Source organism: Chitinophaga oryziterrae (assembly GCF_009758125.1).
GTDB classification, from domain to species: Bacteria; Bacteroidota; Bacteroidia; order Chitinophagales; family Chitinophagaceae; genus Chitinophaga; species Chitinophaga oryziterrae.
Genome location: NZ_WRXO01000009.1, coordinates 230686 through 346028 on the forward strand (window position 1 = coordinate 230686; position 115343 = coordinate 346028).

At 43.7% G+C, this 115343-nt stretch carries 76 protein-coding genes (1 of these 76 running past the window's edge); 34 read left to right on the forward strand and 42 right to left on the reverse strand.

Annotated elements, in window-relative coordinates:
- A protein-coding gene (locus GO495_RS25390) for a hypothetical protein (RefSeq protein ID WP_157302757.1) crosses the window boundary here: on the reverse strand, window positions 1-4192 show its 5' portion. It extends 200 nt beyond the left edge of the window; the window shows 4192 of its 4392 coding nt (coding positions 1-4192); it begins with the start codon at window positions 4190-4192; its stop codon lies off the left edge, out of view.
- Between the two features lie 138 nt (window positions 4193-4330).
- Here GO495_RS25390 and GO495_RS25395 point away from each other — a divergent pair, with 138 nt between their 5' ends.
- A complete protein-coding gene (locus tag GO495_RS25395) occupies window positions 4331-5353 on the forward strand; it encodes a LacI family DNA-binding transcriptional regulator (RefSeq protein WP_157302758.1) in 1023 nt (340 codons plus the stop codon).
- Window positions 5354-5526: 173 nt separating this feature from the next.
- On the opposite strand, the gene GO495_RS25400 is transcribed toward GO495_RS25395, so the two are convergent.
- The 4 genes from GO495_RS25400 to GO495_RS25415 all read right to left on the reverse strand — a co-directional run bounded on the left by GO495_RS25400 (window position 5527) and on the right by GO495_RS25415 (window position 12801).
- Entirely contained in the window at window positions 5527-6846 is a 1320-nt protein-coding gene (locus GO495_RS25400) for a histidine-type phosphatase (protein ID WP_157302759.1), read from the reverse strand.
- A gap of 6 nt (window positions 6847-6852) precedes the next feature.
- Window positions 6853-8208, reverse strand: a complete 1356-nt coding sequence (locus tag GO495_RS25405; RefSeq protein WP_157302760.1) for a right-handed parallel beta-helix repeat-containing protein — start codon at window positions 8206-8208, stop codon at window positions 6853-6855.
- A gap of 12 nt (window positions 8209-8220) precedes the next feature.
- Entirely contained in the window at window positions 8221-10992 is a 2772-nt protein-coding gene (locus tag GO495_RS25410; RefSeq protein WP_170302724.1) for a TonB-dependent receptor, read from the reverse strand.
- A 189-nt stretch (window positions 10993-11181) separates the two neighbouring features.
- Window positions 11182-12801, reverse strand: a complete 1620-nt coding sequence (locus GO495_RS25415) for a tetratricopeptide repeat protein (RefSeq protein ID WP_157302762.1) — start codon at window positions 12799-12801, stop codon at window positions 11182-11184.
- 399 nt (window positions 12802-13200) lie between these two features.
- On the opposite strand from GO495_RS25415, the gene GO495_RS25420 reads away from it, so the two are divergent.
- Complete coding sequence (locus GO495_RS25420; protein ID WP_338075464.1) at window positions 13201-14097, forward strand: EamA family transporter; 897 nt, start codon at window positions 13201-13203, stop codon at window positions 14095-14097.
- 239 nt (window positions 14098-14336) lie between these two features.
- On the opposite strand, the gene GO495_RS25425 is transcribed toward GO495_RS25420, so the two are convergent.
- The 3 genes from GO495_RS25425 to GO495_RS25435 all read right to left on the reverse strand — a co-directional run bounded on the left by GO495_RS25425 (window position 14337) and on the right by GO495_RS25435 (window position 16044).
- The gene (locus GO495_RS25425; protein ID WP_157302763.1) at window positions 14337-14783 is read right to left on the reverse strand and encodes a GyrI-like domain-containing protein; all 447 of its coding nucleotides are present in this window, start codon (window positions 14781-14783) and stop codon (window positions 14337-14339) included.
- Between the two features lie 64 nt (window positions 14784-14847).
- Entirely contained in the window at window positions 14848-15564 is a 717-nt protein-coding gene (locus GO495_RS25430; protein WP_157302764.1) for a DUF2071 domain-containing protein, read from the reverse strand.
- A 15-nt stretch (window positions 15565-15579) separates the two neighbouring features.
- A complete protein-coding gene (locus tag GO495_RS25435; RefSeq protein WP_157302765.1) occupies window positions 15580-16044 on the reverse strand; it encodes a hypothetical protein in 465 nt (154 codons plus the stop codon).
- 416 nt (window positions 16045-16460) lie between these two features.
- On the opposite strand from GO495_RS25435, the gene GO495_RS25440 reads away from it, so the two are divergent.
- Both GO495_RS25440 and GO495_RS25445 read left to right on the forward strand, forming a co-directional pair.
- Window positions 16461-16991, forward strand: coding sequence for a hypothetical protein (locus tag GO495_RS25440; protein ID WP_157302766.1), 531 nt, complete (start codon window positions 16461-16463; stop codon window positions 16989-16991).
- Between the two features lie 12 nt (window positions 16992-17003).
- Window positions 17004-17303, forward strand: coding sequence for a helix-turn-helix domain-containing protein (locus GO495_RS25445; RefSeq protein WP_157302767.1), 300 nt, complete (start codon window positions 17004-17006; stop codon window positions 17301-17303).
- A gap of 41 nt (window positions 17304-17344) precedes the next feature.
- On the opposite strand, the gene GO495_RS25450 is transcribed toward GO495_RS25445, so the two are convergent.
- From GO495_RS25450 to GO495_RS25485, 8 genes are all read right to left on the reverse strand, one after another.
- The gene (locus tag GO495_RS25450) at window positions 17345-18289 is read right to left on the reverse strand and encodes a glycoside hydrolase family 43 protein (RefSeq protein ID WP_157302768.1); all 945 of its coding nucleotides are present in this window, start codon (window positions 18287-18289) and stop codon (window positions 17345-17347) included.
- Window positions 18290-18292: 3 nt separating this feature from the next.
- A complete protein-coding gene (locus GO495_RS25455; protein ID WP_157302769.1) occupies window positions 18293-19093 on the reverse strand; it encodes a glycoside hydrolase family 16 protein in 801 nt (266 codons plus the stop codon).
- The gene (locus GO495_RS25460; RefSeq protein WP_170302725.1) at window positions 19093-20157 is read right to left on the reverse strand and encodes a DUF5013 domain-containing protein; all 1065 of its coding nucleotides are present in this window, start codon (window positions 20155-20157) and stop codon (window positions 19093-19095) included. The genes GO495_RS25455 and GO495_RS25460 overlap by 1 nt, the downstream gene beginning before the upstream one ends.
- 17 nt (window positions 20158-20174) lie before the next feature.
- Window positions 20175-21806 (reverse strand): RagB/SusD family nutrient uptake outer membrane protein, encoded by a 1632-nt coding sequence (locus GO495_RS25465; protein ID WP_157302771.1) that lies wholly within the window; start codon window positions 21804-21806, stop codon window positions 20175-20177.
- A 15-nt stretch (window positions 21807-21821) separates the two neighbouring features.
- Complete coding sequence (locus GO495_RS25470; protein ID WP_157302772.1) at window positions 21822-24608, reverse strand: SusC/RagA family TonB-linked outer membrane protein; 2787 nt, start codon at window positions 24606-24608, stop codon at window positions 21822-21824.
- Window positions 24609-24631: 23 nt separating this feature from the next.
- Complete coding sequence (locus GO495_RS25475; protein ID WP_170302726.1) at window positions 24632-26308, reverse strand: RagB/SusD family nutrient uptake outer membrane protein; 1677 nt, start codon at window positions 26306-26308, stop codon at window positions 24632-24634.
- A 19-nt stretch (window positions 26309-26327) separates the two neighbouring features.
- Entirely contained in the window at window positions 26328-29573 is a 3246-nt protein-coding gene (locus tag GO495_RS25480) for a SusC/RagA family TonB-linked outer membrane protein (protein WP_157302774.1), read from the reverse strand.
- A gap of 323 nt (window positions 29574-29896) precedes the next feature.
- On the reverse strand, window positions 29897-32365 hold the full coding sequence (locus tag GO495_RS25485; protein WP_157302775.1) for a glycoside hydrolase family 95 protein: 2469 nt from the start codon (window positions 32363-32365) through the stop codon (window positions 29897-29899).
- A 347-nt stretch (window positions 32366-32712) separates the two neighbouring features.
- Between GO495_RS25485 and GO495_RS25490 the strand changes: the two genes are divergently transcribed.
- From GO495_RS25490 to GO495_RS25510, 5 genes are all read left to right on the forward strand, one after another.
- Window positions 32713-36774, forward strand: a complete 4062-nt coding sequence (locus tag GO495_RS25490; protein ID WP_338075465.1) for a hybrid sensor histidine kinase/response regulator transcription factor — start codon at window positions 32713-32715, stop codon at window positions 36772-36774.
- 363 nt (window positions 36775-37137) lie between these two features.
- Window positions 37138-39990 (forward strand): glycoside hydrolase family 31 protein, encoded by a 2853-nt coding sequence (locus tag GO495_RS25495; RefSeq protein ID WP_157302776.1) that lies wholly within the window; start codon window positions 37138-37140, stop codon window positions 39988-39990.
- 74 nt (window positions 39991-40064) lie between these two features.
- A complete protein-coding gene (locus GO495_RS25500) occupies window positions 40065-43157 on the forward strand; it encodes a SusC/RagA family TonB-linked outer membrane protein (RefSeq protein ID WP_157302777.1) in 3093 nt (1030 codons plus the stop codon).
- An 18-nt stretch (window positions 43158-43175) separates the two neighbouring features.
- Window positions 43176-44741 (forward strand): RagB/SusD family nutrient uptake outer membrane protein, encoded by a 1566-nt coding sequence (locus GO495_RS25505; RefSeq protein ID WP_157302778.1) that lies wholly within the window; start codon window positions 43176-43178, stop codon window positions 44739-44741.
- A 22-nt stretch (window positions 44742-44763) separates the two neighbouring features.
- Complete coding sequence (locus GO495_RS25510; protein WP_157302779.1) at window positions 44764-45519, forward strand: hypothetical protein; 756 nt, start codon at window positions 44764-44766, stop codon at window positions 45517-45519.
- A 63-nt stretch (window positions 45520-45582) separates the two neighbouring features.
- Here the strand turns inward: GO495_RS25510 and GO495_RS25515 are convergent, their stop codons facing one another.
- The 10 genes from GO495_RS25515 to GO495_RS25560 all read right to left on the reverse strand — a co-directional run bounded on the left by GO495_RS25515 (window position 45583) and on the right by GO495_RS25560 (window position 51519).
- On the reverse strand, window positions 45583-46332 hold the full coding sequence (locus GO495_RS25515; RefSeq protein ID WP_157302780.1) for a LytR/AlgR family response regulator transcription factor: 750 nt from the start codon (window positions 46330-46332) through the stop codon (window positions 45583-45585).
- The gene (locus GO495_RS25520; RefSeq protein ID WP_157302781.1) at window positions 46329-47333 is read right to left on the reverse strand and encodes a sensor histidine kinase; all 1005 of its coding nucleotides are present in this window, start codon (window positions 47331-47333) and stop codon (window positions 46329-46331) included. The genes GO495_RS25515 and GO495_RS25520 overlap by 4 nt, the downstream gene beginning before the upstream one ends.
- Before the next feature lie 148 nt (window positions 47334-47481).
- Window positions 47482-48375, reverse strand: a complete 894-nt coding sequence (locus GO495_RS25525; RefSeq protein ID WP_157302782.1) for a DUF6268 family outer membrane beta-barrel protein — start codon at window positions 48373-48375, stop codon at window positions 47482-47484.
- Window positions 48363-48725 carry a DUF2147 domain-containing protein gene (locus GO495_RS25530; protein WP_157302783.1) on the reverse strand — a complete coding sequence of 121 codons (363 nt, stop codon included), beginning with the start codon at window positions 48723-48725 and terminating at the stop codon, window positions 48363-48365. Before GO495_RS25530 ends, GO495_RS25525 begins: the two co-directional genes overlap by 13 nt.
- 308 nt (window positions 48726-49033) lie before the next feature.
- Window positions 49034-49243, reverse strand: coding sequence for a hypothetical protein (locus tag GO495_RS25535; RefSeq protein ID WP_157302784.1), 210 nt, complete (start codon window positions 49241-49243; stop codon window positions 49034-49036).
- A gap of 18 nt (window positions 49244-49261) precedes the next feature.
- Window positions 49262-49630 (reverse strand): hypothetical protein, encoded by a 369-nt coding sequence (locus GO495_RS25540; RefSeq protein ID WP_157302785.1) that lies wholly within the window; start codon window positions 49628-49630, stop codon window positions 49262-49264.
- Between the two features lie 159 nt (window positions 49631-49789).
- Window positions 49790-50059: a hypothetical protein gene (locus GO495_RS32105; RefSeq protein WP_205691326.1), complete on the reverse strand. Its 270-nt coding sequence runs from the start codon at window positions 50057-50059 to the stop codon at window positions 49790-49792.
- Window positions 50060-50508: 449 nt separating this feature from the next.
- On the reverse strand, window positions 50509-50697 hold the full coding sequence (locus GO495_RS25550; RefSeq protein WP_157302786.1) for a hypothetical protein: 189 nt from the start codon (window positions 50695-50697) through the stop codon (window positions 50509-50511).
- A gap of 127 nt (window positions 50698-50824) precedes the next feature.
- Entirely contained in the window at window positions 50825-51013 is a 189-nt protein-coding gene (locus GO495_RS25555) for a hypothetical protein (RefSeq protein ID WP_157302787.1), read from the reverse strand.
- A 128-nt stretch (window positions 51014-51141) separates the two neighbouring features.
- On the reverse strand, window positions 51142-51519 hold the full coding sequence (locus GO495_RS25560; protein ID WP_157302788.1) for a chorismate mutase: 378 nt from the start codon (window positions 51517-51519) through the stop codon (window positions 51142-51144).
- Window positions 51520-51563: 44 nt separating this feature from the next.
- On the opposite strand from GO495_RS25560, the gene GO495_RS25565 reads away from it, so the two are divergent.
- Entirely contained in the window at window positions 51564-52088 is a 525-nt protein-coding gene (locus GO495_RS25565) for a GNAT family N-acetyltransferase (RefSeq protein WP_157302789.1), read from the forward strand.
- A 27-nt stretch (window positions 52089-52115) separates the two neighbouring features.
- Here GO495_RS25565 and GO495_RS25570 read toward each other — a convergent pair whose 3' ends face one another.
- From GO495_RS25570 to GO495_RS25590, 5 genes are all read right to left on the reverse strand, one after another.
- On the reverse strand, window positions 52116-53603 hold the full coding sequence (locus GO495_RS25570; RefSeq protein WP_157302790.1) for a RagB/SusD family nutrient uptake outer membrane protein: 1488 nt from the start codon (window positions 53601-53603) through the stop codon (window positions 52116-52118).
- 11 nt (window positions 53604-53614) lie between these two features.
- A complete protein-coding gene (locus GO495_RS25575; RefSeq protein ID WP_157302791.1) occupies window positions 53615-56758 on the reverse strand; it encodes a SusC/RagA family TonB-linked outer membrane protein in 3144 nt (1047 codons plus the stop codon).
- A 237-nt stretch (window positions 56759-56995) separates the two neighbouring features.
- Window positions 56996-58510: a sialate O-acetylesterase gene (locus GO495_RS25580; protein ID WP_157302792.1), complete on the reverse strand. Its 1515-nt coding sequence runs from the start codon at window positions 58508-58510 to the stop codon at window positions 56996-56998.
- Window positions 58511-58516: 6 nt separating this feature from the next.
- Window positions 58517-61357: an exo-beta-1,4-galactosidase gene (locus GO495_RS25585; RefSeq protein WP_157302793.1), complete on the reverse strand. Its 2841-nt coding sequence runs from the start codon at window positions 61355-61357 to the stop codon at window positions 58517-58519.
- Window position 61358: 1 nt separating this feature from the next.
- A complete protein-coding gene (locus GO495_RS25590) occupies window positions 61359-63635 on the reverse strand; it encodes a glycoside hydrolase family 31 protein (RefSeq protein WP_157302794.1) in 2277 nt (758 codons plus the stop codon).
- 253 nt (window positions 63636-63888) lie between these two features.
- On the opposite strand from GO495_RS25590, the gene GO495_RS25595 reads away from it, so the two are divergent.
- From GO495_RS25595 to GO495_RS25650, 12 genes are all read left to right on the forward strand, one after another.
- Window positions 63889-67998, forward strand: coding sequence for a hybrid sensor histidine kinase/response regulator transcription factor (locus GO495_RS25595; protein WP_157302795.1), 4110 nt, complete (start codon window positions 63889-63891; stop codon window positions 67996-67998).
- Between the two features lie 43 nt (window positions 67999-68041).
- Window positions 68042-68632 carry an RNA polymerase sigma factor gene (locus GO495_RS25600; protein WP_157302796.1) on the forward strand — a complete coding sequence of 197 codons (591 nt, stop codon included), beginning with the start codon at window positions 68042-68044 and terminating at the stop codon, window positions 68630-68632.
- Between the two features lie 59 nt (window positions 68633-68691).
- Complete coding sequence (locus tag GO495_RS25605; RefSeq protein ID WP_157302797.1) at window positions 68692-69825, forward strand: FecR domain-containing protein; 1134 nt, start codon at window positions 68692-68694, stop codon at window positions 69823-69825.
- A gap of 163 nt (window positions 69826-69988) precedes the next feature.
- Entirely contained in the window at window positions 69989-73588 is a 3600-nt protein-coding gene (locus GO495_RS25610; protein ID WP_240915327.1) for a SusC/RagA family TonB-linked outer membrane protein, read from the forward strand.
- Between the two features lie 11 nt (window positions 73589-73599).
- Window positions 73600-74976 (forward strand): RagB/SusD family nutrient uptake outer membrane protein, encoded by a 1377-nt coding sequence (locus GO495_RS25615; protein ID WP_170302727.1) that lies wholly within the window; start codon window positions 73600-73602, stop codon window positions 74974-74976.
- Complete coding sequence (locus GO495_RS25620; protein WP_157302800.1) at window positions 74976-75896, forward strand: ABC transporter ATP-binding protein; 921 nt, start codon at window positions 74976-74978, stop codon at window positions 75894-75896. Before GO495_RS25615 ends, GO495_RS25620 begins: the two co-directional genes overlap by 1 nt.
- Window positions 75890-78073, forward strand: a complete 2184-nt coding sequence (locus GO495_RS25625) for a Gldg family protein (RefSeq protein ID WP_157302801.1) — start codon at window positions 75890-75892, stop codon at window positions 78071-78073. Before GO495_RS25620 ends, GO495_RS25625 begins: the two co-directional genes overlap by 7 nt.
- A gap of 102 nt (window positions 78074-78175) precedes the next feature.
- Entirely contained in the window at window positions 78176-80125 is a 1950-nt protein-coding gene (locus tag GO495_RS25630; protein ID WP_157302802.1) for a PAS domain-containing protein, read from the forward strand.
- Between the two features lie 2 nt (window positions 80126-80127).
- The gene (locus GO495_RS25635) at window positions 80128-80526 is read left to right on the forward strand and encodes a response regulator (protein ID WP_157302803.1); all 399 of its coding nucleotides are present in this window, start codon (window positions 80128-80130) and stop codon (window positions 80524-80526) included.
- A 106-nt stretch (window positions 80527-80632) separates the two neighbouring features.
- A complete protein-coding gene (locus GO495_RS25640) occupies window positions 80633-82969 on the forward strand; it encodes an ABC transporter permease (RefSeq protein ID WP_157302804.1) in 2337 nt (778 codons plus the stop codon).
- A gap of 336 nt (window positions 82970-83305) precedes the next feature.
- On the forward strand, window positions 83306-83878 hold the full coding sequence (locus GO495_RS25645) for a Crp/Fnr family transcriptional regulator (RefSeq protein ID WP_157302805.1): 573 nt from the start codon (window positions 83306-83308) through the stop codon (window positions 83876-83878).
- A gap of 80 nt (window positions 83879-83958) precedes the next feature.
- Window positions 83959-84282, forward strand: a complete 324-nt coding sequence (locus GO495_RS25650; protein WP_157302806.1) for a YdhR family protein — start codon at window positions 83959-83961, stop codon at window positions 84280-84282.
- Window positions 84283-84369: 87 nt separating this feature from the next.
- Here the strand turns inward: GO495_RS25650 and GO495_RS25655 are convergent, their stop codons facing one another.
- Together GO495_RS25655 and GO495_RS25660 are read right to left on the reverse strand one after the other, a co-directional pair.
- Window positions 84370-84741, reverse strand: a complete 372-nt coding sequence (locus GO495_RS25655; RefSeq protein WP_157302807.1) for a hypothetical protein — start codon at window positions 84739-84741, stop codon at window positions 84370-84372.
- Between the two features lie 102 nt (window positions 84742-84843).
- A complete protein-coding gene (locus GO495_RS25660) occupies window positions 84844-86859 on the reverse strand; it encodes a glycoside hydrolase family 19 protein (protein ID WP_157302808.1) in 2016 nt (671 codons plus the stop codon).
- A gap of 482 nt (window positions 86860-87341) precedes the next feature.
- Between GO495_RS25660 and GO495_RS25665 the strand changes: the two genes are divergently transcribed.
- The 9 genes from GO495_RS25665 (at window position 87342) to GO495_RS25705 (ending at window position 97852) form a co-directional block, all read left to right on the forward strand.
- Window positions 87342-90485 carry a SusC/RagA family TonB-linked outer membrane protein gene (locus GO495_RS25665; protein ID WP_157302809.1) on the forward strand — a complete coding sequence of 1048 codons (3144 nt, stop codon included), beginning with the start codon at window positions 87342-87344 and terminating at the stop codon, window positions 90483-90485.
- Window positions 90486-90502: 17 nt separating this feature from the next.
- Window positions 90503-92059 (forward strand): SusD/RagB family nutrient-binding outer membrane lipoprotein, encoded by a 1557-nt coding sequence (locus GO495_RS25670; RefSeq protein WP_157302810.1) that lies wholly within the window; start codon window positions 90503-90505, stop codon window positions 92057-92059.
- 88 nt (window positions 92060-92147) lie between these two features.
- Window positions 92148-92999, forward strand: coding sequence for an alpha/beta hydrolase (locus GO495_RS25675; RefSeq protein ID WP_157302811.1), 852 nt, complete (start codon window positions 92148-92150; stop codon window positions 92997-92999).
- A 115-nt stretch (window positions 93000-93114) separates the two neighbouring features.
- Window positions 93115-94374, forward strand: a complete 1260-nt coding sequence (locus GO495_RS25680; protein ID WP_240915328.1) for a PAS domain-containing sensor histidine kinase — start codon at window positions 93115-93117, stop codon at window positions 94372-94374.
- Window positions 94375-94381: 7 nt separating this feature from the next.
- On the forward strand, window positions 94382-95440 hold the full coding sequence (locus GO495_RS25685) for a response regulator (protein ID WP_157302812.1): 1059 nt from the start codon (window positions 94382-94384) through the stop codon (window positions 95438-95440).
- A 92-nt stretch (window positions 95441-95532) separates the two neighbouring features.
- Complete coding sequence (locus GO495_RS25690) at window positions 95533-95934, forward strand: hypothetical protein (RefSeq protein ID WP_157302813.1); 402 nt, start codon at window positions 95533-95535, stop codon at window positions 95932-95934.
- A gap of 65 nt (window positions 95935-95999) precedes the next feature.
- Window positions 96000-96407: a MauE/DoxX family redox-associated membrane protein gene (locus tag GO495_RS25695; RefSeq protein WP_157302814.1), complete on the forward strand. Its 408-nt coding sequence runs from the start codon at window positions 96000-96002 to the stop codon at window positions 96405-96407.
- Window positions 96408-96508: 101 nt separating this feature from the next.
- Window positions 96509-96727: a hypothetical protein gene (locus GO495_RS25700; protein WP_157302815.1), complete on the forward strand. Its 219-nt coding sequence runs from the start codon at window positions 96509-96511 to the stop codon at window positions 96725-96727.
- Between the two features lie 84 nt (window positions 96728-96811).
- Window positions 96812-97852 carry a hypothetical protein gene (locus GO495_RS25705; RefSeq protein ID WP_157302816.1) on the forward strand — a complete coding sequence of 347 codons (1041 nt, stop codon included), beginning with the start codon at window positions 96812-96814 and terminating at the stop codon, window positions 97850-97852.
- A gap of 6 nt (window positions 97853-97858) precedes the next feature.
- Here GO495_RS25705 and GO495_RS25710 read toward each other — a convergent pair whose 3' ends face one another.
- The 8 genes from GO495_RS25710 to GO495_RS25745 all read right to left on the reverse strand — a co-directional run bounded on the left by GO495_RS25710 (window position 97859) and on the right by GO495_RS25745 (window position 111412).
- Entirely contained in the window at window positions 97859-99205 is a 1347-nt protein-coding gene (locus GO495_RS25710) for a RagB/SusD family nutrient uptake outer membrane protein (protein ID WP_157302817.1), read from the reverse strand.
- Window positions 99202-102420 (reverse strand): SusC/RagA family TonB-linked outer membrane protein, encoded by a 3219-nt coding sequence (locus GO495_RS25715; protein ID WP_157302818.1) that lies wholly within the window; start codon window positions 102418-102420, stop codon window positions 99202-99204. Before GO495_RS25715 ends, GO495_RS25710 begins: the two co-directional genes overlap by 4 nt.
- Before the next feature lie 89 nt (window positions 102421-102509).
- Window positions 102510-103742, reverse strand: a complete 1233-nt coding sequence (locus tag GO495_RS25720) for a FecR family protein (protein WP_157302819.1) — start codon at window positions 103740-103742, stop codon at window positions 102510-102512.
- A gap of 52 nt (window positions 103743-103794) precedes the next feature.
- Entirely contained in the window at window positions 103795-104274 is a 480-nt protein-coding gene (locus GO495_RS25725; RefSeq protein ID WP_157302820.1) for a sigma factor, read from the reverse strand.
- Window positions 104275-104375: 101 nt separating this feature from the next.
- Window positions 104376-104771: a response regulator gene (locus GO495_RS25730; RefSeq protein ID WP_240915329.1), complete on the reverse strand. Its 396-nt coding sequence runs from the start codon at window positions 104769-104771 to the stop codon at window positions 104376-104378.
- A 2-nt stretch (window positions 104772-104773) separates the two neighbouring features.
- A complete protein-coding gene (locus GO495_RS25735) occupies window positions 104774-108385 on the reverse strand; it encodes a response regulator (protein WP_157302821.1) in 3612 nt (1203 codons plus the stop codon).
- 144 nt (window positions 108386-108529) lie between these two features.
- A complete protein-coding gene (locus tag GO495_RS25740; protein WP_157302822.1) occupies window positions 108530-110704 on the reverse strand; it encodes a M28 family metallopeptidase in 2175 nt (724 codons plus the stop codon).
- An 18-nt stretch (window positions 110705-110722) separates the two neighbouring features.
- Window positions 110723-111412, reverse strand: a complete 690-nt coding sequence (locus GO495_RS25745; RefSeq protein ID WP_157302823.1) for a basic secretory protein-like protein — start codon at window positions 111410-111412, stop codon at window positions 110723-110725.
- A 424-nt stretch (window positions 111413-111836) separates the two neighbouring features.
- Here GO495_RS25745 and GO495_RS25750 point away from each other — a divergent pair, with 424 nt between their 5' ends.
- Window positions 111837-112442, forward strand: a complete 606-nt coding sequence (locus GO495_RS25750; protein ID WP_157302824.1) for a porin family protein — start codon at window positions 111837-111839, stop codon at window positions 112440-112442.
- 546 nt (window positions 112443-112988) lie between these two features.
- Here the strand turns inward: GO495_RS25750 and GO495_RS25755 are convergent.
- Window positions 112989-113402, reverse strand: a complete 414-nt coding sequence (locus GO495_RS25755) for an energy transducer TonB (protein ID WP_157302825.1) — start codon at window positions 113400-113402, stop codon at window positions 112989-112991.
- 287 nt (window positions 113403-113689) lie between these two features.
- Between GO495_RS25755 and GO495_RS25760 the strand changes: the two genes are divergently transcribed.
- Both GO495_RS25760 and GO495_RS25765 read left to right on the forward strand, forming a co-directional pair.
- On the forward strand, window positions 113690-114478 hold the full coding sequence (locus GO495_RS25760; protein ID WP_157302826.1) for a hypothetical protein: 789 nt from the start codon (window positions 113690-113692) through the stop codon (window positions 114476-114478).
- A 69-nt stretch (window positions 114479-114547) separates the two neighbouring features.
- Window positions 114548-115036, forward strand: a complete 489-nt coding sequence (locus GO495_RS25765) for a hypothetical protein (protein ID WP_157302827.1) — start codon at window positions 114548-114550, stop codon at window positions 115034-115036.
- Window positions 115037-115343: the final 307 nt, after the last annotated feature.

Sequence of the window (115343 nt, forward strand, 5' to 3'; positions counted from 1 at the left end):
CGTCATTTGCCACAAAAGAAACGTAGTACATAAAGCGGCAGCGGTCCTGAATAGTAGGTGCCAGTCCTTCAGAAATAGCCGCATCTTCCAGTCTGTATCCGGAGGTATTGGCATTGTACAAACGCACTGCGTCCAGAGGAGGAATACCGCCGGTGGTGGTCAGGTCGCGTGTGATGGTCATACCTGCATTGAAAGGGTAACCGGTATAGATCAGTGGCATCAGCTGTGTTTGTAACCAGCTGTTATTGGTACCTGCTACCAGGGATATCAATGGTTTGGTAGAGAACGTATTATCTCCTTCCGTTTCGAATTTGTCGAATGATTCTGCAGCATCAAAACGTTGTCCGATTACACTGATATAATTAGTGGCTACATCAAACAGGTCTCTTGGATCTGAAGTGGCGCTCATCTTCTCTATAAAGGTGTTATACTTACTGGTACGGAAGCTGTAATTGATCACTTCTTTGCTGACAGCAGAAGTAGCATTGCCTTTTAATGTTGTTTGTGCAATAGTAGTAGAATCCCCATCTGCTGATACATCGGTCTGTGATTGCGTCTGTACATTATTAGCAGCCGTTTGTCCATCCAGGGAAGAACGTACAATATTAAATGTATATACCGCTTCCTTCGCCATGTTCTGCGGAATATCAAAGTTCACCTGTGCCATTCCTTCATCGTAGTTGAAAGCAGGGGTCAGCACCTGTGCGCCTGCCTGTGTCATAGCAGCGGTTATCTTCCATTTCTTACCTGAATCGTCTGTAGTAGTGAACAGGTAAGGCTGACCGCGTTTCAGTTTAATATATCCTTTATTGTATTCTTTAGGCAGGAAGTTATATTGTCTGTTCACAGGGTATGCATAGGCTACATTCTCCCATGGTATATTATCAGGCGCAGCACCGGTAGTGAAAGTAGCTGATTTCACTTCGAAGTCTGCTTTCAGTGAATCCCAGTTGCTTCCGTTCTGTCTTTCCACATGCACCCTGGCAGAAGCTGTCAGTTTACTTGTTGGCGGTAATATATCCCTCAGTGTGAGGGAAGCAGAAGTACCGTCATCACTCATGGTAGTAGTACCTGTGATAAAGGCATTGTCTTTTTGCAATGTCAGCGCATCCAGTTGAATACGGTAAGTGGCTACTTCATCATTCTCATTCAACATAGAGAATGGCTTTACTACAGGCATATTAAAGGCCACCTGTGGTGTAGCAAACACACTGATATCTGAGGTATTGTCGTCCGGTTTGATATCATTAATGATAGTGATGTTCAGTTCTTTGGCGTTCACCAGTTCGCACTGGGTACCTAACTCCACTTTAATATTTGCCTTCCCTTTGATCATTCCTCCAAGTACGGAATACTTCACACCTACCATTCCCCTGAACCAGCTTGGATTCGGGAATTTGGCCTGCAATAGCACGGCTGCCGATAATTTGGCAATAGAGAAACCCCGTTTCTTACCAAATACCTTCACGCGAATCCCTACATCACCTTTCAGGTAAGCGTATGCCTGTCCGGCTGCATACCATCCGTTAAATCCTATAATACTATTACTGCCTTTACAACGGGCCTCTCCATAATCACGTAACAGGATATCTGATCCTGCTCCTATGGCAAATTCTCCATATACTCCATAATCAAACTTAAATCCTGCACTGAAATGTATGCCATAACCAAATCCACTACCACTCTTCATGGAGTTTTCCATTGCCATGAAGTTGGTATTCACATCATCAAATACTTCACTTACTTCTTTAGGTAAAGGCGGCATATCTTCCACCCTGGTACCCATCATGAAATACGTCTTTACTTCTGCAAGTCCTAATATAGACAGGCCAAACATCTGTGAAGGACGACCTATATAGAACCACCAGTCATCCGGAGCGATATGCAGTGCTGCTTCCCCTACCAGGCCACGTTCATTCACACCTTTCAGTACACCGGCTATATTAATGTATGTTTTAGAGTTAGCGTCGAAGGTATGGTTCACATTATCATAGCGCATTTTAAACTGCACCCATGCCGGTGCGGAATCATCTTCCCCTGCCTCTGATTTGCTCTTCGCTTTTACAGCTTTATGTAATACATATCCGGCCCCGTCAAACTGCGCGTAACGGAACCCACCGTCAGTTCCAAACTGTACTTCCAGGGCCACGTTGGCATTCACCACCATATCCGCGGTCAGTGCCAGGGATACCCCACCCATGAAACCCAGTCCGGCTTCTTTTACAGGTATATACTGGAAGATCTCACTCACATCTTTCAATCCCCCCTTATTATCAATCGCATTCCTGCTGTCATAGGGGTCGAAATCCGACGGTCTTTCCATATGGTAGGACATTCCCCCCATCAACCCGTTGATCTTGATAATAGGCGTAATAGGAATGGTTACGCCGATATATGCATCCACATGCCAGTAACGGTAATCGTCTTTCGATCCGAAATAAGCAGTGGCCTTTGCCTGTGGGATAGGCCCGGGAATGGTAAAGTCCAGGAAACCCCTGAAGCCATTGCCATATACCGGATGATTATCGAAGATGCTGAGGATACCATGCATCTTGAATGCCATCACGGCTACGGTAAGGTCTATATCACTGATCGTCACCTTATCCAGTTTCCAGTGCGTGGTTGTCTTTTGTACGGGTAGGTTATTGACAGTAACGGTTTGTACTTCTTCTTCCTGACTCGCAGTGACAATAAAAGAAGTACTACCCCCAAAACCCTTATCAGATGAATTCATAAAATTCAACCTTACGGTAGCGCCTATCCCTATTTTACCTTCTGCTATACCAATATGTATACTATCAAAGCCTATCGGGAATCCGCCCATTTTAGAACCACCTGCAGTACCTATATCGAATGTACCGCTGTGAACATAAGGCTTCTGCGTAGAGAGGGTCAGATCCTGGAAAGCAATGTTATTAACATTTAATACGCTTTTATTGAGGGTAACCTTTCCGTTCAATACGGCCACCGGCAGAAAGTCTTTTTCTGTTTTGGTGATGGATATACGGGAGTCTTTACCGAGGGTAATGTTTCCTGCAAAGAAACTGTATGTTTTATCTACAGTAGTTTTTAAGCTGAAGGAGTAATAAGTATCATTTCCCCTCATACTCACACTGGCATCGTAAGCCAGCGGATCTTCCCCTATGAAGTTCACCCGCAGCATTCCGCCAAGTGTTCCACCATTCAGTTTGTTCTTACTGAAACTGACCCCTATTTTGTCTATAGATAAAGGCCAGCCACCCGCGCTGGCATCTCCTAATCTGACGATATTTTCTGCTGTCAGACTACCACTTACACCCTGATCATCAATGATAAAATTGGTAACAGTCACTTTGGGCCTTCCCTCCCTGGTAGCTACCTGCTGCGGTAACCCTACTTCCAGTTCCTGCAGGAAGAAACCTCTCCATAACAAAGGACTGGCAGGATCATCCAGCATATCGCCGGTCACATTCAACCCACCCGGATTGGCCACATCACTCATGTCCACTACCGCATTCTTCACTTTGAAACTGAAGTCGGTCATTTTTGCTATATGGAATGCAGGTATATCCACCGCAGCTATGATGTTACTCAGGTCCGTTACATTCACTTTCAGGGCCGCACGTAATTTATCTGTCTTCGTATCTTCGGGTTGTAACCAGGTACTATCAAATTCAAATACAGCGCTCAGATTCGCATCTTTAAAGCCGTTACAGTCCCATTCTATGTAATTGTCACCATTACCCGGAAAAGAGAGGTCTACATGGTCATTAATGTGGATATTCTGATCGTTCAGCAACACCAGTTTGGTGGCAGTCACTGCACTGACCCCTCCCGGTGTGAAGCCTATATTTTTACCACCGAAAATGAGGTCATTACTGGTACCGGGAAAGGTAAAGCGGAAATAGGCGCTGAAATAAGCCCCTGTGGTGGTCATCCGGGCGCTGTCAATAGCAATCACGTATGTTTTGCCATTGATCTCCCTTACCAGCCCTACCGGCAGGGTACCCATGTCCTCATTATTCAGCGCATTTATAAAGCGCCCTTTGTCCTGAATTTCCTTGAAAAGTCCCTGTACATAGGCATTTGCACCCGCAGTGTCTATCTGGTTAACCGGAGAGGATAAAACAATGACCGGCCTTAAGAATGACAGTAAAAATAACAGCAAAGCTGTAGCTACAGCAGGTAGAGGGTTACCGCGACGTATTATCATTAGTTAACAGGATTGTCCCTTGAAGAATTCGCATTAAAACTAATGCAAATATAATGAATACATTTAAAAAAAGAAACATATTACAAGTCATTAGTCTTCACCATCATTTCTAAAACGCCTATATTTACATAACACGTTATGAAATTCGAAGCAGCAACCATAAAAGATATTGCGATCGCACTGGGGCTTTCAACCTCCACCGTATCCCGTGCATTGCGTGATAGCCACGAAATAAGCAGCGCTACCAAACAGCTGGTGCTGGAATATGCGACCCGGATCAACTATCATCCTAATCCTATCGCTCTCAGTCTCAAAGAGAAAAGAAGCCGTTCCATAGGCGTGATCGTTGCCGAAATAGCCAACAGCTTTTTCTCCCAGGCCATCAATGGCATAGAATCCGTGGCCAAGGATACCGGCTATAACGTTATCATCTCCCAGACACATGAATCTTATGAAAGGGAAGTGATGACCCTGCAGTACCTTGCATCGCGGTCTGTAGACGGCCTGCTGATCTCCGTATCCAGCAGTACCCAGAACATGGACCACCTGAAAGCATTGCATGACAGAGGTTTTCCTATCGTATTCTTCGACCGTATCGTGGAGGATATCAAAACCCATAAAGTGATGGTGGATAATTTTCGCGGGGCATACGACGCCACGCTTCACCTTATCAATAAAGGCTATAAACATATAGCCGTGCTGGCCGGACCGGAAACATTATCTATCAGCAGGGAACGTGTGGCGGGATATATGGAGGCACTGGCACAAACAAGGGTAAAACCAGGTAAAGCACTGATTAAATACTCCCGTTATTCCGGACTACAATTAGAGGAAGTGGAACAGGCTGTCAGCCAGTTGCTGAAGTTACGCCCCCGCCCGGACGCTATTTTCACTGCATCAGATAAACTGACCACCAACTGTATGCGTGTGCTGAAAAGCAAAGGTATCCGTATCCCAGAGGATATCGCACTGGTCGGCTTCTCTAACTCAGACCTGATAGAACTGTTACATCCGCCACTGACAGTAGTACGGCAACCCGCATTTGAAATGGGAGAACTGGCTACCAGCTTATTACTACAACTGATAGAAAGCAAAAGGCCGGTAAAAGAATTTGAGCGGAAGATCCTTGCTACAAATCTGATCGTACAGGCTTCAACGTAGGTAGGTAATACGCGCATGATCAATAAGGCACAATCCCATGAACAGCGCGATAAATAAATGCAATAGCACAATGCCTGTCAGCCAGTAGTGATCAGTTTAATTAATTATTCATTACCAATATGTTCGGTTTTATATATAAAAAGAACCGCCCTTTCAGAGCGGTTCTTTTTATCTTATTTTAATTGCAGTAAATACTGATGCATATCTGCCGCAGGATCCGTATGGATCATTTGCAGCTTTTCCAGGTAATAACGCTTGATGTCTTCCCAGCGATAATAAGGGAAGTGAGCGGTTTTTATTGGCAATGCTACTTCTTTCTCATTCAGTAATACTTTCACCAGATCTTCTTTTCCATTGGAATAGATGATCCACTGGATATTGGCGCTTAAAGGAATAATGCCAGATGTTTTCCAGTGCTTGTTATAATCATACACCGATGCAGCAGGGATACTGGCACTGCGTATTCCCAACAGGGTCGCAAAAGGAGAAATAGCCTCTGCATGTGTAAAGCGCATCACTGCATCTTTCCCTTTAGCGTTTTCGGTGCTGTTCAGAAAGTCTGCCAGCAAAGGAGCTGCGATCCTCACCTGGATACCCAGGGTATCTGTACCTGCCCCCTTTTCGAGAAAATCGGCCGCACCATTTCTAAAATTGAACCATTGCAGTTCCTTTTGATTTAATACGATCCCGAAATCAATACTATCCCTGGTATATCCCTTTTTCTTCATCTCCAATGGTATTGAAAACTGAACACTGTATAAATCATAGATGTAATCTGCGATAGTTATAGCATCTATTAACACCGGTTTCTGACGCACCATTACCTTTACACCGTTTTGTATAAAAGTACCAGTGAAGATCTTTGCACATACACCGGCCGCAGTCTGCTGTGTCCTTGGGTCTTTCTCAAGAGAATCGAGTTGCACTGACAGGCCGTTTTTGAATGCCTGGTAGGCAGGCGACAGATCATAAAACCGTAACACGTTCTCATCAGAATCCTTTACTAAGGCAAAATCCCTTTTATATCCCGCGAAAGGACGCAGGAAGGCATCTGCACTTTGTTTAGTCCTGATTTTATGCGTAATCTGTACTTCCAGTCCACGGCCTTTAAAAGCAGGTTTATAATTACTGTATAAACGTGCGCCTATCCCTGCCTGTTCTCTTTCTCCCAGCAAAGTGATGTTCTCGTAATTATTGTTTTCTATGGACAGAAAACGGACGACCATCGCCTTTAATAATGCACCTTTCTTTGTCAGCGCATGTTCTTTCTCCGCCTGCGATAATACATCTAACAAGATAATATCACTTCCTGCTTTTGTCAGAAACCTTGCACCATGCCTGCCCACATAGTTTATGAACACCGGTTGGAACCCTTTTGGTGCAGGCGTATACTGCTGATTTGAATATTTGTAGGGTGTCTTTGTCCCTGCTTCCTGCGCGTATGTATTTAATGTAATAAACAAACATAGCAGCAGACTCCAATTCTTACTCATCCCTGTTTATTTAGATAAAAGGCTGGAAGTATAATGCTTGTTTCCTGATCCGTCCGACTGATAAGCGCCCATATCGACACCAGGGGCATCGGTAGTAGCGCCATACAATCCACCCTGTGGCACTACTTTCTGTGCTGCAAATATATCCGCTTCTCCTTTACGAAGAGCCGGAGAACCCGGTAACAGACTGAAATTATACTGTTCAGCAGTGATAATGGTCAACGGCATGGCAGAGATATCCAGTGGTGGCTTTACAGCGGAAAAATCAAACTGGTCCACATCATACGAAGCAAACAGCGGATTATTGGTTTTAGGCGCTGTACTCATGATATCATTGCTCTGTTTTACCCCTCTTCCATCTGAAGTATAAAACGCGGCTATCTGGTACTGTGCATTAGAATAAAAGAAATTATTATTGTAAGTGATGTGCAGCGTATCTGCATCCGGCGTGATCCTCAGACCATAACGGCAGTTGATGATCATGTTATTATAGATCTTGCCCTGTGCTCCCTTTTCATAGTTGATCGAACCACCACGACCCGATTTCACCTGACGCATACCACTGTTTAAAATAGTGTTGTTATATACGTATACATTTGTCTGCACCGTACTACCACCACTGTTAGATACCTTGAATGCATTGGTGGCTCCTCCTATTGAAACATTGTACGCTACATCTCCTACGGAACCCGCCTTTAAATTCAGGGACTCTCCACCTGCTTTGGCACAGGCTTCGAATGTATTACGCATCACACTCACCTTCCCATGCAGGATACGGATGCCATCATCCGTACTGCCATAGAACCAGGAGTCTTCTATGATACAATTTCCATCAATATTGGTATAAGACAGGAAGTTCCTGGGGTCTCCTGCTGCAAATACCGCCGGGTCTGCGGAAGCACCTGCTGGTCCGCCGGCAAACTCCAGATGTGTCCATTTGATGATCACGTCCCCACTGGTAGCACCACACTGGATACCTCCCCAGAAACCTTTACCGATGCTGGCAGTTGTACGCAGACTGTCCACTACTGTAATGTAATTATTCGCATCTGCTGTACCTAAGCTGATAAAAGTACCGTTACAGGTGATTTGCGGACTGGTTGCTGTGCTTTTACCATCTCCCAGGGCCACCAGTTTAGAACCGGCCTGCATCAGCAGGGTATCGCCGGCATTGATGGTGATATCTGAGCTAAAGTAGTACGTTTTACCGGTACCCAGGGTCCCTTTAACAGAACCGGTAAGCGTATCCGAAGTAATAGTCTGACCGGCAGAAATAACTGCCGTTGATATTTTTACTGATTCCTCTTTATGACAGGCACTCAGAATAAGCGCTGACGCTATATATAAGTGTATTTTTTGCATGGTAATAAATGTTTAGAGTTTGAATTTTACACCTAACAGGTAATTAGATCCGTAGGTATCCTTGCGCACAAATGTATTTTTACCGAGTTCCTGATGAGGCACTGCACCTACTGTTCCACTACCGGTATAAGGCTGTCTGATCTCTAATTGATAAGGCGTATTTAAAATGTTATTCACCTTAGCATATACAAACCAGCGTTTGGTAATTCTCTTTTCTATGGAGAAGTCCATCTGTGTAAATGCTTTCTGCCAGATATCATTATCCAGGAACTGAGATACCGTGTTGATCCTTCTGCTGGTATAACCCAATGCCAGTTGTGCATTCAATCCTAACTTATTATCATCTTTAAATAACAGGGATACATTCGCGATATGCGCTGACTGCCCTTGTAACGGACGGCTCTGATTTACTGTCATCTGAGAAGTACCCGTACTGGTGCTGTAGTATTTAATTTTCGAAGTAGTGATTTCAGAATGCGTATAGGTATAGTTTGCTTTTATACCAAACCATCTGAAATACTTAGTGATATCCAGTTCAGCTCCGTAGTTACTGGCCTTACCAAAATTATCCGGTGTATAATAGGTATTTGTTCCTACATTTTCCAGTGCATATTCAATAGGGTTGTTCAGCCTTTTGTAGAACACACCTGCCAGTAACTGGTCTAATCCTTTAGGGAAATATTCATAACGCAGGTCAAAGTTATCTGCTGTCGTTCTTTTCAGGTTAGGGTTACCTATTTCCTGGTAATCAGCATCCGGATCTCCACCATTATGAGGGATTACTTCGTAGAAATTAGGGCGACTGATAGCAGAATAATAAGAAAGGCGGATCGCCTGTTTCTTATTCAGTGAATATTTCAGCAATGCGCTTGGCAATACATCATAATAAGTGATAGAACCGGTTCTGCCTTTTACGGTCTGAGGTACAGCACTTTGCCAGGAAAGGTCTGTATTCTCATATCTCGCACCACCTGTCAGTTCAAATTTCTTTAAGCTGATCTTTACCATCGCATACGCAGCGCCTACGTTTTCTGTTGCATCGTAATTCAATGCATTATCAACCGTTCCTTCTCCATTGAATACGGAGAAATTATTATGGGAGATATCGCCGTCATATACCTGGTTACTTGGATCTGTAGGGCGCAGGCTGTAATCATCGTAGCTGCTGGTCCTGGTTTTATTACGGTACATACCACCTACTGACCAGTCTACATCTGCTTTCCCTATTTCTGATTTATAGGTGAAGTTCAGGTAACCGCTTTTATCTTCGTCCGAGTTACGGGAGAATTCCCTGTGAGATACCGGGTCAAGATTTAAAGGAGCCTGTACTAACGCGCCGTTAGCATCTTTTGATACACCTGTTACCAGGCCAAGGGTAGCTTCATCAGGGCGGTTATCGCTGGCTTTTGAATATACGGCGGACCAGTCCATTCCGAAATGTTTCGTGATCTTATGCGTACCGTTTAATGTCACGTTGAAGATCTGCTGTACATCGTGATAAGTTCTGTAGCTGTTGCTGATCCTTCCTGTACCGGCTCCTGTTCTGCCTAATTGCAGATTGGTATCCGAGGCACTCCTGAATTCGTTTTTATCGAGGTTGAGGTAAGCAGCATACAGTTTGATCTTATTATTATCATCGATCTTTAAATCGAGTTTAGCATGTAAACCGCTTCTCTGCTGTTGTATGGAATATTGTCTCTGTTCGATGCCGGTTACTTTAGCATCTCCGTTGTTCATGTCAGTTTCAGTACCGAAGAACACAGAATTTACATTGCGGTAATTATTCTGATAACTACCTGCTACGATGATGCCCAGTTTATCTTTCCATACACGACCACCTACAGATAATCCTAATAATGATGCAATAGGATTATGTTTATCAGCATGAGAGAAGGCGCTGTTCGGGAAATCTTTCATGGTTGCCTGGTAGCTGGTACCGTTAGTGGCACGTGGGGAGCGATCCAGGCTGGCGCTGTTATCGAAGGTGGTGAAGTCCTCGCTGGTGAATTTACCCGCGAATCCTGCGGCTACATTCGCTTTTACGCTTAACTGGTTCGGTGCATCTTTCATCACCATGTTTACCGCACCTCCGATAGCATCCCCTTCCCTGTCCGGGGTAAGGGATTTCACGACTTCGAGGCGGTCCAGCAGGTCTGCCGGGAAGATGTCCAATGGCACATAACGGTTCTTGTTATCCGGACCAGGGATCTTAATACCATTCACGAGGGTGTAGATATAACGTTTGTCCATACCGCGGATGATAGGGTACTGACCTTCACCGTTTGTGCTTCTTTCCAGGGATACCCCGGAAATACGCTGCACTACATTTGCTACGGAGAGGTCCGGAGAAATTTCTATGGTACGGGCAGAAACGGAGTTCTGCACCAGGGTAGCCTTTCTATCCGCCTGCATGGCAGATGCGTCTGTGCTTTTATCATGTTTACCGTTTACGCTTACTTCTGAGAGGTCATTGCTTTTTCTTTCCATTTCAATGACCATGTTCTTTGCTTCGCTTACGGTTACTTCATTCTTGTAAGTGTTGTAACCAACATATACTGCCTTTACTTTCCAGTTACCATTGGGAAGATTCTTTAAAATGAATGTTCCATTGAGGCCGGAAACGATAAAATGCTTTTGCTCTGAGATTTCTACACTGATAGTTGCACCCGGTAAAGGCTCTCCGGATTGTTTATCAACTACCTGACCGCTGAGGCTGACTTTTTGCGAATGGGCAGAAAACCCGATCGCCGTCAACAGGATAAACAGAAAAAATAATCGCTTCATTGTAGCAGTTTTTTGATGCTGCAAATGTGAGTAAAGGCAAACAGTAAGCGTAAAAACCACCGTATACAAAATGATACATCGTGAACAAGGGCGTATACAGGTAGTGAACATGAAAAAATAAACTATTGATAATCAATATCCCTAAAGGCAGTATGCGCTACATTAACAAATTGTTACCGTAACATCACGTTATAAAGAATTGATAAATGAAGTGAGGCTTTCTCCTTCTTCCAGCAGTAGTTTTTTCTTTAGTCTATACTTTGATACCCTCAGACTATCTGGTGAGATGGCCAATAAAGTGGCCATATCTTTTGAATCGAGGTTTAATTTGATAAGGGCGGCCAGGCGTATATCATTATAAGTAAGGTCATCTCTCCTTTCTTTCAGTTTAGCGAAGAATTCCTGGTGTACCTGTTCAAAGATCTCCCGGAAGCCTGTCCAGTATTCGTCGTAGTTGAAATTGAGATTGATCTGCTGAATGAGTTGCTGGATTTGTTTTTTCTGGTCCCGTTTATCGTCTTTGGCCATTATTTCCAGGCGGTTACGCAGATCTTCCAGCAGTTGGTTTTTCTGGATAACGTGCAGTGTGTGTGAGGTCAGTTCTTTCCCTTTTATTTCCAGGTCCTGTACCAGCTTGTTTTCCAGCAGTTGTTTATTCTCCAGTGCCGTTTGCATCAATTCCTGCTGGGCATCGTGCATCTGTTTGTTTTGCAGGGCCAGGATACCGGCGTTCCTTATTTTTAATCGCTGCCGGCTGATGATGACCCATCCCAGCACCAGTAATAATAAGATAACAACGGTAGTGGCGATGGCTATAATGATATTGATGTCTCTGGCATGTTGTAGTGCTACGATCTCATCATTTTTCTTGCCTATGTCAAACAATACGCTTAAAAAGGCCGTCTGGCGATTGTTTTCGGCAGAATAGATATCTATTGTTGCCCGGCGGGAAAGTTCCAGGTAGTGATAGGCACTGTCTTTTTCATTTAGCAGGCTATATGTCTTTCCAAGATCGTGATAAGCAGCCCCTTCTTCGTACAGATCATTTGCTTTTTCTGCCAGGGCGAGCGCTCTTCTGGTCTGGACCAGCGCTTCATTATAATGACCGGTTTTCCGGTAGATATCTCCCAGGTTATTTAGTACTTCTATAATAGATACGTCTTCTCTGGACTGTTCATAGAGGTCGTAAGAGTGTTGGTAATAATAACGGGCAGAGTCAAATTTCGCCAGGTCTTCATAAATACTGCCCAAATTCTCATAGATCTTGGCGATACCTTCCTTTTTAGATATCCTACTATATTGTAGCAGGGCCAGTCGCTGAAAATAAAAGGCGCTGTCGTACTTACTTTGTTTCTCATACAGATGGCCTATACGTCCATAAGTACCCGCGAGTCCCTCATCATTCCTCGTTTGCCGGTAAATCGACAAAGCCTCTTCATATTGTTTTCTGGCTAAAGCGATCTGCCGGTTATAATAATACAGGATACCCATATCATTCAGGTTCCCTGCCAGGAGTTCTCTCCTTCCCAGTTCCCGGAAGATCTTATCTGCCCTGAGGTGGAAGTCGAGCGCCTGTGGATAGTTCCCTAAGTAATAGCAGATATTCCCCATGCGTTGCAGGGAGGTTCCCATAGTCAGGGGATCTTTTTGCCGGGTGGCTTTATCGTACATCTTCTTTAGTTCCAGCAGGGCTGAATCAGGAAGTTGTGTACTGAGTTGTTTGGTGTAAGTGATTTCTGTAAAGTTCTTATCCTGCCCATTCACCGTTATGGCAAGCGCAAAAGCTGCTAAAACAAAGAATACTCTCATAATTGGAAATAAATATCCGTCCTCCGGTCCCGGGAGGTTAATCGTAAGCTGCAGGCAAAGAAAAGCGTTTAATGTTACGTGATTGTTAAGGATCGTCAGAAAGCGCTTATACAGAAGCTAATCTGGAAAATTCCGCTTCAAAATTATTGTCAATCTCTGAGTTTAAAATATTCTTATTACATTCGTTTCAAATCTTTAAAAAGACCCATGTACAGACTTTTTTCTTCAACTACCCCTCCTCCGGTAGCCTAAAGGCTGAATAACCGGTATTTTTCCCGTACCATTTTTGCATTTCTGCAAAAATGCACCTGTTGCATGTTTTTATGTCAACTTTCGAGGTTGTTTAGCCGCTAACTCTACTATGTGGTTAATTAAGTATTATTTTAAAACAATCTTGAAGTGAAAAATCTCAAATATATATTGATGGTTCTCGCCGGGGGAGCCATGTATGGGACTATGTCTTCTTTCGTGAAGCTGTTCTATTCCCGGGGGTATAATGCTGCCGAGCTCTCCTTTTCGCAGGCATTGCTGGCAGCAGTTTTTCTGGGTATATTCCTATTGCTATCACGCAAAAGGGGAACGCGAAACCTTTCTAAAAAGCAGGTAATCCCCCTATTGATCACGGGAGGAACCATAGGGCTCACCAATTATCTGTACTATCAGTCGGTAAGCTATATTTCGGCATCACTTGCTATCGTGATCCTGATGCAGTTTACCTGGTTCAGCCTTTTATTGGAATGGGGTATTTTCCGAAAAAAGCCAGGCAAGCCGGAACTCCTAACTGTTGTCTTTATCCTTATCGGTACGATAATGGCAGGAAACCTTTTTTACGCAGAAAAAATATCGTTCTCCTGGAAAGGTATCACATTCGTTCTCTGCTCATCCTTAACCTATGCAATTTACATAGTAGCAAACAGCAGGGTCGGAAAAGATGTGAATTGGTTACCAAAGAGTACGATGATCATGACTGGTTCTGCATTGACCATTTTTATAGTTAATGCAAATACTATCCTCGCTGTTAGCCATTTCAGTTATGAGTTTGCGCTTATTGCCGTTTTTCTTGCTGTAATCGGAACTTCTATTCCCACAGCTCTTTTCGCCGCGGGCATCCCGAAGATTGGTGCAGGGGTCAGTTCTATTCTTATGACAGTTGAACTTCCTGTTGCGATCATTTGTGCAACTATTGTTCTAAATGAACGTACAAGTGCTGTACAGATAGTAGGAATACTAATTATGCTGATAGCAATATCAGCAATGAATTATTACAAATCATTAATAACCCAAAAAACAGATTAGTTATGTTCCAGATAAGTGACATAAAGAACACCACTACTTTTGAGTTCAAAATGGAATTACAGAAAACGGTTTAAATGTCAGATTCAGATAGTTTATCTGTTTTCCCTTAATGTGCAGGGTTTATTAAAACACCCCCCGGTTAATGGCCGGGGGTGTTTATTCGTGTACTTCTTTTGAAGGAGATACATTTTTTTACATGGGGAAGAATAACAATAGACGATCATTTATACTAACATTTACTATTTAACTGCTATAAAGATAGCAACTTCTGCCTCTTCCGGATTTTGTCCTTTTTCTCTATACGCTTCAAAATCGGTTGTATAAACCCTTGGGATGTCAGAATTCCATATCCTGGTCCATTCTTCGAACACTTTATCTACCTCGGTTGTACGCTTGATATACCTCCCTTTTTCTATCACAATTCCTTTCATTCCTTCAGGAATAGTATCCAGTGTGTTCACTTTACAACCCAGTACAGTAGTATAAGGCTTTGTAAAATCGCCTTCATACTCTGTATACACGCTGTAAATAGTATTATCAACCTTACCTGGAATCTTATCTGCTATCCCTTCTGATATAAACTTATCCCAGAGTGCAGGAATATCAATCCCAGCCTGTCCGTTTTCATTGGAGGTCCTTACTGCAATACCAATAATATTAAATGATTTGAGCTCTTGAGTATCCATCTTTTCTTATTTATTGCAAATATTGGGGGAGGCAGTGACAACCCTATGTCAGTAGGTGATTAAATTAAATGCTCCGTTTATTTGCCATACTATGCCACTCATGTTCTATCCCTTTCATTAATAGTGCATTATCAAAATGAACAGATCCTTTGGGAAATATGGTTTCATTTTCAAAAAAACTGGATTGCACAGCAGATACTTCCAGCGGACTTACCTTCCATGTGTATGTCTGCAACTTTAATCCTTCATATTTGTTTCCATTTGGAGAATACCCCTTCTCTCCTTTCTCGAAAAAGGCGGAAGCATTCTCCAATGTATTAAAAATGGAATCCTGCTTAAAAATACTGCTTTCCTTTGCATCGATAGAAATGCTGGTATTATCAGAACTGGTAAAGTCTACATGATATTTACCCTCACCTTCCAACACATTGAATCTTGCTTTGTGATGTTTGCCCGGAAATATCCGGCCTCCGGCCAATGCATTTAATCCTAAAGAGGTATCTCTGCGAGGAATATAAACACCTCCTTTAGTTTCTCCATCCTCATCCCATTCAACTGCAATACGATGGGCACCATTTTCAGAAGCAATACCCATAAAGTCGGGAAAGCCTTTGGGCTTAACATGCTTTAGCCTGATAAGGCATATTCCAACTATCGCCTTGTCTTTATAGATCTTAGGCCGGAAGGGTGCAGGGATGATCTTCCTTACATCTTCTGGATTTGCTGTAAAATTGACCAATATCCGCCGGTCAATGTACCCATGTATGATTGGTAATTTCATAATGCAACTGAACTTCTATTGCCTAAAAGTAACCGATTTAGGTATACTATCAGTCAAAGATTTTATGATTACCGGTGCAGAAGCACCTGTTTGCATAAGTAATGCTTTGTTATAAGCAACATGCACATCATCGAAATACACAATTCCGATAAGCGCACTAAAATATAGCGTAGCAAAAAAGAAAAAGATATGCACGCCTGCGCTATACTGCATCTTTCTCTTATTTTCAGGTGTAGTAAAATACTGAACCAGCCTTGTAATTTCCAAGGCCACGCCACCTGCCATGCAGAACAATAATGGATTAACAAACAAACTCATAATTAAAGTTGTGGATGAAACAATAATGATACGATAAATAATATGTTTACTTACCTGCCCGGTAAACAATAAATAAAAAAAGTTAAAGAACAGCACATGTCTTCTTAAAAAAACAAGACTATTCACCCGGCGTTCTTTTTTACGATTTAATAACTCTTCCATTTTATTCAATTTTTCAATTAATAATTAATTTTTTCACATAGTAAACCGGCTACCAGTGGTTGTTTAAACCAGGTACTCCTATAGCATACTAAAAATATCGCAGGGGAGAAAATGAGAGAACACTATCGAAGTAAATAACAGATTTTACATCTCTCTAAAACAAAACTATGTATTTATTTTCGAAAATAAATCAACCGATAAAACTTTCATCAAAATAATTATAAAGCTAAAAAATTGATAACGATTTATCAATAGAGATAGCCATCTGCACGAACGACCTGTTCATTTTGTTCATTTTTTAAGATCGCTTTGAATTACATCTAATATTAATTAGGCTCGCGCTTCTTTTAGACCATTTTTAATGGTGAAAAAATAGAACCAAGTACCTCAAATTAATTTTTTAAATTCATTTATAAGTGAATGCATTTACATTGGAAATATGGGATACCGAAGCTGGTAAATGTACGTTTTATACTGTCCGAACAGAAGATTCCACAGAAAACGAGACTGATAAGTTCTTTAATAAATATGCTGCAATACCTGAGTTTAAACAATCTACTCAAATATTACTAAGCTATATTCTTGATAGTATTGGAGAAGATCATGGAGCCAATGATTTGTTATTTAACAGGTTTGAGAACGAGGTTATAGCCCTTCCTAATAAAGGTAAAGTTACTGTTTGTGAAATCGTATTTCTGTTCCCAAGCTTTCCATTAAGGTTGTACGCGCTAAGAGTTAATAATAGACCAGATCTGGTAGTGTTGTTTAATGGAGACGTTAAATCTGCACAAACAAATCAGGCAAGCAAAAATCTGTCCTTAAGATGGAGAGGAGCATGCCAGTTCGCCACAAGAATAGAGGAAGCACTTAGGAATAAGGAAATTATTGTAGATAATAGGAAAAGAAAAATATTAACAGATAACGGAGATGAAGAAATCTTTTTATAAAAACATAATGAAATGAGAAGTAAAGTCGCAAATCGAATACTGGAAGAAACCCCTGAAGAAATAAGGATCTTTGTACGGCAATATACAGATATTGTGATAAGGATAAATCAGATTTTACAGGAAAAAGGCTATACTCAAAAAGATCTGGCAGAGAAAATGAATAAACGTCCTTCAGAGATCAATAAATGGTTAAAAGGGAATCATAATTTAACACTCAAAACAATAGCCAAACTGGAAGCAGAACTTGGAGAGCCTATTATATATACCTCAAGCGACCTATTCCCCAGGAAGCCGAAGAAGAAAGCAGGATGATCAGAGGGATTATTATCTTAGCTAATAATCCCTCTGATCATCTATTTAAACACATTTAAATCCCACATATCCTTCCACGCTATTTCTACACTATCATTTCTGAATGTTACCGGTAACCATTGGTAACGGCTGTTCTTCAGGTTTTTTGGGTCCCACTTATCACCGATATAAATGAACGCATCCCGTTTGCCATGAACCGGTAAAATGAAGGTAGACTGCCCATAGAAAGTAATGTCTGCGTGAGGGCCTGTCATAGGATTACCGGCTAACTTCCAGGGGCCGAAAAGACTCTCCGCTTCATGAATACTTGCCTTATTAGGCGCCCAGCCTGTACAACCACTAGTGATAAGATAATACTTGTGATGATACTTAAATAGCGCAGGAGCTTCCCGCTGCTTGCTGAATAGTAGAGAGTCCTGCGTAGTAGATGACAGGTAATCGTCACTCAGACGGGCAATGCGCATATCCCAGTTTTCGTGGGAGGAATAAATGTGATAGGCAGTACCATCATCGTCTACGAATAAGTTCATATCGCGGGACATGTTACCGTTGGGACGGAAACTTTGCAGGTATTTATATGGGCCTGTTACTTTATTACTCACCGCTACAGCAGCACGGGCTGCGGCATATCCTTTGCCTTTCAGCTCCAGGTGAAACCACATCACGTATTGCTTTGTCTTTTTATTGTAGATCACTTTTGGGCGCTCCATTAAACAACCAGATTCAATGTCACTGCCTTCTACAGTGGATAGGGCCATGCCTTCATATGTCCATTTGTAAAGGTTTGAAGAAGAATAAACCGTCACTCCTTCGGAAGCACCTTTACCCCTCTTTTCACCAAACCAGTAATAAGTGCCGTGATCATATAAAATACCGCCACCATGCACATTGAGGGTATCTCCTTTGGTATCATACCAGATAGAATCCGGCTTGAATTGTGCAAAGGTGAATAACGGCGTCAGTAATAATATGATGAATAACCTCATGTTCTATTGTTTTTGATACACTCTAACGTAATCTATTTCAAATTTCCTGGGGAATATGGTATGCGCAGGGTCCCCGCCATTGATACCTCCCAGCGCCAGGTTCAATAACATGTAGTGGGGTTGTTTGAAAGGATTAATACCAGTGCCATCTTTGTTCTGCAATTTACTCAGCGCTACTTTATTTAATAAACTGTCATCTACAAATAAAGCGATGGCGTTTTCATCCCAATCCATACGCCATGTATGGAATTTAGACGCCCAGGCTGCATTTACAGGTGTGGAAGTGCTGTACCACTCCGCTTTATAAGCAGTAGCGGTCCCGCAGGCTATATTAGCCAGCAGTTTGCCTCTGTAATATTCCATGATATCGATCTCCCCGTTGGAAGGCCATTGCCCGGCTTCTCCCAGCGTCCACCAGGCAGGCCACAGACCTTCTTCTATGGGGATGCGGCCCCGCATCTCGAAACGCCCGTATTTCCAGCTTTGCAGCCCTTCTGTTTTAATGGAAGCTGCTGTGTATTCAATAAAAGGACGGCTCTTGCGCCAGTCTGTACTACCTGCTATATAAGCAGGGTTAGGCAGATGCTCTTTACGCCCCTCAATGATGAGCAACCCTTTTTTAACGTAAGCATTGGATAACTGATACCATTGCAACTCTTCATTACGGGTAAAGCCGGTTTCCGGCCGCCAGTTCTTCGTATCAGGCGCACCATCCTTATTAAACTCATCTGACCATACCAGTTTATACTGGGCCGTACCTGCATATGCATACAGTAAAAATGCAAAGAAGATTAATTGTTTCATTACAGATGCTTAGGATAATTTAATAGCTTCACATTATAGATCTTGAATCCCTGCTGGTCCTTGATATAATCTACCACAAAACCTACAGTTACATTCGTTGTCTGTGTTAAAGTAAACGTTACCAAAGGAGCCGTAAACAAAGTATAAGAGATCGATGTATTACCAACAATATCCCCATAATCAGGAATAGAATCCATCCCCGGCGCTACCACAATATAAGCAGGATCCAGCGTTCCCTGCCACTGCAAATTAGAAACGTCAAATGTGTATGTCCCGGCAGGTAATGTAGTGGTCTGATAAATCTTGCCATTATGAATAGCCGGCGATCCCCAGCCGGATTCCAGGTCCATTGTACCGCCATTATCACTGGCAAATCCCCCATAGCCACCATGACTTTTAGCAGCCGCGTTGGCTGTCCAGTCGGCCAGTGTGCCCCAACGACCACCCGAACTCATAGCGGAAGCTATAAAAGGCAGACCTGCATTTTTTATATATCCAGCTGTAATATTCACAGCTGGCCCAATCACCAGCGCATCCACATTTACGATCACAATAGTAGTGGATAATGCTGATGCTACCTCGTATTTTCCTTTCCCTTTGATAGATACTGCCAATGCCAGTTTCTTACCTACATACTGACTACCTTTAATCTTATCAACGTCTATCGCCAGACTGAAAGTAGCCTGACTTTTACCATTATCCACGGATACAGCAGCAGGTAATGTGTACATATCCGCAGGCATCAGCATAGTAGTTGCATCTAAAATACCATTTGCCAACAGCTGGTTAACCGTATCCGTATTCGTAACAATATCCACAGAGAATCCCTCAGACACCTGCATGCCCGAGCGGGAAACACCTAATATGACATTTATCTTATTATTCTCCAGATAATAATTAAACGTAGATGAATCCGTACCTGTAGGAACAGGATAATTAGCATTAATCCCACCGGAAAGATTCACAGCCTGTGGCATGAAAATATTAGTAATACCGTATTTCGTTTCTTCTTTATTACACGCAAAAAAGATGCATACTAAAAAGAACAGACTTAACTTTTTCATAGTGCTCATTAAAAATGTTACCAATTAGGGTTTTGCTTCAACACTCCTCCCGATTTACTGATCTCTGACTGTGGAAACGGATAGTAATACATCTTATTCGCATCAAACACCCGGTTCTCTACATTAAAGACGGTATAATCACTATGCACGCCCTGTAAAGGAGCATTCAATGCCACAGCAGCATCTTTCCAGCGGATCAGGTCCCAGTAACGATGATCTTCAAATGCCAGCTCTATTCTACGCTCATGTTTTACGGCGGCGATAAAGTCTGTTGTAGTTGTCACGGCAGGCATATTAACCCCTGTACGGCTACGTACCATGTTAATCGCGGCACGGGCAGTAAGACCATAACCATTGTCATTATCCGGACCATATGCTTCATTCATCGCTTCTGCATATTCCAGTAATATCTCGCCATAACGGAATACGATCCAGGTATGTACAACTGTTTGTCCCTGTATCAGGTTTAATCCGTCATTCACGAATTTCTTCAGGTAATATCCCGTTCTGCTGCTGTTAGTATTAGCCATATCATCAGTACCACCAGCTGCTATGTTAATCGTACGCCCGTTCCAGGTACTGCCGTTAGTCACGACAGAATAACCCAGGCGGGGGTCCCTGTTAGCGTATGGATTAGCAGGATCAGGAGTACCGGTATATTCATAATCAGCTACCAGATTCTGCGAAGGAGTTACCCCGCTTTTACCGCCGGAAGTAGCAATAGGATAATTCGAAGTCTCGAATAAATTAGATGCAGGCTCGCGGATAGCATAGATCGTTTCATTGCTTGTCACCGGATTATTGAGTAAGAAGTAAGTCCGGTAGTTGGCATCCAGGCTATACAGCCCCAGTGCAATTACATCATGCACAGCTTCCGCCGCCTTCTGCCATTTGGTAACATCTCCACCCGGGTTATGCAAAGGGCTGGCAGCATATAACAACGCACGCGCTTTAATAGCCAGTGCCGCGCCTTTAGTAAAGCGGCCATCATAATTCGAAAAAGAAGAGGTTTTCCAGTTCAATTGTACGCTGTCTTTATAAGTATCCACTTCACTTACAATAAAGCTGATAATGCTGTCATAAGGAGTAGCAGGCAGGTTCGTATTATCAGATGTAGACAATACCTTCGTCACTAAAGGAACACCGCCATAACGCTTAGACAACTCAAAATAATACCAGGCACGCAGCATATGCGCTTCCCCTCTGAACCAGGCAATATTCTGCACATCATTATGATAATTTATTTTCTCAGAAGCAGAGATAGTATCCCTGCTGGTACCCAATATCGTTTTATACGCAACAGAGCGTTCCAGGAAGTAATTGGCCGCCCTGATACCCGCATAATAACTACTGTAATAGTTATCAGGATTAGTAGTCGCATTCCAGCTACCCTGATTAAAGAACAGGGAAAGAGATGCCGGAGCTGTTTGTTCCGCTTCATCTGTTGCAGCCGCAAACAGGTTACCATCCAGTGCAGTCAATCCATCCCTCATGTATACATACGGAGCATTCCCAAAAGAAAACAACGTGGCATAATTAGAGGCAATCGTTTCATCCGTTTGAGAAGTATCAATCCTGGTATCCAGGAAATCTTTCGAACAGGAAGATGCCAGGGCAACTATTATTGAAAGATAAATATATAGACGCATAGCTATTCTTTTTAATTATTTGAAACTAAGACTAAGCCCACTGGTATATGATTTCAGGGCAGGATAACCGGAAGGCGTTTCCGGGTCCAGGTTGTAATTTTTCAACAGGCTGCTCCAGGTAACAGGATTTGTAGCACTGACAAATATCCGGCACCTTGATAAACGCAACTTATTCAATACCCCTTCAGGCAAAGAATACCCCAGTTCAATATTGCGGACCCTTAAGAAATTATTCTTCTTCATCCAGAAAGTAGAGTTCCTGTAATTATTCGTATTCAGCTGAGTACCTAATCTTGGATAAGTGGCCGTATTCCTTGTATCTATTCCCTGATCGGGATAATAAGCCCATGCCCCATTAGCTATCGAATAGGCATTAGCGTTACTGATGAAAGCAATTGTTTGTGCAGATGAGTTGGTAAGATTATAATCCCCTCCTGCTGCTCCCTGGAAAAATACCTGGAAATCAAATCCTGCATAAGAAACGCCTGCATTAAATGAATAATACAAAGAAGGATAAGCAGGATTGCCAATTTTAGTAACATCATTCTGATCTATATAGCCGCTCTTGTCCAGGTCTTTATATTTCATATCTCCCGGTTGTACAGCACCAAATGCAGGCACAGGCAAACCGGCTTTTAATGTACCATCTGCATTAAAATCGCTCATCTGGTAAAAACCTTCTGCTACTAACCCCATAGGCGTACCTATTGCCAGTCCGGTCGTTTTACTGAAATCATTCACCGGTTTAACTTCTGCCTGGTAGTCTATTTTGTTTTTGCTATAAGATGCCATCGCTCCGATGTTGTATCCGAACCTGCCAATTTTATCATTAAAATCAGCGGACACCTCTAATCCTTTATTGGTCACTTTACCAACATTCTGATACATGAATGAAGTACCCAGTGTGGCCAGGTAAGTATTGTTATCATAAGTGATAATACCTCCACGTTTATCCATATATACATCGGCAGTGATATTCAATTTGTGGAAGAGGTCCGCGTCCACACCTACATCGTATTTAACGCTGTGTTCAGCAAAGATGCGGGGATTAGCGATATAAGAAGGGGCAATCCCGGCATTGCCGCTAAAGCTGTTGTTACCGGTATAAAAAGAGCCGTTACTTACGTAATACTGCTGGTAGAGATACCGGCCGGCATTAGAGGTTTCATTACCGCTTTTACCTACCGAGGCTCTTAGTTTAAGAAGATTTATAACAGAGTTATGTTGCAGGAATTTTTCGTTGGATAATATCCATGCAGCAGAAACAGCCGGATAAAAGCCCTTGTTATGTCCCGGGGCAAAATTATCAGATCCGCTGTAACCAAAGCCAAACGCCGCTACATAACGGTTATCAAAAACATAATGTACACGGCCGCTGAGATTCGTATAATGGTGATAGATATTATTCCCCGTATTGTAACCGGAGCCATTCAGTTCTCCATTCCAGTCCTCTATAAAATTGCTGGCAAAATAATTCACGGCAGCAGAGAAAGCATGTACACCAAAGGTATGATCATAACCGGCTGTAAGATTTGCCTGTTTCCAGTCGTACTGCCCAACAGGAGAAGTACCGCTGGCTACGATGTCTGTTGTTTTATCCGTCGTTGTCTGTGTGCCATTATAAAACCTGGCATAGGTAGCCTTTTTGCTGGCAGCGTTACGTGTCCAGGTATTAAATGAAACGGCTTCATTCAGATAAAGACCAGGGGTGATAAAATCGAACTTCTCTTTCAGGTTGAAGTTGGCCTGCAAGGTCCGGTCGTGGGTAGAAGCCCATCCCAATGCTCTTACAGAGGCTGCGGGATTATTAGGATAGACAGTGGTCCCCGACCAGTTACCACTTGCATCTTTTACATTGTAAATATTGGAAGGATATGAAGCCAGATTATTCCAAAGAGCCGGACCGTTAAAATTAGGATAACGTCTGTCTTCAATCCTTCCTCCCAGATCTACTTTCGCTTCAAAGATTTTAAAGAAGTTAAAATCGAGATTAGAGCGCAGATTAAATCGCTGGATCTGCGCATTGGAAGTAGATGCACTATTTGACACATTGTATAATCCCTGGTCCTTCATATAGTCCAGTATCACACCGTATTTAGCTGTTGAATCACCTCCGCTGAATATCAGGTTCGCATCTGTATAAGGTGTGCTTTTCTTCAGCACTTCATCAAACCAATCTACATTTATTCCTGTTCCGTTCTTATAAGCCGCTAACTGAGCATCTGAATATTTAGGCGACCACAGGTACTGATTCCCATTCACCGCATAATTATCATTACTCACTGCCTGGTTATACAAACGTGCATAATCATACGAACCTAAAGGCTTATCGATATTTATTGCCTGCTGGATACCACTTCTCACCTGGAACTGTATCGTAGGTTTGCTTTGCTGCCCTCGCTTAGTCACCACCCATAACACGCCATTCGCGCCTCTCATACCAAAAGTAGCTAAAGCCGCCGCATCCTTTAACACAGATATGGTGGCTATTTCAGAGGGAGATAAATACTGGAAGTAATCGGATGTAACCTGGAAGCCATCTACATAAATAACAAGGTTGTTATTATCATAAGTACCAATGCCTCTGGTTACCATCGAAGCGGCATCATAACCCGGTTCCCCGGAACCCTGCAACACGGTTAAACCTGGCAGGCGGCCATATAATGTATTGGTAATGTTGGCAGCAGGCGTTTTATAGAGATCTGCTCCGGTAACAGTAGAGATAGCAGAAGTAGAATCCTGCGCCATCGCTCCCTGGTACAGGAACATGGATATAATAAGTAATAATTTCCTACAAGTCATTTTCGAATATTTTTATATGAAGACTAATAGCCCGGATTCTGAATAAGCGTTCCTTTATTGATCTCCGTTTGCGGAAAAGGATTTAAGTATTGGCGGGGCGCCCAGAAGCCCTGGTACAATACGCCATCTTCATAATCCGTATTACCGGTTTGTTTACCGCCTGTCTGTGTATTAAACTTCAGCGTACGGATACCACCACCTATCAATCCATTGCCGATATCACTGCGTTTCCAGTGTTTGATATCATGCAGCCAGTAATTCTCATCAAAAAATTCCACGGCCCATTCCCGCTGGATAATCGTGCGTAACGCAGCCTGGTCTGTTTCAGTGATAGCAGGAAGTCCGGCGCGCTGATGGATCACATTCAGTTTTGTAAGCGCCTCGGCAGGCTGCCCCATTTCATTGTATGCCTCAGCAGCATTCAGGTAAAGCGCAGCCAGACGGAATATGGGAAACTCGAACCAGCCACGTGTACCTGCTTTATAATAAAACTTCACCGGGAAGGCACAGACATTCGACTGCCATTGAAAGAGCGTTTTATTACTCCAGTAATCATCATTAGGATTATTCCAGGTATCTATCTCCCAGGCTTTAAAAGATGCCTTAAAGCGGGGTTCCATATCCTGTATACGGGTAAGGTAGTCAGAAAACGCAGTAGACGAAGTAGGCCATACCTGGTTGGTACCATCTGCTTTATAGTAAAATTCCAGATAGTTAGTGGTAAGGCCATTCCCGTATGCCTGCCAGTTATGCATGTTGAAGAACGTATTCAGGTTACCGCTTTCAGATTTGAAAGCCAGCAGCACCTCTGCATTGGAAGGCGTGGAAGTAGCCGTACCATAGTCATCCAGCGGGTTACCGGTATTGATGATTTTAGCGCCTCCATTCAACTCTGCCTCTTTAATTCCTGCTTCCGCAGCCAAAGCTGCCTGCTGCCATCTGGCGGGATCGCTGTTGCCGAGGCAAATAAGCCCGTTGTTGGCCCCAAAATCCAGGTAAGGTGTTCCTGTGTTAAATAAAGGACGAGCGGCGTATAAGAGCGCTTTTGCCTTAATTGACAAAGCGGCTGCTTTTGTCATACGCCCGGTAAAGGTTGCCGGCCATTGAGAGGGTAATACCGCGGCTGCTGCATCACACCAGGAAGTAATAGAATCCAGTACTTCCTTCAGGGGCGCACGGGGAACGGAGAGGTCATCATTAACAGTTAAGCTTTTACTTAAAACAGGTACCCCGCCGTACATGATGAACATCTGTTCATACCGGTAAGCTACCAGCGCCTGCATTTCTGCCTTTACAATGGCTTTATCACTGCCGGACATATCCGTTACTTTATCGATGTTCTCTTTTACAAGATATGCCTGGCGGATAGCGGTAAAATTAAACGCATAGCCATCCATGTCCTCTATATTCCCACTGGCCGTCAGACCAGTAGAAGTGGCAATACCATTCCCCCATGTCCACGCAAAACCATAAGTCAGTGCGCCGGAAATATTATCTGTGATCATGGAGTTCCAGAACCCCTGATAAGGGATTCCCTGGCATAATGAGCGCTGGTAGGCATTGGCAATCGCGCTCTGTGCTTTTATAGTAGTAGAAAAAACAGAATCTGTGGTCGTACTGTTGGAGATAGGCAACTGCAGAAAGTCTTTCTGACAGGCTCCCATTACAAACAGCAGCAGTATATATACAATACGTTTCATCACGTTGGATTTACTTTGATTAGAACTGGATGTTTGTACCAAAATTGAATGTTTTGGTAAGGGGATAGATGTATCCCATACTGGACTTCCCATCGTCTGCCAGTTCGGGATCTATTCCTTTCATTACCTGCTTGCTCCAGGTGATCAGGTTATTCCCGTTGGCATATATGCGGATACCACTGATATGCGTTTTGGTGAGGAAACGACGGTTCTGTACAGAATAACCGATCTCAAGATTCTTTAAGCGCTTAAAGTCGTTCGACTTCAACCAGAAATCACTGAACAGGTTATTAGGACCAGATCCTGCGAAAGAGAATTCAGGATAAGTGATCTTCTCTCCTTTCGCATATTTCTCAGCGGTCCAGTGTCCATCATAATAAGGCTGAAATACTGCGCCTACATTCTTGGCATAAGGGGTACTCAGGATATATCCCGATTGAGGGAAAGATCCCTGCGCCGTACCAATGAACAAGGCTGATACGTCAAATCCTTTATAAGAAAATCCTACTGATAAATTAAAAGCAATACGGGGTAGATTGGAATAGCCAATAGGGACCTGATCTTTATTATCAATAATACCATCGCCATTGATATCTTTATATCGCACATCACCTAACCTTGCATTATTCCCGTTCGTATTATAAGGGCGATTATTCAACTCTTTCTGTGTATTGTAAAATCCATCTGTGACATATCCTTTGTACTGGCCAATGGAATACCCTGTCTGGTTCATCCAGGGATAAGCATAAGGTGGTTCTGCCATATACTCGATCTTATTTTTGGCATAAGAGAAGTTAGACTTCACAAAGTAACTCACCTTACCAATATTATCATTCCATCCTAACTCTATTTCATATCCCTGGTTAGTTACTCTTCCCAAATTGGATGGCGGTACGCTGGAAGAAGGTACACCATATGTAGCGGGTATTGTCTGTAAGGTTACCAGGATATTATTCCGCTTTTCCTTAAACAGGCTACCGGTAATGGACAATTTATCTTTGATAAACCTTAAATCAGCCGCCAGGTTGAGCTTCTTCGCTCTTTCCCACGTTATTTCCTGATTACCCAAAGCAGTTTCCGTAGCCCCACTATAATATGGGTTCGCACTGGAACCATTGCTGTTGCCGAAATAATAGCCATAGCCGCTATACGCCCATGAATTAGGCAGGTATAAGTACCGGCGGTTATTCATCTGATCGTTCCCTACTTCTCCATAAGAACCTCTCAGTTTAATCCAGGTAACCCACTTATTTTCAGGGAATAGTGGTTCTTTAGAGACTACCCAACCGGCAGATACCGCCGGAAAATAACCAAAACGTTTTGCCGGTGCAAAGTTCTCTGTTCCGTTCAATCCCATACTGAACTCCACCAAATAGCGCTCTTTAAAGTTGTAAGTAGCACGGCCTACTAATCCCATCAAACCGGACGGCGTATTAAAAGACATGCCATTTGCCGTATACTTCTGCGCATTACCCAATACCAGGGCAGAAACGTTGTGATTACCAAAACTATGCTGGTAATCTATAGATGCTTCTACGTATACTTTACGCCAGGCGCCGTTGCCCCAGTTATCAGAAGTACTGTTGGGACTCAGTTGCCCGCCTGTGAAAAGTATGTTAGCAGGGTTGGCAGGATCACGCATTGCTTTATATTGCGGAATACTTTTCTGCTCATAGAATCCTTTTGTATAGCTATCATCATAAGCAATTCTTGCGTTGGCATTTAATCCATCCGTGAGATAATCCATCTGGTGTTTTAACGTCACGGTACTGGTCAATGTAGTGAGATATTGCGTCACTACACTGGATGATAATAATGAAGTAAATGGAGATATACCACTCCCACCCTTTCCTACCAATGGGTTAATGCCATCGCCGGAAGTACCGATGAAACCATTTACCAGGTGCCCGTCTACGATACCGGGACCTACAAAAGGACTGCTTTCAAAAATCCCCTGGATAATGTTCTGATATCTGTCTCCTATATCATCAGGGCCATAGCCGCCGGAAGGAAATCTGGAAATGGATGATTGCCCTGCCAGGTTCACACTGATCTGGAAATTATGGAATACATCTATATCAAAATTAGAGCGGAAGTTATACCGGTGAAAGTCGGAGTTGGTATTCGCATCCCCATAACTGGTATTCGCTAAAATGCCCTGCTGATGATAATAACCCAATGACGTAAAGTATTTCACTTTAGATGAACCACCGGAAACATTCAGGTTATATTGTTGTTGCTTGCCTTGTCCGGCAAATGTTTCCTTAAAATAATTATGACTGGTATAATATAAAGCCGGACTGTTTTTCAGGGCATTCTTCTGATCAGCGGTTATGCTCATGGCATCCACTTCCTGCGTAGTATAATCACGGTTGTTCTTAAACTTCCAGAGTTCATCATCTGTAAACAACAGGTTATCAAAACTGGTATTACCCGCCGCCCTCGCGTTATACACGCCTTCATTCCTGAACAGCGCATATTCATAAGAGCCTAATATGGGTAATAAAGAAGTGGCCTTTGTATATCCTTCATTGGCAGAAAAACTAAACTTCGGGCGGTTTGTTTTTCCTCTTTTAGTGGTAACGATAATAACACCATTAGCGCCTCTTATACCGTATACCGCAGTAGCGGAAGCATCTTTTAATATGCTGATGCTTTCAATCTCGTTAGCGTCCATTGCATTTAATACAACATAAGGCTGTTCTGCCGGTTGCTGCACCCCGTCAATGACTATCAGCGGGTCTTGTCCGTTCAAGGTAGCGATCCCCCTGATGCGGATGGTAGCAGCATTCTGTCCGGGTTCCCCGCTGGATTGTATACCGCTGATACCAGCAGCACGGCCAATCAGCATATTCGTGATATTGGATACCGGCGTAGAAACCAGTTCTCCACCGGCAACGGTAGATATAGCCCCCGTTACCGTAGGTGCTTTCTGTTTTCCATATCCGACTACCACTACTTCTCCCAATGCTTTGTCTTCAGATTGCATCACTACATTAATCAATGTTTTACTACCAACATTAATTACCTGGTTCTTATAACCAATAAATGAAAATACCAGTGTAGCATTCTCTGGTACCACAAATGAATATTGTCCGTTTTCATCTGTAGTGGTAGCAGCCCTGGGATTATTTTTCACATAGATACTGACACCAGGCAAAGCGCCGGCACTGGACGTGACAGTCCCTTTCACAATACTACCCGGGGTCTGCGGGTATGCTATTTTACATAGAAGGGTCAGCAGGAGAAGTAGCGTGTACTTCATCCTATTACATAAGATTCGTGACATCATGCAGCAATACTTTAGTTGTTTAGAAAGCAATCCTTCCCCCTAAGCAAGAGATCTTAACTTTACATTAATGGTTTGTCTTAAAATCAAGGACTAATTGTCTTCCAACGGGAACGAGTAATCGATTACATAGCTTACAATAGGAATATTTTTCTATTAGGAGGAAAGTTATGTCATTACCCGGCTAGGCTATTTACGGTTTTTAACAGGCTATACTTATATTTTAACTTTTATTGTAAGGTTGACAATTAATATATGTAGTATAAAAAAACCGGGAGATGATCTCCCGGTTTAATATTTTATCTGATCACTCTGTCCAGTGTATATACACCACCTGCTTTTGTTTGCAGTGCATATATAAAGTGGTTGTCCGCTGTTGCAGGCTTCACGGGGGCCAGCTTTACATCAGCTCCACCCCTCACCCGCTGCGCTACACGCAGGAAGCAGGTACCTTCTTTTGTTGCGTGAATAGTTACACTGCTCAGCATACCTTCAGACCATTTCATATCTACGGTATAACCGCCTTCAGCCAGCAGTCCTTTTACTTCACCCGTAGCCCAGTTGTCCGGAATAGCCGGAAGGATCTGTAAAGTACCTGTCTGACTTTGCAGCAGCATCTGTGCAATACCAGAGGTACCGCCGAAATTGCCATCTATCTGGAAGGGCGGATGTGCACAGAACAGGTTAGCGTAAGTACCACCGCTGTTATGATAGTCCGTAGAGCCTTTACCCGTAAACGTTAGTAACTCGCGCAACAGTTTATGTGCATGGTTACCATCCAGTAATCTGGCCCAGGTATTGATTTTCCATGCTTTGCTCCATCCTGTACCACCATCTCCGCGGAGCTCTAACGTACGTTTGCAGGCAGCTGCCAGCTCCGGTGTAGTAAGCGGGGAAATCTGGTTACCAGGGAATAATGCAAAGAGATGAGAGATATGACGGTGTTCAGGGTCCTGTTCATCAAAATCTTTATACCACTCCTGCAGATTACCTTTTTTACCTATCTTAAACGGATACAGCTGATCATAAGCATGCTTTAATGTATCCCGATACGCCGCATCAACCCCTAATACTTCACTGGCATGTATCATATTCGAGAACAGGTCGCGGATAATGGACATATCCATGGTGCTGGCGACAGACACCGCATCCTTTTTACCGTCGGCGGTAACAAATATGTTTTCCGGAGAAGTAGAAGGAGATGTTATAAGATATCCGCTGCTATCTTTCACGAGAAAGTCGAGGCAAAAATCAGCCGCCGATTTCATTAAAGGGTAAGCAGTGTCCTTCAGGAATTTCTTATTCCCTGTAAACTGATAATGCTGCCACAGGAACTGGCATAACCAGTTACCTCCCATCGTCCAGTTGGCCCACATAGGGTCTCCTTTACCCAGATCCCCTACGGGATTTGACAAAGCCCATATATCTGTGTTATGATGTGCTACCCAGCCTCTGGCATGATAAAAGTTAGCAGCAGTATGTTTACCGGTAACGGATACTTCTTTTATCAACTGGTATAAAGGCTCCTGCATTTCCATCAGGTTCACTTCCTCTGCTGCCCAGTAGTTCATCTGTGTATTGATATTAATGGTATAGTTGGAACTCCAGGGAGCGCGTAATTCTTTGTTCCAAAGACCCTGTAAATTAGCCGGCGCATCTTTGGTACGGGAACAGGAGATCAGCAGATAACGTCCGTACTGGAAATACAATGATTCCAGGGAAGGGTCTTCGGCACCAGCGGTATACTTACGTAAACGCTCATCTGTTGGTACTTTCGACATATCAGCACCTGCCAGGTTAAACTGTACACGGTTATAAAAATGCTGGTAGTCTTTTATATGTCTCAAACGCAGATCATCAAAATTATGCAACGCTGCTTTTTTAAGAAAGCCGGTAGCCAGCGCAGTTTCATCTGCCCCATCGCTATCCGGACATCTGTCAAAACCATTGAAGCTGGTAGCAGCAGATAACAGTATTGTTACCTCAGTAGCATTGCCTACCGCAATACCGGCGGTATCGGTTTTTACAATGCCATCCTTTGCAATTGCCTTCATACGCAATTCGAAACGCATGCCTTTACAACTGCCGGCTTCTTCATATATAATAGGTTCCTTGTTATAGTTGGCATAACTGGGATCTACCTGTGAAGGCGCTTTGCCTTTCATTACCAGCTCTGTTTTACCGGATAACACGTTATGCGCCTTCAGTTGACTGCTTTCACTTATTACAAAGTTCAACTGTCCTTTTTTACTGGCTTTGAGGCGTATCACGATCACCTGATCAGGTGCAGAAATAAACATCTCCCGGGTGTATACCACACCTCCGCTGGTAAAGCGGGTGGTAGCCGTAGCGTTCGTAAGGTCCAGATCGCGGTAGTACTGCTCTGCCTTACCGGCCAGTTGCTGTCTGATATGAACATCTCCCAATGGCAGGAACGACTGCGAATAAACACCCTGCATTTTATGCAGCAGGCTGTCTGCCTTATGGTATTCCTGATGAGACAATGCGGTCCGGACCAGGGGCAGGTATTTCGCTGCATCCGGGTTTACATTGTTGTTGACAGGTCCTCCAGACCATAAAGTTGCATCATTCAACTGGATCAGTTCATCATTGACACCGCCAAATACCATGGCACCTAAACGGCCATTACCTAAAGGAAGGGCCTCTGTCCATTCCACAGCGGGTGTATTATACCAGAGTTTTACCTGCTGGGCCTGAACAGCAGTTCCCATAACGAAGAGTGGGAAAAAGAGAAATCTTAAACGCATGATTAAAATTATAATGGTCCTGAGCTAAAATTATCTATAATTAATTACGTTTTCACTATTTAATACGCCGACGCAAACGATTGCGGAAAAAATAATGCTAAACGTTTGGTTATCCCTTTAGCGGGTATTACATTTGCTTGATTGCATTATTTTGGATGGAATGTGTAGAATGCGTCTTAATCTCACTGATATCAATTATTTATCATAAATACATTGCTAAACTTTTTATGGACCTGAGTACCATAACGTGGAATTTTAGCACAAAGGTCGAATTCTTTCGACCTTTCTCTTTTTTAAACGGCATATATTGTATTTTAGACATTTAATTACAACCGCGTTAGTAAAAAGTGAACAAAAGAATACTATTGCTATTCCTGCTGGTTGTTTTACCAGCGCTACTGCTACAGGCTCAAACATCACAGTCGCAGTACCAGTTTACAAGGATAGATATCGCACAGGGACTTTCTGCCAATCAGGTAAACACCATCCTGAAAGACAGCCAGGGCTTCATGTGGTTTGGGACCATGTCTGGTCTTAACCGCTATGATGGCTATACATTTAAAGTATTCCGGCACGATACCCGCGACACTACTTCTCTTTCTGATAATTTCATTACCAGGCTCACCGAAGGCCCCGATGGACTGATCTGGGTTACCAACCGCTACGGGCAGAATATCTATAATCCCGCTACAGGGACTTTCGAACGGCATCCCGGTAAGATCATGAAACAATGGGGTATCCCCGGAGATTCCATCAATAATATTATGAAAGACAGCAGGGGGAATTTCTGGTTCATAGTGCCCGATTCAGGATTATACTGTTACTACCCCTCTGTTAAACATGCCACCCGTGTACCGCATGTGGAACATAACATCTATACTCCTTCTACGAATGCGATCGCCTGTATGGTGCAGGACAAAAATAAAACTATCTGGATACTGCATACTGACGGTATGCTGGATATGATGGATGAAACCTATCGACAGGTCTTCCCTTACAGCCATATGCCGGCACAACCCGGTAGCAGTCCGCTCCAGAATTATGAAATGATCGCTGATACAGATGGTGATCTCTGGATATTCAGTAATAGCGATGTACAGGGCGTTTACAGCTTTAATACCAAAAAGGGCTTTACACATTATGATCAGAATAGTAGTCCCCTAAAGCTGAACAATAATATAGTAAGAGGTGTAGTACAGGATAACCAGGGATTAATATGGGTAGGAACAGATCATGGTGGCGTGAATGTAATAGATAAAAAACATCAGAGCATTGAATACCTCGTCAACAATAGTGAAAATCCTAAGAGTCTGGGGCAAAATAGTATCAACGCCCTCTACAGGGATAACTCAGGTATAATATGGATAGGCACTTATAAAAGAGGACTTTCCTATTATCATGAGAACATCGTAAAATTCCCTCTCTTCCAGCACCAGGTATACGCTGCCAACAGCCTGCCCTACGACGATGTAAACCGTTTTGCAGAAGATGCCAGCCATAACCTGTGGATAGGCACCAATGGCGGTGGTCTTATTTATTACGACCGTACACACAATACATACAAACAATACCTGCATGATGCGGCTAATGCTAACAGTCCCAGCGGTAATGTAATTGTAAGTCTCTGGATAGATCATAATCAAAAACTGTGGATAGGTTCTTATTTCGGTGGATTGGATTGTTTTGACGGGCAACATTTCACACATTATCGCCACGATCCTGCTAACCCTTCCAGTTTGAGTGATAACAGTGTATGGGAGATCTTTGAAGATAGTAAACACCAATTATGGATAGGTACGCTTAGCGGCGGACTGGACCTGTTAAACCCTGCCACCGGTGTGTTCCAGCATTTTCAAAAAGGGCAGCCTAACTCTATCCGCTCTGCTTATATATCTGCATTACTGGAAGATAAACAGGGCAACCTTTGGATAGGCACTTCAGATGGAATTGATGTACGCGACCCTCAGGGGCGTTTCACTCACTATGATAGCGGTCCTGATAAGATCAGTAACCGGAACGTAATTTGTCTTTTTGAAGATAGCAGAGGGATGATCTGGATAGGCACTCATGAAGGGCTCAATCAATTTGACCCACACACGAAAAAGTTCCGCACCTTCCGCCGGGAGGACGGCCTGCCGGACAATACCGTATTGAACATCCTGGAAGATAATGATCATACTTTGTGGATGAGTACAGCCAATGGTCTGTCCAATCTCAATAAAAATACTTTTAAAAATTACGATGAATCAGATGGTCTGCAAGGCCGCGAGTTCAATGAAAATGCAGCCCTGAAAACCAGTAAAGGAGAATTGATTTTCGGAGGGGGAAATGGGTTCAACCTTTTCTATCCGCATAATATTGCGGTGAATCACAATGTTCCGCCGGTAGTATTCACCGATTTCCAGATCTTTAATAACAGTATGCAACCGGGAGAGATCATCAACGGAAGAAAACTGTTATCTCAATCTATCTCCACCACAAAAGAGATTACATTAAAATATAAAGAGAACGTCTTCTCTATTTCCTTTGCAGCGCTCAACTTCTTTCACCCCGAGAAGAACCGGTACATGTACATGCTGGAAGGGTTCAATCATGAATGGCTGACAACAGAAGGGCAGTTGCGTATGGCCACCTATACCAACCTGGACCCCGGTGATTATATTTTCCGCGTAAAGGCGTCCAATAATGATGGCATATGGACACAGCAACCGCTGGAACTCCATATTAAGATACTCCCTCCTTTCTGGAGAACACCGCTGGCATTCCTGATATATGTACTGTTGACCTTAGCAGCGCTATGGCTGGCAAGGAGACTGATCCTGGAACGTGAACGTTTACGTTCCCGTATTGAACAGGAAAGACAGGAAGCACAACGCATGCATGAACTGGATGCTTTAAAGATCCGCTTCTTTACGAATATCAGTCATGAGTTCCGTACACCCCTCAGTCTGATTATCACGCCCCTGGAAAAGATCATCAAAAAAGACCTTGAAAGCGGGTTACAGCAGCAACTGGTATTGGTACAACGTAATGCCCGCCGCCTGTTGAACCTGGTAAACCAGTTGCTGGACTTCCGTAAAATGGAAGTGCAGGAAATTAAGTTGTACCCTGTTCAGGGCGATATCGTGCCATTTATACAGGAACTGACAACCTCTTTCTCCGATCTTTCTGAAAAGAAACAGATTCACCTGGATTTTCACAGCAATGTGAGTACACTGTCCATGTCTTATGATCCGGATAAAATAGAGAAGATCATCTTTAATCTCTTAAGCAATGCCTTTAAGTTCACACCTGAACATGGTAATATATCAGTAGACCTTCAGTTGCAAAACCCAAAGCAACTGGCGATTATGGTGAAGGATAACGGGATAGGTATTCCTGAAGAAAAACAGGAAAGGATCTTTGAACGCTTCTTCCAGCATGATATTCCCGGTTCGCTGGTAAACCAGGGCAGTGGTATAGGCTTAAGTATCACCCGTGAATTCGTGAAATTACACGGGGGAAGTATCAGTGTAGACAGTACCCCGGGAATGGGTAGCTGTTTCACGATCTTATTACCTGTTGATAACCAGTTATTAGTAACGGATCCGATAAAGGCATCTATCATGGTAGCGAAACCGGCTCCGGCTCCAATACCCGTGTATACAGGTAAAAAACCAGTGGTTTTGCTGATAGAAGACAATGAGGATTTCCGCTTTTACCTGAAGGATAACCTGGGATTGTACTATCATATTATAGATGCGCCTAACGGTCTGGCCGGATGGAACATTTTGCAGAATACCATCCCTAACCTGGTAGTAAGTGATGTGAGTATGCCCGAAATGGACGGACTGGAACTTTGCCGCCGTATCCGTCAGCAACCCAGGATCGCCCACCTGCCGGTCATATTGCTTACCGCCCGTGCGGCCGAGGAAGATCAGCTGGAAGCGTTGGATAACGGCGCTACGGATTATATCACCAAGCCCTTTAACTTTGAGATGCTCCTGTCCCGTATCCGGAACATTATCACCCAGCAGATATCTCTTAAAAACACCTTTAAACAGCATATAGACGCTCATCCGGAAGAAATAGCGATCTCTTCCCAGGATGAAGTGTTTATTCAGAATGCCCTGCGCATTGTAGAAAAGAACATCTCCAATCCGGATTTCTCTGTAGAAGAGTTAAGCCGGGAATTACATATGAGCCGTGTATCGGCGTATAAGAAGCTGTTACAGTTAACCGGCAAGCCTCCCATTGAATTTATCCGTTCTATCCGTTTGAAACGGGCCGCACAGTTACTGGAAAAAAGCCAGATGACCATTGCAGAAGTAGCTTATGAGGTAGGATTTAACAATCCTAAGTACTTCTCAAAGTACTTTAAGCTGGAATACAAGGTGTTACCTTCTGCTTACAGGGGAAAAACTGAGTGATGCATGGTCATGCATGATTCATACGGGGTTCATGCTTAAACCATGCTTCAGGTATGAAGGAGACATGAAGGAGGTATGAATGAAGTATGGATCAACCCCTTCTTTCTGCTTTGTTTACCCTTTATTTATCTTTCAAAAGCTTTCAGATCCTTTTTTAAAAGACTAAAATCAATCTGGCAAAGGGTTTCCTATCTTTTCCTTTATCAAATGATCCCCCTTTCCTTATCAAATCCGTACTCTCCCTTAACATTTCGCCCCCTAATCAAATACATACCCTGACCCTGCGTCTTGGTGCAGTCGGTTACATTTGTCAGCACACGTTAAAACTAATATAATCCTGTAGAAAGGAACAATTCCATGTATATGAAGAAAAAGAGACTCTTCCCGCTTGTGTTTTTTACGCTATGCATACAATTTTGTTATGCGGACCATATAGAAAGACTGAAAGACGGTTTACTTATCAGGTTAGAAAGACCAGCAGCAGGCGGCACGAAACAAGTGAAACTGCAGGTGATATCAGACAGGATCATCCGGGTAACGGCCAGTGCAAATGACTCCATCTCAACAACTCCCAGTCTGATATCCATCGTTTCCGGTACCCCGGACATAAAATGGACATCAGACGAGAAAGACAATAAGGTAACATTAAAGACAAAGGAGCTGATGGCTACCGTGAACCTGACAACCGGGGAAGTGGTATTCATGGATAAAGCAGGAAATGTCATCTTACAGGAAAAGAAAGGTGGTGGTAAAACCTTTACTACTGAAAATATAGATGGCCATCCGCTATACCGCCTGCAACAGGTATTTGAATCACCCGCAGGAGAAGCCTTTTACGGACTGGGGCAACACCAGACCGGCCTGATGAACTATAAGGACCAGGATGTGGACCTTACACAGTTCAATTCTGTGGCCGTGGTACCTTTCCTGGTATCCAGTCATCATTACGGTCTGTTATGGGATAACTATTCCATCACCCGTTTTGGGGACGACCGCCCATATGAAGAGCTGGGCAAACTACTACTGTATAATAAAGAAGGGAAACCGGATGGCCTCACCGCTACCTATGCCCTGAGGAAAAAAACAGACAGCATCTTTTTACAGCGCAATGAGAATAAAATAGATTACGCCTTTATCCCTTCTCTTGCAAATATCCCCACGGGATATCCAATGGAAAAAGGGGTTATTACCTGGGAAGGAAGTATCTCTCCCCTGGCAGACGGGCTTCAAAAATTTTATATTTCGGCTTCCGGTTACATCAAAATCTGGGTGGATGGAGAATTAATGCTGGACAAGTGGAGAGAAGGGTGGAACCCGGGTCCTTCCGTTTTCCGGCATCAGCTTTATAAGGGTCATAAACACGCTGTTAAGATAGAATGGATACCAGAGTCCGACCAGGCCTTTATCTCCATAAAACAGCTCTCTCCTGCCCCGGAAACGCTGCAGAATAAGATAGCCTTTACATCCGAAGCCGGAGAAAAGATCGATTACTACTTTGTATATGGTAATAATACGGACGAAGTCATTGCCGGTTACCGTGAAATTACCGGAGCAGCTACTATCATCCCAAAATGGGCGCTGGGTTACTGGCAGAGCCGCGAGCGTTACAAAACACAACGTGAAGTAATCAGCACAGTGCAGGAGTTCCGGAAAAAGAACATTCCTATTGATAATATCGTGATGGACTGGTCGTACTGGAAACAGGACGCCTGGGGCAGTCAGGAATTTGATCCTGCCCGTTTCCCTGATGCAAAAGGAATGATCGATTCCCTGCACCGCATTTATCATACTCATTTCATGATCTCTGCATGGCCTAAGTTCTACAAAGGCATCGACAACTATAAATTACTGGATAATAAAGGATGGTTGTATAAACAGAATATTAAGGACGAACAAAGAGACTGGATAGGGCAAGGATATGTATCCACATTCTACGATGCCTTTAATCCGGATGCCCGTAAGATGTTCTGGAGTATGCTGAGCAAAGGTCTGTACAGTAAAGGCGTAGACGCCTGGTGGCTGGATGCGACAGAACCGGACATTTATTCCAACTCTACCATCGAACACCGTAAAGCACTGATGAACCCTACAGCATTAGGATCATCTACACAATATTTCAATCCCTATTCCTTAGAAAATGCCAAAGGCATTTATGAAGGACAGCGTAAAGAAAATCCTGATCAGCGCGTATTTATCTTAACACGTTCTGCTTTTGCCGGCATACAGCGTTATGCCGCAGCTACCTGGAGCGGAGACATTGCTTCCCGCTTCGATGAGCTGGCCAGACAGATACCTGCAGGGCTGAACTTCAGTTTATCCGGTTTACCGTACTGGACTACAGATATCGGAGGTTTTTATGTGGAGGACAAATACGATAAGCCTAATCCAAAGGGAGCCGACTTACAGGAATGGAGGGAGCTCAATACCCGCTGGTTCCAGTACGGGGCCTTTTGTCCATTGTTCCGTTCTCACGGGCAGTATCCTTACAGGGAGCCGTTTAATATTGCGCCTGAGAACAGCCCCGAATTCAAATCCATGCTGTATTACGATCAGCTCAGATATCGCTTAATGCCTTATATTTACTCCCTGGCGGGACAGGCATACCACAATGGTTATACGCTCATGCGTGGGCTCATTATGGATTTCGATAAGGATACTACCGTACAGCGTATCGGTGACCAGTTTATGTTTGGTCCTGCTTTGCTGGTAAACCCGGTATATACTTATAAAGCCCGCACCCGTAAACTATACCTTCCGGCTAATACCGGCTGGTACAACCTCTACAACGGGGAATACCAGGAAGGAGGCAAATACATTACCGCGGATGCTCCTTTAGACAGGATGCCTCTCTATGTAAAAGCAGGCAGTATCATCCCTTTCGGCCCGGCGTTGCAATATACTTCACAACTGCCAGCCGATACCATTACCCTATACGTATATACCGGTAGCAACGGAACATTTAATCTCTACGAAGATGAGGGGGTAAACTATAATTATGAAAAAGGCCAATTCAGCAATATCACCTTCACATATAATGAGGCAAACAAAACGTTGACAATAGGCAAACGGGAAGGCAGCTTCCCGGGCATGTTGCAGCAGCGTAGCTTCCGTGTGATAAAAGCAGGGAAAGAAAGCCCTGTGGCACTCAGTTTCAATAATAAAAACGGACAAATAATAAAATACAGTGGCAATGAACAAACACTTGTGATTAAATAACAGTAACACGTTACGAACCAAAATTTCACGTATCAAAAAACAAATTCCATCCCTTTAACAAACATTCTAACATTATGAAAACTGCGTACAAAATCAGGGATTTTGTGACTGCCAACAGGGTACCGGCACTGCTGCTCACATTGCTGTTATCAGGCAACATGATATCTGCCCAGACTGCAAAACATGCACTCTCCGGCAAGATAACTGAAGCCGGCAAAAACACTCCTTTACCCGGCGCCAGCGTGCGTGTAAAAGGTACAAATGCAGGTGCGATCACAGATGGTACAGGTGCATTCAAACTTGAAGTAAGTAATACCGATACACTGGAAATAACACTGGTTGGTTTTACAAGACAGGTAATAGCGGTAAAAGACAGGACATCCATCACGATATCCATGTCTGAAGGCGCAACCGGTCTGAATGAATTAATCGTAGTAGGTTATGGTGCGGAAAAGAAGAAACTGGTGACAGGCGCCATCGACCACGTAAATACACAACAACTGGAACAGAACCACACTTTGCAGGTTGACCAGGCATTACAGGGACAAACTCCCGGTGTACAGATCACTGCTAATTCTGCCCAGCCAGGCGAATCAATGAAAGTGCGTATACGCGGGGCCGGTACTGTAGGTAATGCTGATCCACTGTATATTGTGGATGGTGTGCCTGTAAAAGATATCAGCTACCTGAATGCTACTGACATTGCTTCCATTGACGTACTGAAAGATGCTGCTTCTGCGGCTATCTACGGTTCCAGGGCAGCAAATGGTGTTGTACTGGTTACTACCAAAAGAGGCCGTCAGGGTGGTATGACACTCTCCTACGATGCTTATTACGGTGTACAGAACCCCTCTCATAAAGTATCCCTGCTGGACGCGCATGACTACGGTGTCATCGCGAATGAAATGGCGATCAACTCCGGTAGTACTCCTTACTTTACAGTTGATCAGTTAAGCAAACTGGGTAAGGGAACAGACTGGCAGGAAGCGATGTATAATAAAAAAGCACCTATACAGAATCATACATTAAGTCTGTCCGGTGGTAACGATAAATCTATCTACTCAGCTTCTCTTGCTTATACCAAACAGGAAGGCGTTATAGGCTTTAAAGGGCAATCGGTTTATGACCGCATATCCTTCCGTATGAACTCTGAACATAAGATGTATAAAGACATCATTGTGTTTGGTGAGAACATGACCTTTGCACAGTCTAACAAAAAAGGTGTGGCTGTTGGCAATATCTACGACAACACTTTCCACTCTGTATTCAGTGTAAGTCCGCTGTTCCCTGTATATAATGCAGACGGCTCCTTTGCTAAATCTACTTTTAATGCAGATGAAGCCAACCCGGTAGCCGCCATGTATTATCAGAATCAGAATAAAGCAAAAACAGACAGGTTAGTAGGAGATGCTTACTTACAGGCAGAACCTGTTAAAGGATTGAAACTGCGTAGTGATTTCGGACTGGACCTTAATTACTCCGATGTACGGAGTTATCTGCCGGTATATGATCTTTCCCTGAACGTATACAATACTCACTCTCAGGCCAACCAGGGTATATACCGCGGTGTTACCTGGAACTGGGATAATACCATCAGCTACCAGCATTCTATTGGAAAACATAATTTTACCGCACTGGCAGGTATGAATGCCAGCAGAACAATTGGCAGTTATTTACGGGGTTATAAGCAAGACCTCACGAAAGAGGGCCTCGACAATGCTGTTATCAATAACGGAACAACAGACAGTACGCAAAGGATCTTCGGATCGGACAGTACCACCTCACTGGTTTCCTATTTCGGCCGTATCAGTTATAACTACGCTGAAAAATACCTGTTCACCGCAGTGTTAAGGTCTGATGCCTCTTCCAGGTTTGGTCCTAATCACCGCACTGGTTATTTCCCTTCCTTCTCACTTGGATGGGTACCCAGTAATGAGTCCTTCATGCACGTTTCCTGGTTACCTTACCTGAAGATCCGTGCAGGATGGGGCCAAAATGGTAACCTGCCACAGTATTACAGCCAATACCTTTCCACTATCTCCACACAATTCCTTGGATATTATTTTGGAGCAGGAGAAAATGCTGCTGTAGGCGCTGCACCGATACGTATCTCTAATCCCGATCTTAAATGGGAAACATCAGAACAGGCCAACATTGGTTTTGACGCACAATTATTCAAAGATTTCAATTTAACGGTAGATCTATACCGCAAAACGACAAAAGACTGGCTGGTAGGAGTAAATACGCCTGCAATCTCCGGTTCCAGTACTTCACTGATCAATGGTGGTGATGTACGCAACCAGGGTGTGGAAATATCATTAGGATATAATCATACTTTCCATGACCTCACTGTTGGTGTTAATGCCAATATGGGCCTGAACCGTAATGAAGTAACAGATATTCCTAATCCTGAGAAAATAATCAATGGAGCAACCGGTATAACATATGCCAGCATGCCTGAATTCTACCGTGCACAGAAAGGCTTCCCAATGGGATATTTCTACGGATATAAAACAGCAGGTATCTTCCAGAATAACAATGAGATCGCTGCTTATGTAGGAAAAGACGGGACTAAGATCCAGCCTAATGCACAACCCGGCGATGTTCGTTTCAAAGATGTAAACGGTGATGGCGTAATTGACAGTAAAGATGAAGGACAGATTGGTAACCCATATCCTAAATTCACTTACGGTTTAAGTGTGAACCTGGGTTACAAAGGATTTGACTTCTCTGTTGCATTATATGGTAACTATGGTAACCAGATATGGGACGGTACACATGATTTCTCCCGCCCGCTCAGTAACTATTCTACAGAAATACTCGGTCGCTGGACAGGTGAAGGAACATCTAACCGTATTCCCCGTGTAACTGACGGAGCAGAGCTGAACCAGAACTGGATCCGTTCTTCTGACCTCTATGTCCATGATGCATCGTTCTTACGCGTGAAGAGCCTGAACCTTGGATATGATTTCAAAAAGGTATTCCACAACTTACCATTACAACAGTTGAGATTATATGTGTCCGGCACCAACCTGTTCACTTTTACAAAGTATAAAGGAACAGATCCTGAAGTAGGCTACGGCCCTTCCGGCTGGGCTTCCGGTATAGACCTGGGTACTTATCCGCAACCTAAGACAGTGCTGGTAGGCGTGAACGTTAGACTTTAAAACTGTAAATCATTCCACATGAAAAAGATCATCATTTCAGCTATAATCATCACCATCTTTGCTGCCTGCAGCAAGAGTTTCCTGGATACATCCCCGGTAGATCAACAGACGGAAGCATCCTTTTATAAAACACCTGCACAGGCTTTACAGGCACTGGTAGCTGTATACAATCAACTGGAGATAGGCGATTACGATAATATACAACTGGTATCCGAACTGGCCAGCGACGATTGCTTTGGCGGTGGTGGTACTTCCGACCTGGTATGGAAACAATGGGACCGCTTCCAGGAAGCTTCCAATATGAACATTGGCATCTGGCAGAAATATTATACCGGTATTTACAGGGCCAACGTATTACTGTCTAAATTAGATGGTGTGAACTGGGGCGCAGATACGACCCTTAAAACACAGTACGCTGCTGAAGCCCATTTCCTCAGAGCTTACTTCTACTTCGACCTGGTGCGTATGTTCGGGAATATTCCGCTGGCCACCTCTCCCCTCACGCCTGCTGAATACAATACGCCACAGGCAGCACCTGCGGATGTATATAAACTGATCGCAGAGGACCTTCAGTTTGCAGCAGCCAAGCTGCCTGCTACGGCTTATGGCGGTATTTCCAGCGCTGATTACGGAAGGGTGAACAAATGGGCTGCGGAGTCTTTAATAGGCCGCGTATACCTTTATTATACCGGATATTACAACCAGACAGACCTGGCGGGTGTGATCAATAAAACGGACGCTATCAACTATCTTGATAATGTGATTAACGCAGGTGGTTACGGACTGGTAGATTCTTTCCCCCGCCTGTGGCAGTCATCTCTTTCCCGATTTGTCGGAGAGGATAATAAAGAAACCGTATGGTCCATCAAATTCACTTATAAAGGCTTAGGCAGCTGGGACCAGCACAATGGTAACCGTATGCAGGTAGATATCGCCATCCGTGGTCAGATCTTACTGCCTTACTACCAGGGCTGGGGTGCAGGTACTGTAAACAGCAAATTATACGATGCTTATGACGGTGCAGATACCCGCAAATCCGGCGGTATTATTTCTATTGCAGATGAAAATCTTTCAAAGTACGTGTTAAGCGATCAGGCACAATACACCGGTTACTTCTGGAAAAAATATACCCCGATGGATGAAGGTAATGCAGTGGATAAAGGCGGCAATTTCCAGATAGATAATTACTACGACAATGTAGTGATCCGTTATGCAGATGTACTGCTGATGGCAGCAGAGCTGAACCTCGATGCAAATCTCAGCAAGGCACAGGATTATTATAACCGTGTTCGCGACCGCGCATTCCTGAGTACTTCTTACCGTAAGACATTAACACCTGATGCTGCCGGTAAAAGCCTCATTATGGAAGAACGCAGACTGGAACTGGCGCTGGAAGGACAACGTTACTGGGACCTGTTACGTCAGGGCCTGAACGTGGCAAAAGCGGCGATAGACAACAGCAATGGAGACGGTCAGTTTGATGTGAGCTTCCCTCTTGCCAAACAGGGTCTTTTCAAGATCCCTGAACAGGAAATCAGCTTATCCAATGGCGCGTATAAACAAAATCCAGGCTGGACTAATTAATAATTCCACTAAAAACTGAGATATGAAAAATTATATCATCATCTTATTGCTGCTTGTGCTGGCATCATGCACAAAGGAAGATCAGGAAACACTTTCTGCTCCTACTATCTCACAGGCAGATCTTAAATATACAGTAACACAGAAAGAGGGGTATGACAATGTTGTGATGCTGAACAGTCTTACAAAAGGCAGCTATATCCCTTTCTGGCAATATAGCGGTGGTTTTTCAAAAAGCACAAGCGATACGATCAACCTGCCTTTTGCGGGTGATTATATCATCAAATACTCTGTCTACACCAGTGGAGGTCCGCTGAATGATTCTACCAAAATCACGGTATCTCAAAATGATCCCCTGTATTTCCATAACCCATCCTGGAATCTGTTAACAAATGCACAGGATGGTAAAACATGGGTATGGGCAGTAGACCGGCCTACCGGCATCTGCTATGGTAATGGTTCAGGTGGTGCAACTGCTCCTGAATGGTGGCAGAACGGCATCGCTTATTTAACCGATAAGGGTGTAGCTGATGATGAAATGACGTTTGACCTGAAAGGTTCCAAGAATTATACCTTCACACATGCAGGTGTTACTACTACGGCTTCTTTTGACCTGGATACACTCAGTCAGTCCGTGAAGATTACAGGCGCTGATATCAGCTTAGGGAATAAAGTAACCTATGTGATCGTGAAACTGACGGCAGATGAGCTGACGCTTGCACAGCAGGGTGATGGCTGGAGAAACATATGGATGTTTAAACGTAAAGGTTATACATACTAGTGGTTTGATAGGGATGAGCAATAACAGAAGGGCTGTTCTCTGGGAGAGACAGCCTTTCTCTTTTTATCCTTCCATCCATTTTAAGAAATCTGATGCTTTCGCTTTGCTGATGACAATGCTCTCCGGCGCCTCCGGCTGTACTTTTACAACCAGTTTACGGGCAAAGGAATGTTCTATATTCATCACCGCATCCCGCGAGATAATAAACTGCCTGTTAGCCCGGTAAAACGCATGAGGGTCCAGGCTGGATTCCAGTTCATCCAGCGTACCGTTCACATAGTACTTTCTGCCTGATGCCGTATATGCCCCTATAAGCCCGTTTGCGGCATAAATGAAGGCTACCTCGGCTGTCCTCACAGGAATGATCTTATCCTGAAAATAAGCCAGCAAAGTGGTTTTAAACGGGGGTTTTATCTGAGTGAACAGATGCTGCAGCTGCTGCCCGCTGAAAATACGCTTCATCATATCAAATTTCTCCAGGCTTTGGGCCAGCTTATCCTTCTCTACAGGTTTTAAGAGATAATCTATCCCATTCGTTTCAAAAGCTCTGATGGCATATTCATCAAAAGCAGTACAAAAGATAACAGGGGCCTTCACAGATACTTTGCTGAAAAACTCAAAACTTAGTCCATCTGCCAGTTGTATATCCGAAATAATTAAACCGGGATGCGGATGTCTCTCAAACCATTCCACTGCTTCTTCTACGGATTGCAGAATATCTGTTACCTGCATATCATCCCTTATTTGTTCCAGTAGTTTTTTCAGCTCCTTTGCTGCTTTTACCTCATCTTCTATGATCAGTACATTTATCATGGCAGTAGTGGCAGTTTTACTGTAAAATTCCCCTCTTCCTCATTAATGTCTATTGTTTTCCGGGCCAGCAGCCGGTAGCGGTCGCTGATATTGATCAGCCCTTTACCGGTATTTTCCTCAGAAGAGAATTTACGTTGCAGATTATTGCTGACAACAATATACCCGTCGTTATCTGAAATCGTTATGTTCAATGGCTTCGATAAAGAAGCCACATTATGTTTTACCGCATTTTCTATGAGTATCTGTAACGATAATGTGGGGATATGAAATTCCCTGATATTATCATCAATATTTATCTGCATGCTAAACCCATCTTCAAATCTTTCTTTCAGGATAAAACTATAGGCATTGATAAATGCCAGTTCTTCTCTTACCGTTGCCAGGTTATTATCATTATAGTTTAACAGGTAACGGTATACAAGAGATAATTGTACTACGTACTCTTTTACATGCTCTTCATTGGCAACTGACTTCAGCGTATTCAATGAGTTGAACAGGAAGTGCGGGCTAATCTGCTGTTTCAGCGAATTCAATCTTGCCTGTAAGTTTTCCTGTTTCAGGTGTTCTATTCCGATGGATGCCTTTTGTGTTTCCAGCAGCATGTTCAGGTAATATGCACAGAGATAGGTAAACCCTCCTATTACCAGTCCTCTGAATAATGACATCAGTGTTCTGCGATCGTCTGATAATGTTTTAAAATAGAGCAGCGTGGGGCCGTTTTCCCGGTAGATTTGCCCTAAGAACACAGATACTGTCATAGAGAAGGAAATGGCGATCATTGTCTTTATCCAATGCTGTTTTATCCTGGAATATTTAAGGAAATACTGACTGCACAACCAACTGCTAAGCGCAAACAGGAAGCTGAAAAATGCAAATTGCACTAATAAATAAAAGTGTTCACTTTCATCATAGCGGATCACGCGGGGAATAAATACCAGCAGGGAAACGAACAGTGAAATAAATATCCCAGCCTTCAACTGGTACCTTTTCACAAATTGCATAGCTACAAACTTAATATATTTCAGCACAATAGTAAAGTATATGCTGTTCAGACGGGCAAATGGCCGTTTGAAACGGGCAATAAAGAAGAGCCTGTACAAAGAGTACAGGCCCGTTCGCGTTTTGCTATTTATCGAACCTACAACATATTTACTGAATCGTATAACCCACGCTCAGCTGTAATTGTAATCCATGCTGATCTGCCCTGTATACCGGTGTGGGTTTACTACCCAGCGTCTTCGTAAAAAGCGTCCAGTTGCTGGAAGACGCCTTGTCAAATACCTCAAACCGTTGTTTAATAGCGCCGTTAACGCTGGCACTTATATTCCAGTTACCGCAAAAGTTATACTGGTAAAATAAAACACCTGCCCACTGTGCAATCCTCATATAACGGGAAGCATCTTCAGATGCCGATAAGCGGTAGCTGGCCACATCAGCATTCACCCCAATGCCTGTCTTTGATTTCCTGCTGATCGTATACTCCAGGCGTTCCCGCAGAGGTAGCAACCCATAAAATTGCAGTTTATCAGAAAAGCGATAGTTCATTTCGATGATAGGCGTGATCTGTTTACCAAAGAACTGTTTTGAATAAGCCAGTCCAAACCCCGAGCTGAATTTCTCCGAATACCGGCTTACATAGCGGATCCCGATCGTTCCCCGCAGGTCCTCCCCGCTTATGTCTTTCATGTCGCTGAAAATTCCGCTGTGTGCAAACAGGATAATACTATGTTTGTCATTTAGCTTATGCAACCATGCCAGGCTTACCAAAACGCCGTATAAAGGCGCAAATGCATCAAGGTATGTGCTTCTGTACGCAACGGTTCCTGCTACTTTATCTATGCTGTCTTTGAATACAGGAAATGCCAGGTGGGCATCTACATAATGTGCTTTTCCAATCGTATCCGTTTTTGCCGGAACAAACCTCCACGACACATGAAATATTTCCTTTTCCTGCGAAAAACCAGCGACCGGCAGCATTATCAGCAATAATGTTAACATTTTATACTGCCCGGACCTATAAAGCGGGATTACTATTTTGTCCATGTTACTGTTTTACTGAACATACTTTTTGAACCGGTGATTTCGAGTGTGTTCTCGTTTTTAAGTACTGCACTGCATTTCACCCATTCTCCTCTGGCAGGCAGGAATAATTGTCCATCTGTATACTTATTATCCCTGAATTTCAGTCCTTTGATAATTGTGTCTCCTGGTTTGGCTTTTGTGCCTTTAGTCCAGATGATCTCTCCTTCATAAGTACCGTCATTCGTTTTGTGGAACAGTATCTTTTTATCATGCTGATCATTAGTCCATTCACCATTAATTTTATCAGCAGACTGAGAGAATGCGTGAGCTGAGAATAAGCCTAGTATAAGCGCAAGCATAGCGATCTTCATTTGTTTAAGATTTATTGATGCGCAAATATGGGCAGAGATGAGTGCGTGGGAATGGCATTCAGGAGTGAAGCGGACAATATTGGAGGTAAAACGGGCAGGGACATTTTCCGGTTATTTACTTTGGATGCTGTTGTAATCTGAATGGACCAGGCACACCAACTGGCTGGAACTTTCCCTTTACGGGGTTGTTCTCCTGTATAGAACGTCCGGGAGCAGGGTGTTTGGATGAAGGGCCTTGATGCATCTTTAGCGGCAATACCGGCCATTCAGATTACAAAAAACAGCGAATCCGCTGGTTTTTCTCATTCCTAGCGTAGTACCACTACCCGGCGGGGATAAACTACCCTGCGGGGAGCTACCACCACTACAGGGGCAGGTCTTACTACTGCGACAGGAGCGGCTACGACGACCCTTGCCGGAGCTATTACTCTGCGATGTACTACAACAATGCGCTGGGCCATACCTTGTGCGGAGACGAATAACAAGCCTGCTATGGCTGAAATAATTATCTTTTTCATAAAATAAGTTTAGAAGTGTTATTGTTTACGAAAACGGGCTTTCATTTCTTTCCTGTTCTCCTGTTTAAAGTCCTGGAAGTCTTTAAACTGATCGTCTGTCAGTATTTTTTGAAGAGCAGTATCACGATCTTCGTCCATTGCCTTCAGCTTTTTGAATTTAGCCATTTTGCTATCTCCATCCTGCTTTACAGCAGCAACTTTTGATATGAAGTCCAGGTTGATAGCATAGACTTGCTTGTACTGATCGTCGTTTAAAGACAGTTGCGTTTTCATTGTATCGGTCAATGCCTTCGCACCTTGTTCCTTTTTACTGTTCTGGGCAAAGGATGATCCGATAAAAAGAAAGAATGCAGTAATAATTAATGCAGTTGTTTTCCTGATTTTCATGCTCATATTATTTGGCGTTTACTGTAAAATAAGACAAAAGATAAGGAAGGAAGTTGCCAAATATGGGACGAAGCTGACAAAATGGGGGATGAAATGGATATATGACCGGGGCTAGGTATCAGGAAATGGGAAGAAGAAACGCAGGGAAATGAAACGGGGTTAATTTACGGATGTATGAGAATTAATAGCACGGAACTTTTCTCCATACCATTTTGCATAGTTTACTTCCCGGCGTGGCAGGAAGAACCCTTTTATGCAATTAGGATTTCGGACAGCAATCTGGACATGGCTCTTTTTTGAAATGCCGGAACCTTTAAATGCGGGTCCACCTTCCATAAATGCTCCGCGAACAGAATCAAACAATTTGTAATTAGAAAAGCCTTTGGTAAAAACATCGGATGCTGTCAGTTTATCTATCTCCTCATGCATAAATTCTATTACAGCACAATCCAAATCTCTCAATAGCTTATCCTTATGCTCATCATTTGCTACATCCCTGTTTTGAGGCAGTATTTGTCCTGATGTCTAATATGAACTTGCCATCAGAGAATAGTTAAACGCTAACATTTGCGTATTCTTGGAGTCCAGAAAATCACAACAATTACCTAGACTTATTACAGCTCCGATTACGGCTGGCTTGTTTATTTTTCCACTCCGCTGTTTCTCTAACGCCCAACTCAATGCACGTTCATAATTATTCTCCCAGAAATACATACCATGTCCAAGCCAATCAAAAGGCTGCTGGCTTATTTTTATGTTATCAGGATTATTTATCAGAGATTGACATACAGCTTTATCACAGCCGTGGAAACCTATTATAAGGTTTGGTCGAACATCATACATGGATAAAATTATTAAGGTTAACAATAAATAAATCACTAATACCTGCCTTCACCCAGGTTTAATGCTAATGCTAGCTCAAGATTTTTATATTGGGGTCTAAACTTACCATACTCATCTACCCAACCCATCTCTTGAAAAGTACGTATTGCTTCCTCCTTAGTTGGCGGATTAGCCAGTCTTTGTTTGGCCAAATCAATAACCATTTGAATTTGTTTTTCAGTCATAAAATTTGATTTTGTTTTGTGAATGTAATAAAAATGGCAGACAGCTTCATCTCAGCCGTGGAAACCTATTATAAGGTTTGGTCGAACGTCATACATAGACAAATTATTAAGGTTAACAATAAATAAATCACTTTTGGTCTTTACCCAAACTGTATGCGAGTGCATACCCAAGATTCTTATGTATTGGAGTCAACTCCCCATGTTCATCCAGGATGCCTGCCCCTTGTAAATTACGTATAGCATCCTCTTTGGTCATAGGTTCTGCCAACCGTTTTTCGAAGTGATCCTTCAGTAGTTTAAATTCCTCGTCACTCATAAAATTAAATTTTGTTTTTGCGAATGTAATAAAAAAACCAATCCACAAAACATCTTCTAAAGGAATAAAAAACACTAACTATTTTCTATTCCTTTAGTACAATTAAAATGATTTTATGACTATCATTTTTACTGCTTCTTCTCTATATCTTCCTGCTCTATACGAAGGCTTTCCTTATGTATCGCGTTCATAATTTCTTCAATGCAAACCTGCGACAGACCCTCCTTTGCACCTGCTGCGACAGCTTTCTCCAATACCTGCTGGAAGCGGTCCTTCTGCAATGCAGGAACATGATTTTCCGCTTTGTAAATACCTACCTTTTTTACAACTCTTTCCCGTTCACCAAGAATTTTTATCAGTGCAGCATCCAGTGAATCTATCTGAGAACGATACCCACTTAAATGTTGTTTAATTTCTGTTTCAGATGGTTTTGTCTGGCAATAAGAAACTGCTCCGCAGGATAAAGAAATAATGAAAGTAAATACGAAAAAATAAGGCCGTTTCATGATAATTGTTTTTAATTTTCCGCAAATATAAACTATATTAAAGTATGCAATCGCCCCTCCTCACAACAGAACGGCTAATATTAAGATCTCTTGCATTAGAAGATGCTCCTCATGTTCTGCGCATCCGTTCAGATGACAGGGTCAACAAATATCTTGACAGACCCAAAGCCTCTTCCATAGAAGATGCCCTGGTATTTATCAGAAAAATTCAGGCTGCTGACGAGGGGATCTATTGGGCCATTAGCCTGAAAGATAACAATACCTTAATTGGGACTGCCTGTTTCTGGAATATAGTGATTGAAAAGAAATCAGGAGAAATTGGATATGAGCTACACCCTGATTACCAGGGAAAAGGAATTATGCAGGAAGCTATTACTGCCGTGATTAAATATGGGTTCGAAACTGCAGGATTCAATATTATAACAGCGTTGCCATCTCCGGATAATGAAAAGTCTGTCCGGCTTTTAGAACGGAATAACTTTGTAAGGGATATAAACTTCGAATATATCAGCAAAGAAGAATCAGATAACCAGGTTGGCTATATACTTAAGAAAATCCCCGGACAATAAAAGCCCGGGGATAAGGAGAACAGTTAGTTAGTTATACCCCGGATTCTGATAATACAATCCCGGTTTAATCTGCATCTCCGACTGCGGGACCGGGTAGATAAATCCATTCTTATCCATCGTAATATTATAGTTCAGTTGTAACCAGGGATTCATCACATCCAGGCAACGGCCTGTCCGTACAAGATCTCCCCAGTACTGTCCTTCCCATGCCAGCTCATGACGCCGCTCCCTTTCTATTGCCAAACGAAAATCAGATTGGGACAGGCCATCAACAGTACCTAAGCCGGCTCTGGCACGAATACGGTTTACAAGACCTGCCGCTTCTGCTGTAGGACCCGAGGTTTCATTCACCGCTTCAGCATACATCAGCATCACATCTTCGGAACGAAGCAGCGGGAAGTTAATTCCCCAGTCGGAGCTGCTCAGAATGGCGGCAGCAGCAGTAGAATCGAGGTACTTTTTAAAGTAGTTCTTCTTAGTCTTCACACCTGCCTTATTCCTGTAGATAGTATCCAGGATCACGAACTCACGCTTATCCCCTGCTTCAAAACTACTGATCAGATCATTGGAAGGAGCACCCTGCATATAATAAGCGCCATAAGGAGTGATCTTTGTGTCCATGTCCAGCGGGATTACCTCTCCTGGTACAGGATTACCCAGGCCTTTACCACCGGAGAGATATTGTACTTCGAACAAATAGTACTTATTGTCGTTAGACGTTTTGAAGATCTCCGCATAGGTAGGTGCAAACTTCCAGCCGTCCGCCAGGTTCTCTGCATTTAATACCTGCTTAAGTGTGCTGATCGCATTGCCGTAATTCTCTGTTTTCATCAGCGGATAACCGGCTGTATATAAATATGCTTTACCTAATAATCCCAGCGCTGCCCATTTGGTAGCACGCCCCTTGTCAACTCCTGTATAGGCATTTGGCAATAAGACAGCGGCTTCTGTCAGCTCTTTTATAATGAAACTATAGATAGTATCTGCACTTACACGAGGGTAGTTTAAAGACTCTGTGGAAGAAACATTATGATCGATTAAAGGCACAGCGCCGAAAACCTTTACCAGTTCGAAGTAGGAAAGCGCCCGCAGGAATTTACATTCTCCTTTTAACCGGCTACGTTTTGTTGTATCTGTAAAAGAGATATTGTCTATTCTGTCCAGCACCTGGTTAGCGCGTTCAATCAACTCATAATCATTTGTCCAGGCGGTTTGCAAAGTTCCCAGGGCAGGCGTTAATTCAAAAGCAGAGATACTGAAGTAATCACGGGCAGCATCCTGTCTGTCTACATAGTAGTTGCTGGAACGACATTCAGATAAGTAGATATTATTGATATCAGGGAATGTGAGCAGTTTATTATATACACCACTCACCGCCTGTACAATATCATTCTCAGTTTTGTAAAAACTACTTTCAGACTGGTTAGAGATTGGGACAGTATCTAAGAAATCCTTATTACAGGCAGCGAATATTGTAACAATTAATATCGCGGAAATTATATTGATCGTTTTCATTGTTGTACTTTTTATAAACCGATGTTAATACCAATGCTATACGTGCGGGCAGTAGGATAACTGGACCAGTCAGCCAGGTAATCATACTGGAATGCTTCAGGAGAATATCCACCCGTATACTTATCACTCATCCATAAATTATCTACGCTGAAATACACACGTGCCTGAACAATACCCTTTATCAGATTAGGTTTTAGCGTATAACCGGCTGTGAGATTTTTGATCTTGTAAAACGCACCGCTATATAACCAGCGGGTATCATATACACTGGCAGTTGTAGCATCTATACGGGGAGTTTTACCATCTCCCGGCTGACTGACAGAACGGAAACGGTTCACCCAAACCTGCTTGGCATTATAGTTCCCCAGGCCGGTAGTAGGACGGTCTATATTACGACCGAACATACTAAAGATCTGGTTACCCCATTGCCCCTGGAATAACAGGGAAAGGTCAAATCTTTTATAGGCGAAACGGTTGGTCATTCCCCAGGTATAGTTAGGATCAGGATGACCTACTTCCGTCATGTCACTGGCATCTATTACACCATCCTTATTGACATCGCGATAGATAGGATCTCCAATGATAGTATTGGCCCTTTTAGGCGTGTTTTTCAACTGGGCATCTGAAGTGTATACACCGATAGCATCATAGAGTACATACGTGTATAATGGACGCCCTACCGCTATCTTCACCGTATTCTCCCAGCCGGTATAGATCGGTGTATTATCGTTGTTCAGCTTCACCACCATGTTCTTGTTGTAAGAGACATTTAAAGACGTTTCCCAGGAGAAATTCTTACCTGTTACATTACGCGAGTTCAGATTTATCTCATATCCCCGGTTCTTTACGGAACCAATGTTTGCATTCTGTTTGGTGAATCCTGTAGTACGGGCAACAGGCACACTTAACAGGAGATCTTTGGTGAGTTTATTGTAATAATCAAACGAAACAGTGAAACGTTCTTTCAGGATAGTCGCATCGAAACCGATATCATTGGATGTTGTTTTTTCCCAGTGCAGGTTGTTATTGGTAATACTGGTAACAGAGAACCCGGTGGATTGCGCCTGCGTATCTCCAAATACATAGTTGGTAGTGGATACCAGTCCTACGGCAGGGTAATCACCTCCTATCCTGTCATTACCTGCTATTCCCCAGCTATATCTTATTTTAAAATCATTCACTACATGTTTAATACTTTGCATGAATGCCTCATCACTGATCCTCCACCCTACTGAGGCTGCGGGAAAATAACCCCATTTGGAATCGGCACCAAAACGAGAAGAACCATCTCCCCTGAAACTTACCGACAACAGGTAGCGACTGTTATAATTATAATTAATACGACCAAAGAATGAACTTAATGTACGCCTGGATTCTGTAACATTACTGGCTGTCGGTGTAGAAGAACCAAGATCGAACGTATACAGGTTATCGTTTGCAAACTGTTTATTTGTTTGTGTAGTATTGGCGGCATTATTGGATTCTGTAGAAGCGCCGAATACCGTATTGAATTCATGTTTTTTAACGATACGATCGTAACTTAATAAAGACTGGAACAGGTAATACTGGTTACGGACCGTTTTGCGGGTAGCAGTACTCTGAGAACCTTCTACCGCGGTCCTCCGGGCAGAAGTAACAGAAGTAGGCTGATAATATTTGTTATCGCTGCTATTGCTGTTCCAGGCGCCGGTAACATTCAATCGTAATCCTTTTGCAAGTGTGGCATTCAGATAGATTTGTGATAAAAGTTTTACCAGCTCCGTATTATTAAGCGTTTCTTCCATCACTGTTACAGGACTGATCTGGTCCGCTACCCAGCGGTAAGCAGGTGTGCCTATTGAACCTGAATTCGCCCCTACCCCTTTTTCCTGTATGGGTGCTGTACCTGCAACGGAAGGACCAATACCACTTCTGCCGTCTATACCGGCCCCTTTTGTCCAGGAAATGGAAGGAGATAACTGCAAACCAACTTTTACAAAGTCGCTGAGTTTTACTTCCATATTAGAACGGAAAGTGTAACGTTTATAACCGGTATTCACAGCCAGTCCGTCCTGGTTGAGATATTCTCCGGATAAAAGATAATTGACGTTTTCATTACCGCCGGAAGCAGAGAGATTATACTTCTGCATGTTAGCAGGTTTGAAGAATGCATCCTGCCAGTCGACATAATCCAGACTATCCGTACCCATTGCCCAGTAAGGATCGTACATAAAAGTAGTGTTCGCCAGTGCATGTGTATTCGCTGTAGTACCACCCAGTTCTGTAGCACGGAAATTCATATCATCGGAAGCCTGGTAATTTTTACCAAGTGTACGTCCTCTTGCTACCCAGGAAGAATCAATCAGGTCTTTTTTAAATTGAATCCATTCATTGGCACTCATCATCGGAACAAAACGTTCAGCCTCCTGTCTTGCAAAAGTTGCAGAGAAGTTGATACGTGCTTTACCCAATTTTCCTCTCTTCGTAGTGATCAACACCACACCATTGGAACCCCTTGCACCATAGATCGCCGCAGCAGAAGCATCTTTCAGTACATCTACAGACTGGATAGTGGCAGGATCTATATCTCCGAGGTCATCTACGGGTACACCGTCTACAATATATAAAGGGTCATTGCTGCCGGAAACAGATGCAGCTCCACGTACTCTTATCTGCAAAGCAGCTCCCGGAGCACCGGTTACTGACTGTACCTGTACACCGGGCATCTGAGCTGCCAGCGCCTGATCTATACGTGTAATAGGCCGGTCTCTGATCTGACTTTCTCCTATAGATGATACAGCGCCTACCAGGTTCTTTTTCCGGGTAGTACCATATCCAATTACTACTACTTCGTTTAGCCCTTTATTGCTTTTACTGAGTTTTATAGATAGAGAAGCCGCGGCTTTCAACTCTTTGCTGTCATAGCCTACATAGGTTACTACCAATGTAGCTTCTTCAGGAACAGACAACACGAATTTCCCGTTCTGATCTGTAGTAACGCCTTTGTTACCGTTTTTCACGCGGATACTTACACCTACCAATGGTGTATTGTCCTGGTCGTCGAATACTTGTCCCTGGATTTGAATATCGTTGGTGGATGGCAGAGGGATGGCAAAGACTGTCTGTCGAAGCAGCAATAGCATGCTGCAGCTCAAAATCATTAAAGATTTTTTCATAACGCTGATATTTTATGGAATGAATTAGTTCAGTAAAAACAAGTAGGTCAATAATGCACAAATAAAAATTACAAGGATGATCAATAATCGTTCTATCCTTTTTAACCGCGAAATACGTTGTTGGTGATCATAATGCTGTTCCATTGAAATTTTGTCCCTGATTAATAACAGCTAAGTTAATTTTGAACGTCCCATCAGACAATGGAAGATCATACTATTACATGGAAAAATGTACAATTACTTATCTGTTTTGAAGGGAGATGCAGGCAGGCCCTCTTTGTTATATAAATTAACAGGAGGATTGGAAGCCCAGCCATAACGGACGATCGTTGGTTGTTTGATCTTATCACTGGATACAAGGATAGTATTGCCTTCAATTATTGCATTCGCCCAAACGAATTGTTTGTCATCTCCGGCAATGGCAAAGCCGGTCAGTATACTATCCCTGCTTTGTAAATTATTTTCATTGAAATACAGACGGACCTTATTGCCCTCTATTTTCATTTTCTGATAAACAGGACCGCTGTAAGCTATTTTCTCTCCATACACTAAAGCCAATGCCTGCAGGGATAATCTCAATCCGATAGCCTGTTTGTTTTTAGGATGGATATCTTCGGGTTTATCCGGATTGGCATTATCGATAGCGACGACCATTCCTGTATGCGGTATACGCAGGTTTTCCAACTGCGCCTGCCTGATTAATACGGTCCCCTTTTCGCTGACAGGTAATAAATCCGGTTTGCCATAGTTGGCCAGTTGTACATACAAAAAGGGGAAATCTCCTTGTTTCCAGTCTTTACGCCAGTTCGCAATCAGCGTTTCCATTAATGAACGGTAGATTTCAGGTTTGCTGGTATTGGATTCTCCCTGGTACCAGATAGCTCCTTTGATAGTGTAAGGGATCAATGGTGCTACCATTCCATTGTATAACACAGCAGGATTATGCTGATCTTTTTCAGGATCAGGGTTCTTAGGTTCCCGGGGCTGGTCCTTTCCGGCGGCCTTGGCTTCGGCTGCTGCAATCTTCCATTTAGCCAGCGCTTCCCCGTACTTTTTACGAGCGGTGATGCTGGTATCGTAAATGGCTTTTTTACGGGCATAATCATCCAGCAATGCAGGGAATGACTTTAATTCCTTACGGCTGATCCAGGCTTCTGCGGTGCTGGCTCCATAAGCAGTTGTGATTAATCCTATTGGTACTTTTAGTTTTTGTTGTAAGTCGCGGGCAAAGAAATAAGCGGCAGCAGAGAAATGTTTTACGGTAGCAGGTGTACAGACTTCCCACATACCGGCTACATCTTTTTGTATCGTATCTGTGGGCGTATAGGCAGCATCAAATACGCGGATCTGCGGGTAATTGGCAGCAGCTACTTCTTCTGCTTCGTGGTATACGCCACACCAGTATCTATCTTCTCTGGCTACTGTCATATCCATGTTAGACTGGCCGGAACAAAGCCATACTTCTCCCAGCCATATGTCTGTAAGTTGTATAGTGTTTAATACTATCTCATAAGGCCCCCCTGCTTTAGTAGTAGCTAAAGATGATTCCCAGCGTCCATCTTTGCCGGCGGTAACACTGAGCGTATGTTTTGACCAACTGGCTTTAATTGTAACACGCTCTCCGGGATCTGCCCATCCCCATATCTTTATCTTTGTATTTTGTTGTAACACCATGTGATCGCCGATCACTGAAGGCAAATGAACTGCTGCAAAAGCATTTGCTGTTAATAGTAATAAAAAGAGAATTTTCATGCGGAATTATTTCTTGGGTTTTAATTCATCCGGACTATCCTTCGTATACATATTTATCCCCTTGACAGCCCCTGGTATAAACAATGCCTGCACTGTTTCCAATGGCACTTTCTCCGAAGGATTAAACGCAGATGATCTCATGTACTTCAACAGGCTATAACGCAACTGCTGTGCAACGATCCTGTGTGAAAGATCATTGGTCAGATCAAGGCTGGTGATCATCAACCGCCCCTTCCCTACTTTCACTTCCATCAGCATAGACAATCGCCGGTTCAGGAACCAGGTATCAATGTTTTGCAACAAAGGTTTAACAGCAGCAGGGAATGTTTCAATATTCATCACCTGTGCAGCATTCACCAACTCCCACCACTGATAATTACTATGATCTTCTGTAGGGAAACTATTAAAAACAGGATATGCAGGATCACATACAAAACCAAGTGTATGTGGCGGGCGCATCTTAAACCAGGACGTATTCCAGAATACCGGCGTAAAAGACTGGATCACCTCTTTACCCTGCTGTACTTTTCCTGCTGCCAGCAATAACACCTTCCCACCTGCCTGTAATTGCTGCTGTGCTGAAACATCCAGCGTGTCACAGATATAAATGCCCGTGGTATCAGGAGATACTGCAGGATATACCCATAACGGCCAGTCATTATGAATACTATCCAAAGTAACTTCCAATTGCAATGCAGTAGCTTCATGAATACCCGACAAAGGCACCTCTATTTTACCCAATGAAATATTCTCTCCCAAAGCAACATCCCTTGCAGGTAATACACCATTGGCGATCACCTCTCCCTGCTTGTTTCTGATATGCCACTCCGGCCTCACCTGCTGTAAAGGCGCCTGCCCGAAATGCGTGACCACTACATCTGCATGTAATGTGTCCGTATTACTGTACACCATTTCAGACATCTTAGCCAGCAACACCGTAGGCGCGCAAAACCGTCTGAATTCAGCGGCTGTTACATATCCCTTCTCATCCCAGAAAGGATCCAGCATACCTACCAGGGCTGTACCCTGACCAGGATAATCATTCAATGATAATAACTGAAATCCTGCAAGTCCGGGAGTACGCAATGATGCTTCTATCTCTGCTTTATAACAAAGCACCTGTAATTTACCGGAAGCCATCAGAAAATCATCTGCCTGTTTACCCATATGATGGTCTTCCAGGTTTTCTTTAAACAGTTCGAAGTTCTTAGCCCGGAAAACGCCACTGTATTTGTTGATCTCTTTAAAATCGGGGAATACGCACCACTGTCCCATTTCATGTGTTACATAAGGGACCTGCTGCTCTTTGATCTTATCATAATAATCGAAAACAGTACCCGGCAGATGCGACCAGCGCAATCCTCTAGGTCCGGATTTCACCATGTAATCATTCTCCGGGACCAAAGGCCAGCTCATCCCCACAGAGGCACCGGTATACAAACGCCGTGGATCTTTCGCCTTCCAGTAATTGACAAATTTGCCGAGATAAGCCGCCTGTTTACTTCCACGGGGTTCATTGCCATAAGCCATCATACAAAAAGAAGCATGATTACCGTAAGATGTTACCACGCGATTTGTTTCATCATAGATATACTGATCTACTGGCAATCCATCTCCCAGGGAAGTGCCGTGATTAGCCCAACTGGGACCTTCCGCCTGTAAATAAAAGCCGGTTTTATCTGCTGCACTGAAAGCAGCTTCCGGTGGACACCAGGAATGGAAACGCATATGATTTAATCCGTAAGACTTTGCAATATTAAAAATGCGCAGCCATTCCTTTTCTTCCATAGGCGGATAACCGGTAAGCGGAAATACACAGTTCTCTACAGTACCTCTTAAAAAGACAGGATGCCCGTTTAACACAAAACGTTTTCCATCCGCTTTGAATTCACGCATCCCGAACTGAATGATCTTTTCATCCTTTTCACCATGCTCCGGTACAACCGTTACTGTTAGCTGATACAAAGCAGGATCAAACTCATCCCATAACTGAATGTGCTGCCCCATCGGGTAATTGATCTCTATCAGCCCCGTATCTTTAAAGGCTGTTTCCAGCAGCGCTACATCCTGTATTGTGCCACTGTTAAAGCTATGCGCTTTGAGTTTTATTTTTCCTGCACGAACAGCCCCTTTAATGCTCACGCTAACCCGTGCCGACTTATGCGCTAAATCAGGATATACCTGCACATCTTCCAGCCATGTCACAGCACCTGCGCTTAATTGTATTTTTCCTGCTATCCCATTCCAGTTACCCTGCGTATGATCTGTAAGACTATGAGAATCCTGCCCTACATTGATCTCTTTTATCCTGTTATCGACTCTTACAGAAATAACATGTTTACCCGGAGTCAATAAAGCAGAGAGGTCATATACATGTGCCGTTGTTAAACTGTTCTGTTTACCTGCAGGCTTATCATCTATCCATACAGTCGTTTCCCAGTGAGGTTTTTCCAATGTAAGCAGTATATGCTTTTGCTGCCAGGTAACAGGGATATTTACCTCCTGCTGATACCATGCGGCCCCAACATAATATTTCAGCGGTGTTAACCAGAAAGGGAATTTAAGATTACCCGGCTGACGATATTTCGCCATCTCCGGATTAAAATACCAGGAGCTGTCATAGATACTGCCGGTCCAGCGTGTATTGATCGTAACATCATTTCCTTTCCCGTTCTCTGTCATAGAACCCGGCAGGTGAACACTACCGGGTAATGGCTGTAAGTACCATTTTTCAGAGATACCCACATCTGCAGGATCTTCCTTAAAATGCCAGCTACCTTGCAGGGAAAGTGTATCACCTGCATAAGTTTTTATAGTGAGTAAGAGGAATACCAGTAATTTCTTCATGTCAGTTTATTTCTATCGTACTTTCTTTATCAGCAGGGATATCATTGATATACAAACATTTTGTCTGTTCATCATATTGCCAGTTAGGCTGAATCACAGGCTTTGCCGTATGAATCTTTAACGTAAATGTTTTTACTGATGAACGATATTTCCCTACCGGTGCGGCTATATGAATCTTTCCATTCGTATCGCAGGTGATTTCCGTAAGTGCATATTCTCCCTGCTGATAACCCATACTTTTTCCGTCATCTGTATATAGATTATAATGGCCATCAGCAGATGGATAAATATCCAGTGTGATCTTCTCTTTCTTCAACTGCCCCACATACTGTTGTACCTGTTGAGTGGGGATGATGCTGCCTGCTTTTATATAAATGGGCAGTTTATCCAACGGGGACAGTGCATTCACATACCTGCGTCCCTCATAGATTTCCCCTGTCCAGTAATCAATCCATTTCCCGGCAGGCAGATATACGACCCTGGTAACAGCGCCTTTCTGTGTAACCGGGCATACCATGATACTGCTGCCTAATAAATACTGGTCCGTGATATTATAAACATTAGGATCATCCTGGTATTCCAGTACCAGCGCCCGCATCAGCGGTGTACCTGTCCGATACATTTCATAAGCATTGGAATATAAATAAGGCAACAGGCTGTAACGTAGTTCATCGTACTTCTTAAAATTATCCAGGGCTTCTTTCCCATAATGCCAGGGTTCTTTATACCCGGGATGATCCATACCGAACACCATTGCTACAGGGCTTAACATCCCAAACTGGCACCAGCGGATGTACAACTCAGGGTCTGCGGGGTGTTCAAATCCGCCCATGCAATGCGCCCAGTAACCCACACCGGACAAACCGATATTCAATCCCGCTTTGATAACCGGTTCGAAGTACTGCCATTCACTTGGCCAGTCGCCCGCAAAAATGAAAGGGAAACGCTGGATACCTGCATATCCTTCGCGGGTCTGGTTTATACCACGCAGGTGGTTGTACGCAGCGAACTTCTCATACGCTGCTTTCGCATAAGCCACCGGGAATATATTATGCAGGCGTTGTGCTTCCGGTCCGGAAGGCCCTGTCTTATTACTCTCATTAGCCAGTGCGCCAAACGCACTGCCTTCATCTGTTTTAAAGAATTTAGCACCAATGCCTGCTACTTTAATAGCAGCATGTGCCCACCACCAGTTTACGGCAGTTGTATCAAAGAAGTTCACGAACTCTCCCGGATTATCCTTTTCCGGGTAAGTATAGCCCAAAGCGGCTGCGCTGTCCAGCAAACGGAAACGGTTGCCATTATCCAGCCGTGGACGGATATGCAGTCCTACCATATTAAAATGCATGGCATACAGGCTGTCGAACATCCCTTTGGGATTATGAAAGGTCTCCCTCCATTCAAAGGAGGTAGCCCCTTTGCCTCCATTCTTACCAAACAGGCGCCAGGTAGAATCCAGGAACAGGATATCGACAGGAATGCCCATCTCACGGAAACGGCGGGCCAGTTCCAGTACATAAGCAACAGAAGTGGACTGCTCATATCCCCAGGTACCGCCACTGTAAGTACCTGCATGCAGGCCAAACGCAAATTCGGGCAGCAGCGGAGAGCGCCCTGTTAATGAAGTATACTGTTCGAGAATGGCATTAAAGCGGGGGCCATAAATGAAATAATAATCCAAAGGACCTTCGGCAGCGCTGAAACTATATTCATCCGCTTTGGTACTCCCCATGTCCCAGGAAGAAGCGTAAGATGTATGCAGGAAGATGCCATATCCTTTGGTACTCATGAAAAACGGGACCGGACTGTAATTAGCGGCCAGGACATTATAAGCCCCTACGGCATGCGGTGTACCAGTCCCCCTGCCTACATTCAGGGCTACCTTTTTTCCCCGCTGGTCCAGGAAGTCCATCCTTTCCCCAAAACCAAAAAAATGCTCATCAGGTTGCAGTTGTTTATGACAACTGCTATTTTCTGCTGATAATAAGCGCCCGTCAACACTGTAAACATCAATATTCAAGGATGGCTTGTGTATCACCACCTTTAAGGCGCTCGTTTGCAGACTTACCTGTTTATCCTCCTCAATAATTTTAACCTCCACCGAATCCCAGTTATAACGGGTTACCATCCAGGGTTCGTTCACGGCATTTTTCTCACTCACCCTGAACATATAAGGTGTACAGAATTCCAGGCGAAGGCCGGAAATCTGATAAGATTGTTGCGCATGTACATTAAATGAAACTATAATAAACAATAATAGTAAAGCAGACCTGATCATAAACGTGGTTATCTGTTAGATATTCAAAAGTATTGCTCCATCCCTGTTATTACAATGGAGGATTGTAAAAATGCCTGTAAAAATGTAACCGGAACATGGAAAAATTGACAAATCACTGGAAAAACGTGCAGGGTAGTGTACATATGACACTATAGGAAGGACTTCTCATTCTATTTATTTATATTGCTGATAGACAAGAATGAATACTTTATAAATTCCATCCGGTATCCACAGGCCGGCAAAGAGAAACGTTATGCGACTGCACCAATGGCTACTTAACTGCCTGCTGTTTTTGGCAGGGCATTCCTATGCACTGGCTCCTTCCGATCCTGACAATATCCGTCTGGAACAACTGACCACTCACGAAGGACTTTCCCAGAATACCGTACGCTGCCTTTTACAGGATAAAAAGGGCTTTATATGGATAGGCACCCTCAACGGGCTTAACCGCTATGATGGGCGTAAATTCATCGTTTACCGGCCCAATGGCATCAGTGATAACAGGATCAGGGAACTCCATGAAGATAAACGGGGACTCATATGGGTTAAAACAGCGGAAGGCAGGTTCCATTGCTTTGATCCTGAAAAAGAAACTTTCCTGGAATATCAGCCCGATTCCCTGGTAAAAAATTATGATCACTTCTTTGAGGCTTCCAACGGCGACATCTGGTTATACGGTAAGGCAGGTGGCTGTCTGCATATTCAGAAACAGCAAAAGCACTTCATCACCCATACCTATAACAAACAGGTTAACTTTATATTTGAAGATAAAGGTATCTGGATAGGTACCACCAACGGTTTATTCCGTTTGGATAACGGAATGTTAGCTGATGCAGGCAAAGGCAACTACATACAAGCTATCAGAGATCAGCAACAGGTATATTTCATCACCCGGCAAAATGGTATATTCACGCTTGGCGGACAACATTTTGTAACGCCTGAACATATTACAAATGCAGCACTGCTGCCCAATTCACGCCTTTTATTGGGTACACAGCAATCCGGTGTGTATATAGCAGATCTTTTATCCGGACAAACATCCTCTCTGTTAAAAGATGAAATTACTGGTCATATCGATATTATCACGGACCAGGAAAAAGGTATCTGGATCAATAACCATACAGGCATTGTCTGGTATTACGATGCGGCCATACAAAAGACCACACGTCTGGAACTGATACCTGCTGCTGTAATACGTTTGATAGATGATTGCCGTTATGCTTTCTCCGCAGATAATAAACATCATACATGGATCTCTACTTATGGAGGAGGTTTATATTGCTTTGATAAAATAAGCGGCAATTTGCAGCACTTCTCTTCTACTCCTGATAAAAGTACCGGGTTAAGCTCAAACTATTTACTCAGCATATTACAAGACCGCTCCGGATTGATATGGGTGGGCGCGGAACATACCGGGCTGAATAAAATTGTTCCCCAGTCGCTCAATGTAACACATATATTTCCTGAAGAGGAATCCGCCGGCAGATACACCATCAACAGTATTAAAACTATCTATGAAGACAGCTATAACCGTATCTGGGTAAGTACCCGCAACGGGACCTTATACCTGTATAATAACAAACTGGAAAAGATCCGCTCACTGGAACATCTCCTCCCCGGTCAATGCTCTAATATCTATTGTATTACAGAAGATGCAAAAGGATATCTGTGGATAGGCACCAAAGGGAATGGATTATACATTGTTCACCGCGATTCACTACAGCAATCGGCCAGGCATTTTGAACTGCCGCCGGGAGATACCAGCAGCAATTCAAACCGGCTGGTATACACCATTATGCAGGACAAACAACAACGCATGTGGATAGGCACCTTTGGCAGCGGCCTGCACATGGCTGTTTACAAAGGCGGCAACAATATCTCCTTCCGGCAATTCTTCAACAGCAATGAAACACCCGTGTATATACGCTGCCTGCTACAGGACAAAGACAACCGTATATGGGCAGGTACCAATAATGGTTTGCTGGTCTTTGATCCGGAAGCCTTGCTGAGAAGTAACGCTGCTTTCACTACTTATAGCCCGGGCAATGAAATTAAGACCCTCTGTGAAGATCATAAGGGACGTATCTGGATAGGCACTACCGGTGGTGGTTTCAGCCGTTTTATGCCTAAAAGGAAAAACTTCCGGACGTATACCACACAACAGGGGCTCTCTCATGATATCGTAAACGGTATGCTGGAAGATTTACAGGGAAATCTATGGATCAGTACAGAAAATGGTCTGACCCGTTTTAATCCTGAGAAAAGTACTTTCGAAATCTTTTACTTTGCCAATAACACACTGGGCAATCTTTTTTCCGAAGCCTCCTGTTTCCGTACACACAACGGACAACTGTTAATGGGTAGTTTAAATGGCTTTTACGGCTTCTATCCGGAACAGTTGAAGACAGTAAGCCCGGATGCCCCGGTGATCCTTACAGGGTTTAATATCGCCGGCAATCAACGGGTAAATGCTACAGGGGAGATTACACTGGAACCCGGACAAAAAATATTCAGCATTGAGTTTGCTTCTCTGGCATATAAAAATCCACAACAGAATAAATATACTTACATACTGAATAATTATGAAGACGAATGGAATACACCATCCAGTTATAACATCGCTACTTACAGGAATCTTCCTCCCGGGAAATACACATTCCGGGTAAGAGGTACCAATGATGATGGTACCTGGAGTAAACAGGAAGCCAGCATACACATTACCGTGCTCCCGCCCTTCTGGCGCTCTAACCTGGCCATAGGATTATATTTATTAGTGTTGATGGCACTGATCCTGGGCATCCGTTATATCACCAAACGTATTTCCCGTTTACAACATGCTGTTGAACTGGAACAACAATTAACAGAATACAAACTCAACTTCTTTACCAATATCTCTCACGAATTCCGTACGCCTCTGTCGCTGATCATGAGCGCCATGGAAAGTATGGCGCCTGGTAAACACCTGCATATGATGCAGAAGCATGTCACGTATCTCATGCGACTGGCAGATCAGCTCCTGGACTTCCGCAAAATCCAGCACAAGCGTATGTTGTTACGTGTACAACAAACGGATGTCATTGCTTTTCTGAAAGATATCTGTGATGGCTTCACAGAGCAGGCTGCACAAAAACAGATCTCCCTTCAGTTCCATAGCAACGTGCCGTCGCATTGTATGCTGGCAGATATCAACAAGCTGGATAAAATGCTGTACAACCTGCTTTCCAATGCACTCAAATTCACACCGGCGGGTGGACATATAGTAGTGCAGGTGAAGGTAGATACGGAACTGCAAATCCATGTATCAGATTCAGGCATTTCTATCCCACCTGCCAAACAACACCTGGTATTTCAGAAGTTCACACAACTGAACTTCTCTCCTACGGGAACGGGCATAGGTTTATCCCTTACCAAAGAACTGGCAGAACTACATAAGGGGTCTATCTCTTTCCGTAATAACCCCGATGCAGGTGTTACATTCTCCATCACCTTACCTATAACAAATGAATATACGGCAGAAGAAATAGTAAGTCCGGATATGACGGCAGTGAACATCCCGGCCCCATATATCAATGAAACAGAAGACCTGCCTGTTCCCAGTTCCAAATATCACCTGCTGATCATAGAAGATAACCCTGATATCTGCGAATATCTCAGTACTTCATTAAGCCGTTACTTCCATATCCATACAGCCAATAACGGCCGCGAAGGACTGGCACAGGCTATTGCCCTGGCCCCGGACCTGGTAGTCTGTGATGTAATGTTACCAGAGATGAACGGACTGGAAATCGTTCAGCGCATCCGCAGTGAATTCCAGACCTGCCACATCCCGGTAGTGCTGTTAACAGCCCTGTCTTCCGGGGAACATCAGTTGAAAGGCATTGATGCCGGGGCAGATGCCTATATTACCAAACCTTTCAGCATCCGCTTCCTGCTCACCAATATCATCCGCATTATAGAACAGCGGGAAAAGATCCGTAAACGCTTTGCCAATGATCCGGGATTCTTTACCGTACATATCTCGGAGAATGAAGCCGACCAGCAATTCCTGGATAAGCTGAACCAGATCATAGACAGGAATATTGATAACCCGCAATTCTCAGTAGATGAATTTGCAGCTGCCATGAAACTGGGACGTACCTTATTCTTTAAGAAGATCAAAGGACTGACGGGCTATTCTCCCAATGAATATATCCGGCTGGTAAGGGTTAAAAAAGCATCGGAATTATTGAATACCGGCGACTACACCATTGCAGAAGTAGCGTATAAGGTAGGGATGAATGATCCTTTTTATTTCAGTAAATGCTTCAAAGCGCAGTTCGGGGTACCGCCCAGTGTTCATCTCAAGAAGGTAAAGGCAGGCTGATCTTCGGCAAATATTCTTATTTTTATTTCTTAATAATTAAGAATTGACCGATAATCACTTACAATCTGACAGGCAATTATTCCAGCTCATAGCAGAAGGGAATGAGCCTGCGTTTGAAGAATTGTTCCATTTGTACGTTCCGCAAATAGAGCCGGTCATCTTAAAAATGGTGAAATCAGAGGCCGTCACCCGGGACATTATACAGGATATCTTCTTAAATCTATGGCTAAGCCGTGAGAAATTGGCTACTATCGACACCCCCAGGAACTGGATCTTCAGAATCGTATATAACCGCGCCTATAGCTGGCTGGAGCAGCAATCCGTACGAAACAATGCCACCATGGCCCTGCCGGACTCCTCTAACGATACAGAAGAAAGCGTGAATTTTGCCGAAACGGCCCGGCTGGTAAAACAGGCTATCTTACAACTACCCTCTCAGACACAAAAAATCTACCTCTTAAGCCGGGAAGAAGGTTTAAAGAATGCAGAAATAGCTGAAAGGCTGCACCTTTCAGTACAAACCGTAAAAAATACATTGTATAATGCCGGCAAAGGAATAAAGGAATTCCTGTCCAGGCACGGGATCGAACTACCTTTAATACTGATCATCTATAATTATTTTAAAAACTCTTAGTACTTTTTGTTTTCCCGGCGGACGTAGATATAAATGGGGGATTATAAAACCAGAGAATAGTGAATGAACTAAGCAATTTACTTGAGCTGGTCGAAAAGGGCATGGCATCAGCCCGGGACTACCAACGAATCCGCGAACTGATCAACAATGATGAGTCAGGAGAACTGATTGAGCAGCTCCATGCCTTTCACAGCAGAGAGGTGGACCACCCTTATGATCATGCCTACTGGGACCAGGCAGTAAAAGAAATATTACAGGTGGATAAAGTAGCGCCCAAACGCCATTTTATTACCTACAGATGGTTACGCTATGCCGCTGCTATATTGGCTATTATAGGCAGCACCACTTACCTGTTGTATCATCAGAAACCAACCAATAACATTGCCATTAATGTACCTCAGGATATTCAACCCGGGGGCAATAAGGCAACCCTTACATTAGGGAACGGGACCACTATTGTACTGGATAGTGCAGCAAACGGGTCACTGGCACAACAGGGTAATACTAAGATTGTGAAAGTGGATGCAGGTGCGCTGTCTTACAATAGTGGTGTTAACCCCGGAGAAGTGCTGTATAATACGATTCGTACGCCTAAAGGCGGGCAATACCAGATCATCCTGGCTGACGGCAGTAAAGTATGGCTGAATGCAGAAAGCTCCATCCGCTTCCCTACGGCATTCCTGGGCAAAGACCGCAGGGTAACTGTTACGGGAGAAGTGTACATGGAAATAGCAAAGAATGCAGCTCAACCTTTTTCGGTGCAGGCAGGCGCCAATACAATAGCCGTACTGGGTACTTCCTTTAATATAAATGCCTATACCGATGAAGCAGTTGTCAGCACCACACTGATAGATGGGGCTGTACGGGTAAATGGCAATATACTGAAACCCGGGCAGCAGGCCAGGATCAGTAAAGCCGGTGATTTACAACTGGTGAACAACGCAGATGTTTCCCAGGCAATTGCCTGGAAGAACGGACTGTTCTCCTTTACGGATGCCGACCTGCCAACAGTTATGCGTCAGTTATCGAGATGGTACAATATAGAAGTCGTGTATGAAGGCAATGTACCGGTGCGGGCCTTTAACGGGGAAATAGGCAGGGGCCTCACCTTTACACAGGTGATGAAAGTATTAAGTAAAACACATGTGAATTATAAACTTGAAAATGGGAACAGGGTGATTATTTATCCCTGATTATAAATAAAACCGGGATCAGATTGGACTCCTTCCCGGTTTTTAGTTCAGGTCAAACAGGCTCATTACTGCTTATTCAACCAAACACTGCAAAAGTATGCAATTAAACATTCTTTGCAACCGGCTTCTGTACGCCCGGTTGTCAACCAAAATGCTGCCGGTCATGAAATTAACGGCTCTGTTATTACTCGTTTCATTCTTACAGGTAAGCGCGCAATCACCTGATCAGACAGTGACGTATTCAACGGCGTCATCACCATTAACGACTGTATTTGCCTCGCTTAAACAGCAGACAGGTTTTGTATTCTTTTATGATAAGAAAGACCTGGAACATAGCAAACCTGTAACGGTACAGTTTAAAAAGATGCCCTTAAAAACGGCCTTACAAACGATACTCTCTCCACAGGGCCTCAATTACGAGATCCAGGGGAATACGATTGTTATCAGCAAAAGCGAAACACCCGCCAAACAGGATATAACACAGCCTGTGACGGGTTTGGTAAAAGGTCCCGATGGGCATCCACTCGCGGGTATCAGCGTAGCAGTGAAAGGCTATTCCATGGGTGCGATCACAGATGCACAGGGAAGGTTTGATGTAACAGGCCATCCGGGAGATGTACTGGTATTAAGTGGCGTAGGTTATTATACAAAAGAATTAAAGATTACAGGGGGAGAAGTGTTTGACATTTCTCTCCAGGTAAGGACAATGTCATTAGATACTGCTTCTATCACCTTCAGCACCGGTTATCAGAGTATTCCCAAAGAACGTGCAACAGGTTCTTTTGAGATCATTACCAAAGAACAACTGCAACATAGTACAGATCCTAATTTATTAAGGCGACTGGAAGGTATTACTACCAGCATGGATTTTCGTAATGATTTACGGACGGCCAACTCCAGTAATCCCAATGCTAAAAAATCTCCTTTAACAGATTTAACTATCAGGGGAAAAAATACCCTGAACTATAGCACTGCCAATAACAGCGGACAGGTTTTAGTGGTGATAGACGGTATTGCCAGCCCCTACTCCATTGATAAAGTAAACCCTAACGACGTAGAAAGCATCACCATCTTAAAAGATGCTGCTGCCGCGTCTATATGGGGATCAAGAGCTGCCAACGGGGTAATAGTGGTAAAAACAAAAAAGGGCGCTTATAACAGACCCCTGCAGGTGACGTTCAACAGCAATGTAAGTGTTACTAAAAAGATAGACCTCTACTATAACAAAACCATGAGCATCCCCGATTTTATAGATGCCCAGATGTTACAGTTCACCACTGCCGACAGACCACTACCCGAAATTAATATTTCACAATTATACGGACAGCAGCCTGTTTCTCCCGTGGCTGAAATCATGGATGCCTGGAAGAATAAGAACACCTTAACAGAGGCGCAGGCCATGGCGCAGATAAATGCATTGCGCAGTAATGATATCAGGAGGGATTATACCCGTTACTTTTTACGCGATGCGGTTACGCAAAGTTATTCCCTTGCTGCAGATGGCGGTTCCAAAGCAGTAAACTACCGCTTCTCCGGGGGATATGACAAAAGCATCAACAATACTAAAGGCTCCGGTGCAGACCGCTTTGCTATCGGCTATAATATGGCTGCAAGACCTGTTAAAAACCTGGAATTACAGGCTAATATCAGCTATAATCTCCAACGTACGAATGACCAGGCGGCGGAGAACAGAATTACCGGCGCTACCGATGCTACCTTTTATCCCTATACCCGTTTAACAGATGATGCCGGCAATCCTTTGGCGATCGGTAAAACTTATCGTCCGGGTTTAATAGACCTGATGGAAAGCACTTACGGAGATAAATTACTGAGCTTCCGGTATAAACCCCTGGAAGATATCAATGAAGGATATAACAAGGTGAAGTCGCAGAATGTAAACATTAACCTGGGCGCCAGTTACAGACTACTGGAAAGTTTGTCTTTCCAGCTTACATACAATTACAACAACGGCAGGGATGAAGACAATACCCTTTACAGGCAGAACTCATTCTACATGCGTAATCTCATCAACTACTTTACTACTTCTCCTTACTCTACAGATCCGGAGACGTATGAGGATGTACCTGATTTTGTAAGAAGTCTTCCTCTGGGCGGACTATATCAGACTAATCTTACCAAATCCTCTAACCAGACTGCCAGGGGACAAATCAATTTTGATAAAACCATTCATGATAAACACCAGGTCACTGCAATTGCGGGTATTGATATTGCACAGAATTATAGTTTAGCAAAAGCAGATCAGTACTATGGTTATAATGAAAGAACAAAAGAGAACAACGCTAATATTGATTACAGCAAATTAGTACCTATCCTTTTCTCAGAAGATTTTAATGGCTACAATGGAGAGTATATCCCTAAAGTAGCCAGGGCTTTTACTGATACCAGAATCAGGACTTTCAGCTATTATGCCAATGCTGCATATACTTATGACAGGAGATACACATTATCAGCCAGTACCCGTAAAGATCTGTCCAGTGAATTCGGACAGGGAACAAATAAAAAAGGTACTCCCTATTTCTCTGTAGGTGCAGGCTGGAACATCAGTAATGAAGCGTTTTATCATCCTGCTGTGTTCTCTATGTTAAAATTAAGGGCCACATTTGGTTATAATGGGAACGTAAACCCACTGGTAATAGCAAGGCCAATTATCACCTATATCAATTACGGTAATAACGGAGTGCCTTATGCGGAAACACAGTTAAGCGGTTCCGTTTCCAACTCACTATTACGACCGGAAAAAACAGGCATCTTTAACCTGGGCATAGACTATACCGTAAAAGGAGAACGACTGTCAGGTAGCATGGAATACTATAATAAAAAGACAAAAGATTTGCTGGCCAATGGCGCACTGGACCCCAGTACCGGCTATACCAACGCTATTTATAATACAGGTAATTTAAGTGGATATGGAATTGATCTCACTTTAAATTCCTTAAATCTGCAAACCGGTAAATTCAGATGGAACAGTAATTTCCTTTTCAGTTATAACAGAGTAAAAGTAAGTAAACTGTATGCATCCTCTGCCAATACAGCAGGTTCTGTAGTAAGCAACAGCTCCGGATCTTATAACCAGGGATTTGATTTATCAAGGGTATTCGGATATAAATGGGCGGGGCTCGATCCACTTACAGGAGATCCAAGAGGTTATGTAAACAAAGAAGTTGTTTCCATTTCCAATAATTCAGCAGGCAGCGCCAATTACAGGGCTATTCAGAATGCACCTGTTGCGGATGCACATTATTTTGGTTCCGCAGTACCGGTGTTTTATGGTTCCTTCCGTAATACATTGACGTATGCAGGCTTTTCGCTCTCTGCCAACCTGTTATACAAACTGGGTTATTATATCCGCAGGCCTGTTACACAGGTCGTTAAATACAGTGCCCTTTTTACTTCTACAGGTACATTACAGGGAGAAGAATATGCGAACAGATGGCAGAAAGCCGGTGATGAAAAGATCACCAATGTGCCTTCTGCAGCAGTAACATCCAATGATCAGAGCAGGGATAATTTCTATTATTATTCAGATATCAATGTTATAAAAGGAGATCATGTCCGCCTGCAGGAGATCAATCTTTCCTATATGCCTTCATTAAAGATAAAATTCCTGAAAAACCCAAGGATTTACGCCAATGCCAACAACCTGGGTATTATCTGGAAAGCCAATAAACAGGGTATTGATCCGGAAGTATTTGATTTACCTGTACCGAAGTCTTACAGCCTCGGTTTCTCTGCTAACTTTTAATAATGAACATCATGAAAGCATCAATATATATCGCCTTAATCTTCACATTTACTTCCTGCCAGAAGTACGTGGACATTAAAAAAACAAGTACGGAATCTTTGATAGAAACTGCCAGCGATTGTCAGCTGGTACTGGATAATTACGACCTGTTCAATGGCAATTATCCTTATGATGGTGAATATTCCGCAGATGGATATTACATCAGTTCAGATACCTATAACGATACTTATACCAGCATAGAAGATAAGAGCTTTTATGCATGGGAACCTGGCGCTATCCGCGCCGGGTCTACTGAATGGGTAGCGTCTTATAAAAAGATATACCATACCAATTTAGTACTGGAAGCGCTGGCTAAATTAGACCAGACAAGCATTACCGGCAATCTCCGTGGAGCTGCTTTATTTTTAAGGGCATATGCTTACTGGAATTTAGCACAGCTATATACTAAACCTTACGGTACTACAAGTAACCAGGACCCCGGGCTTCCGCTTCACTTAAAATCCGACGTGAATGATGTACCGGGAAGAGGAACCGTTCAACAAACGTACGACAGGATTATAACAGACCTGAAAGAAGCAGGTACCTTACTCAATGAAACGGCCCCCATTGGTTCAAGACCCGTAAAAGCTGCTGCCTATGCCATGCTGGCCAGGGTGTATTTATCCATGGAGGATTACGCCAATGCATTAACCAGTGCCAATACCGCGCTGTCGCTGAAAAGCACATTGATGGATTTCAATACCCTTGATACAGAAAGCGGTACTCCTTTTGCCCGATATAATGAAGAAGTGATTTTTCATTCTATCCTTGGCAACAATGCGTTACTGAGCGCCGGTAATCCATTCAGCAACGTGGCCAAAATCAATACTGATTTCATTAGTGCTTATGATGATAATGACCTTAGAAAAACAATATTCTTTAAGCCTAATGAAGATATCAATGAAGGAACTTTCCGTTTTACAGGTAACTATGAGCCGGGTACGAGTGCTACATTATTCACCGGACTTACAGTAGACGAGTTATACCTGGTACGCGCAGAATGTAATGCCAGAGCAGGAAATGCGGCAACAGCCATGACAGACCTGAATACCTTATTACGCAGCCGCTGGGTATCCGGCACTTATACTGATATGACTGCAGCCAATGCAGATGAAGCCTTATCCAAAGTACTGACAGAAAGAAGGAAGGAACTGATTATGCGTGGACAACGCTGGACAGACCTGCGCAGGCTCAACAAAGACGTACGGTTTAAAACAGATCTCAGTCGCTCCGTAGTGGTGGATGGTGCTACCCAAACCTTTACCCTGCCGGCCAATGACAGCAGATACACTCTATTAATCCCACAGGAAGTAATTACGAATTCTTCCCTGCCACAAAATGCGAGATAATGATTGTAAAAGTAGAACATCTGTCTCACAGGTACAGTAAAGACTGGGCCATCAGGGATATTAATTTCGGGATTAATCAGAAGGGGGTATTAGGACTTTTAGGATCTAATGGTGCCGGTAAATCTACCACTATGAATATCCTTTGCGGTGTGTTAAATCAGACAGATGGCAAGGTGTTGATTGATGGGATAGATCTGCATAAAGCTCCCGAACAGGCCAAAAAACTGCTGGGATTTCTTCCACAACATGCACCTTTACATCTTGAATTAACAGTAGATGAATACCTCACCTATTGTGCATTTATCCGTGATATAGATTCCGGAAAGGTACGTACAGCCGTAGAAGAAGTAAAGATCAAATGCGGAATAGCACATTTCAGTAAAAGGTTATTAAAGAACCTTTCCGGGGGCTACCGCCAGCGGGTAGGCATTGCACAGGCCATCATCCATCAGCCTAAATTAGTGGTGCTGGATGAACCAACCAATGGTCTTGATCCAAACCAGATACTGGAAGTAAGGAAGCTGATCAGGGAGATAGCAGAAGACCGCGCTGTAATTTTTTCTTCTCACATATTATCTGAAGTACAGGCCACCTGTAAAGATGTAATTATGATAGAGGGCGGCAAAATAGTATTTGCCAATACCATGGAAGCCTTTAATAATTATATCCTGCCGGATTCTATGCTGGTATCTATGGAGCAACCGCCTTCAATCGCTGAACTGATGGCCATCCCCGGCATTACCACTGTCACACGGCTGAGTGATAAGAGCTTCAGGATGCATTTCCACCCTTCTGCGGCCCTCTCCCAACAGGTAATAACATTAAGTGTACAGAAAGGCTGGCAGCTTATTGAAATCATGCTGGAAAAAAGCTCACTTGATGAGATATTCGCACAACTCTCCAATAAAAATTCATGCTAAAAATATTTAAGATCGCCAAACTGGAAATCAGCATCCTGTTTTATTCTCCGGTGGCGTGGTTAGTGTTGACGATCTTCATGATACAAAGTGGTATAGGTTTCTTTGGTATGTTCCAGGGCCTGCGCGAAGCATTGTCTATGGGCAGCCATATGAACGATCTTACCTTTGCGATATTCCCTGGTTTAAACGGTTTATTCGATAAGGTACTGCAAACCCTTTACCTGTACATACCATTGCTTACAATGGGGCTTATGAGCAGGGAAACCAGCAGCGGTTCTATCAAACTGCTCTTATCATCCCCTGTTAAAATCAAACAGATCATTCTGGGTAAATACCTGGCGATGGTGGTTTACTGTACCTTGCTCATGCTCATCCTTACGGCTTACTCTATCTTAGGTGCTGTGCTGATCAAAGATGCGGATATAACCTTAATATTATCCGGACTTACCGGCTTATTTTTATTGACCTGCACCTATGCGGCTATCGGGCTATTCATGTCCTGCCTCACTTCCTACCAGGTAGTAGCGGCCATCAGTACCCTGGCTGTATTTGCAGTGTTGCGTTTTGTAGGGAATATAGGGCAGGAAATTAATTTTGTGAGAGACCTCACTTACTTTCTCTCTATTTCAGGCAGGGCAGATGATATGCTGAAAGGATTGATCACCACCAAAGATGTCCTTTACTTTATCCTCATCATCGTATTATTCCTTTGGCTGTGTATACTGCGTCTGCAATCAGGTACCCGGACCGGTAAATATGTGCTGCTGTTCTCTGCAACACTGCTGCTGGGTTATATCAGTTCAAGGCCTGCCCTCACCGGCTACCTGGATATGACCGCAACTAAAAACCTTACATTAACGGAAAACAGCCGGGCTGTAGCCCGGCAGATAAAAGGCCCGCTGCGTATCACTACGTATGTAAACCTGCTGGACCAGAACGTATATGCGGGTCTTCCGGTATCCAGGAACACCGATCACGCCAGGTTTGAACAGTATCAGCGCTTCATCCCGGGCCTGGAAATGGACTATGTATATTATTACGATGTCACCGATCTGAAAGATAACAGCAATATGATTTACCAGGGAGACCTGACCGGTCTCAGTACTAAACAGATTGCAGAAAAGGTAGCTGATAATATGGGCATAGACCTCAGCATGTTTATGCCACCGGCGGAAATCAGGAAGCGCATCAATCTTCAACCCGAAGATAACAACCTGGTACGGGTGCTCACTTATAAGGGTAAAAGCAGCTGGCTGCGGTTGTACAATGAGATGGACCAGTTTCCCGGTGAGGCAGAGATTACAGCGGCTATCAAGCGCCTGCTGGCGCCAGTACCTGTAGTAGCTTTCATCACAGGGAATAATGAGCGCAGCATTGATAAGAAAGGCGACCGTAATTACCAGTTGATCAGTACGGAGAAAAAGAACAGGCATTCACTCATCAACCAGGGCTTTGATGTTATCAGCATAGACCTGGATAAAGACGAGATCCCTGACAGCCTTGCAGCGCTGGTGCTGGCAGATCCTGCAACACCACTGAGCGACTTATCACAACATAAAATAACCGCTTACCTCAGGAAGGGCGGGAATATGCTGATCACCGGAGAGCCAGGCAGGCAATCATTGCTGAACCCTGTACTGGAACAACTGGGTGTTCATATGAAAGAAGGCATGCTGGTTAATCCGAACAAAGATGATACGCCGGACAAACTCTATTCACACAGGGTGGTCCTTCCTACCGCAGCCGCACTGGAATACGACACCTCCGGAGGATTCCGTGCAGATACATTGTTGTCAAGTCCGGCTACCGGATGGAATAAACCGGGGCCGGCAGACCTTACAACTACGGATGTAAAATATGGAGAAGGAGATCAGAAGGCTGTATTTCCGATAGCGTTATCCCTGGAAAAGAACAAGCAAAAGATCGTCATATCCGGAGATGCTGATTTCATGAGCAATGTGCTCTTCAGCAGCAATTACAGATTCAGTATGGCGCTGTTTAACTGGTTCACTGACGGCTCCTTCCCTATTGATGTAAGCAGAGTTGCCACTACTGATGATGCTATTCTGGTTAAGAGGAAAGAGATTTATACGTTACAATTGATTTTCCTGGGCATTATCCCCCTTTTAATAATATCTCTTGGCGTTTTTACTCTTGTTAGCAGAAAAAGGAAGTAATTGAAATTGAATCACTTATCTTAAATTCGTATTATATCGGCACAATAATAGTAACGCCCGGTCAACAAACCGGGCGTTTAATATGTTATCCTTGTTTATAGTATGAATACGCTTTTGCAGCTACAGATTGAGCAATATCTGGGAGATCATATCCCTGAAAATTTATCTGCATTTCTTGAGGTTATCAGTGATTCTTATGATCGATATGAAAAAGAACGCTCGCTTTTTGAGGCCTCACAGCAAGTTGCCCATATCGGCAGTTGGGAGCTTGATATCATAAATAATCACCTGACATGGTCTGATGAAACATATCGCATACTGGGGTACGCACCGCAATCTTTCCCGGCTACACCGGAATTTTTCTTCAACTGTTTAGATCCTGATGATGTAGAAGCCATGCGTTTAAAAGTAGAGCTGGCCATTAACAGTGGTATCCCTTATGATACTGAACACCGCATCATATTACCGGACGGAACTAAAAAGATAATACAGTCCCGTTCCGAGGTATTGATAGACCGCACAACATCAAAACCATACAGGATGTTTGGTACTATAAAAGATATAACCAGCAGAAAAAAGGCAGATGAGCAACTCGTAAATGCCAATAATGAGTTAAGAACCCTTTTCGAAAATATGCAGGAAGCCTTCTTTTCCGTAGATATGCAAACCATGAAGCAACTACAGATGTCTCCTGCCTGCGAGAAAGTGTATGGTTATCCCATGGAAGCATTTCAGCAAAACCCCAATCTCTGGTTTGATCTTATAATTGATGAAGACAAGCAGGCTATTGAGGCCGTAACGACGGATCTTCATGCAGGGCGGTCCAGCATATTAATTTATCGTACCCGTGATAAAAACGGAGATATAAGATGGCTGGAATCCAAGCTGACACCTACTTTAAAAGATGGGATACTGATGAGGATAGATGGCGCTACTTCTGATATCACTAAAAGAAAAGAAGCTGAGATAGCGCTGCGAGACAGCGAATACAGATTCCGTTGCATCATTCAGCATTCTTCTGATGCGATGTTTATACTCAATAAAAAAGGGGAAATTATTTTTTCAAGTGATTCTTTATTTCGTATCACCGGGTATACACCAGAAGAAGTGATTGGCAACAAAGACATTCAATTCATTCATCCCGATTACAAAAATATTGTACAAAATGCATGGAATGAATTATTAAAAGATACGGGAAAAACAGAAACGATCAATTATAAAAGACTTAAAAAAGATGGTAGCTATATCTGGTGTGAAGGCGTTATGACTAACCTGATGCATGAACCAGCTGTGCAGGGAACGATCGTTAACTTCCGCGATATCACAGAGCGGATGGATTATTTAGATGCGCTCAGGGCCACCAATGAAGATCTGAAGAAGTCTAATATGGAACTGGACCGCTTTGTTTACAGTGTCTCACATGATCTGAGGGCGCCGCTTTCTTCCATGCTGGGCGTACTGCAACTTATTCAGTCAGATGTAACAGACCCTTCCATTCTCAGTGACCTGGATTTACTGGAAGGAAGTATTAAAAAGCTGGATGGCTTTATCCTGGATATCCTGGATTATTCTAAAAACTCCAGACTTGATATAAAAAGAGATATAATAATTTTTGATACAATAGTCGCTGATGTATTGAGTCATCTGAAATATATGGGGGCTGGCAATGCTAATATTGATATAAAAGTGAACATCAACGAAGGATTTATCTTCTATTCAGATAAGAGCAGGATTTATATCATTCTTAATAACCTTATTTCTAATGCCATCAGGTATAGCAATCCGGACGCTACTCACCCGTTCGTTGAAATTAATATTCAGACCTCTGCTTCAGGCGTAATAATTGCAGTTAAAGATAATGGCATAGGCATCAGCGAAAACAATCAATCAAAAATATTTGACATTTTCTACAGGGTATCCGGTAATTCCATCGGCTCAGGACTCGGGCTGTATATTGTAAAGGAAACCGTCACTAAACTTCATGGTAATATCAAGCTGATATCCGATCCTGGAGAAGGAAGCGAGTTCATTATTTATATCCCAAATTCGTAAATATGTACAAGAAAGTATTGGTCATTGACGATAATCCGGTCGACAGATATGTTGCTGAGAGGGTTTTTAAAAAATATGCATTTTCTGAAGAAGTAGTTTGTCTTGGATCTGCGAAGGAAGGCCTTACCTATTTATTATCATTGAAAGATTCTCCTGAGCAATTACCTAATTTTATATTTCTGGACATTATGATGCCGGAGATGAATGGGTTTGAATTCCTGGACGCTTATGAGACATTGCCGGAGATCATCAAAAAGAGCTGCGTTATTATGATGCTTACAACATCTATGCATGAAGAAGACCAGGTTAAGGCGAATAAGAATCCTTATGTAAGCATGTACCTCAATAAACCACTGAACGCTTCTGCTATCAAAGAGCTGGAAGCATTTGTTCAAAAGTGAACGATATTTGTACCGTAAACGAACACATACCCCCATTAATATTACCATAACTGATTGTTAGTTATAACATTACGAAAGTGGCACACTATTTATACCTTTGCATACTATGCTCAGGAACTACTTCAAAATAGCGTGGCGGAATCTGATCCGTAACAAAGCCTTTTCTATTATCAATATATCAGGACTGGCGCTGGGTCTTACCTGCAGCCTGTTGATCTTTCTATGGGTGCAGGACGAGCGTAGTGTAGATGGTTTTCATGCCAATAGCGATCAGCTGTTCCAGGTTTACGAAAGACGCTCATATGATGGCAAAACAGAGGCTAATTACCTTACCCAGGGATTACTGGCAGACGAACTCAAAAAGGCGGTCCCTGAAGTGGAATATGCCAGTAGCATGGAAAGGAATAACAAGTACACGTTTGAAGCAGAAGATAAGATCTATAAGATGGAAGGTACTTTCGCCAGTACTGATTTCCTGCGGATGTTCAGTTATCCTCTTTTGCTGGGAACTCCTTCCAATGGCCCTAATACGATCAGCATATCCCGTAAGATGGCGGAACAGTTCTTCGGTAGTCCGGAACAGGCTATCGGTAAAACTATCCGTTATGAGAATAAGGATGATTTACAGGTAACGGCAGTCTTTGAAAACGTACCGGCCAACTCTTCCCAGCAGTTTGATTTCCTCAGGAACTGGCAGGATTATGCCAGGGACAATGAATGGGCGAATCACTGGGAAAGCACCAGTCCTTTTACATTTGTGCAATTGCGTAAGGATGCTGATCCTGCTAAGGTAGCAGATAAAATAAAGGGGTTTATTGCTAAATATGATCGATACAGGGAACTGGATTTACAACCTTATTCCGAGAAATACCTTCACTCCAATTTTAAGAATGGACAGATCGATGGAGGTCGTATCGAATACGTTCATCTCTTTAGCCTGGTAGCACTATTCATCCTGCTGATCGCCTGTATCAACTTTATGAACCTGGCTACAGCGCGTTCTACACAGCGCGCAAAAGAAGTGGGTGTGCGGAAAGTAGTGGGGGCGGTCCGTTCTTCACTGATAATGCAGTTTATAGGGGAAGCAATACTGATTACATTCATCTCTGCTATCATTGCCATTGTACTGGTATTTCTCCTTTTACCTGCTTTTAATAACTTTACTGGTAAGCATTTAATACTGCCTGTTACACAGCCGTTTTTCTGGCTAACGTTATTGGGTATACTTACATTAACCGGTTTTACTGCCGGTAGTTATCCTGCTTTATTTTTATCTTCTCTTAATCCTTTACGTGTTTTAAAAGGCAGTCTGAAATTAGGCACAGGGGCGATGTTCTTCAGGAAAAGCCTGGTAGTATTTCAGTTCTCTTTTTCTGTGATACTGATCGTGGGCATGATCATTATCTACCGTCAGATCAATTATGTACAAACGAGGAATCTTGGGTATGACCGGGAGAACCTGCTGTATATTCCTATTGAAGGAGATCTCATTACCAAATACGACCTGTTTAAAAAAGAAGCGGCACAAATGCCCGGTATCCTTTCCATTTCAAAGATGAAAGAGTCCCCCACGGTGATTGGTCATCAGAAAGGTGGTATTGGCTGGGAAGGGAAAGACCCCACGCAGGAAGTTTCTTTTTCTGATGCAGCGGTGGCTTACGATTTCGTAAAAACCATGCACCTTACATTAGCTGCCGGTCGCGACTTCTCAGAGGATTTTGGCACGGATGCTACTGCTTATCTCGTGAATGAAACTGCGGTGAAGAAGATGGGATATAAAGATCCCATTGGCAAGCCATTTTACTGGGACGGCCATAATGGGAATATTATCGGTGTACTGAAAGACTTTCATTTCAACTCCATGCATCAGGCTATTGAGCCCCTCTTTGTACGCCTTGACCTGAACCCTAAATGGGGAACTATCCTGGTACGTACCAGTAATGCAAAACAAGCGCTGGTCAGCTTAGAAAATATCTATAAAACATTAAATCCTAAATTCCCTTTCCTCTATCAATTCTCTGATCAGGAATTTGATAAGCTATACAAAAGTGAGCAGATTGTCAGCAGGCTAACAGGATATTTTTCGTTCTTAGCGATCTTTATCTCCTGCCTGGGATTGTTTGGTCTGGCTACATTTGCAGCGGCGCAACGCACTAAAGAAATAGGCGTTCGTAAAGTACTGGGCGCTTCTGTCCCGGACATCATCACCCTACTCTCTACAGACATCCTAAAGCCCGTTGCAATCGCTCTACTAATCGGCTTCCCTGTTTCCTGGTACGTCATGAATCAGTGGCTGCAGAACTTCGCCTATAAAACTAATATCGAGTGGTGGATGTTTGTGCTGGCCGCTATCCTCACAATAGGTATCGCCATACTAACCGTAAGTTTCCAAAGCGTGAAAGCCGCATTAATGAATCCTGTGAAGAGTTTAAAAGCGGACTAAGATTACTTTTCAGTTCATCACTTATACCAGAGAAAAGCCCTGAGGTGCTTTCCTTATCATGCGCAGGTAACCCATCGCTTGCTGCCGCCGCTATGATGCCATGATAGTTAAAGCCACAGCTTACATAATAGTTGTTCAACTTATCATTGCCACTACCGGTATCCATCCTGATATAGTTTCTCCCGGTATTCGCAGCATATTCACCGGCCATCTATATTTTTGCACCGTTAACATCAGTTGGAATATTTACAACCCTCTTCTTAACACTTTGACTATCTTTACATAAAAAGACCTTCATTTTTTCCTTTGCTTTTTTTTAGAAGAAATTTTTTAATTATGAATAGCTTATCACTTTTGGATTTCCTTAAAAAGAATATACTACTAAATGATGAGGAGTCAAAAGAAGTGGCGCAATTTTTTAAGTTTATAAAAGTTCGCCGCAACCAGATAATAGAGCGGGAGGGAAGTATTTGTGGACACTTCTATTTTATTAATAAAGGCTGCCTGAGATTATATGATATTGATAAGAAAGGGAATGAGATAACTGCCTATTTCGCCTTCGAAAATAGTTTCATTACTTCAATTACAAGTTTAATTACTCAAAAACCTTCGAGAGATATACTTATTTCACACGAACCTTCAGAACTCATGGTTATTGACAAGGCATCATTTTTTAATCTGACCGAAAAATATGCTCCGTTTAGATTGTTTTATAATAAGACGATTGAATTTGCCTTTATCCATGCTCAAATGCGGATCTACAGTTTTCTTGGTATGGATGGAGTCGATAAGCTGAGATGGCTATTGGAACATGAACCTATGCTGCTGACAAGGATTTCCAGCAAGGCCGTGGCTTCTTATTTAGGTATGACAAACTCCACACTCAGTAAATTGAAAGCTAAACTCTGAAATGTTGTCATATGACAACATTTGCTGCTAATCCTTCTCCTACTTTTGTTATATCATTTTGAAAGCAAAAAAATATTACAATGAGTAATTCAATCAGAAGGGTTTTTCTCTATGGAGAATTTCAAACGGCCGTTCCGCAGTTTACCAAAGAATTATGGAGTATGGTGAATGAGCAGCTTAAAGAGGTAAGAGGATTGGTAGCGAAAACATGGCTTTTGGGTATTGGAACACATACCATAGGTGGGTTTTACGAATTCGATTCTGAAGAAAACGCGAGAGAATTTGCTACCGGGTTATATGCGCAACAAGCGAAAAATGCAAATGCCAGTCTGACGGTGAAAATTTTTGATGGAGATATAGTTGAAGAGGCTAGCCGTGAGATGGGATCACCCTTTTACAAATGATTGAGAGTCGTCTAAATGGCTATAAGTCTCCATCAGGTACCCGAATAAAAAGAGGCTGTATCATACTTTTGATACAGCCTCTTTTAGTTATTTGATAACAACAGTATCAATAATATATTTATTCTCTTCGGAGAGGAATTTCAGATAGTATGTTCCGGGGGTCTTTTCTGTGAAGGTGTAAGTGGTAGTTCTTATTGGCATATCCATTGTGCACATACATCCTTTATATACTGCCTGCACTTTGATGATGCGGGTATTCCCTTCACTCTTTTGTATGAATTTGTTGAACTGGCCACAACCACTGTTCACCTGGAAGGAAACGCTGGGGTTGTTGGTTGCAGTTTTTTGTACCTCAGTTACGTAGACGTCCGCGTATTTGATACAGTTTTGATCAGTAGATGCTTTTCTGCTACAGCCAGCGAATGCTACAGCCAGCAAAATAAGTACTTTAAATTTCATAATGACATCGTTAGGTTTAATGACCCCTGCTGTAAAAAAGCAGGGAACTGTAATTAAACGCATTTGACATGCATTTGGTTACAATTCCCTGCAAATAATAGTTTATTGTATCCTTACCACTTTAACAGTTCCTACGCGCTCATTGCGTGCTGTTGTTACTTTCAGCACCCATACACCAGTTGGAACATGGCTGATATCCAGCTGAACTTTCTGCGCAGTTTTGCCGGCTGGTGTGTACACCTGCTGCAATACAGGCTGCCCTGTCTTCACATCTAAAAGAGATACCAGCAGTTTCTCCTGTGTACCTGCATTTACAGTGATCTGTAAAGTGCTTCCTGAAACAGGGTTAGGGTAAACAATTACCTTATCTGAAGAGGTAGATGGCGTTTCAGCAATAGCCGCAACTCTTGCTGCACTCGCAGGACAATTACTGATGAACTGCCATACCTGTCCGGATCCGGAGTTAAGGTCTGGTCGTTCTCCTTGTGTCCACCATCTGGCCTGGTAGATTTTGCCGTTGTACGCCGCCTGGTTGCCGGACAGATAAATGTTGCCGGTCGTCCAGCCCACTACAGTGCCGCATGACTGGCCATTGCCGCCACCGTCGCCACCGTTGCCGTTACAGTTACCTACAATAGCCCAGGTAGTGTTGGTGCCCGGAATATCGGCACTTCCTGCCCACCACTGGTTGCGGTACACCACACTATTGTACAATACAATGTTACCTGCCGCCTCGTATATTTTAGTTGCATCCCATACTGGCAGGAAAGAACAGCCTGCCAGCGTCGAAGTATTGTACACCGCAAAGGTCGTAGAAGCTACCACAGAGTCTTTACCCGTGCGCAGACCTACAGCAGTAGCCGTATAAGCCTGATAAGCAGCAGGCGTAAACTGTACAGAAGTACCGGCAATACGCTGACCATTAATTTTGATATACACCTGTGTGATCTCACTACGCGGATCATTTTTGGCCACAGTTAATGTAACAGGCGCCAGGCTTGTTACACTAAGAATACCATTGGCAGGAGAAGTAAAGGATAAAGAAGTCACTTTGCTGCACTCTGCATTATCAATAGCAAAACTGCCCATATTAGCGCATCCACAGTTGGCTGCATTATTACCGCCATCCAGTTCAAGACTTACTGATTTAAGGGAGGTATAACGCTGATAATGGCCAACACGACTAACAACCTGAGGTTTCTCTGCACCTGTCCCACCGCATTCGATACCACCATTGATGATATTCACGGTAGCACCGAAGCCTGGCTTCAGACCAATTGCCAACTGCTCTGCGGTAGGTGTGAACTTTCCAGGGATCATCACATCATGACAGGAAGGCTTTGGATATTGCTGTGCCATCCAGAACCAGATACCTGTTTCAAAAGCGATCACGCCATCCTGGATCACCTTTTCAGGGTTTGCAAGTAACACGTTCTTATCACCAAAGATGAACTCACTGGCCTGTCCGTAGTTATAGTTATAACTTAGCTGGATAGGGCCACGGCCATGATAAGATTTACCAGGCGCTGGCGGGTACTGGGTATTCGTTTCATCGCGGTACCCGATATTGGTAGTGCCTTCATAGCCCACTTCCTCCCGGAAATAAAGCCCCCAGGCATATTGCCCGCCAGGGGCAGTAGGCCAGCCGCCAGTGGTCTCCTGGGAGATATTGGCAAGGAATGCCATCAGTTCGCGTTTGCGGACAGTGAGATCACCATCACCCGCAAAGGTGGCATAGTCGATGGTCTCGGTGATGATCATGTTCGTGGACGCACTGAAATCCGCATCTGTGCGGATCACGACAGAAGCACCGGTAGTTTTATCTACACGGGTAAGACGATAGGCATTCGTACCACAGCGGCGTTCTGAAATAATCTTAATGTTAGCCATACGGCTCACCGCGGTAGCAAAATTACTGTAAGAGTAAAAGTCCTTCGCCGCAGTAGCAGGCAATGTTCCCGCACCAGTGCGATCATCGGGATTAAAACGGTGTGGAAAAAATACGTCCCAGTCTGTACTGGCAAGAACGTCTGAAAAGGTTTGGGCTTTTACTGTTGCCACGCAACAAAAAAACAATACGGCAAGCATACTTCGCCGTAAACAGGCAAGGGTTCTCATAGATATCTATTTTAGGTTTGACAAAAAAACATCATAACGCATTCATCAACAGATGATACGGACAGGTGTACATTATTAAAAACAAGGGTGGGAAACCGGCGCAATGTTTAAATAATGGAAATTTTGAGGCTACGAAGATAATAATATTAATAGAGCCGTACAGCTCTCCTGCCCACAATAATATTAGTTTTTATATCCTATAAAAATTGAACAACTATTTTGATATCCCATTTTATTGTATATTTTTGTTCTGGTTCACTAAAATGAAAATCTAAATTCAAAGACACTTGTGCCATCCTATATTTCGTAATAATCCGGGTGTGATAAACCCTTCTCATACATAAATTCCACTTCATTTTAATACTGTACACGTAGTATCAGTATACTTATTTGCTGCTAATTAATAGTTGATGTTGATGTCAGGCCTGTTTCAACCACAGGCTGCTAAATCGCTTTTTGTAACCTAGAAACCAAATATCAACATGACGTTGTCAACCAAAATGTTTAACCTGTTGCGAAGTGGCGCATTGCCACTCTCCATTGCCCTCGGTATGGGTATATGTGTGCAGGCTTCCGGGAAACCTGTAAAACCCGGACGGGACCGTAGCTACAACCTGCCACAGGATACTGCCGGACCAAAAATCCAGGTAAAAGGTATTATTACTGATGGCTCTTCTCCGTTACCAGGCGTAACCGTAAAAGAAAAGGGTACTACCAATGGTACAGTCTCCAATGGGGACGGATCCTACATCATTACAGTGAAAAAGAATGCCACCATTGAATTCACGCAGGTGGGCCTGGCTGCCCTGCAGGAACAGGTAAACGGCCGGCAGGAAATAAACATTTCACTGGGTACCGAAACAAAAGGGCTCAATGAAATTGTAGTAACTGCACTGGGTATACGTCGTGAGTCCAAAACACTCACCTTCGCTGCCCAGAAACTGGATGGTGCAAAACTGAATGAAAGCAGGGATGCCAACTTTGTAAACAGCCTCTCCGGTAAAGTAGCAGGTATTGCCATTACACAATCCGCTTCCGGCCCGGGTGGTGCTTCCCGCGTAGTGTTACGTGGTAACCGCTCTATCTCCGGTAATAACAATGCCCTGTTTGTTGTAGATGGCGTGGCAATCGACAACTCCCAGCCTGACCAGCTAGGCAACGACTTCGGTGGGTACAACGGCAGCGACGGTGCGGCAAATATCAACCCCGATGACATAGAGTCTGTCAACATCATGAAAGGCGCGGCAGCGGCCGCATTATATGGTAGCCGCGCGGCAAATGGCGCTATCATCATCACCACTAAAAAAGGAAAATCAGGCAAGATCGCTGTGGATTATAACGGCGGCATTGCTACTGAGAACCCTCTTTCATTACCTAAGTTCCAGAATACGTACGGACAGGGTAATGGCGGCGTTTCCTCTACCAATGCCAGTGGTAGCTGGGGTGCAGCCACCACCACCTATAAAGATAACGTAAAGGATTTCTTCCGCGATGCAGTTACCATGAACAACTCCATCGCTGTAACCGGTGGCGGAGAAAAAACACAGGGATACTTATCGTATACCAATAATAAGGTACAGGGTATCGCTCCTAATAACGACCTCACCCGTCATACGGTAAACCTGCGCTTAAACTCACAGATCAGCAAAAGACTGTCTACAGATGCAAAGCTGACCTACGTAAACCAGGACATTGAAAATAAACCAAAGGCCGGTGAAGAAAATGGATTGATCATCGACTTATACAAAGTGCCTCGCAGCGTCAGCTCCGATCAGCTGAAAAACTATGAGACGAGCAATCCAAACACCAATCAGCCGATGCCGTTATACTGGCTTCCCTCCTCCTCTATTTATATGAACCCTTACTGGATGGCCAACCGCACTTCCTACAATGAAGTACGTAACCGTATCATGTTACTGGGTTCCGCTAAATATGAAATCACCCCATGGCTGAGTATCCAGGGCCGTTATACCTTAGACAGGTACAACGATAAATCAAGGAACATCTTTTACAACGGTACACTCTTGTTTGCCGGTGAAGGTGGTTCTATGACCGTTGGATTCAGAAATGTAACGGAAAGAAATGCGGATGTACTGGTATCAGGTAACAACGACCTTTCCAAAGACCTGAAGATCTCTTATAATGTTGGAGCCAGCGACCTGCAAAGGAAAAGCGATTATACCGCCACCATCGCGAACGGACTGAACATCCCTAATAAATTCGATCTCCTGTACGCTACATCAAGAGGTGTAACTACTTCGGTAATCGACCGTGAATTACAATCAGTGTACGCCAGCGCCAATATCGGCTTCCGCGACTACCTCTTCCTTGATGTGAGCGGGCGTAACGACTGGTCTTCTACTTTACCAAAACCTTATTCTTTCTTCTATCCATCTGTCGGTCTTTCTGCCATTGTATCTGATATCGTAACATTACCTTCCTGGATGTCTTTCGGTAAGGTACGTGCGTCGTATGCCCGTGCCGGTAATGACCCGGACCCTTACTACCTCTTCCAGACTTACACCTATGAAGAAGGTGGGACTAAAGGTTATATCCGCAGGGATGGTACAAAAGCCATCAGAGACCTGAAACCGGAACAGACTACCTCCTATGAAGGCGGTCTGGAATGGCGTTTCTTCAACAACCGTGTCGGGATCGATGTAACAGCGTATAAAACAAACTCTGTGAACCAGTTGCTATTGCTGGCATTGACCCCTACCACCGGTTTTGATAACCAGTACATCAACGCTGGTAATATCCAGAACAAAGGGATAGAGATCACACTGAATGGTACCCCTGTAAAACAGAAATTCTTCCAGTGGAATATCATATTAAACTACGCTGTAAACAGGAACAAAGTAATTGCACTGAGCCCTGATATCAAACAAGGCGTATTAGGTGGTAATGGCTTCGGCAGAACAGCTACTCCTATCGTGAAAGAAGGAAGTTCCTACGGAGACCTGTATGCTACCCGCTGGGCCCGTGATGCTGCTACCGGACAATATTTATTAGATGATAAAGGAAAACCTGTTGGTTCTGCCAGTACAGAGCTGATCGGTAACTTCAATCCTAAGTATACCTTTGGTTTTACCAATAGTTTCTCTTTCCATAACTGGTCGCTGAGTTTCCTGATAGATGGTAAAGTAGGTGGTGTAATGACTTCCGGTACAGAGGCTACTATGGCTTTCGACGGTACCGCAGAATACACTGAAAAATACCGCAGTGGTGGCTGGGTATTACCCGGGCTCAACCAAACCACCAAACAGGTAAATGACAAGGCCATCAATGCAGAAACATTCTGGACAACCGTATCCGGTGGCCGTTACAGCTGGGGCGAATTCTTCACTTACGACGCTACCAATATCAGGATACGGGAACTGACAGCCGGTTATACATTCAGACTGAAACCACAATCTGTTTTCAAATCTGCCAAGATCTCCTTTGTTGCCAGGAACCTGTTATTCCTGTACAGAGGTTCTTCCATCATGGATATACCCGGTATAGGCAAACGCAAAATGAGATTTGATCCGGATGTAAATCTCAGTGCCGGTAACTTCCAGGGTATTGAATTTGGGAACCTGCCTACAACACGTAGTCTGGGATTGAATGTTAAGTTATCCTTTTAAGCTAAAAAAACTATTGAATGAAACATATTTCAAGCCTGGTATTAATCGGCACTGTGCTTAGCATGAGTGCCTGTACCAAAGACTTTGACAGTAAGAATACGAACCCGGTGAAAGTGGTGAATATCACCAAAGCGGAACTCCCTTACATGTTCTCTAAAGTAGAATCCGCAGCTTCTTACACCGGTGGTGATTACCAGGTGGCACAGAACCTGTTTGCAGATCTATATGCACAATACTTTGCCACTACCGCGACTTACTTTCCTTCCGACAGGTACGTGATGCGGTTCGACTGGGTAAAGACGCACTGGGCGAATCATTACACCCAGGTAGTGCCACAGTTACAGACCATCTTTGCAAATACGGACGCATCCACTGCAGAGTATGCAGTGGCCCGTGTCATGTGGGTATTTGCCTTTCACCGTGTAACAGATTATTATGGTCCGGTGCCTTATTTCAAAGCAGGTGCGCCTACTACCACTATCCCTTATGATAGTCAGGAAAGTATTTATGATGATCTGTTCAAACAACTGGACAGCGCTGTAACCGGATTGAATGCCAATCCTGCGGCCACTCCTTTCGCTGCCTATGATCTCATTTATAAAGGCAACGTAGCTAAATGGACAAAGTTCGCCAACACTTTACGCCTGCGCCTGGCGCTGCGCATTTCCAAAGCAGATCCTGCCCGTGCCAAAGCAGAAGCAGAGAAAGCGGTAGCAGCCGGTGTAATGACAGCGGTAACAGATGATGCCATGATGCTTAAATCAGCTACTGTGGTTAATGATGGTAACGGATTGAGCGTTATCTCCGGATGGAATGAATTCCGGATGAGCGCTTCCATGGAATCTATGCTGAAAGGATATAACGATCCGCGTATAGCCGTGTTCTTCCAGCCGGCTGTAAAGAACGGTGAATATCATGGTGTACGTAACGGTCTTACCGCTACTCAGCTGAACATAGATCAGAACACCAGTGATTATAATTCCAATGTAGGTTCAAGATGGATCACCTGGAGCGCCGACGATAAAAAATGGGTGTACACATATGGAACTCCACAGGATATCATGCATTGTGCAGAGGCTTATTTCCTGCGTGCAGAAGGCGCTTTGAATGGCTGGAATATGGGAGACAATGCACAAAACCTTTATGAAACAGGCATTGAAATGTCACTGCGCCAATGGGGCATTACGGATGCCGGCGTGATCGCATCCTATAAAACAAGTACGGCAAAACCTGTTGCGCTGAGCGATCAGCAGGCATCTGCGGCAGTGAATACCGCCACTATCGCCTGGGCCGCCGGAGAAGCAGCACAGCGCGAACAGATCGGTACCCAGAAATGGCTGGCATTATATCCTGATGGTTTTGAAGGATGGGCAGAGGTAAGACGCAGTGGGTATCCGGTCCTTTATCCTGTGGTGAACAGTGATAATGCAGATATTCCTGCCGGCAAGGCCATACGCCGTATTCCTTTTATAGAAATCGAAAAGCAAACGAATGGAGCAGAAGTAACGAAAGCCGTTACGTTACTGAATGGTGCGGATAATGCATTGACCCCTTTATGGTGGGATAAAAATTAATACACCTTATATTTTGTCTGAAACGGGGAAAGGGTTTACTCTTTCCCCGTTTTTATTTGTAATTTGTTTCCTGTAAACCCTCCACAATATGAAACACGGATTTTGCTTTATTTTATTACTCATTTCAGGGATGCATGTATTTTCTCAGGATAAGGATATTATTCATTTATGGCCGGGCAATGTGCCTGGTGAAACAGCGGCTAAACAGGCAGCTGTCCCTACTTCGGATACCAGCAAAGGAGTTACCCGTCTTACGGATGTTACCGATCCCACCCTACAGGTATTTAAGCCTGAAGGTAAAGGCAATGGAGCAGCAGTAGTCATCTGCCCCGGTGGTGGTTACCAGATCCTGGCCATTAACCTGGAAGGCTACGAAATAGCTAAATGGCTGAATAAGATGGGGTTCACTGCATTCGTGCTGCAATACCGGGTACCGAAGAAACAGGAAGGGGCTTTACAGGACGTACAAAGGGCTATCAGGATAGTAAGAAGCCGGGCTAAACAATGGCAGCTGAACCCGGAAAAAATAGGTGTTATGGGCTTTTCTGCAGGGGGGAGTTTAAGCGCCAGGATCAGTACGCTTTATAACAAAGACAGTTATACAAAAACCGATGCGGCAGATGAGGTATCCGCCAAACCGGCTTTTACCCTGCTGATATATCCTGCATACCTGGACCAGGGTACCAACAGAACACTCACGCCGGAACTGGCCGTAGATGCCCAGACACCACCTATGTTCCTGTTTGCCACCGCTGATGATCCCTATGGTAACAGCGCCCTGGTAATGGCAGGCGCCCTCAGGGATGCAAAAGTCCCCGTAGAACTCCATTTTTATGCCCATGGAGGACATGGTTACGGCTTAAGGACCGGGAACAGTGCAGCGGACGTATGGCCTGCCCTGGCCGGAAAATGGCTACAGAAAACGGTGCTGCAATATTGATGACCATTATCATCCGGCCTGCTGATGCTCATCATCAGACAGTATATTAACATTCAGGAAATTTGTGGCTATAAGCTATATTTACCATTATTCTTTAATGGCAAACATGAATAGCATGATAAAATGGTTGCAAAAGCCTTTACGTTTTCTGGATAATATGATCAGCAATAATAATCTTTACAAGAAAGAGTATAATAAAGAACTACAAAGGTTTGAAGCGCTCTTTAACTATGCCAGTATCGGTATCCTTGTTACAAATCAACAGGGGGAGATCGTGTTGATTAATGACTTTGCCCTTGAGCAGTTTAAATATTCCAGGGAAGAGCTTATGGGGGAAAAAATAGAGATCCTGATGCCAAAACGTGTGCATGAGAGTCACGTGCATCACCGGGAAAATTACAATCATCATCCACAGAGCAGGCCAATGGGCATTGGCATGGATTTATTTGCCAGAAGGAAAGATGGTTCAGAATTTCCTGTGGAGATAAGCCTCAGTCAGTATAAACATGAAGAAGGCGCTTTTGTTATCGCCTATATCAATAATATTACAGAACGTAAAAAGTCTGAAGAAAAGATCGAGATCCTGAACAACGAACTGGAACAAAAGATCTCCGAACGTACACAACAACTCACGCATGCCCTGGAGCAACTGGAACATTCCAAAGAGGAAGTGATGCTGGCATTGAATAAAGAGAAGGAACTCAGTGAGTTGAAATCAAGGTTCGTTTCCATGGCTTCCCACGAGTTCCGGACTCCCCTTTCCACTATTCTTTCTTCTGCCTACCTTGTAAATCAATATACATCGACAGACGAACAGAACAGGCGCAGCAAACATATACAACGTATCATCTCTTCCGTTACCTTATTAACCGAGGTACTTAATGATTTCCTGTCTGTAGGAAAGATCGAGGAAGGTGGTGTACACCTGCGTACCAGCAGCTTTGATGTTTACATGCATATCAATGGGGTAATACAGGAGATGCAGGATATTGTACAGGAAGGACAACAGATCAGTTATGAGCATACCGGGCCAACAGAAGTTTCCTTAGACCCTTCCCTGCTGAAACATATCCTGCTGAACCTATTGGGCAATGCTATCAAATTCTCCGCCAAAAACACGGTTATAAAAGTAACCACTACCCATACAGGCAACGAGGTGGTTTTAACTGTTAAAGATACCGGTATAGGTATTTCTGCTGAGGATCAGCAACATCTGTTCGAACGTTTCTTCCGGGGAGCGAATGTAAGTAATATACAGGGGACGGGACTTGGCTTGCATATCGTGAGTAAGTACGCAGAATTGATGAACGGACAGATAACCTGCAATAGCGAATTAAACGAAGGCACTACCTTTACAGTAACTTTCCGTCAATAAATAAGATATGAAAACGATCCTATTAATAGAAGATAATGATGATATCCGTGATAATACTGCGGAAATCCTTGAACTTGCCAACTATAAAGTAATTACAGCGGAGAATGGTAAAACCGGTGTGGAACTGGCATTATTACACCTGCCTGAACTGGTTGTGTGCGATATCATGATGCCTGTGCTGGACGGGTACGGTGTATTACACCTGCTGCAGAAACATCCCGAAGTAGAAGACATCCCGTTCATATTTTTAACAGCGAAGAGTGAGCGCGGTGATTTCCGCAAAGGAATGGAATTAGGCGCAGATGATTATATTACAAAACCATTCAGCGGTACGGACCTGCTGAATGCCGTGGAAAGAAGACTAAAAAAAGCGGAACTTAAACAACAACAACTGCCATCGGATATGGAAGGCCTCCAACAATTATTAATTACTGCTACCGGCAGTAATCCTCTTAAAAAACTGATGGAAGAGGGGAATACCGACCGCTTCAAAAAGAAACAATTAATCTACCAGGAAGGAAACCGCCCTACCAGTCTGTATTTCATACAAAAAGGCAAGGTAAAGACCTATAAAGTGAATAATGATGGTAAAGAGCTGGCAGTGAACCTCTATAACAGCGGAGAATTTCTGGGTTATGTAGCCCTGCTGGAAGGATGCAATTACCATGAGAACGCGGAAGCATTGGAAGCCTGTGAGTTAACAGCCATTCCCAGGGAAGAATTTGAAACGCTCATCAATAATAACCGGGATGTGGCGCGGCAGTTCATAAGCCTGCTGGCAAAGAATATTACTGAAAAAGAACAGCAGTTACTGCACCTGGCCTACAGTTCATTAAGGAAAAAAGTAGCAGAAGCGCTGCTCTTCCTTAAGAAGAAGTACCACCAGACTACAGATGAACCTTTCTCTATCGATATGTCCAGGGAAAACCTGGCCACGATAGCAGGTACTGCCACAGAGTCTATGATCAGGACTTTAGGGGATTTCCGGGATGAGAAATTACTGGAGATCAAACAAGGCGTGATTACCATATTAAATGAACAGAAACTGGCCAACCTGATTAATTAATAACCTGACAAAAATCACTTTTCCTGGTGACGCCAGTTATATGTGGCCGTCATGGACCTCCTTATCTTTACAGAAGATAAGATAGATTAGAAATGGAAGATCTGCACAATGCCTTAAGTATATGTAAAAAACAGCTGGCGATACTGGAGAATCAAAATATTGCGCTTAAAACCCAATTGGCGCATATCCTCCAATATCATTTCGACCGCTCACTGCTGGAGAAAATGGAGTATTTCAATACCCTTTTTCTCCAGCAGGATACCCGTTTCGAAGCACTGCGCAGCGAAATGGCCTTACAACAGTTATGGATGGGCCAACCTTATACCGATACTGTTAACCGTGATAATATCTACAGACACCAGGTACACCTGCAACAGAAACTGGATAATATGGAAAAGGATATACAACGCCTAACGAATACGTTCGAAGATTACCTGCATATTAATTTTCCGGCCGTTGCCCTCAATATTCCTCCCCCTGTAAACAAACTCTGAGAATCTATATGAAAAGGATGATAACAAATTAAAAATAATTACTATATTGCTATCACCTTTATCATATGCCTAGAAAATTACTCATCGACATAATCTGTGCCCTGCTGATATTCCTTTTTATTTATACGGGTATCAGTAAACTATTGGACTATCATACCTTCAGACGACAATTGGGCCAGTCTCCATTCATTACCTTTTATGCGCCGCTACTGGCCTGGGCATTACCCCTGGGCGAAATTATCATTGCCGGCATGCTTTCCTTCAACCGTTCCCGTTTAACGGGTTTATACCTCTCCTTTTTTCTGTTATGCCTTTTTACTTTTTACCTGGCAGCCATGCTGCAACTGAGTTATTATATTCCGTGTTCCTGCGGGGGCGTATTACAAGCCCTTTCCTGGCAGGCACATATCATTCTTAATGTTGTTTTTATACTGCTTACCGCAGCCGGGACATTACTGCAACCAAAGCATTAAAACACTTTTTATTTAACCTATAGGCACTAACATTCACAGGAGTAGCCGAAAACCTGCAAATCAGAGTAGGCACATTAATAATCCTTTTTTAATAATTAACCATGAAGAAGATGTTCTCTATTACTTTCCTGGCGGCCGTACTTGCTGCCGGTTCTGCCTTCGCAGGCAAATCAGAATCCAGTACCGAATGGATGCTGAACGACTTTTCAGTTGTTGTTGGCTTACAAAGCGATATCAAAACCATCTATTGCGCAGGCGCGAACAATGTACAATGTGCTTTCATGGTAGAAGCACCTTATACACTGATCAGAAAGCCGTAATCCTGTAGTTTTTTAGGGGGACCAAAGCGCTTCGTTAGAGAGCTCCTAACGAAGCCGGTTCTTTTCATTCAAGGGGTATTAATTATGAGACGTATTTATTATTTAACAGCATTGCTGTTCATTGCACTTTTTATTGTAGCATTCCTGGTATATACAGCCGATTTTCCTAATAAAAACAAAAATGGATTCAACAGACATTACCTGCAACATACCGTTACTCCTTTAGCAAATATCTCTACCAGAGGCGTCATCCAGAATATCTGCGGCGCTACGGCTACCCAGTTCTTTTTTGCTACCGGTAATCCTAAAAAAATAATTGCTACCAATCACCTGCTGCAGGATAGAAAACTGATCAATCTGCCCGTGGATTCCCTGGACCAGGATTTTTATACACAGGTGGATTCTCCTGCTGTATACATCTATGCGTTCAATAAACCGGCGATTATTACGGCAAATGTAAGTACCGGTGCTATCAGCAAAAAACAACTGCCCGCCGGGGCTTTTTCACAGGCCCACTCATTGGGCAACGGCACTTTTATACTGCGTAAATTAAGCACCGAAGTACCCGACCAGTTCTTTGTAAAAGTTACCAGCGACAGTATCTCCAAAGAAAAACATTTGTCTGAAATACATATGGATGGAGGAATGTCTACGGATGGTATTTTACATTATGATCCGGAAACGCATCTCTTTACTTTCCTTCACTATTATAACAACAATTATATCTCTTTTGATACTTCCCTGCAACTTGCAAATACAGGGCATACAATTGATACCTTCACTCATTTCAGATTTGAGCTGTCTGATAAAGATGCAAGGACAAAACACGTATACACCAGCCAGGGGCCGGACCATATGATCAATGCGGCGAGCTGTGTGTACAAAGGTTATTTATATGTACGTTCCACGCTTAAAGCAGATAATGAAGACGAGGGATATAAAAATAATATTGTGATTGATGTTTATAACCTGCGTAAAGGTGAATACCGGGGAAGTTTTTATTTAAAAGGAGATACCAGGGAGAAGATCAATAAACTGGCTATCTATGATGATGTACTGATCGTAAACTGTAGAGACAGGATCTATGCATGGGATCTTGATACTTCTGAAATCGTAGCGAAATAAAAGACTTTACTGATATCCTTTATTCTGTGTAAGATTCGGGTCCCTGTTCCGCTCCTGTTGCGGAATGGGATACAATACTTTTGTGGAGTCCCAGCCGGGTTTCTGTACAGACATTACGGTGTTGATACGACCGGTATGTTTCAGATCCGACCAGCGGTCGCCCCATTCAGTAAACATCTCTGTCCTTCTTTCTTTTTCAATGGTCAGCAGGCAGGTTTCCTGGTCCATATCGGCCGGGAGATCTGCCAGTCCCGAATGATGCCTGATGATATTCAGGTCGGTAACGGCACCGGCTATATTATTCTGCCTGCACCTGGCTTCTGCGCGGATCAGAAATTGTTCTGCAATACGTAATACCATCAGGTATTCTGCATCATCCCCGTAAGCCGCTATTTTCTTTTTGTATTTAAAAGGATAGTAGTAAAGACTGCCCCCATAGGTAAAAGTGCCGGTCCATTTATCTTTACGCATATCCCCTGCTTCGAAGGCATTCATCAGGTCTGTGGTTAAAGGGAAAAAAGAAAAAGTACCGGCATTCGATGGCTGGAATGTTTGTCCGGCTATAGTAAAACCATCCTTCAGCCATATCTGTAAAATAGCCGACCGGCTGTTCTTTAGAAAGACACTGTCCAATGAAGAAAGCGGCAGGTATACACCTGCATTAATGACGAGAGAGGCATTCGTCTCTGCATCCTGCCAGTTGCCCCTTTGCAGGGAAACTCTTGCCAGCATGGCCGTTGCCGCCCATTTGTTGGCGCGTACCTTTTCAGTGCTGCTGTAAGTTTCGGGTAATAACAATACGGCACTTTGCAGGTCGGACATGATCTGCTGATAAACGTCCGCTACCGCTGCCCTTGAGGCAGTGGCGGTTTGTGTAACGTCTGTAGTAGTGATCAGTGGTACGTCTCCCCAGTTGTTGACGAGGTAGTAATAGGAAAATGCCCGCAGGAATCTGGCCTCCCCGGTTAGCCCTGCCTGTTTACCGGCGGAGATATTGGTAGCCGTTGCCAGTCCTTCCAGTACTGCATTCGCCCTGTAAATAGCTTTGTAAAAATCCCGCCAGGTAGACAATACCAAAGGATCAGCCGGTTGTATAGCGTTATTGACATACACCGTGGAAGAAGGATTGAGGGTAGAGAGTTCGTCGGCAGTCATACCATTGATAACCGTTAACATGCTACTGGTGTAATAACCGGACAACACATAGTAGATATCTGCAACGGCAGCATCGGCAAGCGCTTCGCTGTTAAATACCTGGCCGGCCGGCAGTTCGCTGACAGGCGTATCTACTGTAATTAATTTTCTACAGGAAAATAATAGCAGACAACAAACTATAAAAAGAAAGTATTTCATAGCGTTAATTGTATTCCCGTTGTAATGATTGTTAATGGTGGCAATGCGATCTGTGTTTCCGGATCGGGCCCTTTATAACCGGTAATGGTCACAAGGTTCTGCGTTTGCACATACACCCTGCACAACTGTAACTGCATGCGTTTTAACCAGGCATCCGGCAGCTTATATCCTACAGACAGGTTCCTGAGCCGCAGATAGGAAGCATCTTCGTAACCGGCATTGGATAACGGCAGGTTCGCATTCACATTATAAGCAGGGTTGCCGGGTGTGGTAGTGGCACGCGGCACCATGGTTACATCGCCGGGTTTACGCCAGCGTGAAAGCGCCCTTGTTGTTTCATTCACCATTGCTCCGGGTGCACTGATGATGGTTTGTCCCTGTTGTTTCACAAACTGCCAGAAGAAACTGAGGCTTACTCCTTTCCAGGAAAATTCATTATTCACCCCTCCATAAAAATCCGGGTCCCTCTTTGAGATAGTCCTGAAATCGCCCCCGCTTGTAATACGCCCGTCCCTGTTGATATCCTCAAACTGAGCGATGCCTGTTTGCGCATCTACACCCGTGAAATGATATCCTCTTACGATATTGAGCGACTGACCAATTACATAAGAACTGGCATAGGAAGAAGAGGCTAATCTGTCAAAAGCCTTTAGTCTGTTCCTGAAAAACGTAAGGTTCCAGCCGCTGGACCAGTTAAAATGATGATGGCTGATATTGCTGGTGGTGAGTTCAAATTCCCAGCCTGTATTTTTCACGATAGCAGGCAGGTTAGCCTGGTAACTGGTAAAGCCGGTTATACCGGGCAACTGATACCCTACCAGTTGATTGGTACTGCTGTTGGAGTACCTGGCCGCAGAGAAGAATATCCGGTCTTTTAAGAAACCCAGTTCTATGGCGGCCTCTAATTTACGGTTCTCTTCCCAACTGTATTTATTATTGGCGATACGTAATGGCCGTAAAGTATTGATATTCTGATAAATGCCATTTACTCCATAGTTACTCATGTATTGATAGTCCGGGATCTGATCATTACCGGTGATGCCCATGCTCATCCTCAGCTTACCGAAGCTTAACCAGGACACACTCTTCATAAAGTTTTCCGCGGTGAATATCCAGGCTGCCCCTAACGCGCCAAAATTCCCGAATTGTTTGCCCGGGCCAAAACGGGAAGACCCATCACGGCGATAGCTGGCATTGATGATATATTTATTTTGCCAGTCGTACGTAAAGCGGGTGAAAAATGAAATATAGCGATACATGATACGACTATCCGGCCGCCTGATAACTGTATCTGCGGCTTTCAGGTCCCCCAGCCCGCTTTCGTCGCTGTAGCCCTGCCCTTCTGCATAAGCGCTTTTGCTGGTAGTTTGCTGCCAGGTACCACCGGTGAGTATATGCAGGCTGCCACGGGCAATGCGCAGGGTATAATCAGCCTGTGGTTCTATGATGTACGACTGCCGCCCATTTTCCCCCACGCGTGTAAGGCTCACAGGCGCATTTTGCGGGTGCTGGGAAGACTGCGGGAAGGTGAATACCTGTTGCATACGGATGTCTGCATAGCCCATGCTTGTTTTCAGGTTTAAACCTGGCAACAGGCGGTAACGCAGTACCCCATTACTTAGCAGGTTATTGGTTTTGCTGTTGGATTGCTGGCGCAGATAGGCTTCCGGGTTATCCAGAGAGGATCCCCAGAACAGGCTGCCATCCTTCTCGTACAATGGATAGTTCGGCGGCAGGTTGTAAAAAGTAAATACATCACTGGCGATGCTTTCGTTTTTATCGCCGGTAAAACTGCCGGAGAAAGCTGCCTCAAAGCGCTGGTCCTTTGTATGATGCTGCACGCTGAGATGTACGCCACCACGGCGATAGCCAAGTGGGGCAGGTATCACAGTGCCTTCATGATAGAAATCAGCGCCGGTGAAAAAAGTAGTGTTACTGTTGCCACCGGAGAATGATACCTGTGCGTTGGTGATATGTGTTGTGCGACCGGTGAGCATTTTCTGCCAGTTCACTTCACGGGTAGTATCCCATACCAGCAGGTCGGGGGCCTGTGCCACAGTTACTGTTTCACCGTCATTCGCAAATGCTTCCCGGCGCATGGCCAGGTATTCTTTCGTGCTAAGCATAGGCAGATAATCGCATGTTTTACCCGCCCCGGTGTATATGTTAATGTCCAGTTTATTCTTACCGGGCGTTCCTTTTTTGGTGGTGATCAGCACTACGCCATTGGCTCCCCGGGAGCCGTAAATAGCAGTCGCATCAGCGTCTTTCAGAATGTCTATGCTTTCTATATCGGATGGACTGATACTGTTAAACGGGCTGATTTGCTTGATGGCGCCAGAGAGTTCATCAATATTATTCAGCGGGGTAATATCAAAAGGCACACCGTCAATAATGAACAGCGGATCATTACCGGCAGCAATGGAATTACGCCCCCTGATGTACAGCTTTACTTCTGCCCCTGGCAGCCCATTGGTGTTGGTGACCAGCACACCCGGAACCTGCCCCTGTAAGACGTTTAATGAGTTGGCGATGGGTTGTGCACTGATCTGTTGCGCACTGATCCTGCCAACGGAACCGGTGAGCAGACGGCGGCTGCTGGCCCCATAACCTATTACCACGGCGGCATCGAGGCTGTTCACCGCTTCCTGTAGCTGGATGGTATGTATACCATGAGCGCTGAGTGTAGTGTCTACAGGGATAAATCCCAGAGAAGAGATGTGCAGTACAGCGGAAGCAGGCTGTTGCAGGGAGAACTGCCCTTCATTATTGGACGTTACGCCCCGGGAAGTTCCCTTTATAACGATGGTAGCGCCGGGTAAAGGCGAACCTGTGTTCGTGAGGATGGTACCGGAAATCGTATCTGTGGGGGGCTCTGTTTCCGGGATGATTTTCTTTTGCAGGAATATACGCCTGTCCTGCTGATGCCAGCTGATGTTTTTATTCTTTAAGACATAGGATAAGGCGTCTTTCCAGGGCATTTTTTTGATGTGTATGCCTACCTTCCGGGATACGTCGAGGATATCATTATCGAATACGAAGTAGTAGCCTGTTTGTTTTTCTATTATTTTAAAAATACCGGAAAGAGGAATATGATTGCTGTTGATGGTGATACGGACATTCTCTTTACCCGTCTGGGCGTTAACTGTTATCGTAAACAGCAGCAGGGATAATATGAAGAGGTATCCATAAGCGTTACAAACATGCTTAACCATCCGTGAATTTTATAGAGTTGGCTTACTACGCAGACGCCGGAACTAAATGTAAGTATTTTAATGCAGAATGCATAATGTGGGCGGGGAGCCTATTGCTTCTCAGTAAGATAGATCTTGTCTCCGTTCACCTGGTAGGAAAGGCCGGATGTTTTACCCAGTCCTTCCAGGAAATCCGTGAGCGGCTTATCTCTTTCTATGATACCTGTCAGCTTTTTAGCGGCCAGTGCAGGGTCTTCGAACAGGAGCTGTTTACCGTACCAGTGGAGGATAATAGCCTCCAGTGTACCAAGGGATTCGTTATAGTAGTTATATTGTCCCTTACGCCAGGCCAGGGTGATATTTTCATCAAAAGGATGGATCTGACGCAGGTAACCTTTACGGTAGATAGCCTCCGTACCTGGTTGTAACTGAACTTCCGGTTCTTCATCATCCCCGGTAAGGATACTGCCTTCTACCAGAGAGGTAATGATCAGGCTATCCGAATAAGCGTTGATATTGAATGAGGTACCCAGTACTTTCACGGCTGTTACACCGGAGTGTACTACAAAAGGATCCTTTGCCTTTGGAGCTATCGTGAAATAGGCCTCTCCGGAAAGGAATACTTCTCTCATTTTACCAGAGAAGCTGAAAGGGAAACGAAGACTGGAATAAGCATTCAGGTGTACGGCAGAGCCGTCTGCCAGTAATACCTGATAGTTTTTGCCGGTAGGGACCAGTAATGTACCCCACTCCCCTTGTTTGCCGGCAAGCGTAGCCATTGAGATCACATTCCCTTCGCTACCGGGCAGCGAAATGGTTTTACCATTATCAAACAGTAAGCGGATATCTCCTGATGAGGGGATAACGATCTTATTCTTAGCGATCGGTAAAGGTTGTTTACCCGTACCTGCTATGAAAAAGTATAGTAAAGAGGAAATGATGGTCAATGTAACAGCGGCCACCAGCCAGGTACGAAGGGCAACAAGGCGACGGCCGGAAGTAACCGGTGTTTCATGACCGGTATTTTCAGGTGTTTTATTATCAGTGTTTGCAGCTATTTCATTGACAGGAGGTTCATTATCAGCAGAAACCGTTACAATCTTCCTATCCGGTTGATCATTTTCCAATAAAGACAACACGTTACTCCAGGCCATCTCATTATACACATCATCCATAAACTCCGGTCCGGCCACATTAGAAGCTTCTTCCATTTCTTCCAGGCATCGTCTTATATTGTCATCCTCCCGCGCAGCCTGCTCAAGGTATAGCCTGTTTTCGTCGCTTATTTCGCCACTCAACTTCTCCAGAATCAACTGAAATATATGTTCGTCATTATAAGCCATCAGGGAAAGACAAAATTACGATTATGTTGGACAAATAGGTTTTCCCGCGCGCTTATAGCTTGATATGGATACATAACGCTTCGAGGGTTACATTTAACACACGTCTGAAGGCTTTAACGCCTTTCTCCAGTATACGAAACAATGCCGGGATACGCTCATGATAGGATAACAAGGCAATATTCATACTATTTTGCATTTGCTTACCGGGCAACATACCCTGCATCAGCAAAAAACCATGATCGGTAGAAAAGTGGCTGCCGGAATCACTTCTCCTTACCAGGTTTACGCAACTATTATGAACTTTCCTGTAGAAATACCCTCCTACAGACTGTTCGATCTCGAGGTACAGTTGTTCTTCCCATACTTCTACAAAGATCTTCTGCACCAGTTGTTCTGCTTCTTCCATACTATTCAGCATCATCCGGGCCTTCAGACACAATGGCTTATAGTATTTCATAAAGAAATACCGGTAAGCTTTTATGTCTCCACCCTTTAACGCATTAAGCATAGCCGAATCATCCATATGCTGCATACAGTGTGTTTTGGGAAATATCTTTAACAGTTGCTAACGTAAATATCCGCTTTCCGGCCTCCTTAAAACGTTAACTACATGTTAACATGTATACATTACCCTTATTTTCTACTGGTGAGCTGTTCATTCAACAGCTCCAGTAACACGTCTACGTCTATTGGTTTCGACACATAAGCCGATGCGCCGGCGGCCAGGCATTTCTCCCGGTCTCCTACCATGGCCTGTGCCGTGACTGCCACAATATACACATCAGCAATGGCCGGTGTGTTCCTGATAATGCCAATGGCTTCATAACCATCCATTTCGGGCATCATCATATCCATTAATACAATGTTTATTTCCTTTTCTTCCTGCAACATCTGTAACCCTGTTGCAGCATCAGTAGCCGTAAGGCAGTCAAATCCTTTAGATTTTAATACCAGTCTTAACGCGTAAATATTACGGTTATCATCGTCTATGATCAATATCTTTTTTCCGGCTGCTCCCATCCTGTTCATTATTAGATTCTCGTATTATCATATAACCATACCCGCAATAAGGACACTAACTGGTCTATATCCACCGGTTTTGAAATGTAATCGGAAGCGCCTGCTTTAATACATTTTTCCCTGTCGCCCAGCATTGTTTTTGCTGTCACTGCCAGGATAGGCAGGTTACGGTATTTAGGTATCTGACGGATCTGTTTAATGGTCTCATAACCATCCATCTCAGGCATCATCATATCCATCAGTACAATATCCACTTTCTGGTTCATTTCCAGCTGTTGCATGGCTTCTTTACCGTCCAGTGCAGAAATGATGTTCATCTTATGCTGTTCCAGCGCCTTCGTGAGAGAGAAGATGTTACGTACATCATCATCCGCAATCAATACTGTTTTATTCAACAGTACTTCTTTCAATGGCCCCTGTTGTTTACGCAGTGGTTTCTCTCCGCCTTTCTCTTCTACCAGGTGCAGGAACAATGCCACTTCATCGAGCATACGCTGATAGGAATGTGCCGTTTTGATCACAATAGAATCTGCATACTGGCGGATACGGTTTTCTTCTGCACGCGACAGATTTTTACCGGTGAAGATGATGATAGGCAGGTTTTCCAGTCCGGGATTCCCCTTTACTGTTTCCAGTGTTTCATATGCCTGTTCATCAGGTACGCCCATATCAAGGATCACACAGTTTACGCTCTCCTTTTTAAGGGCATTAACGCTGCTGATTATATTTCCTGTGATCTCTGTATTTACATTGAAGTTTTCCAGGAAGTAAGCCAGCGCCTGCGCATGTTTGGCATTTTCTTCCACGATAAGCACCTTCTTGGGATTGCGTGTGAGCGCATCTTCCAGACGTTGGAAAACAAGCGGCATCTGTTCCAGTGCCAGGGGTTTACTGATAAAGTCCACGGCTCCTTTCTGCAAACTTTCTTTCCTGGCTTCCAGGGAAGAAACGATATGCACGGGTATATGCCTGGTAGCAGGATTCGCTTTCAACGCCTCCATTACCTTCCAGCCATTCTGTACCGGTAGTACGATATCCAGCAGGATAGCCGCCGGTTTGTAGCGGTTTGCCATTTCAATACCATGATCTCCCCTTACCGCTACAATGCCTTTATAGCCTCTTTTACGGGTAAAGTCGAGCAGGATGGCCGCATAACTGGTATCATCCTCTACGATCAGGATCACCTTATCCTCAGCCGTTATATTGTCCCTGTCGTCCGGTATTTCTGCGGGTATTTCCTTCGCGGTAAAACGCAGCTCATCATTCTTAGCCTTCCTGGCTTGTATCCATACTTCCTCTGCCTGCTGCTGCGTGGCTACCTGGATAACAGGCGCTGCCTCTGCCTGCGGACGTACCGGGATCGTCACTATAAATTCACTGCCTTTATCCGGTTCGCTTTCCAGCCGGATCTCTCCGCCCAGGAGTTTGGCCAGTTCGCGACTGATAGACAATCCCAGTCCTGTACCACCATATTTGCGTCTGGTAGCCCCGTCTGCCTGCTGGAATGCTTCAAAGATCACCTGTTGCTTATCCGCGGGAATACCGATACCGGTATCTTTTACGGCAAAACGAATGTAAGGCTGTCCGTTTTGTTCCAGCGCACTTACTTGCAAAGTAACATTCCCTTTGGCCGTAAATTTAAGTGCGTTGGAGAGCAGATTTTTAAGGATCTGTTCCAGGCGCATCTTATCAGTTTCTATTAACGCAGGCGCATTGGCCAGGATATTTACTTTAAGATCGAGGTTCTTTTCACGGGCGATAGGTGCAAATAACGCTTCCATATCCTCACAAACTTCATGTACCGCTACTCCCGTCAGTTCCAGGTCCATTTTCCCGGATTCTATCTTGGAGAGATCAAGGATCTCATCGATCAGGTTCAGTAACCCTTTACCGGAACTCTGTATCACCTGTGCAGATTCTACCTGGTCCGGGACCAGGTTCTTTTCATTATTTTCAGAGAGCAGACGACTTAATAACAGGATAGAGTTCAGCGGGGTGCGCAGTTCATGCGACATATTCGCCAAAAACTCCGATTTGTATTTGGTACTGATCTCCAGTTCTTCTGCTTTCTTTTGTATTTCAAGATTACGTTCTACAATGACCTGGTTCCTGTCTTCCAGCAAACGCGACCTTTCCTCCAGTTCCTGGTTGGCCTGTTGCAGTTCTTCCTGCTGCACACGTAACTCTTCTTCTGATGCCTGAAGCTTGGAGGCCTGTGCTTCCAGCTCCGTATTAATATTCTCTAATTCTCCATGTTGTACCTGTAACTCTTCCGACTGTGCCTGTGTTTCTTCCAGCAATTCCTGTACACGGCGACGGTTTTCCGAGGTAACGACCGCAATCCCTATGTTATGGGTAACCGACTCCAGGAACGCAAGTTCCGCAGGCGTATACGCTGTAAGAGAGGCCAGCTCTATCACACCTCTTACAGACCCTTCGTATATAACGGGTACGGCTATAACAGACACTGGTCTGATTTCTCCGGCGGCATAACTGACAGAGATATTTTCCGGTGCGATATCTTTCAGTATGATTGTTTTGGCGCTTACTGCACATTGCCCCACAAGGCCCTGCCCTAAAGGGATCTCAAGGCGACCGTTCGTATTGATGAATGCAAAACTACCGGTCAGTTTTAAGCTACGGCTTCCTTCACTGAGGTACAGCGCACCCACCTGGCTATGGGTATATTCTGCCAGGAATTCTATGATATGAGCCGCCAGTACCTCTACGGTCTTCTCTCCTACCATCCTGTTATTCAATCCGGCAATACCTGCCTGTAACCATTCCTTTTCCGATAACAGGCTAAATGAACGATCCAGGGAAACCGCCATTTTATTCAGAGACACAGACAAACTACCTAATCCATCACTTTCTGCATCGTCTACCCGGATAGAATAATCTCCGGCGGAGATCTTTTCTGCGATGTTGCGGATAATATCTATACGGTGACTGGTTACACGGTCTTTTTCTTCCAGGGCCCCCTGTAGTTTACTGTGTTCTTCAAAGTCACGTTTCACACGTGTGTAGAACACAGAAGTAATGAGCAACGCCAGTAAAGCTGCAATAACGATCAGAACAGGTGTATAACCAGAAACACTATTGAGATTGGCCGTACGTTGCTGCAGCAGGTGACGCTCCCTGTCTTCCATCAACATCACCAGCTTACGGGCACTGTCCATGATCATGCGGCCCCCCTGCAGACTGTCAAAACTAATTGGCTGTCCGGCACGACGGGAATCTATAGAATGCTGCAAATGTGCCTGCCGGCGGTTGATCATGCCCCTCAGCTCTCTGATCGAAGTCTGCTGGGCAGGATTGTCCTGTGTTAATGCCTGAATATTATTTACGGCGGCCAATGCACTGTCAAAGGCGCCTTTATATGGATCGAGGAACTCTTCATCACCAGTCAGCAGGTAACCCCGCTGTCCTGTTTCGGCGTCTTTCATCACCGATATGGTATTCTCCAATTGCAGGATCACCTGGTTGGTATGGTCTACCAAAAAAGCACTTGCCAGCAGGTTCTTGATACTAAAAAAGGAGGCTACTGAACTCATCACCAGCAGAAGCAAAGACAACCCAAACCCTATCAGCAGATTTCTTTTAAAAGTAGCTTTAACTTTCATCCATTCAATTGTTTAGTCGGCGTGTGCGTTGACTTATATAAGTGAGAGTGATTATTTTACTAACATTCTGTAAATATAAATCCCCTGCTTCATATTGCCAAGAGCAATGATCCGCAGGGGATTAAAACTATTTATTCAAGATCATTATCTGGCAGCGGTCAGATAAACCGCCAGGCGATTGATCGCATCGGCAACGATCCCTATCTGTGTTTGTGCCTCTTTCCAGTTGCGTTGTTCAATCGCTTCCCTTACACCGGGAATCGTTTTCACGCCATAGCCTGTATAAAAGCCAGGTGCGTAAATAGTATGTTTATACCAGGAACGACGCGGTAATCCGTCTTTTGCGAGCAGTTGCTGTTCAGCCTGATATAATGCCAGGTTATTAACCGGTTGTTGCTGAGTAGCTTTATCCAGGGCTGATAAGGCATTCTGCAATGGAGAGAAATCAATGTAAGGCACGTCCTCTTCCAGCGCAGGCAGCTTCAGCTTTTCCTGTTTGTCTTCTGCCAGTGAATATTGCTGTGTGTTCAATAAGGTATTATTTGCTTTGGTGGTCTCGCGCATTTCTGCAATGAGTGCCTGTAATTCATCTGTATAAGTACTGATAGTCTTTTGCAGGCTGCGATAATCAAAAGGTAAAGCGGGCGCATCTGCAAGGCGTAATACCGCCCTGCCAGCCGTTTGGGATAGTGCGGCCCCATATACGAACCCGGGATCTTTAAACCGGGTATAATCATCATAAGAATCATAAATAGAATGATATTCTCCCCCGTTATCTTCTCCTCCAAAACCAAGGTTCAATGAAGGGATTCCCAGATGTTGCAGAAAGGAAGAGTAATCGGAGCCGGAGCCTAAGGCTTCCAGCTTCATGTCCTGCTGTTGCATGGCATCCCTTTTTCCTTTTGCACTGGCAGCGTTCACTGCATTGAATGCTCTTTTACGTTCAAACAGGCTTACATGCGTCTGCGGATCAGTCACCTCTTTCGCAATCTCCCCCATCATAGGTTCCAGTGCATGAGAGCCACCGGCGGAGAGGAAACCGCGTCCGTTATTATCTGTATTTATATAAGCCACTGCTTTCTTCTGCAATTCATCAGCATGATCTTCCACCCATTCTGTAGAGCCTATCAATCCGGGTTCTTCCGCATCCCAGGCGCAGTACACCAGTGTACGGGCGGGTTTGTAACCGCCTTTCACCAGCTCACCGATAGCCTTTGCCTCTTCCAGTTCGGATGCCAGTCCGCTGATAGGGTCAGCTGCCCCATTCACCCATGCATCATGGTGATTCCCCCTGATAATCCATTGATCAGGGAACTGTGCGCCTTTGATCTCAGCGATCACGTCGTAGGCAGGACGTAGTTGCCAGTCGAACGATACTTCCAGGTGTACCTTTCCTGTACCCGGACCAACATGATACGTCATTGGCAAACCACCTCTCCAGGCAGCGGGGGCCACCGGGCCGGTAAGGGCTGCCAGTAAAGGCTGTGCATCATGGTAACTGATGGGGAGTACCGGTATTTTTAAGAGGTTGGCCGCTTCTGACCTTTCCAGGCGTTTGGCATTCTGCGTAGCACCGGTACCGGGAGTAAGCGGATCTCCGGGATAGATCACCATATCCATGATAGAGCCACGTTGCACACCGTATTCATTTTTATAAGCACCCTTCGGATATACGTCTCCCTGCACATAACCATCCTGGGCAGGATCGGAATAGATAATACAACCGATAGCACCATGTTCCTGTGCTACTTTGGGTTTGGTACCGCGCCAGGAATGTCCGTAGCGGGCAATCACGATCTTTCCTTTAACGTCTATCCCTGCACGTTCCAGCCATTCATAATCTTCAGGCAGGCCGAAGTTCACATATACCAGTTCAGCAGTAACGTTACCGTCCGCGCTCCAGGCGTTATAGGTAGGCAGCTGGCCTTCCTGGCCGGAAGTAGCGTCTTCCTTTAAAGCAGGTTCTTTGAGTAAAGCCTTATAGGTAGTGGGGCCGGTCAGTTCCAGCACCCTTGTTTTAGGGGTAGGGAACAACACCTGGTAAGTAACCAGGTGTGTATCCCAACCATAACTTTTGAACTTTGCAAGTACGGATTCAGCCACAGCCTTACCACCGGTGGAGCCTACGTGATGTGGTTTGGCCGACAGTTCGCGGATGGTCTCTCCGATATGTGCACTGCTGATCTGCTGGTCGAAGCGGGTTTCCAGTTGTTGCTGGGTAACGGTAGCGTCGCCTTTGAATCCGGCAATTGATTTTTGCTGGGCATTTGCGGCAGCGCCACTGAGCATCAACAGGCTAAGGATGTAACGTACTTGCATAAGTGTTTGTTTTTTTAATTAGATAACCGGGTTAGCGGCGTATTCCGTCCACAGTTCGTCAACGGATTCTCCTGTCAGGTCTTTCCAGATAGCAGGAGTATAAGTTTTAGTGCGCATTGCAGCATCCAGTTTGTTTACCAGGTCTTTGCGTTTGTTCTTCTCCACCCATACCAGGAAGCGGGCAGTAACACGGTAAGCCTGTTTGTAACTCTGTCCTGCTTTGAAGTCGGGCAACGTCCAGTGAGCTCCCGGATTGTCCACACCATATACAAAACGTACATAGTCGGCAATCCCTTCTGTTAACCATCCCGGGTCGTAACCAGGGTAAGACTGCACTACGTGCATGCCTTCGTGGGTCACCACATCTATATCGTTCGGGTTCTTTTTGAACCACTCCGGATTAAAGCGGATACGCGTACCATAAGTGGCAGCGATACCGTCGTAAGTCGGGTCGATTTCAAAATACACAACTTTTACCGCGTTTTTATTAAAACGGGCTACCTGTTTCGGATAAACTTCGAAAAAGGTGTTAATGAGCCGGCGGCCTACTGCTGTGTCAAACGTAGCTGATTTGTTTTCGTAGATCAGCGTAAAACCACCTTTTGTGATTGAATCCTTTTGCTGCGCTTTTGTGATTGCCGGCAGCAGGCAAACTGACAGGCACAGGCTTGCCATCATTCTTTTCAGACCTTGATTAGTGAGTACCATTGATGCGTGGGTGTTTGTTCTTTAAAACAATTAAAAATTCGCTACAATATTAATAATTTACCTCATTAGGAAGTTAACCTTCTACCATGCTATCTTACCATTTAAGAACTAAATAGCGGGATTTGGGTTTCCAGGATAGTTATCTTGTCGCAAAAGTGGAAAAAATTTTACGGAAGGGTGATATATATAAATAACGATATAATACGCCGGTTCGGAGATAATTATAGCCAATTCATCCCATTAAGGGTCCCCCTGTTAAACCCGGAGAGGCAAAGTTCATCTAATGAGAAATTCTAACTTTAATCGCATATTAATTATGATCTATTGCGAATTACGTATGTTTGCCCGCGAAATATTTTAGCCTGCATTACACGGGTTCATTCGTAATTTTCAATTGATCATTGTAATAGTTCAAATTTTATCTATGAAAAAAAGATTGTTACTGGCCGGAGTTTTATTTGTGTTCCTTGGATCTGCTGCAAGTGCGCAGGGTTTCCATTATGGATTGAAAGCGAGCTTAATGTTCTCTTCTATCCAGGGCGATGGTCTGAAATCTTCTTATCCTCCTGGTTTCCAGGGTGGTGCGTTTGCTGAATGGGATTTTTCCAAGAAATGGGGTATTCAGCCGGAATTATTATTTACGCAGGCTGGCGCCAGGAAATCGGACGATTTTCAGTCCAGGTATTATGTAAGTGAGGGTAACACAAACTCTTCCAGCAACAAGGCTAAACTGAGTTATCTGACCATTCCCCTCTTATTCCGTTACAGCCCTATCAAGGACCTGACGTTTAACCTGGGTGCGCAGTATAGCTACCTGTTCTTTGCCAACGAGGATTTCCTGAAGTATAACAAGGATGCGTTTAAGAAAACCGATATCGGAGCTGTTGCCGGTGTACAGGTGAATGTAGCGAATGTTAGATTCTTTGGCCGCTATGTATTGGGTTTATCCAATGTGAACGATATTTCTACTCCACAGCATACCTGGAAATCCCAACAGATCATATTAGGTATGGGTGTTGCTTTTAAATAGTCAATAACTCCGTCAGGAGTGATATATAATATGGGGCTCCTTCATTAGGGAGCCCTTTTGATTGAATAACAAATATGAGGCTCCCTTTCAGGGGGCCTTCTTTGATGCAATAAGGTTGTACATATCTTCTTATAAGGTTCTGATAAATACTCTTAAATTTATTTATTGCATTAATAAAACAGAAGTAAAGCATATATAAAGCATTCCTCTAGAAGTATGGATTATATATGCTTCATATATGGCTTATATATGGATTATACTCCTGATCGCAAGCCTGTTAAGGCCCTAAAAAGGGCTACCGGAGATGGGCATATGGAGCTTTCTGCATAATTATCTATAAATCAATTACATATACAGAAAAAGGCTCCTACCGGAGCCCCGTGTTTATAGAGGAAATCTATCTGCTAATTGAGAGTATTCGGAAAGTATTAAGGTATTGACCGGTGGCTCACCGGAGTCTGGTCGGTAGCCGTCGCCGTAAGAGTACAAAGCCGCCCATTAATCTGATCCTCTGCCAGAGAAGGTTCGTATATATTATAACATTTATTATTTTATTTCAAATTTAAGTGGAAGGAATAATAACATCCTGGCGGGTTCACCTGCAATCCTGCCGGGTTGCCAATCGGGCATGCTATCAATTAACCTTAGAGATTCGACATTGCATAGCTGACATTCGCTTTGTTCTATTTGTATGTTAGTAATATGACCATCCTCTTCAACAATAAATGAGGTAAGAACTGTTCCTGTAAAGCCACTTTCTCCCACAGGCCACCTGAGATTTTCCTCAATGAATTCTTTCAACTTTTCATTTCCTCCGGGAAATGTGGGGTGTACTTCCTTGTATACATGTAAATCAGATAAAAATGTATCATTAGCAGATGCTAGACTAAGAGATGTACATACATTACTGATTATTACTAATAATAAAATTGAAAGTATCAGGAACTTTAATGTTGTCATTTTCAAAAGCTTTCAGTCGAGGGTAACTGCTTTATAGATATAGCTTAGTGGGTTGATAAATAGTTATTTGCAAAGAAAATACATTTCCCTAAAGACATGGGTTAATGTCATGTTAATGAATGCAAAATGCGTATTTCTACTTATTTTATAACGTACGTAGAAATGCGCATCAGTGCTATAATCTAAAAGAGAATGGTTGTTGGTCAGAAAACGGGCAGCAGCGTAAAAACCAGAAAGAATATAAACATTGTGTGGATTAGCCTGTTGATAAATGAAACTACATCCACATGAGAAATACTATATCAGCACTACTACTTACAAGTGCCATAACAACAAACGCCCAAAGCCTCACATCACAGGTATTAAAAGACAAATACCCCGCGCTTTTTAAAACATTTGTATATCAGGGAAATATATTTGAATGGGTTGCCGCACAACCTGAAAATGATATTTTCAATGACCTTACCAGTAAAAACGCATTATACCTGGATTACATTTTAAATAACCAGACTTCTTTTGATCGTAAAAAAATAGCCGTGTTCAAATATGATTCTATACAATTGATAGAAGCCTTTCGAAACGAATTGAGACAGGATACGGCTTTTAACCGGAATATGCTGCAGTTATCTTACTGGTACCTGAAATCGAAGCATATCAATGTAGCCGACTATCAATCTACCAAAACAGATCTTACTACAGATCAGTTAATAAATATTGCTACCAGGTTCTTCTTCGCAACTAAAATACAACCTGATAATAATGTCGGGTGGAAAGTTTGCATAGGGCAAAACGCTTATGCTGACGATAAACGAAATAGTACCTATCCTCTTATTGAAGCATTTTGTTTCATGGCGATTATGAATAACATAGAGACCGCTCAATATTATCAGCACTTTGAAGAATACGGAATTACGATTTCCCAGCAGACAAAATACTTACCGGAAAGTGAAAGGCTTATAGTAGCAAGAGAAAGTATGTATAAGGAGATGGCTGGCAATTCCGCACTTAAGACCGCTTTATTAAATGCATACAGGAATAAAGCAGATATGCTAAGTTTCAGGCTAACAGATCAATAAGAGCAATCAGCAAACAGGTTGTTCTTATCATCATTTGTGAAGCTATAAGTTTATAATTCTATTGTACATATGGGAAAATTACAAGAAGACATAAAATCACAATCCGATTGGATTGTGAAAGCATTTGCATCAGATGGATATAATCTGGACTATACGATAGATAGTTTTATCCAGATTGATTTGTTTTTTAAGCACAACATGAAGGACGGAAAACCTATAAAAGGAGGACGTTTGCCTACAACTGGATTTGGCCCGGTGCTGTTCTCAATAGGTGCATATGTTGGTGAAACTATTATTAATCATATCCCAGGTGCCGTATGGATAACAGACGATGATGATCCCGAAGGAGAGATGAAGATATCTATAAAATTTCCCAATGGAGCTGAGATTTGGCCTATAAATAAAATATTTAACAGGTTCCGTAATGGTAGCGAAGATTCCATCTATCCTTATGGTTATATACTTTCAAAAGATTTTACAGAGCAGGAATTTAATCAGAAGTTTTGGGCATTGACTGCTGAAACTAAAAAATCATGGTGGGCGTTTTGGAAGAAATGAGTATAGAGTGAATTTCGTGCCGAAGTCCGAATATCCGTTTTCTTTACAATTTTTCCTTTTCTTAACTGAACAGTAGCGTTTTCGTTTATTACTCATTGCTGTCTTTCTTATGTGATCAATTGATTCTTAATGAAGAATGTAAGTATCTTTTATTCTGGATTCGGTTTAAATTAAGAGTTGTTCTCTTTTAATTTAATCGGTATACGCTCTATTCGAAAATTCGAATCATTTTTTGTTCCGCGCAGATACATTGCGTATTCTCATTATAATTTTATAAAACACACTGAAATGATATAGCCCCTTAATC

What these genes read in the sequence shown, in the direction of transcription:
- GO495_RS25395 (WP_157302758.1), top strand. Translation starts at nt 4,331, where the DNA reads ATGAAATTCGAAGCAGCAACCATAAAAGATATTGCGATCGCACTGGGG.
- GO495_RS25400 (WP_157302759.1), bottom strand. Translation starts at nt 6,846, where the DNA reads ATGAGTAAGAATTGGAGTCTGCTGCTATGTTTGTTTATTACATTAAAT.
- GO495_RS25405 (WP_157302760.1), bottom strand. Translation starts at nt 8,208, where the DNA reads ATGCAAAAAATACACTTATATATAGCGTCAGCGCTTATTCTGAGTGCC.
- GO495_RS25410 (WP_170302724.1), bottom strand. Translation starts at nt 10,992, where the DNA reads ATGAAGCGATTATTTTTTCTGTTTATCCTGTTGACGGCGATCGGGTTT.
- GO495_RS25415 (WP_157302762.1), bottom strand. Translation starts at nt 12,801, where the DNA reads ATGAGAGTATTCTTTGTTTTAGCAGCTTTTGCGCTTGCCATAACGGTG.
- GO495_RS25425 (WP_157302763.1), bottom strand. Translation starts at nt 14,783, where the DNA reads ATGGATACTCAAGAGCTCAAATCATTTAATATTATTGGTATTGCAGTA.
- GO495_RS25430 (WP_157302764.1), bottom strand. Translation starts at nt 15,564, where the DNA reads ATGAAATTACCAATCATACATGGGTACATTGACCGGCGGATATTGGTC.
- GO495_RS25435 (WP_157302765.1), bottom strand. Translation starts at nt 16,044, where the DNA reads ATGGAAGAGTTATTAAATCGTAAAAAAGAACGCCGGGTGAATAGTCTT.
- GO495_RS25445 (WP_157302767.1), top strand. Translation starts at nt 17,004, where the DNA reads ATGAGAAGTAAAGTCGCAAATCGAATACTGGAAGAAACCCCTGAAGAA.
- GO495_RS25450 (WP_157302768.1), bottom strand. Translation starts at nt 18,289, where the DNA reads ATGAGGTTATTCATCATATTATTACTGACGCCGTTATTCACCTTTGCA.
- GO495_RS25455 (WP_157302769.1), bottom strand. Translation starts at nt 19,093, where the DNA reads ATGAAACAATTAATCTTCTTTGCATTTTTACTGTATGCATATGCAGGT.
- GO495_RS25460 (WP_170302725.1), bottom strand. Translation starts at nt 20,157, where the DNA reads ATGAAAAAGTTAAGTCTGTTCTTTTTAGTATGCATCTTTTTTGCGTGT.
- GO495_RS25465 (WP_157302771.1), bottom strand. Translation starts at nt 21,806, where the DNA reads ATGCGTCTATATATTTATCTTTCAATAATAGTTGCCCTGGCATCTTCC.
- GO495_RS25470 (WP_157302772.1), bottom strand. Translation starts at nt 24,608, where the DNA reads ATGACTTGTAGGAAATTATTACTTATTATATCCATGTTCCTGTACCAG.
- GO495_RS25475 (WP_170302726.1), bottom strand. Translation starts at nt 26,308, where the DNA reads ATGAAACGTATTGTATATATACTGCTGCTGTTTGTAATGGGAGCCTGT.
- GO495_RS25480 (WP_157302774.1), bottom strand. Translation starts at nt 29,573, where the DNA reads ATGAAGTACACGCTACTTCTCCTGCTGACCCTTCTATGTAAAATAGCA.
- GO495_RS25485 (WP_157302775.1), bottom strand. Translation starts at nt 32,365, where the DNA reads ATGCGTTTAAGATTTCTCTTTTTCCCACTCTTCGTTATGGGAACTGCT.
- GO495_RS25495 (WP_157302776.1), top strand. Translation starts at nt 37,138, where the DNA reads ATGAAGAAAAAGAGACTCTTCCCGCTTGTGTTTTTTACGCTATGCATA.
- GO495_RS25500 (WP_157302777.1), top strand. Translation starts at nt 40,065, where the DNA reads ATGAAAACTGCGTACAAAATCAGGGATTTTGTGACTGCCAACAGGGTA.
- GO495_RS25505 (WP_157302778.1), top strand. Translation starts at nt 43,176, where the DNA reads ATGAAAAAGATCATCATTTCAGCTATAATCATCACCATCTTTGCTGCC.
- GO495_RS25510 (WP_157302779.1), top strand. Translation starts at nt 44,764, where the DNA reads ATGAAAAATTATATCATCATCTTATTGCTGCTTGTGCTGGCATCATGC.
- GO495_RS25515 (WP_157302780.1), bottom strand. Translation starts at nt 46,332, where the DNA reads ATGATAAATGTACTGATCATAGAAGATGAGGTAAAAGCAGCAAAGGAG.
- GO495_RS25520 (WP_157302781.1), bottom strand. Translation starts at nt 47,333, where the DNA reads ATGCAATTTGTGAAAAGGTACCAGTTGAAGGCTGGGATATTTATTTCA.
- GO495_RS25525 (WP_157302782.1), bottom strand. Translation starts at nt 48,375, where the DNA reads ATGGACAAAATAGTAATCCCGCTTTATAGGTCCGGGCAGTATAAAATG.
- GO495_RS25530 (WP_157302783.1), bottom strand. Translation starts at nt 48,725, where the DNA reads ATGAAGATCGCTATGCTTGCGCTTATACTAGGCTTATTCTCAGCTCAC.
- GO495_RS25535 (WP_157302784.1), bottom strand. Translation starts at nt 49,243, where the DNA reads ATGAAAAAGATAATTATTTCAGCCATAGCAGGCTTGTTATTCGTCTCC.
- GO495_RS25540 (WP_157302785.1), bottom strand. Translation starts at nt 49,630, where the DNA reads ATGAAAATCAGGAAAACAACTGCATTAATTATTACTGCATTCTTTCTT.
- GO495_RS32105 (WP_205691326.1), bottom strand. Translation starts at nt 50,059, where the DNA reads ATGCATGAGGAGATAGATAAACTGACAGCATCCGATGTTTTTACCAAA.
- GO495_RS25550 (WP_157302786.1), bottom strand. Translation starts at nt 50,697, where the DNA reads ATGACTGAAAAACAAATTCAAATGGTTATTGATTTGGCCAAACAAAGA.
- GO495_RS25555 (WP_157302787.1), bottom strand. Translation starts at nt 51,013, where the DNA reads ATGAGTGACGAGGAATTTAAACTACTGAAGGATCACTTCGAAAAACGG.
- GO495_RS25560 (WP_157302788.1), bottom strand. Translation starts at nt 51,519, where the DNA reads ATGAAACGGCCTTATTTTTTCGTATTTACTTTCATTATTTCTTTATCC.
- GO495_RS25565 (WP_157302789.1), top strand. Translation starts at nt 51,564, where the DNA reads ATGCAATCGCCCCTCCTCACAACAGAACGGCTAATATTAAGATCTCTT.
- GO495_RS25570 (WP_157302790.1), bottom strand. Translation starts at nt 53,603, where the DNA reads ATGAAAACGATCAATATAATTTCCGCGATATTAATTGTTACAATATTC.
- GO495_RS25575 (WP_157302791.1), bottom strand. Translation starts at nt 56,758, where the DNA reads ATGAAAAAATCTTTAATGATTTTGAGCTGCAGCATGCTATTGCTGCTT.
- GO495_RS25580 (WP_157302792.1), bottom strand. Translation starts at nt 58,510, where the DNA reads ATGAAAATTCTCTTTTTATTACTATTAACAGCAAATGCTTTTGCAGCA.
- GO495_RS25585 (WP_157302793.1), bottom strand. Translation starts at nt 61,357, where the DNA reads ATGAAGAAATTACTGGTATTCCTCTTACTCACTATAAAAACTTATGCA.
- GO495_RS25590 (WP_157302794.1), bottom strand. Translation starts at nt 63,635, where the DNA reads ATGATCAGGTCTGCTTTACTATTATTGTTTATTATAGTTTCATTTAAT.
- GO495_RS25595 (WP_157302795.1), top strand. Translation starts at nt 63,889, where the DNA reads ATGCGACTGCACCAATGGCTACTTAACTGCCTGCTGTTTTTGGCAGGG.
- GO495_RS25610 (WP_240915327.1), top strand. Translation starts at nt 69,989, where the DNA reads ATGAAATTAACGGCTCTGTTATTACTCGTTTCATTCTTACAGGTAAGC.
- GO495_RS25615 (WP_170302727.1), top strand. Translation starts at nt 73,600, where the DNA reads ATGAAAGCATCAATATATATCGCCTTAATCTTCACATTTACTTCCTGC.
- GO495_RS25620 (WP_157302800.1), top strand. Translation starts at nt 74,976, where the DNA reads ATGATTGTAAAAGTAGAACATCTGTCTCACAGGTACAGTAAAGACTGG.
- GO495_RS25625 (WP_157302801.1), top strand. Translation starts at nt 75,890, where the DNA reads ATGCTAAAAATATTTAAGATCGCCAAACTGGAAATCAGCATCCTGTTT.
- GO495_RS25630 (WP_157302802.1), top strand. Translation starts at nt 78,176, where the DNA reads ATGAATACGCTTTTGCAGCTACAGATTGAGCAATATCTGGGAGATCAT.
- GO495_RS25635 (WP_157302803.1), top strand. Translation starts at nt 80,128, where the DNA reads ATGTACAAGAAAGTATTGGTCATTGACGATAATCCGGTCGACAGATAT.
- GO495_RS25640 (WP_157302804.1), top strand. Translation starts at nt 80,633, where the DNA reads ATGCTCAGGAACTACTTCAAAATAGCGTGGCGGAATCTGATCCGTAAC.
- GO495_RS25645 (WP_157302805.1), top strand. Translation starts at nt 83,306, where the DNA reads ATGAATAGCTTATCACTTTTGGATTTCCTTAAAAAGAATATACTACTA.
- GO495_RS25650 (WP_157302806.1), top strand. Translation starts at nt 83,959, where the DNA reads ATGAGTAATTCAATCAGAAGGGTTTTTCTCTATGGAGAATTTCAAACG.
- GO495_RS25655 (WP_157302807.1), bottom strand. Translation starts at nt 84,741, where the DNA reads ATGAAATTTAAAGTACTTATTTTGCTGGCTGTAGCATTCGCTGGCTGT.
- GO495_RS25660 (WP_157302808.1), bottom strand. Translation starts at nt 86,859, where the DNA reads ATGAGAACCCTTGCCTGTTTACGGCGAAGTATGCTTGCCGTATTGTTT.
- GO495_RS25665 (WP_157302809.1), top strand. Translation starts at nt 87,342, where the DNA reads ATGACGTTGTCAACCAAAATGTTTAACCTGTTGCGAAGTGGCGCATTG.
- GO495_RS25670 (WP_157302810.1), top strand. Translation starts at nt 90,503, where the DNA reads ATGAAACATATTTCAAGCCTGGTATTAATCGGCACTGTGCTTAGCATG.
- GO495_RS25675 (WP_157302811.1), top strand. Translation starts at nt 92,148, where the DNA reads ATGAAACACGGATTTTGCTTTATTTTATTACTCATTTCAGGGATGCAT.
- GO495_RS25680 (WP_240915328.1), top strand. Translation starts at nt 93,115, where the DNA reads ATGATAAAATGGTTGCAAAAGCCTTTACGTTTTCTGGATAATATGATC.
- GO495_RS25685 (WP_157302812.1), top strand. Translation starts at nt 94,382, where the DNA reads ATGAAAACGATCCTATTAATAGAAGATAATGATGATATCCGTGATAAT.
- GO495_RS25690 (WP_157302813.1), top strand. Translation starts at nt 95,533, where the DNA reads ATGGAAGATCTGCACAATGCCTTAAGTATATGTAAAAAACAGCTGGCG.
- GO495_RS25695 (WP_157302814.1), top strand. Translation starts at nt 96,000, where the DNA reads ATGCCTAGAAAATTACTCATCGACATAATCTGTGCCCTGCTGATATTC.
- GO495_RS25700 (WP_157302815.1), top strand. Translation starts at nt 96,509, where the DNA reads ATGAAGAAGATGTTCTCTATTACTTTCCTGGCGGCCGTACTTGCTGCC.
- GO495_RS25705 (WP_157302816.1), top strand. Translation starts at nt 96,812, where the DNA reads ATGAGACGTATTTATTATTTAACAGCATTGCTGTTCATTGCACTTTTT.
- GO495_RS25710 (WP_157302817.1), bottom strand. Translation starts at nt 99,205, where the DNA reads ATGAAATACTTTCTTTTTATAGTTTGTTGTCTGCTATTATTTTCCTGT.
- GO495_RS25715 (WP_157302818.1), bottom strand. Translation starts at nt 102,420, where the DNA reads ATGGTTAAGCATGTTTGTAACGCTTATGGATACCTCTTCATATTATCC.
- GO495_RS25720 (WP_157302819.1), bottom strand. Translation starts at nt 103,742, where the DNA reads ATGGCTTATAATGACGAACATATATTTCAGTTGATTCTGGAGAAGTTG.
- GO495_RS25725 (WP_157302820.1), bottom strand. Translation starts at nt 104,274, where the DNA reads ATGCAGCATATGGATGATTCGGCTATGCTTAATGCGTTAAAGGGTGGA.
- GO495_RS25730 (WP_240915329.1), bottom strand. Translation starts at nt 104,771, where the DNA reads ATGAACAGGATGGGAGCAGCCGGAAAAAAGATATTGATCATAGACGAT.
- GO495_RS25735 (WP_157302821.1), bottom strand. Translation starts at nt 108,385, where the DNA reads ATGAAAGTTAAAGCTACTTTTAAAAGAAATCTGCTGATAGGGTTTGGG.
- GO495_RS25740 (WP_157302822.1), bottom strand. Translation starts at nt 110,704, where the DNA reads ATGCAAGTACGTTACATCCTTAGCCTGTTGATGCTCAGTGGCGCTGCC.
- GO495_RS25745 (WP_157302823.1), bottom strand. Translation starts at nt 111,412, where the DNA reads ATGGTACTCACTAATCAAGGTCTGAAAAGAATGATGGCAAGCCTGTGC.
- GO495_RS25750 (WP_157302824.1), top strand. Translation starts at nt 111,837, where the DNA reads ATGAAAAAAAGATTGTTACTGGCCGGAGTTTTATTTGTGTTCCTTGGA.
- GO495_RS25755 (WP_157302825.1), bottom strand. Translation starts at nt 113,402, where the DNA reads ATGACAACATTAAAGTTCCTGATACTTTCAATTTTATTATTAGTAATA.
- GO495_RS25760 (WP_157302826.1), top strand. Translation starts at nt 113,690, where the DNA reads ATGAGAAATACTATATCAGCACTACTACTTACAAGTGCCATAACAACA.
- GO495_RS25765 (WP_157302827.1), top strand. Translation starts at nt 114,548, where the DNA reads ATGGGAAAATTACAAGAAGACATAAAATCACAATCCGATTGGATTGTG.